Raw genomic sequence first — 110485 nt, 5'->3', positions numbered from 1 at the left:
CGTAGCTGTATTGATAGATCTCTGCAATGGCTTCCGGTACTTCAACTGACTTGCCGCGCGGCACTGTGTAAATTACGCCATTAAATCCGATAGGAACTACCTTATCATTGGGATTAGCTGGATCATCAGGGATCATAATTTTCACTTTTGGCATTGCTTTCAGTTGTTCCAACACACTTTTTTCAGCTGCAGCTGCCTGTCGCTCCATATCCTTCTCTTCCAATTGAATCTGTTCCGGTGTTTTCTCAGTATCTTTCGTTGCCATGTTGTTTCCTCCTCAAATTAAAAGGAGCCCGAAGGCTCCGTGTATTAAACTGTTGCGCCAGATTCGTACCGTACGATAGCCAGTTCTTGCAGTCGTACAGCAGCAAAAGCACATTTCCAAGCTACGGTGTTGAACTGATTCAGTGGGTCAGCTACACCGCCGCTCCCAGCTGGGTGAACGATAATTTCAGGTTTCATAGATCCTTCGATATCCGGCAGGCCATAAGCACCGCGGCCGAGGAAGATAGTAGCGTATGCGTCATTGGCAGCTGGAGCACCAGCAGAACCCGAAGCGTATTTAACACCGTTGTCTACCTCCATGAAGTAGATGCCGTACATCTTGCCCAGCATGCCTTCCTCGCGATTCTTGGTGTCAACGTAGGTGTTTTGATCTTTCCATTCTTGCGTCTGCATGATATCGAGCGCTACGTCTGGATGAACCAAAGCAACGTAACCAGTGCCACCATTAGGCAAGCGGATAGGCTTAACCTTGTTACGCTTCATGGTACGACGTACTTTCAATATATCCAATGCAGTGATCTTATCGGCAGGTAGCAGTGTGCTGCGCGATGCCTTGCCATTTGCATAGAATACGTTCGTTCCAGCAGCCACCACGTCACGGACGATTGTGTCAATGGATTCCCCAGCATTCTCGCCCATCAGGCCAGATGTTTCTTGCAGTAGTGGATCAAGTCCTGTCATATCAATGAAATCAGAGATTTTAGTCCAGGAACCGTATTCTTGAATAGTTGCGGTGATCTTCACAATGTCGAGGTTAACGCCATCAGGAGTCACACCCTCAGTCAATGCTGTTGTATTAACCGCAAGCGAATTAAGACGACGGAAACTTGTAGTCGCACCCTTGCGCTTAGGAATGTTCTTGTTTTTATCACCGAATTTTGTCCATTGTAGTTCTGGGATTAAGCGTTCAAGCAACTCATCTTGGTAAAACTCCGCTTGTTCTGCCGTTAATGCGTTAACTCCGGTTGTTGCGTTATAACCTTGTACTTGTGTTGCCATGTTTGGTCATCTCCTTAGTTTACGCGTCCACGCCTGCTGTCTCTAAATGCTTTACGCTCAGCCGGAGTCATACCGAGGTATCCACCCTTTTGATCTGGCGCATCGGCACCGAGAGAGCCTGTGGAGCTGTCCGCGTTTTGTTGTAGTTTTCGTATCGCCTCTTGCTCTGCTTGGGTTTTAGCTGTGTTCACTCGCTCGTCATATGTAAAGAGCTTATAAGCGACATCCAGCGGATACCCATTAGTAGCAGCGAGGTTAATAACATCGTTTTTGTACTTGCCAAAGTCAGGATATTGCGTGTCGTCCTTTTCCATAGCCGCTATCTGAGCCTCTACTTGACGCAATGCATCAGCTTCTCGAAGCTCATTGAGTTGCTTTTCATACTCACTAACCTTCTGGTTGAGAGGTTGCAGGTGATTGCGAATAACTTCCTCGTCTACGCCCAACTGCTCAGCCTCTTGCTGTATGCGTTTGTCCATCTCCGCCTGTTCCAGCGCTGCCATGTAATCATCGTGGTTATCAAATCCGTAATACTTAGCTGTGCGATCAAGCATTTCCTGATAACGCTCGGCTTGCTGGGCTTTTTCGGACACCTTATCGTAATTCAGTCCCTTTTGGACCCAATTCGGTACCTCATCCTCTGGCACAAAGCGTTCTTCCTTGTTGTACTTGACCTTTATTCCTTTGGGCTCTTCCTGTGGTGGGGATTCTTGCCCTTCTGTTTGTGTGTTATCTTGCTCGTCTACTACCTGATCGGCAGCAGTTTCAATTACTTCCTCTTCGCTATGGTTGGCGTTCGGTTCTTCGTACATGGTTGAATCCTCCTTGCTCTATGGTAGGAGCAAAATTGTATATAGAAAGGGCCCCCGCAGTCTCAGCAGAAGCCCGTATTACATGCCTATTGGCACTGGTTGTTGCATTGGTAAAGCTTGTGGCGCTTGTCCCATCGTTTGTTCTGGTGCTGGCTGTTGTGGAGCAACCACATTAAGCAGCGTCATAACCTGTTGTTCTGGCGTTAGGGTATCGAACTGCGCTCGTTCCTCCGGTGACATTTGCTCGACAATCTGTTCCATCATGCCGATAATACCTTTCTTCTCGTCCATTTCCTTCATGAGACGGTCACGGTAAGGTACTGTGTTCTTAGGCATATACTTCAAATACTGCTCGTATGTGATGTGACCAGCACCAAGCGCGTTCTCAAGGCCTGACACTACCAAGGACTCACTGTATGTGGATGATGGGCCAACGTCGATTTTAAGCGTGAATCCCACATTATGATACTGCGATCCATTGAACATAGTGGCGTAATCATCGCCTTCATCGTCTTTCAGGAGAACCTGGCGCGGCAGATTGTACTTGACCTTCCAAAAGTCCTCCCAAATACGTCCAATGTCCTCTATAGCCCGGTAAAAACGGCGCTTGATAGACTCAATTGGGATTGCAGCAGCCTTTTGTAGCAACATAATAGCCGTAGCGTTAAGGTCTGCGCTGGGTGCTGATCCAGTCGCTGCCTCGTCTGCTCCGGTCATTTGCCGAGTGAAAGCCATGATAGATTCGACCAAGTTGGCAGCATTTGCGCTTATTGGCCCTGGATTAAGGTAACTAACTCCACCATTACCAGGAGGAGAATTGTCCTCTATCATCTCACCCGGTGCATTGGTTACTTTGCTCGGGTTGATAGCACCTGACTTGTACACCAGCTTAGGCCAGCCTGTAAGCTGCACAGACAGTATCTGCATGGCTACTAATGTATTGATAGCCTTCTGGTTAGGGATAAGCCCCTCGGTGTCTCCTATGCCACGTATAGACTTCTTTCGTCTATCCCATTGCATAACAGCGATGGGGTACAGAGTTAATTTGGTATCCGTCGGCTTCTTGATGGTGATACCAGAAGCCACCTTCGCAAACATCACTTTCCCGTTGCCTTTCCAGTATCGCGTGAGCACTGTTACTTTATTACTGTCGTTAAGCTCCACCTTTGCCATGTCATACCCTTGATCCTGAGTTTCCTTGTCCGGTTTGATCTGCTTCGCCATGGCTGTTGATATTCCGTTGGCTCTTGCATAATCCCGTACACTTTCGACTGGTTCGCGACTGGAAATAATAATGAAAGGCTGCTTCTGGACATTTCTTTGTTGCTCGTTACCAAAGAAAACATTAATCGGATCAAGAGTTTCACCCTCCATCTCTCCAATGTATGGGTACTTGTTGCCACCCTTAATGCTGTTGTCCCAGTAGTAATGCCAGATGGCTGTGCCTGTGTTGGCTGCTGTGTCTAGCGCTTCTTCGTTAAGCTCATCCTGCTTGATACGCTCCCATGTAGCCTCACTATTACGACTAAATAGTTCACCTGGGTCGTCTTCTTGTTCCGGCTGCTGATCGTCGACCTCTTCGAGAGAGAAGATCATTTTGATCTGCTCAGACATCACGTTTGCAACCTTATGCGTCTCAATCATCTTAATGACGTTGAATACTGGACGGGGCAAATGCTTGGTCCTCTGTGTAGCAGCAGGCCACTGGTCGGACGCTTTGAATCGCTCATATTTAGGCCATTTATCAAGAAAGCCCATCCTACGGAAATAGGACAGGCCATCTTTATATTGCTTCTCCAGTTCTCCAGCCAGCTTATCAACCGTCTGCTGCATGCTTATTCACCTTCTTTCTTAGGCAGGCCGTAAAGGTATTCAGACATAAGGCTCTGCACCTCTTGTTGTTGCGCTGGTGTGAGCGGTACAGGCGGCTTTACCTCACCTATCAACTCACGTAGCTTGGCATTAATTAGCTGCTTTGTCTCTTCCTCCAAGTCAGGTAGCTTGAGTAGGTCGCCCAGTTTGATAGCTTCATCCATTTGATGGCACCTCCTGCTTTAGGCATACCATTAAACTCTGGTCTAACGGGTCTGCAAGGTTATATAGGGATGGGATAAACACCCACTCTAGTTTTATTTTTGATATATCTATACCTTGTTTTCCCAAGGATTCTTTTGCGTTCTCAAAAATTAGTTCTTTGCATTCTTCAATTTCTACATCATCCAACGGTTGCACTCTGGCCCACGCTAAAAATTCTTTATCATATTTTTCATGAACCCACTTTTTATATTCTTCCGGCCACTCTACCATCCTAAGTAGTCACCTCCTGCTATCGTTTTAGTATCAAAAAAAGCCCACCCTACACTTTGTAGGAAAGGCTTTATTAAATGTGTGTGTGGTTGTCTGTGATTTACTCGGTTTCGTCCACAATATATGTCCAACCTATAGTTATAACCGGTTCAGAATCTTCTGTCAGTTTCTCAGGCACTGGTCCGAAAGAGCTTTTATAAGCTTGCCTGATCACCCATTCCACACGATCTTTGTCTATTTCAACACCTATTTCTCGCATGGATTCTTCAGCTTGTTCCAAAAGTAACTCTTTCGTTTCTTCAATGACCTTTTCATCAATAATATCTAATTCACCATCAACTACAACGTAATTCCCGTAAGTTTTCGACATTTACTCACCACTCCCTTTTCCTTATATTAACATTATCTACCACGATAAGTAACTATCAGTTGTATTCATATCATCATCACTACGGAACGGGAATGGCGTTGGTGGTGCTGACGCTTCTGGTAATGTTCCGCTAAAGTATATAAACCTGTGTAGTGCCTGTGACATAGCATCCACCTGATCATCATGTTTGCCATTCGGGAAGCTTGCTGCTTCTTCCACAAAGTCATGTATCCATTCAACTCCGCGTGGGATAAACACGTTACCACTCTCGATATAAGCAGATACTGCATTAACCCTGGCTACCTTACCACCCTCTGGATTAACTGGTATGATACCGCCTATTTCGCTGTGTAAAGTGGATATAATAGCCGAACCATTGGCTTTGTCCTCTATCAGTTTCCAAGCAGCATCAGGATGCTTTTGATGGACGTTCCTTATCGTCTGAATCGTAGCCATAAAGTTCATACGCGCTCTCACTTGGTCAATTAGGTACATGTTAGCCCTACTCTTGCCCCACACCTGTATAACAACATAGTCGCTGTCGTCGTTGTCCTTAAACGCTGCATCTATACTGATAAGCTTGGACGCCATTGGCGGTAACACATCGTAATATTGCCACCATTGCCGTTTAAGTAAGTTACCCTCTTGGCTGGTTGGCCTGCCTTGATACAACGCATTAAATGAGGATGGATACTTTTTACGCGTTTCGATGAAGTCATAGCTATATCTCTCAGGCCATAATGGATCACCAGGATCACGGCCTAATAGATCGCCTTCCTCAGCTTCAAGTGGCAGGTTAATCATTGTCATGGGTAGCGGCTCACCATACTCGGGATTCTGCAATCTCCCAATCAAATCATCCTCATGCCAACGAGTCATGATAAAAATACAAATAGCACCCGGATGTAGACGAGTAGAGAATGAGTCAACCCATTCGTCCCACATCTTATCCCGGTACACTTGCGAATCTGCTTCTTCACGGTTTTTGATCGGATCGTCGATAATCATAAGATCCGCGCCCTCACCAGTTACACCAGCGAGAATACCACGTGAGATCATACCACCTCGCGTTCCGTCTATATCCCAGTCAGATGATGACTTAGATGTCGGACTGATCTTAAGCGAGAACATATCTTCACCAAGTAATTTCATCTTCTGTAGATTCTTCTTGCCAAACTTAGACGCGAACGTGGTGTTGTATGATCCCTCGATGATCCGATCATTTGGAAAATGTCCCAAATAGTAACTAGGCAATGTCTCCGTTATCGTCATAGACTTGCCATGACGCGGCGGAATAGAGAAGCCTAGGTATTGATTCTCCATAGGAATCTTGCCCTCTACCATAGCTTTCTTACGTTCTATTGCATCCTGGATTATTTCACAGATAAACTCACCATGACGGCTGTCCTTGTATAACCCACCATGTGCATATTTAACGTAATCATAGTAGTTGCTCTTGGCTGACTCCTTTTCCTCAACCTCAAGCAGTTGTAGAAGCTCCATTTCCTCGGCGGCGGTTAAGCTCATCAATTCTCGCCCTCCGTTCTTCTGCGGTCAGGCTGCTTAAGTCCTGATTCGTGTTGTTGAGTCCACCGGATAAGCCAACATCCTGTTTATCTTGCCAGCCGTAATTGTTTTTGAGGTTGAAGATAACGCCTGCTGGATTCTTTGTGGTAAGCAATGTTTCCTCGGTGAAATTTTCAATACGGGCCTTTGCTCTTTTTACCGTGAGGAAAAACTCTTCCCTATCTTCGTAGTTCAACAACGTTTTACGGTCTGTTTCCAAGTGAACTGCTAAGCCAGATATTGTGAAAGGTTTTACCAAATGCTTCTCCACGTTTCCATGTCGATCTAGCGACGGTGTCCACGTTTCTTTTCCTTCTCCATCTACTTCGCGTGTCCACACTTCTTCATAGCATGACTCAAAGTAGCTATCTATCTTAGCTTGAAGCTCTTCAGCGGACTCGAACTTAAGCGGCCTACCACCTGGATGTTTATCCTCTGCCATGTGTTACCTCCTCTCTACTCCTTCAAGAAGCGGTTAAAATCTTCTTTCATCCATGTAGGAATTTTGTGCGAGTATTCTCGTAAGCATTCCATTGTATCGAAGCCTACGTTTACCAAGATGCCATTCTCCAATTCACCTTTTACATAAACCGTATTTCCGTGTTGTTCAATTTTAAGTATCTTACCGATGTCTAACCAAACGGTATTGTGATCAAACGGAAAATCATACAACGGGTCCATCGTGCACATTATTTTGTCGTCTTCATTCCATACTTTTGGATTAAACATTGCTTACTCCCTCTCTCCCGTGTACCTTACTTTACCGTCACCCCTCGGTGTTTCGGGTTTAGATTACGGGATGCTAATTTAAAACTTGGCTTGTGATGGTTGTTTGCTCACATAAATACCTGATGTTGTAGAATCACACGTTATTGCTGGATGCAAAGGATTGGGCATTAGTGGCGACTGTATACCCTCTGCTCGTTTTGGCACCGTGGGCATTTGCAATCTTTTGTACTCCAATATCTCTTGTGGTGAACCTTCTACGGTTCCGTCTGGATGTAGTTTCATTGTTATATCCCTCCTTATATGAAACCCCTCTATACGGCCTCCGCTTCGCTAAGTATTGCGGTCGACTCGATGGCCTTCGGAAAAAACAAAAAGAGCAGCACAGTCGCTACTCTCCCGGTTTATATTCGATTAACCATACGCCATATTCATTTTTAGCCTTGAGCCGTCCGTCTTCACACATACGCTGGACTGTTCGTATGTTCTTGCCTGTTCTTTCAGCGTATCCTTTAACTGTTGTCACGCAGTCCAGCGGCGTTACTTTTTTTCGACGTAGATCGTATTCCCCATTCCGTCTTCCCAACCGTTCACGTCTTCGCCTGCATCCAAGTCAGCGATAATCTGAGTTTGGCTTTCCAAGTCTGGAGGCGTGATGGTGAAAATCGTTTCTCCGTCTTGTATCACTTCAAACTGATGAAGATCGTGGTCGAATGCAGTCTCTACAACTTCGTAACCTTCACGTGTCCATGTTCTCATTTCGATTTTATCTCCTCACGATTTTTTAACTCCTTCATCCATAAATCATATAATCGTAAGGCTAGATCGTCACTTATTTCCTGTAGAACAAGATTTGAGAGCCCATTCAGTTCCCAAGCTTCTTTTGCTTCGTTATGGTCTCCCTCGTCTTGTTTTATAAGCGAGTATCTCCACAGAAACTCTGTAGTTCTTTCTAAGCGTTCTTTGATATACTCTAGATCTTCAATGCGTTCTTGTGAATTGATTTTATTCATTTTATCTTCTCCCTTATCCTCATCCAGTCTATCTGGCTTGTTGGTGTCGTATGTGCGACTTGTTGATATAAATATACCTCTTTGTCGCACATACGTCAATAGGGTTTAGAAATAAATTTTGGTGTAAAACAAAAAGAGCAACGGTTACCCGTTACCCTCTCTGTACAGATATCATTTTTGATTCGCCTCAGCTGCATGTATATCGGTTGTTCGCATGCACCCTTTCATGCATCTTTTCCGATGGCTAATCCGATAAGCCCCTTATGCATGTGGCTATCTTGAAGAAACAGCGTGGACAGCGACTGCGCATTTAGCTACCGTTGCCCATCGCATATTTCCTATACTATTATTTTATCAGGCTAGTTGCGGGTTGTGTGCGGAAAATATGGGGAAATTATGCTGGTTTGAACATGAAATCAACGTTTTCGATTTCCATGAATTCCACGTCCAAAGGAGCGAGAGCTTTGGTTAACTTATTAAGTGCCTGTGTGTGCCATTTGGATATCGTTCCCCGATCTCTGCCCATGTAATTGGCGATCTGGTTTAGTGACATTGTATTTCGATCAAGATACTTTTTCATAATGACTGACCGTTGATCATCACTTAGCACTTCATCCAATGCCTTTTTTGTTAAAGTGACAATCCGATTGTAGCGCCGATCATCCCATGAATTTATGCCAAGTATTTTTGGCTTTCGTCCTTCTACGTTCAAGTCTAAAATAGTAGCTGGCATGGGAATGCCTCCACTTTTATGTTGTGCGTTTTTTGCTGCAAACTCATAAGAATTATAATCAGTTAGCAACTCGATCACTTTATTCTTGTCCATCAATATCCCTCCTTTAGCTCTACTAATGGGACAAAAGCAACCTCTCTGTACCCTTCATGTAACTTGTATTCCTCTATCAAATGGAATGATGGCTTAGTCCAACGTCCGATACTCCAACCTCGTCTATCAAAATCGAAGTAGACCAGCAGTGAACCTGTCGCCTCATCATCTTTTAAATCAATCATCACTGCGTATGGATGATCTATCCCAGGATGATTAAGCCGATAATGCTGTATCACGCTTTTATCTCGCTCAAGCATGTGAGGAAAAGGCAGCCGTTAGGCCACCTCTCCTTTACCGAATACCATTGCTTCTAACGCCGAGACTCTTTCCTCAATTGTCTTTCCTGCCACTTGCTGACCAGCGTCCCCTTGAGCCAGTCCGTTTGCATCCTCTTGCGTTTGAAACTGCGTAGGCAGTTCTACAACGTCTGCCTCTTCCACACCGCCAGATTGTGCCAGATCCTCATTAGCACGTTTTTGTTCTTCGGCTGCTCTTCGAAACTGCTCGGCCTCTTGGGCCGTTACCTCCCGATACTTACCTTTGTCTAACCAACCAAAAGTAATTTCTTCGGCTGTTTCTGCCAACTTAGCTTTAAACTTTGATCCCTTATTGTCTACTTGCTCCACATCGTAAATAGCTGGCAAGGCATCTTTATAAGCTTTAACAGCTTCAGCGAGTGCACCAGATGTATTACTGTTGATTACCTTAATCGCAGCAGATGCACCTACAGCAGCCTCAGCTCTTAAGTCGTCAATGTGACTGTTAAGTCGTGTAATTTCTTGAGCAGCTGCATCCCGTTTCTGTCCAAGGTCTGCAATCTCCTCTTGAGCCGCTTGCAAATCCTTTTTAAGACTGTCTGTTTGCTCATAAAGGTCATCATATTGCTTTTGAAGGTCATCGCGTTCTTTCTTAACGGCTGCCGCTTCTTCTTGTGTACGTTTCAGTTCCTCAAGATACTTTGTATCACGATCAGACATCATTTCTTGCACTGCAATTCTTAGAACCTGGTAAGCTCCTTCGTTACTGCAAAGCTGACGCATTTTCATACCATCTACTTCAAGCCCGTCCAGTATATAAGCAATTTCAGCATGCGCTTCTTCCTCTCGCTGACTATATTCAGCAAGTCGCGCCTCCTGCTCAATCTCCTGTTCCATATCTGCTATTTGTTGAGTAAGCACTGCCACCTTATGTTGGTCCGCTGCTGCAAGTTTTTGCTGTTCCGTCCGTAATTCATACCGCAAATTTTCTAGCTGTTGTTGTTTGTCCACCTATACACACCTCGTTATCCGATTATTTTCATCTCTATACTATGATTATACCACATGTAGTGCCTTTATAGTACATTTTTCGCACTATTACACAACATTTCGTATGTGGTTGTGACTTGACTATCTCAAATATTTACGAATGGCGACCATTACGATTGCATAGATCAATAACGCTGCTATTAAGTCCATGTTAGGCTCCTATTTTTTTATCCGGTGGTTTGCCTATGAATCTATGACCATCCATTTTAAACCACGTAGCAGGCTCATAGAGACCTTTTAACTTCCTTCCTAGTATTCGGTTATCCATTACCTTTATCACGCCTATACGAGTCCCTGAATCGTCCATAAGGGTATATCCGTCTTTGTGGTTGATCCAACATGCTATCATATCTCTTCCCACCCTCCATTTTTGTAAGTAATCAACTTGAGTTCAATGTCCGGGTACTTGGAGTCAAATAGTTTTCGCTTTATGTTAAAGTCCTTGGTCTTCACCCCTTTCACATCTACCACTATGGTTTTACCGTGCTCCTTGTACTTAAAGTCTGCTCGATACTTCGTTGCTCTGATCGTCCTACCAAGCTTTTTAAATGCTGGTATCAATTCAAACTCCGGTTGTAGTTCCAAATCCGATATCAAGCCAGCTCGTTCCATAAGATTGAGCTGCGTGTAATACATAGATTCCATCTTGCTATCAAAGGTTATTCCGTTTAATACTGTCTGCTGGGCTCCATATTTGTTAGCTCTCATGCGGATTCATCCTCTTCATACTTGCGGTATTTATTTCTTTCTCTTGTCGTCATCTCTTGGAGTCGAATAATCTCATGGACTACTCTGTCTTTTGATATTCCCAGCTCCTTGGCAATCTTGGACCGTGCTACGCCTTGCTCATCCTGTTTCAAGATATATTGGGTATCCCTTGGATGTAATGGCTTATACAGGCTTTCTATGAGGTCATCAGCGCACATGGGCAACTTACTTGTTTTTACTGGCTGTGCCTGCTCCCGGATAGATCCACCTGTACGATAATGCTTTTTCATCATGCTGCCTCATCCTCCTGTGCTTTCTCCCACTCTAACTCTGCTAATCCTTTACGTATGAATTCATCCCAGTCTTTGTCCATTAGGTCATAGTCGTCTATTGGATTCATGGGGTATCCTCTCCTTTTAGCAAGGACTCTATTTTCTTTTCTAGAGATTCAATTTTCTTATGTGCGCTTCGGGCAAGTCCGCTTTCCGTTTTGAGCATTCTGAACATCCTTTGGGTTTCAGTACGTTCTTCCTCGATTGCCTTGTCTTTCTCATCTGTCAGTTGAAGCAAAAACTCAATGTAGTTCAATAGCCTACCTTTTTCAGGATCGACCCATCGTCCCGGTGCGTGTATATCGGCTGCTTCCAGTGCTGTACGTATCTCTTGTATCTTCTTATCCATGGTGCACCTGCTTTCCCGGAACCCGTTTCCCGTCTTTATATATCCAGCCTGTTTTTCCTGTACCTTCGCAATCAGGGCAAGTATATCCACTATCAAATTCATGGTCCCTACATGTACCGCCGTCACAATAAGGGCAGTCAGGCAATCCAGAAAGTCTAAAGTCCTCTGTTTGCTCATATTCCTCTATAATTTCATCCATATGCTTTTTTAAAGCCTTTTTGGTTTTGCGGGAAATAAGTTTCACACCATGCATATGTTTATCAATGTATTTCCAATGCTTATTGTCATATCTCTTCTTATCCATGGTTTAGACCTCCACTTTTATTTCTTCCATGTTAGGATCGAGTGTTTTTAGGAAACGCAGTAGTTTGACTGTGTATTCTCCGCGCGTGTAAATCATTAATTGTCCTGTTTCATCATTTTTTAGATATACAAACCCTGCTTTTCCATACGTTTTGGCATAGGCTTCAAAGTATTCCGCACACGAGTCCAACGTCTTCTCTTGTAACTCTTGATTTAATTCCATATCCCTTATTCCTCTCCTTGCCTTTAGGGGCTGTTATTAGCCGCGTTTGCGGTAGCTATCTTAAGCTATAGACTGTGTACTTGATCGTCTCTTCGTAAGGCCGAACACTTGGATGTTTATATAAGTCGAATCCCTTATCTGTCAGAAAGCTTTCAAGGACAGCATTGTATTCCCTAAGCTGTCTTGTAGTTCTTGTGATGCACGTCATAGGATCATCCCAATTGCCTGTATTTTCTACCCACTCTCTTTTCTTTTCAGAGATAGATGAGTAACTTCCTGTCCTGATATACTCATCAATTTTTATATATTGACTTGTTACTTCATTTTCCCTGGAATCATAGTCACGCTCCGTAGGAGCAAACTCACATGTTATGTTTAGATAATGTGGTCCGAACTCTACATTAGCGAATCCTTTTGTATTCAGATTCACCATCGCGGCGAGGAATTGCGCTCTGCCGAGTAGATGCGATAATTGGTACTTTGCCTGTTCAAGATTTTTCATAGGTCGATTATCTCTCCTTGCCCTTTAGGGGCTGTGATTTTATTCGGCTGCCGCTTCGCTAGGTGATTCGGTCGCTTCGATGGCCTGCGGCCGTTTAATCCTCTGTATACCCCTCCCGATACACGCGTTTCGCATCTTCTGGTAATGTGATTTCGAATGCTCGTATCAATTCTTTTACCACCTTTTCCTCCTGATTTATTCCAAAATGTGCCCTTCTTATGGCGATTACGGCATACCCCAAAGCAGTTTCTTTATCCATGGTTTAGGCCTCCCACGTTCCATATGACCAATAACCCACACGACCGCCGCAATCTCTGCAAGTAGCTTCCTTTTCAACCACGATATGTTCATCGTAGAAATCTTCAATATTTATTTTTTTGGAATCACAATGATGGCATTTTAAAGGGTATCCATTCTCAGCAATGTATCCATCCTCGATTTGTCGGTTTATATATTCTTCAAGTTTCATTTCAACTTCTGTCATTCCTCTATCCCCTCTCCTTGGGTTACGTACGACGGGTGTTTAAGATGATCTTGCACCCTTTTTCTTGGTAGTCTGAGCATCACGAATGCGCCGAAATCTGTTAAAGCACCCTCACCCTGAATGGCATCTTCCGGTATCATCACTTGCAGTTCCAGCCGATGGTACCCCTTGTATTTCCCTTTTTTATTTGGTGCATGGACAGTGACGCCGTTAGATAGTGGGGCCAGTACAATCAAACTATCCTCATTTTGCCCTTTGATTTGATCTATCAAAATTCCTACACTTTCCTTGCTTACATCAAAAATTACATTTCGCATCCTATCTTCTTCCCTTCTTATTGGAGTCTAAGCAGACTCTATTTTTCTTTGTGGTCTACGATCTGGACCAATCATTTCAATCAACTCAGCTTGTCCGGTTATGCGACTGGCTATCTTCGGCCCGTTAATAGGCAACCTTTGCCGGATACGACCTGTTGCGTAGTTGCTGGTCATAATGGTTACCTTGCTATGTTTCTGGCGTTCGTCCAATATGCTGAAAAGCTTTCCCTCTGCCCAGTCCTTGTAAGGCGCAGTGAATATGTCGTCTATCATCAGGATTGGCACACGATAATACCGTTGAAGTACTTCTTCCTCTGATTCATCACTAGAACGGTTGTAAGTTGATTTGATATCACTGAACAACTTTTCTTCGGTTACATACAGGCCCGGTATCTTGCGATGGGCCAGCGCATTAGCAATGCATTGCATCATGTACGTTTTCCCAGTTCCAAAAGCAGATACTTCATAACCAGCTTTCTTCTGGACCTCTGATGCCCGTTCATCGTCACCAAAGATGTATAGCCATGTTCCAGCCTGCATGTGGACCTCTATATTTCTGACAAACTCGATAGCTTTAGAAAACTGTGTCCGGTTATAATCATCCATTGTCGCGGTCATAAAGAGGTATGTGCGCTCTTTAGGAGAGAAACCATCCGTTGGGTTGTAGTTGTTAAATTGACGCTCATAGAAGCAGCTACAGAGCTCTACGGTGGCAATCTCTCTGGGTATGGGCTTTCCATGCTTATCTGTATAGCTATCATCCTCCACCCAGCGGAATGTATTGATGGTCCCGGTGTAATCGCACTTAGGGCATCCATCCTTATTCGAAGTTTCTGAGCATTCTGTCGAACTCTTCCGGGTTTTCAATTGTGTTGTGCCCAAATTTTCCGATGAAGAGTTCTTCATTTTTGCTCGCATCTTTTCTACTCGCTTCTGCATGTCTTGCATCATATCGCCCACTCTTTCCACCGTTACCGCCTCCTTTTTGCTTTCTGAATGTTTCAAATGGTTTATTCTCAGTTAGAAACTGATCTATGTTTTTGGGATTCATAAACTTGTCCAAAGTGAATTTGTACGTATACCAATAAAGTTCGCTTGTAATAATAGTGTTGTAATTACCAATAGCCTCTCTCATTTCATCAATGGTCATGTTCTCTAGTCTGGCATTTATACTAGATTTCATTTTCTGAGTCAGTTCCCGATGTTTGATAATTTCGAGAGAATTCCAAAATTCATATATATCTTTTATTTCATTCTTTACATTCATATCATTCTTTACATTCTTATTATTGTTCCCCGACTGTTCCCCGACTGTTCCAACACTGTTCCCCGACTGTTCCAAGTTGTGTTCCAAGTTACCTTTTTTGAATCCTCCAAACCCTTGGTATTGCTCGTAATTAACTACAGTGAACACTGTTCCAAGTTCATGTATTCTCGTGCATATCCTTTGCGACTTCTCTAACTTCTTAATGCAACGGTTTATCACAGAAGTAGAGTATGTTTTAACTTGTCGATTTTCGATGTACTGCAAATCCTCTTGTAATTTCCTTGTTGATCTGCACCATTCACCGCGCTTCAAAATCAGGTCGTCCGCCAGCCTTACACCTTCATCGGAGAACACGGCTTTACCATATATAAGGAAGAATAGACGAAACTCAACAATGTTTTTCCATATCGGATTTGCAAACATGTCCCGGCTGGTTTGAAACGATCCTGCCATGGTTACACCGCCTTGCTCTGACGTTCTTCAAACCAACGTCTGACCTCGTCTGGATCAAAGCGTAGTATCCGTTCCGAAATACGAATGTGAGGCATACCCTCTTTGACCAGTTCGTAGACGGTTGGTCGGCTGATCATATACCTTTTTTGCAGTTCTTTTACGTCTACTAACATTGTTATCACCTCTTTGTCTCTATTTTACTATGATACGTACAATTTGTACATCATAATGTACATTTTAGGCGTAATAGTTTACTTATCACTCAATATGACTATGATAAGAATTAGTTATTATCTAAAAAGTTGGTGTTATGATGATTCAAAATAAGTTGAATATTCTGATGTCTGAAAAGAAAATTAGAAACATATCAGAATTGGCAAGGGAGACTGATTTAGACCGTCGTACCCTTACCAACATTTATGATGACAAGAATAAGGGAATTGATTATGTGACTCTCAATAAGCTTTGTGCCTACTTTAATTGCACAGTTGCAGATCTACTGGAGTACGTACCAGACGAGGACTAAGCCCCTCTCTGCTCTAACCGATCCATCTTTTGCTTAATGCGGTCTATCTGCCATTCGTAGTGCATGACGTCTCCGTAATTGTTGTATTTTTCAGCCTCGTCCCGCTTCTCAATCGCGTGGGCGAGGTCAATTTGCAGTAGTGTGTAATCGTTGTTAGCTGCCACTCTCGTTGTCCTCCAAGTCTTGTATGAGACGTTCAATGTATTCAACCGTCTTTCGCAGGTCCTCTACTCCATTCTTTCGCTTCCATCGCCACAAGTATTTAATACATGCACCTGTGGTATAAGCTTCTAAGCCACTCAGTCCCTTTGTAGCGGTCTTTATAGCAGCAAGGCACTCTACTTCTCCCTCAACTCCTACATCGTAGTGAGACGGTCGTATAGCGTCACTCATGGGCAACTCTCCCTATGCTCAAAGTGTTCGGTTCTATCTGCTCAATCAACATATACCTATCTATACTGACTACACCCACATATAACAGTAATGCGCATAATATATAGGTATAGGCTCTTATCATCGACTTTTCCCCCAATAGGTTGTACATACACAGAAGAAAATCCACATCCAAAATGCCATCCAAGGGTGAGCCATCATCCAATCAGCTATGGTCATGCCTCTTTACCTCTTACCTTCTGTAGATTTTCTTCAAAACAAGATGCGTATACATTAGGGAATTGAACATTAATTAACCCTTCAAAAAACCCCATCACTCTACCCACACCACGGTCTATACTTTTATGTCGTACCCAGTCTCCTATTTGTATATATGGCTGCTGTGGTGGGTCTGGATCAAACTTCCCTAGTGCAATGGCATCATCTAAATTGTCGAATGATTCGGTCGCTTGGACGGTCATTTCTCCTTCTCCCCAAAAACCTTCTGCTTCTGGAGATTCCTCAATCCACTTAAGCAGCTTATCTGCATCTATTAAGCGTGGTTTATCTGTCATTGTTGTTTCTCCCCACGCTTTGCCAGTTCCAAAAGCTCTTTAAGCTCATTCGGTCCAAATACATTTCCAAACTCACTCATTTCTGTTTCCTCTTCTTCCAGATCGTGAATAAACGATTCTAGCACGCTGATTACCTGTGTCATCTATATATCCTCCCTTAGTGGGTGTAGGACCTACACCCTGTATTGGTTTAATCCTGACTGGATAATGTTAAATAGGCAGCTTCTGCCCTTTGGCGTGGGCTGGCGTTAAGCAAAAATGCTATATTAATTTCATCCCACACAGAATCTTTAACTCGTTTAAATTCGTAACATGCCTCATACAAGTTATTTACATAGGCTACTCGATCCAACTCTATTGCTGCTGCCTGTACCTCCAGAGAGGCGGCAGGATCGTTGCAATAGTTTGGGATGGCTCCAGCCCATGCTTTTGTTGTATCGGTGTTAGTCTTACCGACTAACTTGCCCTCCGGCGATATGACTCTTGCATACTTAGGTTCGCCACCAACGAATACCATGGTGTACCCAAGCCACTTAGCTAATTCTTCGTTAAGGTGCTGGTCTGTCATGTCCTTTACCGACATATCTATCATCCTTCCACGCCTGAGCGTATTGTATTGGTGGTTACTCCCCTAATGCTGATACTTCACCTTTTGCCCACCTTGCAAAGCCTACTAGGGTCATAAGGTACCAGCCGCGAACGTGTTCTTTCTTGTAATACAGCTCACCGTCTTTACCAACACGATTGCCAATCAAGATTACCGTTCTTTTTTCACCTTTACCGTTGTGGTATGTCTGACCTTCCTTAACTGCGCTGGGGCTCATGGCTGTTCTTCCTCCTCAAACTCTTTTTCAAATGCTTGAGATAACATCGCGTAAATATCCGTATCAAACGTGCAGTATCTGTAATGCACGTATCCATCTATATCTTCATAGAGTGCAAATACCAGTTGTCCATCTTCATCCGTGTAAAACCGCTCTATGCGGCGTTTGAGGTGTATTATCCCAACTTATTCTCTCCTTGTAGCAGCTCCGGGTTATATGGCTCCGGCATCACATACGGTATGCCCCGTGCTTTGTTTTTAACAAATCTGTCTCCTGTATCTAAATTGATAATCCGGTATGATCCATTCATGTCTACATACCACCAGAGGACGTAGGAAACGTGTTCAAGTGTCCGCCATACTGTCGCCTCTTCTACAGATTCAACATCGTCATATGGATGATCCAAGCCTGTCCCATCGTGTCTGAGATAAGCTCCAGCCTTTATGTCCTGTATCACGAATCTTCCCGGCGTTTCTTGTCTAGGCAACATATCTATTCACTCTCCTTATAGGGGGTAGAAGTTGATCTTCTTTTTATCCCAACGATTGGATCTGTATAACCTGCAATTTCAAGGCTTCTAAACGCCTTGCGGAATACATAATCAATATCTTCACCGGCTTTGATAGTACCGTCAGCTTCAAGATGTTTATTTGGTATCCATACGTTCTGATTGGTGCCCCCAAGCGTGTAGCGTTTGGCTTTCCTGTCTAAATAATTTCGCTGGATGCACACCAGTTCAATTCCCTTATACGTTTGTTTCTGCTGGTTGATCTTTGGAATCATTCAAGGTTCCTCTCCTTATAAGGTATATAGGGGTATAGGGTAAGAGGCTGTTATGCCTCTCCATAGCTATTTCAAACCGAAGCTAGCTGCTGTCTTTTCTAAATGCTTTATAAATCCATGTAGCGTTACGGTCTTAGAATCCCGTCCACAATTTGAGATGTAAATAAAAAACTCTGCCCCAACTTCATTGCTAAAATCAGCTTGTATTTCTTCTTCATTCGCTTTTTCATGCCATTCTTGTAGACGTTTTATGGTCGGTGAATAGTAATCCATTTGTATATCTCTCCTTTGGTATAGGGGATGACCCCTTATTCGTAACTATTTCGGATTTCACCTTAGACATGGGGCTGTCTCTCCCCCTTATGGAGGGCTATGCCTCCTTCTTATCCCCTATGGGGCTATACTGTTTTTGCTTTGCTCCAAAACCCACGTTTATTTTCATTTTCCACTTGATTCTTCTTCATAAGCTGCTGGTATTTTTGAACACCATACTTTTCGATCTGATCATTTTTGTTGCTCATAATGTCATCTATCAACTTTTCCAAATCATCGACACAGTAATAGTTTTTCTTGTACTCTCCATGCTCGACATAGCTTTTTTCTATGTTTGTGAGCAGATTAAATCTATATGAAAGGTGTTTTTTTCCGGCATGGTCACCAATACGGATACTGTTCGCAACTCCATAATCAAGCTTGAGATAGATACTACTGGTGGAATAGGCATCATATCGTTGGACCACAAATCCTTTTTCTTTAGCTATCTTGATGATTTTGTTAGCTAAGGCCTGTATACTTGGCTTTTTCGTTTTGGTCATCACCGTGTATCATTCCTCTCTAGCGTTGCTTGATATATTGGAGACATATCAGGTGCATATTTCATCGCTTTGATATGGTCTAGTAATATGGGTTGCCATAATCGCTTATTGCTGTGTACCAACGCATGCATGTCATATGAGAGCAACACACAGTTATCTACCTCGTATTTGCCTCCCTGTGAGCCGTAAATGATGCGATGTAAGTGTAATCCTGGTCCCGGTCTACCACTCAACAGACAGCAATTATGAGCGCCTACGGTGGCATCTCGTTCTGATACAGCAGCACGTACTTTCTCTTTGCTCATAGATTCTGGATCAACAGGAGCACGCTTCTTTTTAGGCTTCTCCCGGCGGTTATGGTGGGCCAGAATACTCTGGCGCCACTCTGGTATAGGTTTCTTTCTTTTCGCGAGTGCCATAGCTACCTCCTAAAATGGTCCGTCTATTGGATCGGGTAAGGGGCCACCGTTGTCGTAAAATGGGTCTTTATCACGATCATATTTGTTCATGTTCACGCCGCCTTATTTTTATCTAGATACTGAGCAAGCTTGGTTACGTCAGCCGCCCGTACTTCTGCAAATTTGGTTATCTCATAATTCAGAAAACTATTAATTTCTTTGTAGTTGGGCCACCCTGTAGCCTTATGCTTTGCATACAACATTTTGGTTTGTCCTTCACTTGCAAACCCGCCAGAATACCCGTGACTTTGTGTTGGTTGTACGTTGTTAGATGATGATTCAGTTGAGTGACTCGCGTTTTCTCCATCATCATCTTCACCTGTATTAAGTGATAGGAAGGCGCTAAGGCTGTATCTACGTGCGTAGGTTGTACAACTGCCTATACCTTGTGGATCGTTCTTTACAGGCTTCATTACAATGGGCTGCGATTCGATCCATTCCCCAGACTCATGGAGCAACATTGTCGTCATGCTGAATCTCTCCCCGTCACCACCTGGGAACTGCATAATGGATAAACCATGCTTTTGTAAGATTGGTCTTACTTCATCTATGATGTTGTCTAAGCTGGCATAGTTTTTTTTGAAATGCGTATTTAGGCTATCCTTTTGGATCTTCTCAATTTCCCCGTTGAATTTGACCAATGCCATTGCAATATTTTTGATTGATTCGCTCTTATTGCACATGGCTTTCTCCTACTTCCAACTCATAGGTGACTTTTACCGGGACTACATGGAAGTTTTGCGGATCATCGGGACCATAGCGACCTAATATCCATATATTCAGATCATCTTCACGGGAAAAATGTGCCGCCTTCATAAAATCCTCTGTGGGTTCAGAATAAATGTTGATGAAGTGTCCATTCTTATGTTGTGGTACATAACGATATCTAGTAACCATTGCCAATCCTCCATTCTGCTGTTATAATTTCATTAATTGTTTTCCTAAGTGCTCCAACTAGGCTGCCGTTGCTTCGGCAGCTTTTTCTTTTTTATAAGCTATCGCCATGTTTTTCAGGTACACCCTCAGCAACGTTTTGCTTAATGTCCCGCGTTGTTTTGCGATCTTTGCTAGTTCTAGAAACACCCTGCGATCCGTCAGATTCATCCTTTTTCACCTCCACAAGTTTGACCTCACCTCCCCAACCGTAATGCTTCAAAATATCGTCTACGTTGCGAAACCTCATGCTGTGCGTTTGTCCTCCCTGCTGTCTTCTGGATGAAACATCTTGTCCAATTCAACTGCGCGCTTGGCATATGCAGCCAAATTAGCTTCGTATTCCTCTATTGTTTCTATTAATTCTGGCTTGTAATTACGCTCTTCCAGCCGTCGCCGCAGGCTTTCGATATCAAAATCGTATTCAGCAAGGTTGCGGCCGCATTCAGTTAACACATGGTATTCCGTCATAACGTCCACACTGCTTCTCAATCCTTTAGCTGGCATCGTCAAAACCTCCATCCCAACGCTTCACCATCACAAACGTTTTATTGTCGATTGCTTCTAACATGCATGACTTACAGTGAGGTTGCCCGTATACTTTGTAATCTGGATCAGCTCCACACCCACACTTGCCTACGCTGACAGTAGGTTCAGTATCTGGACGTTTGAACGTAATAACTGTTGTCAGTACGCGGTTTTCAATCTCCTTTGGATGTTTAGCCACTTTTCTTCTCTCCCTTCAACTTGTTCTTTTTAACATCTAAAGCTATTTGTTTCATGAGCGCAGATGATAGCTTATTTAGTGATAATTTCGGCTTTTCCTTATCCGGCAGATTGTGTAGAAACATGGTGCTCATACTCTTTCCTCCGCTTCTTTAAATGTTGTGGGAAAAATTCACTTTCATGGTTAACATACAAGATGTACAATGGGTTGTGGTTGTTCTTACATATGCGTCAAGATGTTGTTATTTAATTCTGATTAAGGTTGGTTTTTCTGTATTGCATCCACAACTTAGGCTGATACCACAGAATGAACCTTCATCTTTCAAAATTTCTCTTTGAATTTCATCATCTACCTGGAACTCTTTTCCGCATTTAAAACATCTAGTGAAGATTTCATCGCCGAAAATTTCAATTTCGCGAATCTTTCCGTCAATTTCCGTTTTGATATATAGCATCAGTTGGCTTCCTCTTTCTTTTTGGGATACCAGCCGCGGATCAGGTCTAATGCTAGTTCAAAGTCGGAACGTTTGATCTTATCGTATTTAGCTACATTGAAGTGAGATTTCAATGCGCGGTAGATGCTTTGGAAATGTGCGTCATATCCTTTCTTCATCAGGAAACCAACACGTGCGTTTACTGCTTCTTGAACATCTGCTTTTTGGTTCTCGGTCAGCCAGATTTCATTGTCTACTACAAGTTGCAAACGATGATTATCTTGCTTAACTTCATTTAATTCAGTTCTAAGGTCTTTCATATTGAGCACCGCTAGTTCAAGAATGCCTTCAATTGTTGTTGGAACTGTTGTTGGTACATGAAGACTTTTAAGACGTTCTACTTTATTGAAGTAATCGTCTACTAAACTTTCGTATGCCTCCCAAGCCTTGTCCGTTCCAAGTGATTTTGCATGAAGTAGTGCACCCTTAACGGTCCAGAGGTACATAAGAGGAGAGTGTTTTGACTGGTCGCCAATTTGATGATCAGTTTTAAAGTCACGAAGTTCTTTTCCAGCGAGAACAAAATAATGTTTGCCTTCTGTATACCGTTTTTTGTTTCTTGAAAAATTGTGACTAATTGACTTAGCGTCCGTTCCATAAGACTCAGCGAGTTGAGCGCTTGTCAGTACGCGTTGATTGTTTTGTTCAATTACTTTTAATTGGTTCATTTTCTTCTCCCTTTCAGGCTGGTTTTTTAAAATTAAACGTTTCGCTTAGTTTTGGGTTAAAAAGAACCATCGGTTCCTCTTCCAAAGCTTCAGCAATTAATAGTACATCATCAAGGTAAACACCACGTCGGCCCTTTGCGATATCTTTATACCAAGTAATTGTTTTACCGCAATGCTTTGCTACATGTGTTTTTGTCATCCTTTTGTTTGTTCGAATGGCTTCCATGTTTTTAACTACATAATTCATGTTTTTCACCTCCTTGACTAAGCGTTTCGCTTACCTTGTGATCTAAATATATACTAAGCATTTCGCTTAGTCAAGAAGTTTTTAAAGCGTTTCGCTTAATCTGTTATGCGGTTCGCTTAATATTGTTATATTTGTATATTAGGAAGGAGGTTTTGAGTTCTGTGGATAGTTTGGGATCTAGATTAAAGAAGGCCCGAGAAAAGAAAGGTTTTACTCAGCAAGACGTAGCTAAAAAACTTGATGTCACTAACGGAGCTATATCAGGATATGAAAGAAATTATAGAGATCCCGATTCCGAAACATTAAAGAAACTTGCTGACCTTTATGAAGTATCTATTAACTGGATTTATGGTAGAGACGAAAAAGAGAGCGAGTACACGCTCCCAGAGGAAGTCATATCAAAAGTCATTAAGGAAGCTGAGGCACATTACGGAGTTAGCCTGAGGGATGATCCTGTTGTAGAGTCGGCAGTTCGTGATTTGATAAACAATCTTGCAAAGATGAAGCAATCAACTCAGAAAAATGATTAATTAGTGATTTGTTTGTTTCGTTAATACAAGTCCTAGAAATTATTACACTTGCCGACATCAACAACTGTTCATCCATGTTAGCAGCTCCTTTGTGTCTATTTCAGCCGTTTTTAACATAATACCACATATCAGCAACAAATGAAGAACGTATGTTCTGTTTTTGGTTAAAAAAAGAGAACAAGGTGGCAGTGAGATGGAGTTAATACCCGTCCGCTGTCGTATTCCCGAGTTACTCAAAAGGATCAACAAAAATCAACAATGGTTAGCTGATAAGACTGGGCTGCCCAAACAACGTATATCGAATATTGTACACCTGAGAATGGATAATATTTCGATAAAAAGAGCTGCTTTATTAGCTTATCATCTTAATTGTAAGATCGACGATCTTTTTGTGTGGGAATTGCGATAGCAGAGTAGCATCAGCTACTCTCGGGGAAAAGTAACAATTTTCTGTTACTTACTTTATAAAAAAATTAACTGCAATCGCAGCCATTCCCTGCTCACCTTTATTAACACTATATCAGATAATAATTGTCATATGTTGTCGAAATTCGCCGTGAAACAGTCGACGAACAGGGTTTGAGGGGCTTGACAAATACTAAATCTTCTTTCTGATCACTACATAACTACCGTCTGTAAAAATTATCTTAGTGCCATTTTTAATTGGTATGACATCTTCTATCTTATTCTCATTAACCACTGTGGACTGATCGTAACTCCTAAATCCAAAAGAATAATAAGCTTGCGATATGTCTTTTAGTGTGTGCAACGATAAATATGAACCGTGAAATGTGTGGTGGCATGGTATCTTAGCTGAGAATTTAGTAGGCTGCCATAGATCAATATAATTTACATCGTCTAGACTGAACTCAACAAAATCCGTATCATCTCCCGCTCTATCAAGCAATTTAACTCCTATCATGATGCCAACTCCTGATGTATGGTATTTTTCACAATACATCATAATGCATATCTGACTACTAGGTCATGGGTAAATGATTCCAATAAAAAAGACGTCCTTTTAAGGACGCCTATTGATCTAAAACTGGTTTGGCAATAGAAGCTTTTTTTATCTTTGTGTATATAAAATTAAACAAATAGATAACAACTACAGGTGATACAACCCCAAAAAAGGAATAAATAACCCACCAGCCATTCTCGCCGGAAACTAGTGGAAATTTAGCTACATAATACATCGGCAGCGAGTGAGTTCTTACATAAATCACATTAATTATTTTGAAAACCAGAAGGTGAAATACCATTATGGATGCGCTATGTTCACCTAAATATGAAATAATCTTAGCGAGAATCCTTGTTCTTACAATCAATTTCCCAATAAACATGTTTATGTATATGCCAGAGAAAGAACAGATAAGGAACATGATTGGGTTTAAAAATTGCCTTTGGCTCATTTCTACATGACCGAACTTTTGAAGCGAAAAATATAAAATGGATAAACAAATCAATGAAATCCACCAATTATAATTTATTTTCACATTGTAAAAACGAATCAAAAATCCTACCAAAAAAATAATTGTAACAATAAGCGAAATATCTAAAAAGAAAGCTAGTTTAATCTGTTCGTTATTCAGAACAAACCCAAGATAATAAAGTGATAGTGCAATTATCACAGTGGCAATAGTAGAATTTTTCTTAAACCACCGAAGAGATACATAACGCGTGATACAGAAAAGGATCGACACTATCAGTAATGCAATATAAAACCAAGTCGCCGCGCCCAACTGATCAAGCGTTTTTAAAGATATGATATCGTTAATAATCGGAACCACTGTTTCTTGATCGTATAATCTAGTGGGATATATACCTTGGATATTTGTGTTTACATCTGTAAAAAAACCGATTTCGAAAAATATGTTGTGAAGAGTGAGGAATAAGAGATTATACAAAATGTAAGGTAAATACAGAGTTTTAATCCTCTTACCAATAAAGACGGTGGGAGATGATGAGTGTTTGTCATTGTACCAGTGACCCGAAATAAAGAAAAATAGTGCTAAATGGTACATATACACGTACCCAACTACTGGAGAATTAGCATGTCCAACTACGACTGCAATAATAGCAAGCCCTTTTAATATATTCCAATAAGATTCCTTTTCTTTTTTCAAAAAAGACGCCCCTCAATTTGCACGTATGTTATCCAGATTATACCACGCAACTTATTCTAGAGGCTATTTATTTGTTTAGATAGTAATAAAGACAAGTAATTCAATTGCCATGAATAAACATGATGTGATAACATAAGAATAGAAATAAGGACGGTGCACCAACCGTCCCTAGTACAAACAACTTGAGTGGGGAAACCCTCCTGAGTAATGCTTAGTCAGAATGAGTGACCCGCACTGGTGGCAACCTTTGAGCGGGTCACTTTCGTTTATCAATGTAAGTAAGCAAAGCAATCAGGAAGATCCCGAAAGTAAGCACTTCACCGAACGAAATGTGCATCGCATCACCTCCTTTCGGAGGGTGCGTCCACTCAAGGTGTGTTGTACAATCCAGATTATACCACATCAGTCCTCTATTAAGAGGGCTTTTTATTTTGCTAATAGTCACCTACAATACAAACAAACACTAAACAGGTGGTGCACAACATGGAATCTACGTTAAAAATGATACGTGCTGCTGGTTATGGACGCGTCAGCACCGAGGAACAAGCTAATGAAGGCCACTCGCTCGACGCTCAAAGGGAATACAATCTTAAATATATCGAAAATGAAAAGTGGATATTGTCCGGTTATTTTGAGGACCCCGGATACTCAGGCAAAAACCTGAACCGACCAGACATGAAGCGGCTAATCCAAGAGATTAATGACAAAAATATAGACGCACTAGTAGTCCATAAATTAGATAGACTCACCCGGGATATTAAGGATTTATACGAAATGTTACAGATGTTCGAAAAACACAATATTAAATTTGTATCTATATCCGAAAAGATAGATACAGATACCGCCATGGGACGGATGTTTGTCTTTATGTTGGGCATATTTGCTCAATGGTACCGGGAAAATCTATCTGAGGAAGTCACTAAAGGAATGCGTGCCCGGGCTAAAAAAGGGATACCAAATGTATTTGTAAATATGTTTGGATACACTCGCACTCCTGAGGGTGAACTTATTATCAATGAGGAAGAGGCTAAATGGGTAATATGGATATTCGAACAGTATTTAAATGGCAAGGGAACTCCAACAATAGCAAAAGAACTTAACAATATGAACATTCGCCGAACGCGCGGTGGTAGATGGAGCCAAACAAAAGTTATGGACGTCTTAGAAAACCAACACTACGTTGGGAATATAACTTGGAAAAGCAAAAAAGATGATGAGAAAGATCGGATAATAAGAAAAGGAACTCATATAGGAATCATTGATCAAGAAACATTCGATAAGGTACAACGTTGGATACAACGACGTAGAGGCGGATTTAGATCACGAAATTCCTACAATTACGCATTTGGTGGTGTCTTGCGTTGCGGCAAATGCGGCGGTCGCTACAAAGGTAAATATTCAGTCAGTGGAGGAACGATAACATATAACTACGTTTGTTCAAATAAAGAGAGATATCATACATGTGACCAATCATCTATATCAGAGACCAAACTTGTGAAAATGTTATTCAAGTCTCTTGATATGGATAACCATAATTTATTTTGGAAAGATGATGTGAAAGAATCTATTAACTCCGAAGAAGATCAAATTAGAAGAGCAATAAAAGCAAGCGAAGAAAGAAGAGAACGTTGGCAAATGGCATATGGCGATGGGTATATGCCTTACCAAGACTTTAGCAAGCGCATGAAAGACGAAATGCAGCGTGTTGTAGAACTTGAGGAAAAACTAAGCGGTCTACCCGGTGCTGTAGTATCAACACTCGACCCAGCAGAAGTAATAAGCATAATGCAAGATATTCAAGAGAATTGGTGGTACATGGAACGGTCAACGCAAAAGCAATTAATACAAGAGCTGTTTCAAGATATTTCGATTTTAAAAGAAGGTAAAGAATGGGGAATTAAAGGGATAGCATTCGCATAGTTTGTACCTATGTACCGTCTGGTAAACTTCTGGGCGGCATGAATTTTCCAGACTTGTATGTAGCTTTACAAAATGCCGATCCTGTAAATGCTGACGGTACACGCATGACTTTGGCACAGGCCAAAGAAACAGGGATTGCGGTCCTCGCCTATGGGCAGTTCATTAACGTCCTGCTGGACTTCCTGATCGTGGCCTTCTGTGTGTTCATGCTGGTCAAGGGAATTAACATGCTGAAACGCAAAGAGGAAGAAAAACCTCCTCAGGAAAAAACGATTAAGGAATGTCCACATTGCCTGTCCGAAATTCCTGTAGCCGCAACCCGTTGCGCACATTGCACTTCCAAGCTGGAAGGGTACGTCGAAGCACGCTGACTCAACCCACACCTATATGACTACAACAAACGGCTTAAGACGGTATACTGTCTTAAGCCGTTTTGGTATGGTGTAGGAGATCTGATTAGTTGAAATTGGTGATAATGCCACGGGGTCTGACGGGCAAGCCCTCTGCGTACAGATGGGAAACATCACCGAAGCCGATGCAACGGGGAACTGCCCATTCCTGGGAGCGCTCATCAAACAAGATCGTGGTTACAGAGCTAGGCGGCATCCAAAAACCGGACCAGACCAAGGCCAATGGCAGCTCCAACAGATGAGCAAGCCAGGTCAGCCCGAAGCCGCCATGACAAAATACGGCCACCTGATCTTCGGTGTGCTTCAGAATACGGTACCTGCCCTCCACCCGCTCAAAGCCTTGCCGTTGCAGGAATTCATCAGAATGAAGCTTCAGCTGTTCGAAGGCTTCGGGACTCTTCGTTCCCTGATAATAGGAAATCTCCTGCCAAGAGTCATGAGTCGGCAGGGGCAACTCGGAACGGATCACTTCACCAGGCAAATCCCAATGGGAAAGACGGCCGTATGGGGTTTCCTCCAGCTTTAGGGCCAGCTCCTGCGTCCAGTGTTCCACTTCATGAGTCATACTCAAAGACTCGGCAGTGTAGCGCATCGTATCCAAAGCCCGCCCCAAAGGAGAGGCATAAATTCGATCCAGTCCGTGACTGGAAAGCCGTTTGGCCAATGCCTGGGCTTCCAAATGCCCCTCCGGCGTGATGGTGTTGTTGGGGTAATCGGGGTCTGCGTGTCGGATAATATACAATCTCATCATTGGTTCTCCGTTCCTATGAATGGCGACAGGATCGCTTTATCTCATTCCATCGATTAGTTCTCCTGATCTTTAACGTTTAATGTTTATTCAGCAAATTTTCCAAAATCGCGCGCAAATCCCTGTCTTCCTGGTAGACTTCCTCACCCGTATCCAGCTCAATAACCCGGATATATGTATAATTGGCTCTGACATCGACTGGTTTAAAAATCAATTCCTCCGGATTGTCTGGACGGACATCATAGCCCATATTTTTGAACATATCCGTGATTTGATCAATCCCCGGCTTGCCCCCACTTTCCAGCATAATTAACCCGCGAAGTTCCTTGGGTTCCTCCGGATGCATGACTCGAAAATGTACTATACATTCCATGTAAAATCGCTCCTTTCAATCGTAAACCTGTGTGATGTTGCAAATCCTCATGTTCCCAGCATACCCCAAATGCCACTCCACATTCCACACCCGCCTTCATATCGTCAGGAAGGAAAACACGTTATACTGTAAAGTAGACCTTTGATTTCTGCTTACTATAGGAGGAACCACGATGACTAGCGAGCTTCTGGATATCTACGATGATGAAGACAACCCCCTTGGCACAGCTTCCCGACAAGACGCACATGCCAAGGGATACTGGCACCATACCTTTCACTGCTGGCTAGCACGAGACACTTCGATAGGCCGTCGCTTACTATTCCAACAGCGTCAGGATACGAAGGACACCTTCCCTGGATGCTACGATATTACAGCAGCCGGTCACTTGACGGCAGGCGAAGATATGTCTCAGGCGGCTCGTGAGCTGGAGGAAGAACTGGGTATTCATGTGCCCTTTGCCTCATTAACACCGCTGATGACCGTTCGGTATGAAAGCAAAGGTACCGCACAGGGTACCTCTTTTTGGGACCGGGAGGTTAGCTCGGTGTTTGGACTGCTATCGAACCAGCCATTGGAAGCTTATCACCTCCAGCAAGAAGAAGTAGCCGGACTGTACGAAGCAGATCTTAACCAAGCACTGGCCCTTTTTGAAGGCCATATTCCCTTTATCGAAGCCCAAGGCATTACGTCAGGGCCGAACCCAGAAAAAACTCGCCGCCTGATTACATCGGATCAATTCGTGCCTCATAAGGCGGGCTATATTACATCTATATGCCGGGCACTGATGGAACTTCCTAGCCGGTAATCTTTAGCTATTCTCCAGCTGACATATATTTGCCGATAATGCCTTCATACCGCCAGCCATACCGGGTCGACAGCTCTCTGCCCATATCATGCTCCAGCTCATACAGAATAAGATCCTGGGCAAAATGATTAAGCAGCAGGCCTGTCATTACCGGATGCTCGGTAATAAGCGCCTGTGTCGGGCAATTCTCTCCCCGCATACCCAGCATGCACCAACGCCGATCAATAACAAAAGAAAACTTGCGCCCTGCTGGTTCCTGTCCTTCTGTACCAGACCTAAGCGGTAACCACGGTCCCATCATGCTTTCTCCGTTATCGCAGGACCAGAGCAGACGCACACCTCGACTCTCGGCTTTCTCCAACTCTGTCCGCAGCAGTTCGGCTTCCTCACGCCACAAATCCAACACAATCTCATGCTCTGCCCGTTCCAACTCACGTGTCAGACTTTCCAGTACCTTCCGGTCACCTTCCGCGTTATAAAAGGTCGGCTTGGTTGGTTCTGTTCGTGGCATTTCCTTCTCCACCGCACGCAGGGACTCTTGCATTTGTCCTTCGATCATCCGGGTCAATTCACCCGGTGGCAGCATGCTGTAACGAACAGGCTCTCCAGCACTGGTTCTGAGGTATCCCTGCCCGGCCAAACGCTGTAAAGCCGCGTACACGTTGGAGCGCGATGCGCCCAGACGTTTAGCCACTTCATAGCCGGAAGCCGCATTTTGCCTCGAAAGCTCGACCATAACCTTGGCTTCCATTTCCGTAAAACCCAGATTCCGCAGATGATGCAGCAAACGCTCCATATATTCTGTTCCCCCTATGCTGCCCGGCGTTATGTCTGTGTCCTGCAGCAGCCTGTTCGGCTGCGTCAAATCTGTTCAGCTCCGCAACGCGGGCACCATTTGGACCCTTTGGGTAGTTCTGCAGTACAGATTTGGCATTTTACATTTTCACGTACTTGTGCAGACGGCGTTGCCGGCTTATCAGCCCCGGAGTTGTTGGCCTTCCAATATCGAATCCGCTCGTCCAGCTCTTCCTGACGCTCACGCTCACGTGCCAGTTCTTCAAGACGACGGTGTTCTTTTTCCAGCTCTTCCTGACGACGGCGCTCCCACTCAGCGTCAAATGCCGCTTTTTCTTCCGGTGTAAAATCAGATACTGTGTAATCGCGGTCTAGTCCCGCTGGTTCGTGTGTTTCATACCGCTCATCCTGTTCCTGTTCATGCCGATCGACTACTTCATGTTCTGCATACTCCGTGTAAGCAGGCGCAGCATCCTTCACTACCTCTGGCTTGCGCAGATCAAAAGAATAGACGTCCGTTGGCACCTCTTCACGCACAGCAGCCACCTGCTTGGAGGCAGCCTGCCCTTCATTCAGCTTGCGTCCGCATTTGGGGCAAAAGTTGGCATCCAGTGGCACAACTGCTCCACAGGTGCATAAATGGGCGTTTTTTAATTCTGCAATTCTACTGCGCAGCTCGTCAATTTCATCCTGAAGCTCATCACATGCGGTGGATAGCTGTGTCATCTCGGTTTCTGCCACCGACATGTCGGATGCGCGGTAACCTTCGTAAAAGATCTGACCCATTCGCAAGAAATGAACATCCATTTCCTGCTGAATCGTTGTAATTTGTGAATTGATCTTACTAATCTCGACAGCATGCTGCGCCTTTTCTGTTGCGCGATTAGCGCCTTCCTTTATACGTTGAATCAGCTTCATCGTTATTTCCTCCCCATATCCAGCCGGATTTCACTGTACCGTCCGTATATCCCAAAGTTTTTTTCTGTTGGCAAACCTCGAACTCCTGTATAATGGAATGCGGTCATATCGCCTGTTTAAAGGCTATAGGCATTAGCGTCAACGTATTAACGTTCTGTCACTCCGGCATGATCCGCATGAATTTCAGCATTATTTTAGTCCATCGCCTTGTTCTTTTCGTCAGCTAAAGCTGACTAGAACTCTATCATACCAAAAACTACCCCCATTTGTGAAAATGGAAGATTTTAAGAACGAAAGGGGTTTCAGGATTATGGACCCAAATCCTTCTTTTTACCCCCGACCCATCGGGGTTCCTTACTCAACGTCGAGCCCTCAGGCACGTCGTGCTTCCATGGATACCAGTATGACGCTGGTGCCTGACACCGACCAAGATTCGGCCTATTTTCGTGCTTTAGAGAACGCCGGCATTCACCTGAACCGCCCGCAGATCCAGGCCGTCCGACACGGCAAAGGCCCCCTTCTGACCCTTGCAGGGGCGGGCTGCGGCAAAACCACAGTGCTGGCTGCCCGCGCAGGCTACCTCATGGCGATGCGGGATGTCCCTGCATCGTCCATTCTGCTGGTGACCTTCACCAGCAAGGCAGCTGCCGAAATGAAATTGCGCATCGCGGGATTACCCGGTGTGCGCCCTGCTGCTGCACGTGCAGTTCAGGCTCGCACGTTTCACTCATTCGCTTTGGCGATGCTGCGTCATCGCGGCGTGCAAGATGAAGTGTTCGGTGAAACGCAGGCCCAGCATACCGTCATGAAAATGATGCTGCGTCAGCTTGGGCTTAGCGAGGCTTTCCAACCGGAAAGCCTGCTGTCTGCCCTCTCCGCCTGGAAAGCGGAAGGCCGCAGCGCGGACGAGCTGCCGGAAACCGTACGCGAGGAATCGGATGCCAAACGTGCCATGCTCGCTTATGAAGTGTGGAAACAGGAGCGCAATAAAATGGATTTTGACGATATTCTGCTGCGTGCCTCCGCACTGCTGCGTGACCCGGATGTGCTTCAGCCGCTTCAGCGACGTTTTTCACATATCATGGTCGATGAATTTCAGGATACGAATGCCCTGCAATATGAGATGGTGCAGCGATTGGCTGCCCGACATCGCAATCTGATGGTCGTCGGAGATGATGATCAGACGATCTATACCTTTAATGGGGCACGCCAGGAATCCATTCTGGAGTTTGACAAAGTCTATAAGGATGCAAAGGTCATTACCCTGGATATTAATTATCGCAGCGATGCGCGGATTTTGGGGCTGGGCTCTAACATTGTCGCCAAAAATGTTCATCGACGCTCCAAACGTCTTTCGGCTGCCGGGCGTGAAGGCTTGCCGCCGCAGTTTGCCACCCCATCCGGACCCGAGGAGGAGGCGGGGCATATTGTTACCCATCTACTCGGACAGGTAGAGGAAGGTCGGCTGCGCTACCGGGATATCGCTATTTTGCACCGGACAGCCAGCGGAAGCCGCTCTATTTTTGAGCAATTAATTATGCGGGATGTCCCATTTATTCAGTACGGAGCAGGGGCTGTATTTTATGATCAGTCCCTGATTCGTCCCTTAATGGATCACCTGCGCTTGTCGCTAAATCCCCGGCGTATGGAATCCATTCCGAGCACCCTCGGGCCGCTGTACGTATCCCGTGAGGCGGGGATGGAATGGATTATGCGCGAGGAGAAACAGCAGGCTAAAAAATACCCGCTGATTCATCTCAGCCGCTGGGATCGACTACGTGATTTTCAGCGTGAGCAGGTGAAAGAGCGTATTCGTCTGATTCGCAGTCTCACTACAATGAAACCTGCCTATGCCATTCAAGAAATGCGGCGCGTCTTTTATGACAAATATTTGGAAAGCGGAGATACGGGCGCGTGGACTCATTATAAGGAAACGATGCAAGAAAGTCTGGAGGAGCTCGAAACGGCAGCCAAGCGGTTTGACACCGTGGAGGCGTTCGTCAGCTTTGCGGACGAGCTTTCCGAGCGTCACCGCCAAATGGAATCGCTGCGCAGAGAAGAAGACAGCGATGCTGTTCGGCTCATGACGATCCACCGCGCCAAGGGACTGGAATTCCCTTGCGTATATTGGATCGGAGCCAGCGAGGGCATTCTGCCGCACAGCTCGGCGCTGCACAGCGAGCTTCCGGAGGATCGGCGGGCAGGCGCCGCCCCGACTACAGCTGTGGATAACGATGCAGCGCTTGAAGAAGAGCGCCGCCTCGCTTACGTGGCCGTCACCCGGGCGAAGGAGTTACTGTACATCACCTCTCCCGCCTCTAATCATGGCAAGCCTGCCGCCGTGTCACGCTTCCTGCTGGAAGCCTATGGGGTCACCCCTGAGGCTTCCAAGCCGGAAGCACGCCGCAGCAGCTTCGGCCAACCGAAGGGTGCTTCCGGGTATAGCAACCGTGCTGGTGCTGGATCGCCAGCGTCTGGCACAGCGACCCGCGTGAGCAGCAGGCCGGGACCAGGCAGCGCTACGGTACGGACGACCTCGTCGGTGGCAGGGTCTCCGGCGGAACCACGCATCAACGTGCCCGTGTGGAAATGCACCGACGGTGCCTGCAAAGCGTGGATGCGTCGCGACACAACAAGCGGACGCCGTACAAGCGCAGCTAGCACAGGCACGCCGCCGGTGTGCCCGCTCTGCGCCTCCCCGATGACAGAGGGGACACGCAGCATCCCAGCCAGATAAGTGCGAGGCGCGCATACGGAGCTGTACTTCGACTGCACTCGTTATTTCCGGTCTGACTTGTGCAGACGCAGACCTGTAATGAATCGAAAAAGGCACTGTCGTTCATTTTCACGGCACCCTGCGAAAATAGGTTTTGGACAGATCTAATAAAAGAAAAAGCGGCAGACGAGGATGTGAAAACAAAGCCCTAGTCTGCCGCTTTCTATATAATCTTTACTGTTTAATTGAAGTATGGAAAGTGATCGCGCATAAAATGAGTTAACGTATCCTCCAAATTTCTATGCTGTTTCATATATTGGAACAAGATGGCCGAGGTGAGCACGATTTCAGAGTCCTCAATACTAATAATCCATGACAGTGGCTCCTCAGGATTGTAACTAAATTCGCTAACGATACCGTATGCTACACCTAGCTTATCCATTCTCTTGTGTAAAATTTGATAGATCGCGTCAGTCAGTTGATGAATATTAATATCATTCTGTTCCAGAGCCTTTCTCCTCCTCCAAGTCGAGTGATTTCATTCGAGGCGCCTTCAGAAGCGATATCTTTTCCCTGATAATCCCGTTCTACGAAATAACAGGTGATCTCCTGTCTGGCAGTTGCGTGATACCTCTCTAATGCCAACAAGCACCCATATTCTGTTATACTTCACAATCAACGCGCAAAATCCGGTCTAGTTCGTCAACCAATAGATAGTTTAAAATCAACAATAGATTGCTCAGCCGTAACCTCATAGCCTAGTCCTTTGTAAACATGTACAGCAGCCTGGTTCTCCGCCAATACTCCCAGGTAGACATCTAATGAAAGCGATCTGCCCAGTTTTGTAAGTTGGCTCGTCAGGTGCTTTGCTAGCCCTTTCCCTCTGTGAGCAGGGCTTGTATATATGTTTCCGAGCTCAACGAGCTTAGGATCATAAAAGTGGAAGCCGCCTACGGCAATAAAATGACCACATTCCTTTATCCCAAGGAAAGGATATTGTTCGAGTTCGCTCCTCGTAAAAAATTTCATGCCCCCATTTTGTAATAAATCCACTATATCTGAAAAATCATTTTCCTTAACTAACTCAGCCAGGTTTGAATTGAGCAATTTCGATTGATCCATATGCTTCATTGTTAAGAAACGTTGTGGATTACCCGTTATGAGACCATGAGACTGAAAAAGTTGTATGTCACGATTACAGAGGATTGTACCACAAACGGTATTTCTGTTAAGTTGAATGGTTTCCTTAGTAAAAGCAATAAGAGCCGGAAAGTTAAGTTTCTCTCGATTGATGCAGTAGAAAGAAAATGCAGGGAAGGGAAGCCCCCAAAAGTATGCCAAGACCGCCGTCAGCTTGTCGTCTACATATTGACCGACAAATCTAGCCTGCTCCTTACGTTGAGTTAAATAGCTATAGAATAACAAGTGTTGGTCCCTATTAATCTGGTCCGTTAATTGAATAATTGTTTCGTAGGTAAGCAATCGATGAGAAATCATGTATTAGTCCCTTTCATTCCCATGTGGGTAGTATTCCTATTGGCATGATACCACAAATTGAAACTATCCTTCCCGCTTATCCCATATAGCCTTAAAATCTTGGGTTATACCTTTCAAAAGAAATGAAGATTGTTTGCCACCGGAGTATAAAAATCCATAATTTAAGGATGATTTTTCCCGAAATTCATTGTATGGTTCCTGCCTCGCCTCTAACTTATGATGAAATTAAAGAGAGGTGAGGTGCTAAAAAATTAATAACAAAAATTGAAAACGCATACAACTGAAGAAGGAATGTTTAGAATTGCAAGATGATCCGTAACCACCTGTCATCAATTACTTCAAAGTACTTAGTCTGTACTTATGAAAACGGTTTCTTCAATCCGCGCCGCAGGACAATTAGGGTGGTAACATCTAATTCAAGGAGTGAGTCATATGCCAGATCCGTGGAAAAGAAGGTTTTTCGGTATTCTTAGTTTTGTTTTCTTATGTTTTTTGTTGGTATCTCTCGATTTAATTCCAAGCTTAGCAAAAGCAGAATCAACTAACTTGGTCACCCATGTTGAAGACGAAACGACGATGGGTGCAAGTGAAGATTTATCCACTAATGGCAAATCTCCTTCTACAGTCGTCAGTTCCAAGGATGCAATTATTCAAGGTTACGGTGTAGAAAAACGGGATACTCCCTATACCGGCGATACACTTTATAAAGGCGACGGTTATGTATCCTTCTTTTATGATTATGACCCAAATTCGGGCAAGTCTGACGGGACGGCTACGTTTAAAGTGAATGTGCCGACAGCAGGTCTATATAAGCTGAGCCTCGGTTACTATATTCCGGCGGACACCGGCTCCAAGGATACCAGCTTCGAGGTCAATGGTACAATGGCTGAAAGCATAACGCTGGTTCCCCCTCCGGGAGGTGCGGTTGTAAACGAGAAGTTGGTAAGCAAGATCATGTTGAATGCCGGTACAAACGAGGTTACTTTTTCAAGAGGCTGGGGATATTACGGGATCGAATACGTGAAGGTTGAATTCGCCAGTTTGCCTGCTACAAACAGCAAAATTGAAGCCGAAGACGGAGTCATTACTGGTGAGGTCAGCACCGAAACCGCCAGCACGGGCTATTCTGGTACCGGTTACGCAGCCTTTAAAGGCACAGGGTCGTTAACCCTTGCCTATAACGCAGCTTCAAGTGGCTTTTACAATATTGCAATCGGTTACAGTAATCCAAATAGTGACAAAAAGACCCATATGGTGGTCAACGGTCAGACAAGCGAAATATCCCTTCCGACAACAGCAAGCTATTCCGAGGTATCCGGCGGTAAAATCATGCTGAATTCGGGAAACAACACAATACAGTTCAATGTCGACTTGGGCCAGTATCATATCGACTACATCAAGCTGGCAGCAGTGCTCCCCCCGAAACTGCATCAGATTGGGAAAAAGCCGGTAAACCCGAATGCGACTGTGGAAACCAAGGCACTCATGGGTTATCTCGTGGATGTTTACGGGGACAATATTCTTTCCGGTCAGCACACTCTTGAGGATGCCCAGTGGATTAAAGACCAGACTGGAAAGTATCCTGCGATGTTGTCAACGGACATGATGGATTACTCCCCCTCTCGCGTCGAGCATGGTGCCACCTCAACTGAGGTGGACAAGGCGATCCAATGGGCCAAAGAAGGTGGAATTGTCACGTTTGTATGGCACTGGAATGCCCCTAAGGGACTGCATGACATTCCAGGCAAAGAATGGTATCGCGGATTTTACACCGAGGCGACTACATTCGACGTTCAATATGCGCTTAATCATCCCAAGTCGGAAGAATATCAGCTAATCCTGCGGGACATTGATGCCATTGCCGCTCAGTTGAAACGCTTCCAAGACGCTCACGTTCCGGTGCTGTGGAGACCACTGCACGAGGCGGAAGGCAAATGGTTTTGGTGGGGCGCCCAAGGGCCAGACTCCGCCAAGCAGCTGTACCGTATCATGTACGACCGTCTAACACACTACCATCACCTGAACAACCTGATCTGGGTATGGAACTCCGAGAGCCCCGAATGGTATCCGGGGGACGATGTCGTCGATATTGTAAGTGTGGATATCTACAACCCGGCGGCTAATTATAACCCAAGTATCGGCAAGTACGACAGCTTGGTAAATCTCGTGCAAGGCAAGAAACTGGTTGGTCTGTCCGAAAACGGCCCGATTGGCGATCCCGAATTGCTTCAAGCATATTCAGCGCATTGGCTCTTTTTCACCACATGGACGGGCGATTTCGTCCGCAACGGACAATATAACTCCCTGGATCATCTCATAAAAGTGTTCAACAGCGATTACGTGATCACGAGGGATGAGCTTCCTCAAGACCTATTTACTTCCTCCAAGAATGAAGCGGAGTAAGGCTCTCTTACGGGGCTTACCGTACCACGGAAGGTAGCAGATACTTCGGACGATGGGTATGTGGCTGGATTCTGATAACAACGTCGACAAATTGGTAATTACTTTGAACGTACCTGTAATTTTACCGTCCCACCCAGCACCATGAAGTAACGCATAAGCCTGCCCCTAACGAACAGCGGCCACCTCAGAAAATAACCGAGGCGGCCGCTGTTGGTTTGTAACTTGAACGAATGCAGTCTATAGCAAACCTTAATGAAAAAGGACCGTCTCCTCTCCAATTGGAAAGTGGAAACGGACCCGTTCTTTATGCAAAACGAATTAATTGGTGGACCATAGCTTAATCCGGTTTTGAATATGTTTGGTAAAGGATTGTTCCATTTCTTGTACTCCGGCTTTCTCCAGCTCTGCCATATAGGCATCCCAAACCTTATCGAAGTTTTCCGGCTTGGTCATGACAGCTTCCGGAATTCGTTTCCATGTAATATCCTTCATCTTGGCTCCGAGAATAACAGCCGGATCGTCATTGGGGAGAGACATCGTGTAGGCTGCTCCGTATGCTCTCGGTTGGAATTCTTCTTCTTTTGGGAATAGATCTTTCCAATGATCAATCTTATAGGCCTTTAGGACTTCCTTCTCCGACTTGTTGTAAGTCGCTGTCAGTAGTTCCGGATAACTACGAGTAAAATAGTTGCCTGTTGAATCCTTGATGCCATCACCATAATGGACCGACAAGTTCCAATATAGACCGATTCCAGACTCTTTTTGGAAAGCTGCATTGTCATTGTTCATCCGTTCAAGTATAGCCGGAGTAATCGTCCGTTTGCCGTCTTTAATCGTGTAATGCTTTCCTTCAATTCCCCAGTTATTCAGGACTTGCCCCTCTTCCGATGCTAGAAAATCGAGAAACTGGATAGCACGTACCGGGTCCTTGCACTTGCTAGAGATCGAAATTCCGTACCCTCCATCAAAGCCGGGAAGCCAGAAATTGGTATCCTTGTACTCCTTGCTCATGGTAACTGGATAATGACCGTAAGTCTGATCGAATTTGCCCTCCGCCTTCAGCGCATTTTGTCCGTCGCCATAGTCCCACTCCGGATCGGCCAGACCCAATACGCGGCCTGAAGCCACCTTCGCCTTAAACTGATCGGTCTTCTGCACGAAGCTTTCCGGATCAAGCAATCCAGTGGCGTTCATGTGATTCAACCAGCGGAAATATTCCTTTTCTTCCGGTCGGCGGAAATGATAAGTGGCTTGGTGTGTTTTTTGATCAATGTAGTATTCGCCGTCGTCTGGTCCCCCGGTCGTTTGAAATCCTGAGTTTGTTACCTGGTACATATGCCAATCGTCGGCATTAAGGGACAATCCGATATTTTTATTGCCATTTTCGTCCGTCGGATGCTTGGTGATATAGCCCTTAATGACTTTTTCAAAATCCTGTACCGTACGAATGTCCGGGTATCCCGCTTCCTTGACGACACGATGCTGGAGTTTAAACCCTACGTCGGGTTTAATTTTTTTCTCCTCGACAGCGGACCAGGTCGGAATCACATAGATCGATGGGTCGTCCAAACTGTACTTTGTCCGAACAAGCTTGTCTCCCAGCATTTTTTTGATGTTCGGTGCGTGCTTGTCGATCAAATCCGTCAGATCAATGATTGCACCAGCATCGACAAGTTTGCCGACATCCGCCTTAGCAGCGATCAAATCAGGATAGTTTCCTGTGGCTGCAATCAACGAAATCTTTTGGACCGGGTCTCCGACAGCGAATTCAGCATCTAGAGTTACTCCGGTTTTTTCAGCGATGACCTTACCGACTTCATCCTTCATGCTATTCCAATTTGTGCTGGAGTCTTCCGAAAAATAAGTAAGTGTGATGTCTCCTGTTGTTACGGCCTTGGTAGCCTCAGAAGGATTATTACCGCTGCACCCTGCAAGGGTCGCGACTAAAGTCAGTGACATTACGAAAGATACGACCACTCTATTTTTTCTTGGCTTCATGGAGCGAAACCTCCCATTATAATGAATGTTTGCTTCGTTTAGCTCTTTACCGCTCCGAGCGTCATACCCTTAACAAAATATTTTTGTAAAAAAGGATAGACGATAAGAATCGGCACTGTAACAATGATGGTGATTGCCATTTTGACGGATTCCGGTGAAACCTGTGCCATACGCTCGGCCATATTGGCAGCGTCCTGGGAATTGGTTGCGCTTGTTGTCGTACTTTGCAGAATTTTCATCAATTCATATTGCAGGGTCGTCAACGATTCGTTGGACCCATTAAACAGGTAAGTATCGAACCAAGAGTTCCATTGCCCAACTGCCAAGAAGAGCGCTACGGTCGCTAATGCCGGTTTGCAAAGAGGAAGAATAACGCGCCAGTAGATCGTGAAATCGTTGGCACCATCCAGCTTGGCTGATTCCTGTAACGCATAAGGCAGACCATCAATGAAGGAACGAATAATGAAGACATTAAACGCACTTACAAGACCTGGCAAAATATAGACGGCAAATGTATCAATTAAATGCAATTCCTTCATCAGGATAAAACCTGGAATCAACCCTCCAGAAACATACATGGTGACGGCCAGAAAGATGGAGATGAACCTTCTAGCTTGAAAATCACTTCGTGCAAGCGTATAGGCAAGCATCGAGCCGCTGACCAAGCCCGCTACGGTGCCAATGACGGTTCGCAGAAAGGAGATCTTGAATCCAGTGATTAACCCCTCATAGGTGAAAATCAAGTCGTAATTCTTCAACGTAAATTGCCTTGGCCAGATGGTGATCCCACCTCTAATGGTGTCTACCGAATCGTTAAAAGAGATAGCTAGCACATTTAAGAACGGGTAGATCGTCAGAACGGTGACCACAATCATGAAAACATAAACAACTATCCCCAGGATTCGGTCTTGTGGTGATTTCGCCTGAAGCTTGTTGTTTAATCCGCCGACCGGCGTAGTGCTTTTGACAGCCTCCATGTCCATTCTCCTCCTTACATAATGCTCTCGTTGGTATAGCGCTTAAAGATTCCATTAGCCGCAAACAATAGGATCAGGCTTATCACCGAATTAAAAATATTAATGGCCGTTCCGAAAGAGTAACGTCCCATCGCCAGACCATAATTAAGCGCATACAAATCAAGTACTTCAGAGTAATCAATGACCAGGTGATTGCCCAGCAGAAATTGTTTCTCGAATCCTGTACCGAGCAGATGACCAATAGACATAATCAGGAGAATGATAATAGTCGGCCGGATCCCCGGCAGCGTGATATGCCACATTTGCTGTAATCGGCTAGCGCCGTCCACCCGCGCAGCCTCGTATAATTCAGGACCAATACCGGCGATGGCAGCCAGATAAATAATGGCGTTCCACCCCGTTTCCTTCCAGATGTCTCCGAAAGTTACAACCCACCAAAATAATTTACCTTGGGCCATAAACTGGACTGGCTGATCGATGATGCCTAGACCCATGAGCATATCGTTTACGACACCGCCATCCGCTGAAAGCATTTTGGTGACAATGCCTGCAGCAACCACCCATGAAACAAAGTGCGGCAGATAAGATACGGTCTGAACAAATCGTTTTACCACTTGTATGCGGACCTCGTTGAGCAATAGAGCAAAGACAACGGGTACAATAAAGCCAGCGACCAGTCCCATAAGGCTCATAGCCAGCGTGTTCCGCAATACTTGGTAGAAATGATCATCTTGGAACAATGTACGAAAATGCTCCAAGCCCACCCACTTCTGTTCAAAAAAACTCAAACCAGGTCTGTATTTCTGAAATGCCATTGTCCAGCCCCATAGCGGCAAATACTGAAAGATAAAGACCCAGATAACAAACGGAATGGACATATAGTAAAGATACCTCTGGCTTTTAAATACCTTCCAAGCATTCCGCTTCGTTTTTTTGTATACGTTTTCCGAATTTGCTGTTACCGCTTTCATTTTTTTCATCCCCTCTCTTAAAACCAATCATAAAACAGAGGAGAGTCAGAACCCATACAACGGATTTCGGAAAAAATCATCCACAAATTATGGATTTCTATATTCCGACGGTGAACGGCCTTCGTATCTTTTGAATTTGCTGTAAAAGTAGTTGACGCTTGTATAGCCGACGCTTTCGGCGACTTCGTATACTTTCATTCCCTGACCCAGCAGCTCCTTGGCCTTTTGAATACGGACTCGGTCCAGATAGGTATTAAAGTACTCCCCCGTCTTGTTCTTGAAAAGCTGACCCAAATAGGCGGTACTATAGTTTAGTAGTCCGGCTAACGCTTCCAGCCTCAGGTTGTCTGCATAATGCTTGTGAATGAAGTCGATCATTTTTTTGAATTCCAGCTCCTTTCCACGGTGTTCAGAGTCTTGCGCCAATGTTAGCAGGAAACGGTGGGTCTCTTCCAAAAGATCATATAGATGATCATGCTGGTATATCCCATTTAAAAAACGGGAAACTTCCTCCGTCTCTTTCAACTCGATACAGAAACCCGCGGTCAGCTTATGAATGATTGCATTGGACAGAAAAAAGAAGGACTCTTTGATCGACTTCTCATCTTGCCCCTGTTTGAGTAAAAATGCAGCCGCCTCGTTCAATAATGGCAGTATTGCGGTTTGGTTTCCTACCTCCAGACTGTAATACAGGCGGAAGATGAATTCCTCCATCGTTTCCTCAGCTTTATCAGCAGACAATCGGGGAGAATCCAGCGAAGAAGAAAAGAAAGGATACGGACCTAGCAGTCGGTTCTTCTCGCTGAAAAAGGATTGTTTTACCGCTTCCTGGGCCTTTAAAAAAGATTTACAAATATCTTCAGGAGCAGATACTACCCCTCCGGTTGCAGCGGCGAACCGGACATTATCCGCAACATTACGAATCTCATTGTGCAGAATTTCACGCCGTTCTCTTCCGCGCAGCGGCGCGTTGAGCAACAGGACTGTATACGGGGGGATTACTGTGACAAGTCCCATCATCTGCCCCTCTATCTTTGCCTTCAATCCATTCGAAAGCTGGTATGCGACATCAGAACGGTCCACTTCAGAAACACGCGGGTAGACGACCACGACTTCGTAGTTGCTCCACAACAAATCTGCTTCTTTTGCCTTACTTCTCAACTTGGCCGGATCTTCAGTTCTCTCTTGAGAGACAAGCAAGCTATGCAGGTATAAATCTCGATTTATAACCTCTCTCTTACGCCACTCCCCTTGAAGACGCTCCTCTTCGATCCGCTCGCGTATCCGTTTTAAACTGGACGACATTTCATCAATGTCGACCGGTTTAACGAGATAGCCGAACACCCCGTATTTGATCGCTTGTTTGGCATACTCAAAGTCGGCATATCCACTGAGGATCATAAAGTGCAAATGATGACCGTCGGTTGTCAAGCGCTCAATCAACTGTAAACCATCCATAACCGGCATGCGGATATCGACGATTACAACATCAGGAGCTTTTTCCTCGATGACTCCCAGTGCTTCCTTTCCATTGGCTGCCGTAGCTGTAACGATAAATCCGAGGCTTTCCCATGGGATCAGCGTTTGAAGCCCTTGACGAAGCTTCGGCTCATCGTCAACGATGACTACCTTAATCATTTGGATTCACCCCCAGGTATAAAAAACTGAATACAAGTGCCTTTCCCAGGCTCGCTCTCAATATGTAAAGCACTAGAGGTCCCATACAGTAAGACGAGACGATCATTTACGTTTCGTAGTCCAATTCGCTGGACCTCCTGTTCATGTACGGATGCAGCAAGCTCTGCTTGTACTAGGGCGAGACGATCGGCCGTGAAACCAGCGCCGTTGTCACATACCATAACTCGAACCCCCTCCGGGATTTCCTTAACTTTCACTTCAATGACAGCTCCTTCTGCTTGATTATCCAGACCGTGTACAATAGAATTTTCCACCAATGGTTGGATAATCAGAGGTGGAACCAACATTTCCTCCAAATTTGGATCAAAGGTTAAGCGATACTCCAAACGGTCTTCATACCGAAACTTTTGAAGATCGAGATAACAGCACACTTGTTCAAGCTCTTTACGCAGTGGAATCTTGTCGTTACCAGCCTCCAGACTGCTGCGTAACAACGCGCTCAACTGCCAGACTGCTTTAGCGATATCGTCCTGTTGGCGAATGTGGGCCTCCATTCTGATAGACTCCAAAGAATTGAAGAGAAAATGCGGATTGATCTGGCTTGCCAGCATTTTGAACTTGATCTCGTTTTGTCTTTGCTCCACGAGTCTTTTCTGGCGATTCGTCTCTTGGACCTCCTGGACCAAATGGTTTACGCTGCTGACGAGCGCGTTAAATTCCCTCGATAATAGACCCACTTCATCTTTCCCATCAATATGGAGATAGGTTTCCCATGAGCCCGCCCCTACTTGGGTCATATGCTTGCTTAAGCGAAGAAGCCTTCTGGATAATAGCGAAGCAGAAGCATAGATAAGCAAGGCTGCAAATATCAGGCTGGCTGTGATCGCGATTCCGCCGAGCCATATCACTTGATTAGCATCTCGGGTAATCTCAGAAACGGAAAAAATGGAAATAATGCGAAGTCCATTCCAGCTATTCTGTGGAGCTAGATTGGCGATAACCACCTTCGACGCTTTTCCATCGATGAGCATGTTATAACTTCCTTCCTGATGGAAAAGTATATTTTCGTCGGCATGAATTTCAGAAAGATTCTTCCCGAACAACTCTGCTTCATTGGACGCGACAATCTGATTCCGGTTATCCACGATCAAGGTAGGGAACGATTCCTGATTCAGGATTGAATTTAATTGGCGCTGGTTAACATTTATGACCAGAACCCCTTTTCGTCCTGGTGAATCCACTGAAAATGATCGAATCAGGCTGAGATAATCGGCATCGTCCCTCTCATCCTTGATTAAATTCCAGCCGGCCAATCCTTTCTGCGCGATGGCCTCCTTGTACCAATCTGCGGTTGTGATCCTATCATCCGGTTGGATAAATTCCCAATTATTAAGTGCTCCAGGATTAGAGACATAGACACGGATGCCGGATATCTCTTTGTACAACTGGAGGTAGTCACGAATACCTGTATACTCCCGGTATGCCTGAATGACTTCGATATAGCTGTCATACTTCTGGCTGGCTACCATTTTCATCCGATTGTCATTGGTCAGCCGGTACGAGATGTCCAGCGGCACTTTGATCAATTCTTCTGTACGATTTCGGACCCGCTCGACATTGTTGGACACTTGCATAAAGGCGTCTTTAATAACGGCCTCTCGAAGCTTCCCCGTCAGAAACAGGCCACACAACAGCAAGGGAAGAACAGCTACCGAAATGAATGTAAGCGTCATCTTCTTTCTCAGTTTCATGTCATTCATCATTCGTATAAAAAACATGGTTTGCCCCTCCCCAATCAGTACGCTGATGCGCGCAAAATGCCCCTTTTCATATAAAAAGGGGCATAACTCCATCGATTGTTTTCTCTCTTTCGGCAATTATACTGTTGTACTGATCCTTAAGCCTTACCAGGCTTTATTGCCCGAAGCCTGAACCATCCACTTTCATAGTCTTTCTGTCTGTAGAGAAGAGGGAGGCCCAACTTCATAAGCCGATCCCCCCCATGGATAGACTTTTGCCCGCTATTTCCTGACTTAACTTCATATTCGAGCTCTGGATTTAGTCCGTCAAGGCGCAGGGCTCGCCAAGGCGCGTTCGGGACAGCCATCACTTGGAAATAGTAGACGATGGCATCCTCTTGGTCTTCAGAAACAAACATCCAAGCCGATTCGTTATCTTCAAACGGGTTGTTTAAGCGATACAAGTCACCTTTTTGTACTAAGCCACGTATCTGCTTGTATACTGCGATTTGGCGTTTGACCGTCTCTTTTTCCTCATCGGTAAATTTCGTGAGATCAAGCTCATATCCAAAATTTCCGGACATGGCCACATCACCTCGAAAATCAAGGGGTGTTATGCGTCCAACTTGATGGTTCGGAACTGCCGACACATGCGCTCCGATGGCGCTTACAGGATAGACAAGGCTAGTTCCATATTGAATCTTCAGACGTTCCACCGCATCGGTATTATCACTAGTCCATACTTGAGGCATGTAGTAAAGCATGCCTGGGTCAAAACGTCCTCCGCCACTTGAACAGCTCTCGAAAAGAATATGCGGAAATTCGGTGGTGACGCGCTCCAGCAGCTCATACAATCCAAGAACATAGCGATGGGCAGTCTCAGATTGGCGCTCTGGCGGCAGAGCTGCGGAACCGATTTCCGTCAGGCAGCGATTCATATCCCATTTCACGTAAGAAACTGGGGCGCTGGAGAAAATGGCAGCCAGCGAATCGTAGATGTAATCGCGTACTTCCTTGCGAGTATAGTCCAGCACCAACTGCCATCTGGCTTCACTGCGTCGCCGTCCTGGAACGTGAAGGCACCAATCTGGATGCTCCCGGTACAACTCGCTGTCTGGAGAGATCATCTCCGGCTCAAACCAGAGTCCGAATTTAAGCCCCAATTGATTGATGCGTTTCGCGACATCGGCAAGTCCGTCTGGCAGCTTCCGACGATCCTCGTACCAATCGCCGAGAGACGAATTGTCAGAATCCCGTTTTCCGAACCAACCGTCATCTAAGACAAAAAGTTCGATGCCTAGCTCTGCCCCCTCCTTCGCTATCGATACCAGCTTATCTGCATTGAAGTCAAAATAGGTAGCTTCCCAGTTATTGACCAGAATAGGGCGTTCTTCATCCCGATATTTCCCTCGGCAAAGACGAGTCCGATACAAGCGATGATATGTACGCGACATTTCTCCCAGCCCTTGACCAGAGTAAACCATAACGGCTTCTGGCGTTTGGAAGCTCTCACCTGGGCTCAGTAACCACGAAAAATCAAAGGAGTTCACGCCGATGCTAAACCGTGTAGAGCCGAATGAATCTATTTCTGCTCCCGCCTCAAAGCCCCCGCTGTACACGAGGCTAAAGCCGAATACCTCACCATAGCTTTCCGTTGTTCCCCCAGTGACCAATGCAGCAAAAGGGTTGAGTTGATGGCTGCTCATGCCCCTTTTACTATCAATTCGGGTTTCACCTTGAAGAATCGGTTTGCGGGTAATATTCCCCTCCCGAGCCCATGCTCCCGAAAGATACATGAACTCTAGATCGCTTTTACCTGAAAAATCGACACTGGCACTTAGAGCACGGAGAAGCCGAAGATTCTTGGCTCCCGCATTACTCAAACGAGCCGAACGAGCGATTACGTTTCGATCTGCGAAGACGGTATAAAGAAGAGCAACTTTAAGGCCTGAAAAGTCATCTTGTAACTCCAGTTCCAGCGTATCCGCTTCGTCTTCATTTTCGGTATATACGGCCGGAAGCCCGGTTAATGATGGCTTTCCCTTAGTGATCCGGTAGCCAATATACTTTAACTCCGTGATACGAGTTCCATCCTCAAGCTCTACTTGATACGCCGGGTTACGGAAGTCCCCGCTCCCATACTGCGGATATTCTTGCGGCAACCGATCCAATCCAGCCGTCGCGGGAGTGTGAAGCAATAGGTCAGCCATGGGTTCGCGGTGCTTCAACCTGTCTCCCCAGTATACATGCACAGGAAATCCATCCACAATCTGAATAATATAACTCATGCCCGACGACTGCAAATGAAACAGCCCTGTTTGCTCTTGAACAATGATACCCATTGGGAAAATAACCCCTCTCTTAGATAATAATCATCGGAGTTCCACACCAAAAAGACACTCAGAAGAAGCATTTTGTAACAGCCATCAACTATGTTCATATGGTGTAAAGCTTGATAAGATTCAACAATATAGCAGTAGGTTCTACAGAAATCATATATTAATTTTAGATATGAAGTACATGGCATGGTGCTCACTATTTATGTTATAATGCTTGATAATTTACATAAGGAGATTTAGCGTGATAGAATATTTGCCGCGTAGTAAACAGCATTCTGAATTGTATCTAACTCAGTTTGGCATAGAGGAATGCATACCGAGTCACTTTTTTGGGCCTGCGATAAGAGATCACTATCTGCTTCATTATATTTTGGACGGAGAAGGTACCTTCGAGGTCGGTGGGTTCAGTTATCGCTTGCGGAAAGGACAGTGGTTTCTAATCTGCCCCCAGGTCATTACTTATTATCAAGCCGATGTAGTGAATCCTTGGTCTTATTGCTGGTTTGGATTTGACGGGGCACTGGCAGAAACACTCCTCAAGCAATCAGGTCTAACGATGACGCGTCCAATCCTCAACTTTGAAGGAGACCATTTGATTTATCAGTATTTGCAGCGAATGAACGAATCAAGTGAATGCCATAAAGCTCGGGAAACCAGACTGACCGGTCTGCTTTGCTTAATGATATCGGAGCTTATAGAATTCGGTCCGGTAACACCTTCCGAACAAAAGGAAAGCCGGTCGGAAATTTACGTGGAAAAAGTGAAGGATTTTATCGAAATGAATTATGCTCAGAAAATTACCATTGAGCACATTGCAAATTTTATCGGACTCAATCGAAGCTATTTATGTTCGTTATTCAAACAACAAGTGAACACAAGTATTCAGGATTATTTGGTTCGCTATAGGATCAACAAAGCATGTGAAATGATGGGAAACGCTGAACTTTCGATCGGTGACATTTCCCGTTCAGTCGGCTATAACGACCCTTTACTCTTCTCGAAAATTTTTAAAAAGGTAAAGGGACTCTCCCCCAAACATTATCGAACCGAAACCCATACTCAAACTCAAGTCGACTACTAACGAACAAAAGAGGTCAACCCAAAAAACTGGCTGACCTCATAAGTTTATTTTGTAGTTTGTCCTTCCAAATAAGAAACCGGCTCTTTAACCTCTACTTTGGTGCCGCCAAATTCATCTTTAATGTATTTTTGAGTATCCTCGTTATGATAGAGATCCGCTAACTTTTGCAGCCCTTTGTCATTCGCCTTATCAGATGAAGTAACCAGGACGTTAATATTATTTTTGGTTGCCTGACTGATCTCCTCATGGAACAAGGAATCTTTCAGTACATTCAGCCCCCCTTCTAAAGCAATTGTATTCCCAATCAGCACCAAGCCTACATCTTGAATCACTCGTGGGCCTGTTTTATCATCAATTAGTTCAAATTTCAGGTTTTTAGGATTGCTAGTAATATCATTGACTGTACCCAAGGCATCATTAAAGTCAGCCTTAAGCTTAATCAAACCAGATGCTTCCAATAACTTTAAACCTCTTGCCGTATTGGCTGGGTTATCTGCCAAAGCTACCAGGGCCCCGTCGGTCACTTCATCGATGCTTTTGAATTTTTGCGAATAAATCCCCATAGGCTCCAGGTAGGTTGTGGCTATAGCCTTCAAATCAGCTTTGCTCTCTTTGTTATAGCTAACCAGGTACGCCCACGATTGGAATGCATTCACATCTACTTCGCCTTCTTTGGTCGCATTGTTCGTTTCGATTCCGCCGTTAATTTCTTTCACTTCAATGTCCAGCTTGGCATCCTTGGCGGCCTGGGACTGGGCAATATGCTTCCAGATCTGGGCGTCAGAGCCCATGGAGCCGATGACTACTTTTTGCGTTTCCGAACCGGAAGCGGCGCTGGAGCCATTGCTGTCTGAACTTTTATTACCGCATCCTGCGGCAACCAATAATAAACTAATCCCTAATAGTAAAACGAACGATTTCTTCATGTTGTTTTCCCCCAGATCATGTATGCTAGTGCATCGTCATTCCACCTGTAACATTAATCGCTTGTCCTGTCATATATGCAGAGAGCGGACTGGCCAGAAACAGCACCACATTGGCGACATCCTCCACCTCGGCCGTTCTCCCCAAAGGTACCTGTGAACAGTCTTCTTCGTATATTTCTTGAGCGGTCATTCCGCGAATGACGCCCCCTTCAATCCGCTCGCGATGCTTCATCGGCGTTTCTACGATACCTGGACAAACCGCATTCACCAAAATTTGATGCGGAGCAAGCTCAATGGCCATCACCTTGGTCAAGCCAAGAACCGCATGTTTGGATGCACAATATCCGCCCATGGCCCGATATCCATTTTTTCCAGCCTGCGAAGCAATTTGGATAATTCGTCCTGGTTTGCGCGCATCCACCATTTCCTTGGCAAACCGTTTGGACGCTACATACAGCCCAGTTGAATTGATCGAAAATACTTTCTCCCAATCAGCCAACTCACTATCAATGACATAATCCATCGTAGAAGTACCTGCGCAGTTCACCAATATGTCAGGAACTCCCGTTTCGCTGATTAGTAGATCGCACCATCTTTCGATATCATCCGGTTTCGATATGTCCAATTGCGTTTCAACCAACTGTGGATTGACCACTCTATACGGCTCTTCATAAGAAATATCAGCAGAAATTACTTTAGCTCCGCTTTGAATGAAAAGCTCTACAATTCCCTTGCCTATGCCTGACTTGCCGCCTGTCACTACCGCTGTCTGATGAGATAGGTCAATCGAAATCATAGATTTTAAAGTACTCTTTCGAAAGGATCGCGGCTAATACCAGCTTCCAATACAATCTTCACATATTCCTGCGCGGAAAAAAGAGAGTGGTCCTTGTAATTCCCACATTCCAAAGCAGTAACAGCCGGAACCTCTGTCGTTTCCAGAATTCTTTTCAAGGTTTTTTCCAAAGCGAGTGCAATTTCCTCAGGCTCGTGTTCATTCCACAAAATCAAGTAGAACCCCGTTCTGCATCCCATAGGAGAGATATCAATAATTCCTTTGATTTCATCTCTCAGGTACGTTGCTAATAAGTGCTCCAGCGTATGTACAGCTGCCGTCGGAAGTGCATCTTCATTGGGTTGCAAAAATCTCAAGTCATACTTTTGTACTGTGCTTCCTTTTTCGTCATGCTCTACTCCCGCTGCTCTTACATAAGGAGCCTTTACAATCGTGTGATCTAATTGAAAACTTTCTACTTTTGCCATTTTTCTTTTCCTCTTTTCTGTAATTTATATTTTTAATCTAATGATGGATACTCTACATTTGTGATTTTTTAAAGAATTAAATGCTCCAAATCAGCATTTTTGTAATTATACATCGGATTACTCGGTTTTACCACTATAATTCTTGTCGTATTTCTTTTTTCTTTGATCGTCTCTCCTTTGCCTGTAGGTTTTGACATAGTGTACAATGTATACGATAATGCATTTTTACGAAAAAGATCGAGGACATCATAAGCCTCATTTAGGAGAATGCTCTGTGAATGAACCGGATTGGAAGCACCTGAATGCTGTCCCATTACCCTTGCAGGAATTTCAGCTACAGCTGGATCAAAACAGTGTCGACGCCAAGCAACTAGAGGAGTGGAGAAAGATTCCCGTCCTTTATCAGCTGGCTCTGGAGGAATTAAAGAATAAAATCAAGCTGATTCAGACGGAATGGAAGCTGTTAGACGGTTTTAGCCCGATTGAGCATATTAAAACCCGGATCAAAGAGCCCCACAGCATCGTGGAAAAGGTTCGGCGCAAAGGGCATGAAGTGACCTTGGACAATATATTGCGTGAAATTCATGATATCGCTGGAATGCGCGTGGTATGCGCTTTTGTGAAAGATATTTATCGTCTGATGGATCATCTTCACACACGGGAAGACATTCGTATTCTGGAGGTCAAGGACTATATAGCCCATCCTAAGCCCAACGGCTATCAGAGCCTACATGTCATTGTGGAAATTCCGCTGATCCTGTTTGAGGGCACGCGCTGGATCAAGGTTGAAATTCAATTGCGCACATTGGCTATGGATTTCTGGGCCAGTATGGAGCATATTTTGTACTATAAGTTCGATAAGAAAGTGCCTGAACATGTCGTTAATGGATTGACCGAAGCCGCACGTGCAACCTACGAGCTGGATCAGAAAATGCTGAAGTTGCGCGGCGAAATTTTATCGCTTAGCGAGGAACAGGATGCGGAAGAATCCCCGGCCAAACAATCCGAAGAGACGTCCTTGAAGACACTCTCCCTCCCAGCAGATCACGCCACTTCACGGCCACAAACCTGCTAAGTATTTGTGTATAAGATAATTCAAGAATTCAGTTGAGGCTGCAAAAACTATGGTTCAGTCTTACGCTGGACTCTTATGTATTGGGTACAAAAAAGAGCCATCAAAACCACGTTCATCATGGTTTTGATGGCTCTTTTACACATTTTCCGATCAAATATTACTGTTTCTCGCGAATCTCTGTGCTGATTTTCTCAACGATATCCGCAATGCTGAGTGATCCCAGATCGCCTTCGCCACGTTTACGAACCGCTACAGTACCGGTTGTTTTTTCATTTTCCCCGATAACGAACATATATGGAACCTTCTCCAATTGCGCCTCGCGGATTTTATAACCAAGCTTCTCATTGCGAGTATCCACTTCGACGCGCAGACCTGCTTTCAGCAACGCATCCTGTATCTCATTGGCAGTCTCGATATAGTTCTCGGATACTGGCAACAGCTTCGCATGAACAGGAGCCAACCACAATGGGAATGCACCTGTAAAATGCTCAGTCAGGATGCCCATGAAGCGGTCAATCGAACCGTAGATGGCACGGTGAATAACGACTGGACGGTGCTTCTGGTTGTCCTCGCCCACATAAGTGAGGTCGAATTTTTCAGGCATTTGGAAGTCCAATTGGATCGTTCCGCATTGCCAGCTGCGTTTGAGCGCATCGAGAATGTGGAAGTCAATTTTCGGACCGTAGAATGCTCCATCTCCCGCATTAATACGGTAGTTGATGCCCAGGTGATCCAGCACGTTTTGCAGAGCTTGTTCCGCTTGATCCCACAGTGCTGGCTCTCCCATAAAGTCATCTGGACGTGTGGACAATTCCACTGTGAAGTCAAAGCCAAACACACTATACATTTCGTTAATCAGCTTAATTACGTCTGTAATTTCTTGTTCAATCTGACCTGGTGTGACGAAAATATGCGCATCATCCTGACAGAATGTACGAACACGCATCATACCGTTCAACGCGCCGGACAGCTCATGGCGATGCACTTGTCCAAATTCGGCTATACGAATTGGCAGATCGCGGTAAGAGTGAAGCTCATTTTTAAACACAAGCATATGTCCTGGGCAGTTCATCGGTTTCAGAGCAAATGTAGTTTCATCCACTTCGGAGAAGTACATGTTTTCCTTGTAATGCTCATAGTGTCCCGATTGTTCCCACAGACGATTGTTCATCATCAGCGGTGTACGTACTTCCTCATAGCCATGCAGACGTTGAATATCACGGGAGTAATCTTCCAATGCAGTGCGGACGACCATACCTTTAGGCAGGTAGAACGGCATCCCCGGTGCTTCTTCGGAGAACATGAACAGTTCCAGCTCTTTACCCAGCTTGCGATGGTCGCGTTTTTTCGCTTCCTCCAGCAAATGCAGGTGCTCATCCAGTTGTGCTTTTTTCGGGAATGCTGTTCCGTAGATACGTTGCAGCATCTTGTTGTTGGAATCGCCTCTCCAGTATGCGCCCGCTACACTCAACAGTTTAAAAGCTTTGATGCGGCCAGTTGATGGCAAATGCGGGCCACGACACAGGTCGAAAAACTCGCCTTGATCATAGATTGTAATTTCCGCTTCTTCCGGCAAATCACGAATCAGTTCCAGCTTCAGTGGATCTTCCAACTCTCCAAAAATACGAGTGGCTTCCTCACGGCTGACCACACGACGTGTAATCGGCAGATTTTCCTGTGCGATCTTCGTCATTTCCTTCTCGATCTTGGCCAAGTCGTCAACGGACAATGGGTTTTCGATATCAATGTCATAGTAGAAGCCGCTGTCGATGACCGGACCGATACCCAGTTTCACGTTTTTCTCACCGTAAATGCGTTTGAGCGCCTGAGCGAGCAAATGCGCTGTACTGTGGCGATAAATTTCCAGACCGTCTGCACCGTCCAGCGTAATGATTTCAAGGTCAACGTTCTGATCCAAAACGGTGTTCAGATCTACAGCCTTCCCGTTCACTTTACCTGCTACGGCGTTCTTTTTCAGCCCGGAGCTGATCGAACCCGCCACGTCGGCGATCGTTACGCCCTGCTCGTACTCGCGTACGGCTCCATCCGGCAATTTCACTTGAATACTCACGATTAAAGCCTCCATTTCAAATTGTGTTCTATATCAAAATTGAACGCAAAAAAACGCCTCTCTCCCTCAAGGGACGAGTGCGTTCAGCTCGTGGTTCCACCCTAGTTCGGCCCGCTCCTGTGCGTACATTTATGTTCATCGGAACATGCTCATGCACGACATGCGTGACCCTCCATTGGTATCCGTTAACGGGGATAAAGCGGTAGGCGCTTACTGATGTTACTGCTAGATTGCACAGCTACATGTTCAACGTCACGGCTACAAAGGGGTAACTTCACATGCGGTTGCCGGAAAAGCTCTCAGCCTCGTCTTTTCTCTCTGAACGGCCCTTCAAGGAAATCATGTCTTTGGTCAATGCCTTGAATATCACTATATTCTACAGCATTATAGATCAAATTCGCAGGTATTTCAAGTGGGCGTTTATGTAATTTCATGCCTCCTATTGGGTATTCGGCGGACAAAAAGGTGCAAAGGCAGCGATCCCAAGCACAGGAACGGCTTTGCTCTTTGAGCCGTTTTTCAGTTCCTTTCATTCCTACGGTGCAGGCTTGTTGTCGTGCGTATTTATTTTACGTTCTATAGGAGATTTCAAATGGGTAGGGTTCTTCAAGAGAAAAAAAGGAACTGTTTTTGCAAAGTGGGACACTGTGCTCTACTCACCCCTTTGTTTTCTCTTGGGAACAGCCATTTTAATGATTATGTTTTTGAGTACGGCATAGCTTAAAGCCGACCTCTATCAGGTGGTTTGTTTCTTTCGCACGTCTTCACTCGTTTCTTTCTCAGTGAAAAAGTACAGCAAAGCCAGCACAGGCAGGACGACTCCAATCAGAGAACTAAAATTCCAACCTCCTAACGCATACGACCAACCACCTAATGATGATCCAATCGCTCCGCCTATGAAAAAAATAGACATGAATAATCCGTTCAGACGCCCCCTCGCCTCACTTCCCAAGGAGTAAATCACACGCTGTCCAAGTACAAGATTTCCCGATACAGCCATATCCAGTGTAATCGCTGAAATAAAGAGAAGTACGAGCGCAACCGTCGAATGACTTTGAAAAAGATAAATGAGCAAAAAAGACAAGGCTGCAATGATCATAGCTAACCCGGTTAAACCTTTGCTCCAGCCTTTATCAGCCAATCTCCCGGCAATCGGGGCAGCTACTGCACCGCCTACGCCTACTAAAGCAAACAATGCAATCCCTTGTTGAGACATTCCGAAATCATCCGCCAAACGTAGAGGAACAACAGTCCAAAAAAGGCTGAAGGCACCAAATAGGCAGGCTTGATACAGGGCACGGCGGCGCAGTGCAGGCGTTTGTTTTAAAAGAGTGCCTAGCGAGAAAATTAATTTACTGTAAGATACCGTAGGCACAGGCTTGCGCTCTGGAAGAGCTCGCGAGAGCAGAATCGTCAACAGCGTCAAGACAATGGCTGACAAAATAAATACGGCTTGCCATCCCCAAATGCTGGTGATAAAGCTTGCTACTGGCCGTGCGAACATAATGCCTAGCAAGAGTCCGCTCATGACATTCCCAACAACGCGGCCGCGCTGCTCTTCGGATGCTAAATAGGTGGCGTACGGCACCAGTATTTGGGCTACCACAGATCCAATTCCAATGAACAAGGATGCGGTCAGGAACAACGGGGCATTGGTGGCAAAAGCGGCAACAACCAATGCACAGACTGTGATAATTAGCGATATGACCATAAGCCGTCGATTTTCAATAATGTCGCTGAGCGGTACGATAAATAACAATCCCACCACATAACCGATTTGAGTTAAGGTGACAATGAAGCCCGCTGCTGTAGAAGAAAGACCCATAGCAACGTGAATAGGTCCTACAAGGGTTTGAGCATAGTACAGGTTGGCAACAATAAGGCCGCATGCGGCTGCTAACAAAAACATCATCCAATTTGAGATACGGTTACTTTTTAAGGCTTGTTGTTCTCTTTGCATAATAATCCTCCTCATTAATTTAAATACTAAACGTATAGTTCACTAATTCGATAATCAAATAATATACTGAACGTTTCGTTTTGTAAATAGGCAAAATCAACTTTTTTATTTCACATGATATTTGATATACTGAACGTATAGTTTATTTTTCGCGTTTACTTATATCTGTTAAGAAGGTGAGCATTCCAGTGCAGAGTAAAAGAGGACGTCCACGTAATGTCGAGACGCAAAAATCTATCCTTAACGCTTCCTATGATCTACTGTTGGAGCAAGGCTTTGGGGCGGTTACGGTAGAAAAAATTGCTGAGCGAGCAAAAGTTAGCAAAGCCACCATTTATAAATGGTGGCCTAACAAAGCTGCCGTAGTAATGGATGGTTTCCTGTCAGCCACCATAGCAAGATTGCCCGTGCCCGACACGGGTTGTGTATTAGATGACATTCTCATTCATGCCACGAATTTAGTGCGGTTCTTAATAAGCCGAGAGGGTAAAATCATTACGGAGTTAATAGGCGAAGGGCAACTTGATTCAGGATTGTCAGAGGCATACCGGACCCGATATTTCCACCCTCGGCGACTTGAGGCCAGGCTTCTTATTGAGCGCGGAATAGAGCGCGGAGAATTGAAGGAAAATCTCGATATTGAATTATGTATCGATCTCATTTATGGGCCCGTTTTTTATCGATTGCTGGTAACTGGTTATCCATTAGACGATTCCTATGTGCGACAATTAGTCATGAATGCGTTCAAAGGAATTGGCATGGACTGAATAAGTGGTATCAAGCAGATCTCACAGAGTATCCTCTGTGAGATCTGCTTTTTCTTTTACCTGCCACGATCCTCTAGCTAACTCCTTATTTGTTTATTTGTTTATTCGTCAGGGTCTATACTAATCTTTTGCAGTAAGTCGATAAGAAGATCCTCTTCCTCTTCGGATAGTTTATGGACAAGGCTGACATTGAGCTCGTCCAATATTCCTTGTAAGACAGGGGCAAACTCTAACGCCTTGGCCGTGGGAGATACAAGATAGGAACGGCGGTCATTTGGGTCCGTTTTCCGTTCAATATAGCCTGATTCCTCCAATTGTTTCACAGAGCGTGCCGTGGTTGCCTTGTCAAATTTAAGTTCATTCGTCAACTGCTCTTGTGTAATGCCCGGCCGCTGCAAAATGAGCTTTAAAAAGCTGTGTTGTCCTCCACTGCCGATTCCGTAAGGGCCCAGTTTTTTGGACAGTATTTTTTGATTTCGACGGTACAAGTGGGAAATTAGCTTTCCAATCGGTTTTTTTCTCATCAAATACACCTCATTGGCTTGAAAATGACAAATCCCCAGTTGGGACCAAAGCAAAGTTTACAACAATATTGTTGCGCACGCAACTAATTTGCTGTACACTAGAACCGTTCATTTAGTTGCGCGTGCAACTAAATAGAAATTGTTAACGATAACGAGGTGTAATGATGAGTTCAACTGCTACAACGGCTACAACCTATCAAGAGAATATCGAAGTCCAGAAGAAACGTTGGCTGATTTTAATTGTATTGAATCTGTTTACATTTATGTCCACATTGGATGGAAGCATCGTCAATATCGCTCTTCCTGTGTTGTCTCGCACGTTACATTTACCCGTGGCACAGATTGAATGGGTGACAACCGCCTATTTAATGGCGATATGTACCGCTATCTTATTTTTTGGCAAGCTTGGAGATATCGTCGGTAAAATCAAAATATTCAAAATCGGCACAATCGTATTCATTCTTGGCTCCCTAATGTGCGGTCTTAGCTCTTCGCTTTCTATGCTGCTGATTTCCCGTATTATTCAAGCATTTGGAGCCTCCATGACCATGGCGAACAGCCAGGGGATCGTGACAGATATCTTCCCGTCCAATGAACGGGGCAAAGCACTTGGCCTCATTGGAACCTTCGTTTCTCTGGGCAGTATCGCCGGGCCAAGCTTGGGCGGTATTATTGTCTCGTCGCTGGGCTGGCAGTACATTTTCTGGGTCAATGTACCGGTAGGGCTGGTCGCTGTCTTTCTTGGCTGGAAGCTTCTGCCGAAGGATTTGATCAAGGTGAAAGATAAAATTGACGTTCCCGGTAGCTTGGTATTTGCTATTTTTATTCTCACTTTGTTCGTCGGATTGTTGCTGGGACAGCAGGTCGGGTATGGCGACAAACGTATCGTTGCTTCGCTGGTGGTGGCTGTAGTTGCTTTTGCCATGTTCATTAGGTTGGAACTTCGTCGTCCTGGGCCGCTCTTACAGCTCGCGCTATTCAAAAATCCGTTATTTTCGCTCAGTATTTTGTGTGCTTTTCTGGTGTTCGTCGCTAATTTTTGCTTTAACATCATTTCGCCCTTTTATGCGCAGAATATGCTGAACTTGTCGCCTTTTCATGCCGGGTTCCTGCTGATGCTGCTCCCCATCTCGATGGTTATTGTGGCCCCTCTCAGCGGTGCGCTTTCCGATAAAATCGGATCTGAACTGCTCACATTCGCCGGGCTGGTCGTTATGGTCATTGCCCAGATTGGATTGGCCCAACTGCATGCAGGCAGCTCCATCCCGCTCGTGGGTCTGTGGATTGCCATGCTGGGCATTGGCAGTGGTTTATTCCAATCGCCGAACAACTCGCTGATTATGTCTACAGTACCCCGCACACAGCTCGGCTCAGCCGGGAGTGTCAATTCGCTGGTTCGCAACGTCGGTATGGTTGTGGGGATCACTTTGGCCACATCGATCCTCTTTTATATTATGAGTAAAGAGGCTGGTTATCGGGTCACCGGCTTGGTCTCGGGTCATCCAGAAATTTTTCTGGCAGGCATGCATGTAGTCTTTATGACGTCCGCGTCCATCTGTCTTGTGGCGGCATTGTTAACAGGCTGGCGGCTGATCGGGGCTAGACGGGCAAGAACGCAGCAAGAAAAGGGATAAAGACCAAGAGAAGAAATAAAGCGTCCGTAGACAGAACAATGATCGTAGAATTAAGATGATGAGTATTGCAGTACAAACACGACATTAAAAGCAACATTTACAATTTTAAAAATGGGATACAAGGGTGGAGCTTACATGAAATATTGCTATGAATGCGGAACAAAATTGATGGTGAAGGAGTGTGAAGGCGGAGGCCCTATCCCCTTTTGTCATACATGCCAGGTCTTTCGTTTCCCGATATTCAGCACTGCGATCAGTACCGCTGTATTGAATAGTCAGAGAGATAAAGTGCTGCTCATACAGCAGTACAATATTCAAGACTTCATTTTATTGGCAGGTTATGTGAACAAGGGGGAATCCGCCGAGCAGACATTGGTGCGTGAAGTTAAGGAAGAAGTAGGATTACAAGTCGATGAGTATCAATATATGCGCAGCGAGTATTTTGAACGAAGCAATACACTGATGCTGAATTTTGTGTCCATTGTGAATGACGATCAGTTGGATGTTCTTAGTACGGAGGTAGATCAAGCACGTTGGTTTACACTGGAGGAAGCCAAGCAAGCTATTTTGAAAAACAGCTTAGCTGAATCCTTCTTGCTGACCATTATTGAAAAGATTGAGGCAGGATTGATTTGAAGTGATATAAGCGTGGCGATGTGAAAATGATGAAAAAGATGTCTTTACAGATATTGAATTGCTAAACCGCAAGATGGCTGCTCTTTCCAAGGAACCCTCTTGCGGGTCACAGCATGTTTATACTCTTTGTCATTGCTGGAATTTCAGCGACTCCCCTCACATCCCTACATTTCTACTAAACGTCCATTCTCTTTCCAGGATTGCAGTATTTTCTCAAGTACCCACTGGTTTTTGTAGCCGTCCTCGAATAAGGGAGCACGATCCACAGACTTTCCCCTTGCCAGCTCAACAAAATCTTCATAGGCCGTATGATTATAGATTGCAGGGACAGCCCAACTCTCGTATTCGGCACCCGGGTGTTCCAGGTCACGCAGCACAATGCGGATACTTTCCGGGTTATTGAGGCTGGCGTGCAGCGTACCAAGTTCTCCATAGATATCGACTTCGATATCGTGCCGTATGCCGATGGCATTTTTATGAGTGATAAAGGTTCCCACGGTATTGTCGCCTACGATGCCATGAAAGGCAGCGAGATCTTCCACATCCACTTTTACAGGCAGTCCCGTGATCGGATCGAACCGCTCGGGTGTAATGGTATGTAGCAGCGCTGCGACACTTTTAAATTCACCCACCAGAAAACGGGCCAGATCAATGATATGTGAGGCTGTATCTCCCACTACCCCAGAACCAGCCTTGGCCAAATTGTGACGCCATGTATACGGATGCTGACGATACGGCGCAAATGCATCCATTAGATAACGAAATTGAATGTTATAGATTTTGCCCAGCTTTTGCTCATCCAGCAGTTGCTTGGTATATTGGAAGGCCGCGCCGTAGCGATGCTTATAGTGAACCAGCAAAGGCACCGGATTCGCTGTATATAGCTTTTTCAACTGATCCGCTTCCTCCCATGTGAGAGTCAATGGTTTTTCTGCCAGTACAGCTTTGTGTTCTTCCAGCGCAATACGAATAATGTCAAAATGCACATCATTGGGTGTCAGCGACAGAATCGCATCTACCTCTGGGTCACGGATTAATGCCTCATAATGGGCGTACCGCTTGGAAGCAGGCAGTTGCAATTGTTCTCCGATGGCTTGAAGGCGATTGGGATTCACATCACTAACGGCCACAATAGATACCCCCGAGATGCTGTGCAGTGATCTTATGTGATATTCAGCGATAAGACCCAGGCCAATGATACCCATCCGAATTTGTTTGGTTGGGGAGGTGGAGGTACTCATATGTTCAGAATTCCCTTCTCTTCTATTTGGTTTGAACTCTGTAGCAAATTCCTTTTGCTATGCAGTATCACCCGTTGCTTTATAGAATAGTCCCCACAGGAAGTGATCGTTGCAACCTTCAATTCAACAGTCTGATGCCGGCCAGTGAATGCAATGTTCCATAAAAAAAGGATCTGCAGCTCCGTTATCCGGTATTGCAGATCCTTGATATTCCTTCTCTATATCGACTACATCAAAAATGTACCTACGACAAAAGACACCCCGACGATGATCGAGCGCAGCAGCTGTGCCAGAGCCACATTGCCTTTGGCAATTTCCTCGCACACCTTGGTACGCGGCGTCACCAGATCAAAAATCACATAGACCAAACACAATACTACAATGCCTACGGCCGACCATGTCAGCATTTCGAGCCATGAATGACTGCTGTACGACACCATCCCCACGATAATACACAGACCTAGCAGCTTTGCACCCATATAGATGCCTGCCGCCTCATTGCCGCGTGCGATTTCTTGATTATCGTTATAACGTGTCAGCAAACTGAACACAAAATAACCTACGATTAAGATGGCAAATAGGATAAGCAGGCCGACACCTACATTGCCCAATGCGTTCCCCAAACTGATATAAGAGTCCAATTTTCTTCCTCCTTATGATACTTCAGGATTTTGCCAAATCCTCACTTGTGAAAATGAACAGATAAGTTCGGATATTGTACATTTTTTAATTCAGCTTATATAACATGCGGATTAGGAGGTGCGGTGGCAACGGCGGCGGCGCAATAGTAGGCCATATCACCTGTTACCTTTTCACCGATTCGCGGCAGGACACCAGCAAAACGCCCCCCAATCACGAATATACCTGTTAACACATAGCCATGAAATAATCCTTCGTCGGTCTGTACCTCTGCACTCTGCATCGGCCACAGCCGCTGATAAATCTTAGGCTGTCCCTCGTAATAAGCGGCAATATGTGCGGCTTCCTCCTGCTCAGGCGTTCGTGGAGCGTCAGCTTGGTGAAGCAGATCAGGGTTGTCAATCTCCGCAGGTTCAACCTCTCCCAAGGCGCCTTTCAGCATCTCCTCGGATTGAGGATGTTCAATCAAGTGCGTCCCTTTACCCTCCCGTCCCCATATACCTTTTGCCACATAAGGCTCTTTATTTTGCATAAACACCGAGGGCTCAAAATACGTAGGCAGCAGGTAGGTTCGTATTACATCCAGCTCGCGATCGTCAAACAAACGAAAGCCACAGAACTCTGGTGTTTGCTCATTTCGCTCATACAGTGACCACACGGTTGCGGTGAACCCTTTGCTCTGGGTAATGATATGCTGCGGCGGGTTGATTAATCCTATTTTCCCGTCTGCCACCATATCCATTAGCGCCTGCCCCACCTCAAGCCCCGTATTCTCTTCCCGGTCATCAATTAGATATTCCAGCGGATACAGGCGATAGAGAATGTGGATCTGCTCTCCCCGGTGATACAATCCTTCATTCGGGATAATCTCCAGTTCTTCCAAAGGAGCATAAACGACTTCGAATCCGGCTTGTTCACATAAATGCATAATATATTTGGTGTTGGTCTGATCCTCGATGTGCCAGTCATAGCAAGCAAAATACACCTTTGTCCCTAATCCCTTGCGACTATAAAAATGAATGAGCTCCGTCAAGGCAGACTGAATCGCCTCGTCCATTCCAGATGAGGGTCCATGTAGTTCATTGTCATCCTCCGACATTCCATCCCTACTCAGCACCTCCAGCAGCTTTCCTTCGAGATAAGCCACCTCGGGAATCCCGGTTGGGGTATCGGTGTTATTCTCAATGCACTTGATACCCGCTTCCCCCACAATCCAGTCCTGGCGGGTTATCCCATCCGGCTCGGCCTCCATACGTGCAGCACGCAGCAAGCCCGGATGAATCCCCAACCGTTCCACCAGGTATTCATCCGGCATATAGCGCTGAACGAATTGCTGAACCTTGCGATAAATACGATGTACCGCCTCAGAAGCAACCTGAAGCTCTGCCAGCTCGCTTTCCCGATATACCGTTAAGGCCGGCACACAATAGGATTTGCCATACATGCGGTGATACGGGATGGTACGGCTGATTTCACCCTTAAAAAGCTCATCATGTTCATAAGGCAATTGCCGAATCGTACGCATGCTCATCTTAACCCCCAGAGAAAAAGCCGCTGCGTGAGCCGCTGCTGCCAAAACCGCTGTGTGAGCTGGAAGATGAGGATGAGCTTTTGCGGTATGAGCTGGAAGATGAACGACTGCTATGGTATGAGGAGCCTCCACTATAATAAGTCGATCCGCCATAGTAATACCCGCTGCTGCCTGAATCCCGACACGCCGTTTGTTCCGATACAGGAAGCTCATCGCAGTCATAATACTCGTCGTCACCGCACCCCGTCAGAGCAGCTGGGACAGCCAACATCAGGGCAAAGGCCGCCATCCGTGTACGAGAGCCGGGCTTGGATTTCATCTTTTCCCAAGAATGCTCCATCACAGATCGACCTCCTTCACAAACAGATGTACCTTTTTCAGCTGAGGGTCCAGTACCGAATATATAAATTCATATGTTTTGCCACCCAGTACTGTATAGTGATCTAATAGCCGTTGGGCCAACTCCAAAGTAAATACCGAACCTTCCCGCTGATCCATACTACGGAATGCAGGTTCATGCCATATCCAGTACATTGCACTGTATGTGGAAGTGTAACCTCCCTCACTGGCAAGCACGAGGTCTGTGATGGATGCACCGTAAGGCTTTGCACGTTCCCCTGTAAATTCAGTCACATAGACGGAATGATCCGTATGTTCCTCACTTTCATTCGATATATGCGACCATAGTTTGTCATGGAGACGCGTAGCGTCTACAAGCTTGCGTAGAAACAACTCATCTCCCGATACGGATTCCCGTGTCAGGCTGCGCAGTTCCTTTTGAGTGTCTTCCGACCATTCGCGATACGTTAATGAATAATAAATGATGATTCCCTTCCCTTCCTGTACGCTTCTGTCATGAGGTTTGCAACAAATCAAAGCGCTTATGTCGTCGCTCACTATACGAGATTCTACCTTGAAAAGGTTCAATTTGGAAGAAAAACACGACAAAAAGCCGCAATCTCAAGGATTACGGCTTGGTTTTCACTGCTACAGCTTGATATTGTTCTCGTCGAAATATTCCTCCAGCGTCATCCCCTGCTTGGCTACATCCTCCGCAATGTCTATTCCCACATAACGGATATGCCAAGGCTCGTACACATAGCCGGTCACATCTTCCTTACCCTTCATATAACGAATAATAAATCCGTATTCCGGTGCATGTTTTTCCAGCCATTCGCCTTCCTTGGAAGCTCCGAAGGACTGCTCCAGCACATTACCCACGCTTGGACTGGATACATCAATGGACAAACCTGTCTGATGCTCACTCGTACCCGGTACAGCGCTAACTTTAGAGGCATATTCCTGTCCCTTTGTCTTTACATTGTTGTTGAAAATAGATACCTGACGCTTATAGGAACGGTATCCCGATACCGCACGCAGCTCAATACCGTCTTTTTCCGCACCGTCGAACAGCTTCTCCAGTGCCTCTGCCGCTTCCTTACGCAAATGCCGTTTTTCATGCGTTCCCTCGAAGGAAAAAGGCACCTGCGGCTCCACCAGGTCATCGGGGACATAGCCTACAGGCAAGCTACGCTTTTTGTTCACAACGACTGTATCAGAAGTCGCATTGGTGACAATCGCAGTTCCATCCTCTTCCTTAACCGTGGCTTGCAGCGCACTCTGGCTTCGCAACGCCATCACAGGGTCGGCCTGTCCACTTCCTGTACCCGCAGAGGCTTGTCCAGCGCTAGTGCTGCCATTGCCCGCATCCGGCTGGTCGGAAGGCTGTACATTCTCCTGTACCGCTGTAGATGACTTCAACGGCTCGCTTTCCTGTCCACCTGATCCTCCCTGCTGGCAGGCTGCCAGTAATAGCCCTGGCAGGATCAGCCCCGGAATGAGCGCTTTGGTCCAGCGCTTAGATGCTCGCGTCTGTTGTATATGTCGTTTCATGCTGGTATCTCCTCCAATATTGCATTTGATGCATGACTTGCTGTGACTTTTCCGTTTCCCCATTGTAACTGAACTTTTGGCACTCTTCGAAGCCATTATCCCGTTCGATGAAGGCGAATAGACTCGAAAAGGGAAGTATATACCCGAATTGTTACGGAGTATGACGTTTTTGCGGGATTGCAGCTCGGGCCCGCTCAGCTACCCGTTCACGTATGAGTTTTAATGCCTCTGCCGCACGGGGTAAACCCGGCAGCAAAGCTGTAATATCCGCTTCCTTCTTAGGAGCAAGCTTCTGCGGCAGACGAATCTCAATTGCATGAAAGCCCGCACCCGGACGATGCAATGCTCCTTCTGCGGCAGACTCCGCAATCCATTCGCTAATCGCTGCCGATCCGCTGCGTCCGCCCTCTGGCCGCGAGGTAGACTCAAGCGCAGGGGATGTCCCCTGCACATGGGATAACTCCCCGGCCCAAGCACTGAATACATACTCCAGTAGCTCTTCCCGTGTCATTCCGATCAGTTCTAGACAGGTCTGCGGCTCGCTTTCCAGACCGATTTGAAGAGCTTTCTTCACCTTGTCGACTACACCCACGCCATCCTCCGTGCTAGAAGTGGCTGTCTCAGCTGCTAGCTGAACGATCTCATCCAGCGATAGACAGTTTTTCCCTTGCAAAAAACGGTAGATGTCCAAAGGATCTGCTTTTAGCTGCTCCAGCCATGCTTTTCGCTGTTCGGGGTTCAGTACAGGCGCTGGGCCAGTCCATTTGACAGCATGTGTGGAAGGTACACCCGTTGATTCGCCTTCCAACCCATGTCCGTCTAATTCCGCTATCCATTGACCGTCAGTTACTTTTAGCTTCACTCGCGGCCTCGTCATCGCCTTCATCCTTTCTCTGCTCACTCAATCCATACATCATTTTGCAACGCAATCAGACCGCGCAATTCATCATCAGACATTTCGGTGAGCCAATGTTCACCAGAGCCGACAACCTGCTCGGAAAGTGCCTTTTTGCTCTCGATCAGCTCGTCGATCCGCTCCTCCAGTGTACCTTGGCAAATCAGCTTGTGCACTTGTACATTGCGGCTTTGACCAATACGGAATACACGGTCCGTCGCCTGATTTTCCACTGCTGGATTCCACCAGCGGTCATAGTGAATGACATGGCTGGCACGTGTCAGGTTCAGACCCACGCCACCTGCACGCAGGGAAAGTACGAATATATTCGGGCCTTCTCCCTGCTGGAAGTTGTGAACAATTTCATCTCGTCTGGTTTTCGCCAGTCCTCCATGTAGAAAATACGGCTCTTCCCCGAAGATTTTGGCCAAACGAGAGACCAGCAATTCTCCCATCGACACATATTGGGTGAATATCAGCGCCGATTCGCCGTTCTCGCGAATCGTCTCTACCAATTCCAGCAGTCGCTCCATTTTGCCCGAGTTTTCCGTTTTACCACTATCAGCCCGACCCGGAATGATCAGACCCGGATGGTCACAAATCTGCTTCAACTTGGTCAGTGAAGACAGAACAAGCCCTTTGCGAGCCATACCGATCTGCCCATCCAGTGTTCCCAATAATTGATCCACCACGCCCCGATACAATCCGGCCTGCTCTGGTGTCAGTACACAGTAGGACTTCAACTCCAGCTTCTCTGGCAAATCCTTGCGTATATCTGGGTCGCTTTTGAGTCGACGCAGCATGAACGGGGAGACGAGCCGATGAAGCTCGCGCAACGCGGACCCCCGCTCTTCTCCCGCCAGACTGTAACGCTGGCGGAACGAAGACGCCGTACCGAGGTAACCTGGATTCAGAAATTGAAAAATAGACCACAGCTCGCTCAGCCGATTTTCTACCGGAGTACCTGTCATGGCAATCCGGTGTGGAGCAGACAGCTTCATGACGCTTTGTGCTTGCTTTGTTCGTGCATTTTTTATATATTGCGCCTCATCCAACACGATGGAGGACCAGTATACCGCAGATAAATCGCTGCCGTCCCGGCCCGCCAAATGATAGGTAGTGAGGACGATATCATACTCACGTACACTTTCCTGAAACAGCTCACCGTGGAGTCGCTGGTTGCCATGGTGAATATACAGCGACAAATCCGGTGAAAAACGCTTCAACTCGCGCTGCCAGTTGCCGAGCAAGGACGTCGGACAGATGATCAACGCCGGACGTTGATCATCTGCGCCGATGCCACCGTCGAGCAGGCAGGTGATGACCTGAATCGTTTTACCAAGCCCCATGTCGTCCGCAAGACAGACGCCAAAGCCCAATCCGCGCATCGCAGCCAGCCATTGAAAGCCGCGCTCTTGATAGGGCCGTAATGCGCCGTGCAGTGTCTCCGGCACAGGCCGCAGCTCTACCGAACGGAGTACGCCACCCTCAGCCAAAGACGCAAGCAATCCGGCGGATTCCGCGCCAAAGATGGACAAGCCTTTCCATGAGGCCTCGCCTGCACTTTCATTTTCTGCAGCCAGATGCATCCATTCGGACAAGCTCATCTCACCGTTTTCCCCGCGCTTGATAAAGCGCAGCACCTGACGGATTTCCTTGGGATCGACCTCGATCCATTCCCCTCCGAGACGTACATACGGCAAATTGGCCGCGACGATGCTTTCCAGTTCCTCCATCGTCAAAGTCGTATCACCCAGCACCGCCTCGGCATCAAACGAAATCATGCGGTTAATGCCGACAGACGATGTATCGGCAATCACACCATCTGGCTTGGCACCCTGCTCTGTCGAACGCATTTTGAGCCGCAAGCCTGCACGTCTTCGGCCCTCCCGGCTCCAGCGTGAAGGCATTTGCACGGTGATACCGTTCTTTTGTAATGCAGGAACGGCTTCCGTCAGGAAGCGGAAGAACAACTCTGGCTCCAGTGTCAGCCCCTCGGGATAAGGACGATTCAACGCTTCTTGCAATATAGGTGCCGCTTCAGCCGCCTGTCCGAGCCTCATTAGCAGTTGCGCCTGCACTTGACGATATACAATTTCGCCTCGAACCAGATCACGTTCAGGATGCGCCCACAGTGCCAGAGCAGGCAGTCGCAACCCTGGCTCAGCATCGCTTTCTGCCCAAAAGGTAATGCGCCAATCCTTGACACTCTCTTCCAGGGAAGGCTCCAAACGAAGGCACAACCGCAGTTGCCCTTCTATCGGCTCCTTGTCTTCCCGTTCCGTGACAGGCATTGCGCTTCCCTCAAGAGAGGACGCTTGAAGCACCAGCTCCTCCATCTCCGCTGGCGTTCCCTGAATCGCCACCGGGCGGGAACCTGTCAGCAGACTGTTCCACCACAGCTCTGCCAGCGGCGATCCTCCGCGCCGATACTCTGCGCGATATCGACCCAGCTCACGGTCTGATGTTGCCAGCACCGCGGTCGTTTCCGCATGGATGACCGCACACAAGAAGGAGTACAGTACGATTCCAGCTGCATCCTCGCGTGTTTCAGGCTCCTTACCCGCAAAAACGGCCGGAGCTGCCATACAAACAGCTGGCATCGCAGCAGCCAGCTCATGAAAGCGGCGTATGTCCTCCTCTTGACACAGTCGAGGAATCCACACCCCGACAGCCGCTTCCGGACCACGACGACGCGGTCCCGATGGACGCGCCTCTGTAAGCGATGGCGCAATTTCGCCCCGCTGCATCAGCTCTAGCGCAAAATAAGCGGCTTTTTGCCAATATTGCATTTCCTCGCCCAGCGTAATGCCCGATGCCGCACAGCCCTTCTCGTCCATGCGGGTCAGCAGTGCCATCGTCTCGCGCGGTTCCAGCGCCAAACCCTCCAATGTACGCCCCAACATGGAACGTCTTTTGCCACCTCTGCCCGCGGTTTCCACACGAGCAGTGTTCGGTATCCGTACCTCAGCAAGACGCAACGCAGCCTGCCGAAACGGCCGAAGGTCTCCCTTTAGCGTCAGCCTGCGGATTACACTGCTCCACGCATCAATACGTGGTTCCGACGTCTCACCAGAAAAGCAAAAAAACACATCTCCGAGCCATATTCCATAAAGCGGTTGATTCATATCTGTCTCCCGTCCAGCCTTTTGAATTATTACTCTTCATCATATACGAAAACGGGCTCTTTTCAAAACTTTATCACAAAAATAAATGGAAAGTCATAAGTTAATAACCTTAAATATTCATGTGATTAACTATACATAAGAGAATCAATTTACAGGATTAATTGTCTTTTTCTTCATCATCTGCTTTTGCATCCTTCAGATAAGGATGCAGGCTGTCTTGCAGCAATTCCTTGACCCTCATCCGTAGCTCTTTCGGATATATGACCTCGGCCTCTGGCCCGTATTTTAGCAAAAGTCGGGACACATATCTAAACTCTTCGACCGGAATATATCCGTACCATTCCTGACCCTGCCCTTCTTGATGGGAAACATTTTGGAAGAGGGCATCTGATCCAGCCAGCCTGGCACCCAATGCGGTAAATTTTATTTTGGACGGAATTCCTATACGGGAATCCTCCGAAGCCAACCATTCCTGAAGTGAGGGAAGGCTGTCCAAGGTTTCGTCCAGCATCGTTATTGTAATCACCCGATCTGAACGGTACAGAATGATGCGGTCTCTGCTATGCGCTGGCATGTACCAATATCCGTGATCAAAATACAGTCCAATCGGATATACTTCAGTCCACTTTTCACCGGAAGCGGAGCGGTAATGCATGTTCACCCGGCGCTTATTCAACGCAGCCTCCAAAATGATTGAGGTGTAGGGTGACTCTGCGTGAGTGGGTAGCATACGAAAAGAAATGTACTCCTTTAATTGATCAATACTGTCCTGCACATCCTGTGGAAGCTCGGCATAATAGTGCTCGGATAAATGTCCACGAACCGAGCCAAAAGGGATATCTGGAATGTTCTCCAACAGTTGCAGCATGAGGAAAAGACCCAGAGCCTCGTCGCGAGCAAGATGAAGGGGAGGAAGAAGCCGATTGGGGAGTGCCCGATACCCGCCATGAGGACCCATTTCGGTATAAAGGGGTAACCCGGTCTGCTGCAAATAGCCGAGATCTCTTTGTATTGTCCTGACAGAGACACCAAAACGTTCAGCCAGCTCACGCGCCGTATATTTTTTTCGGGAATCCAGTATCCTCATAAGAGCAATTCTGCGTTCATTCATAAGGTACCCCTCGAATCCAAAATTAATTTTAAATGACCGTTTTAACTACGACATACTATGTCATAAATACATTGTAACATTAGGAAATAGAAAGGAGTGAATGAACTATGGAAGATTTGAAATCAAACGCAGTTGTGCTGTATATTGCCATGAGTCTCGACGGGTATATAGCTTTGCCGGACGGTTCGGTGGACTGGCTGTATGATGTTAAAGGGGATGGCGGGGACAATGGATATGCCGACTTTTACGACACCGTAGGTACAGTGCTGATGGGCAGGCTGACGTATGAGGAAGTGTTGAAGCTCTCAGATGATTTCCCTTATGCTGGCAAGCCATGCTATGTGCTCACACGAGCATTAACGGAACAACAGCAAGCGCCACATGTTACATTTACGGACGAAGCTCTGACTGAACTGGTTCCACGTCTACAAGAACAATCGAAAGGTGCGGTATGGCTAGTCGGTGGAGGCCAGTTAGTTCAGGCCTTCTTACAAGCTGGACTGCTGGAGAAGGCTATCATTGCGATCATTCCCAAGGTGCTTGGACAAGGAATACCGTTATTTCCAGAAGGAACGCTACCAAGTACATTTAAGCTCAAAGAAATAGAACGCCGTGGGGATATCGCTCTGCTCCATTACCATTTATAATTTTGTTTACAGAAAAGCCTTCATATTTCAGGATCATGCAATCTCCCTGAAATATGAAGGCTTTATCGCGTGCTTTTGTTCATTATTTGGTCTTCAAATTATCCCATGTTCTCTGGAAATCCTCGAATAGCTTCCCGGCATCCGATTTACCTGCCACATAAGCTTGCATCTGACTTCCGAATTCTTGCTGTGCTCCTTCAGGATAGCGGCTAAAGAACCAGCCCAACAGTTTGTTTTCCTTACTGTATTTCACCACTTCCGCACCCAGTTGGCCCATATCAGCCTCTGCCCCTTCGATGCTCTTGAACGCTGGAATAAACTTGAATTCCTTGGTGATATACTTTTTACCCTGCTCGGATGTCACCATCCAGTTTAAGAACTCCTTCGCCTCGGGTTTGACAGTCGAATTTTTATTAACTACCCAGTTGTTAGCGACACCTACAAACAGCTTATCTCCGGCTGTTGCGTCTTCACCAATCGGCATAGGTAAAATACCCAGATTCAGCTTCGGATTAATACCGTCAATTTGGACCTGAGTCCAGTTCCCTTGCTGCATCATGGCAGCCTTTCCAGTGGCGAAGTTCGTTACCTGTGTGTTGTAATCGGTCGTGAGCGGCTTCGAATTGCCATACTTCATTGTCAGATCGAACAGCTTAACCCACTCGGCGAATACAGCGTTGCCCGGAATCTTTGCTGTTCCATCATTTAGTCCTTTGACGAAGGCCGAAGGGTCCGGCTGATTGGCAAATGCCACGTTCAGCAAATGATTGCCCAGCACCCAAAACTCCTGATATCCATTAGAAAATGGAGTTATCCCTGCGGCTTGGAGCTTTTGCGCAGCGCCCTCCAGTTCGGACAATGTTTTAGGGGTCTCCGTAATCCCCGCCTTCTTGAACAAATCCTTGTTATAAATAAAGCCGTATCCCTCCAGATTCATCGGCTGGCCATACAGTTTGCCGTCTTTGGTCATCGGTTCTTTGGCGACATCGACCACATCGCCAACCCAAGGCTGGTCAGACAGGTCCTCCAAATATTCCAGCCACGTATCCAGCTCGCGGTAACCTCCTACGTTAAAAATATCCGGCTGCTCCCCGGAGGCGAACTTCGCCTTTAACGCCGCTCCATAGTCACTGCCCCCGCCCACGGTCTGAATATCGAGCTTGATCCCTGGATGAGACGCTTCGTATTCCGCTTTCATGCGATTTAGTGCTTCTGCAATCTCTACCTTAAACTGAAAAATGTGAATTGTTTTTTCCTTCACTTCCTCTTTACCTGCGTTTTGTCCGCCACTGCTGTTACAACCTGCCAAAACCAGGGCAAAGGCCGCGAGAAGCAAGATCAGTGCTTGAGCTTTCTTTTTAAAAGTATGCGTTTTCATTTTTATGTTCCTTTCTATTCTAAATTTCAAAGTGTCCTCCGTTTGGGAGTGGCACACCGTGTACATTTTCAGCTCATCGCCACACTCAACCTTTGACCGAACCAGCCATAATACCTTGTATAATATATTTTTGCATGGCCAGAAAGAATACGATGACTGGCAAGATGCCCAGCACCAGAGCAGGCAAAGCCAAATCCCACTGCTTCGTGTATTGTCCGAAAAATGCATAGGTCGCAATCGGAATCGTGCGCAGTTCAGCCTTTTGCAATACCAGAGAAGGCAGGAGATAATCATTCCAAATCCAGAGCGTATTTAAAATAATAACAGTTACCATCATCGGTAGCATCAACGGATACACAATTCGGAAAAACACTCCGTAAGGCGTACAGCCGTCCACCGTAGCTGCCTCTTCCACCTCGACTGGCACACCTTTGACGAATCCATGAAAGAGAAAGATCGACATAGGGGCTCCGAATCCCAGATAACAGATTACCAGACCACTTATACTGTTCATTAAATCCAGTGTACTTACAACCTTGACCAAAGGAATCATCACCGATTGAAAGGGAATGACCATGGCAGCTACGAACAGGCTGAACAACACTCGATTATAACGCGTCGGACGCCGGACCATTCGGTAAGCAGCCATTGAGCTGATCAGTACGAGCAGTAGATTACTAACTACCGTAACTATAAGTGAATTCCATAAAGCTTCGGGAAAACGCGTGATGCTCCACGCTCTAGCATAGTTGCTCCATACAAAGGTTTGTGGCCAGGCCGCAGAATCGGTGAGCAGATCACCAAAGCTTTTGACCGAATTCACGAATAAAAAGTAAAACGGGACGAGGAATAACAATGCGACGAGGATCATCACCATCTCGGTCGCCCATGTTCCAAAGCGGTAGCGCTTGCTTGTTTCCATTTACGCTTCTACCTCCCGACTTTTCGTCAGTCGTACCTGAAGGCTCGTAACCAGAGCAACAATGATAAAGAAAATGAGCGCTTTAGCTGTTCCCAGCCCATAACGATTATTCACAAACGCTTCATTGTAAATATTGAGTGCAACCGACTCTGTGGACCCGAAGGGACCGCCTTTGGTCAGTGACAAATTGAGATCGAACATTTTGAATGACCATGATATCGCCAGGAAAAGACATACCGTAACGGCAGGCATGATCAAAGGAAGTATAATCGACCGCAAAATTTGCATCCGGCTTGCTCCGTCAATTTCGGCTGCTTCCAGCATATCGCGGGGCACATTGGTTAGGGAAGAGATGTAAATAACCATCAAATACCCGGCAGTTTGCCAGATAAACACGATTACAATACCCCAGAAGGCCGTGATCTCATCTCCCAACCAGGACAGGTTGAAGAAGGACAAGTTCGTGCTCTCTCCGATTGCTGCAAATCCCTTGACGAAAATAAACTGCCAGATAAAGCCCAGCAACAGACCTCCAATCACATTAGGCATAAAAAAGATGGTCCTGAGTACATTTTTTGTTTTCAGCGGTTTGGTTAGAAAATACGCCAGCAGAAAGCCAAAAATATTCGCAGCCACCACTCCTACCACCGTAAAACGGACCGTAAACCAGAACGCTGTCCCAAATTTGTCATCATTCCATAAAATGTGACTGAAATTATCCAGCCCGACCCACTTTGCCTCATTGGCTACCCCATTCCACTCTGTAAAAGAATAGTACATTCCGAGCATAAAAGGGATTACAATAATGATAACGAAAAATAACGTCGACGGCCCTACAAAAATGCATTGCTGGAGCCATTGCGACGACTTGGCGCGATTCAATCCGATCCCCCCCTTTTGTTGTCTGTTGGTGTCTGGAACGCTCCCTTACGGCTTTCTTCCAGCAGCATGATGCTTGGGCCGTACGGATATGCGATTCACATGTTCATTATGTCGAATAAGCGCTCTGGAGAACACGTAGGATCGTGAACCATTAGGGGGGAAAATATTGACCTCTGGCTCGCCTTGAATTGTGAAAGGAGCTCACTGCATGAAATTTCACAGTATTCGTTCCCGCCTGATCTGGTTTTTGCTCATTGCGGTCACTCTGCCGCTGCTGCTGTCGATGACTATGACCTTCGTTCTCACCAAGCAATCCTTGCGGGAGCAGGCCACACAAGAAAATGAACGGCTTATTTTTCAGGGAATTACGAATCTGGATAACTATTTACAGGGACTGAATCGGGCGTCCATCGGAGTCTATAATGACCCCCATTTTCTGCGTAATCTGGCCAAAATTCCGGATGATTACCGGGCCGTCGCTGAAATTTACACCACACTGCAAACGATGATGAATGCTTCGTCAGGCATTGACCAAGTGTATTTGCATTCTTTTGAGGCTGGGCAATCCACGTTGATTACCAGTACAGTCCCGCTACGGGAATTCCGACTGGAGCCCTTTACTGGTTCTATTCATTACGGCCCTACCGGACTATTCATACAGCCTTCGCACATGAAGCATTTGTACGGCTTTTCGGCGGTTTCCTATGCGGAGCACAGCACAAAGCGGCAGGTATTTACACTTCATCGGGCGATTCGGAACATTCCTGCCTCAGAGACGCTTGGGGTACTGGCTATAGATGTTGATCTGGAGCCGCTGCGCAGTATTTGCCGTCAATTGTATGATGCGGATACAGAGGAGCTGTTTTTGATCGATCGGAACGGAACAATCATATATAGCGGAAAAGAAGCAGCGATTGGAACACACTGGAAGGAATCTGACCTGCTCAATCGAATTTCTAAAGAAGGCGAGCACGGAGTGATTGAGGATGATACGGCACTGCACGTGTACGGCAAGCTGGATGCCAACCTGTCAGGCTGGACGCTCGTCAAGAAAATTCCACATCGTACGCTGTATTTACGGGCTACCCGCCTGACTCAGATTAATGCGGTCATTACAGGCGCAGCGTTGCTACTTGTCATTGTGGCCACGTTATGGATTTCGATAAAAATCACGGAACCTATTAAGCGACTGACTCGCTACATAAACCAGATTCAGTCCGGTCAACTGGATGTAGACATTCGGGCTATGAGTAACGATGAGATCGGAGTACTGTCGCGCCGTTTCAGACAGATGATGGATACCATCAATAACCTCATTTTGCGGGAATACAAGCTGGAGCTGGCTAATAAGACACATCAGTTGAAAGCGCTTCAAGCACAGATTAATCCTCATTTTTTATATAATACGCTACAATCGATTGGAACCCTGGCTCTACAGCATGAAGTGCCGAGGATTTATTCTCTGCTCTCTTCCCTTGCCAAAATGCTGCGCTATAACATGCGGGACCATACGGTCGTTACACTCAAGGAAGAAGCCGAACATGTAAAACAATATCTTGATTTACAAAAGGAACGCTTCGGTGAGCAATTAGAGGTCACTTACCAGTGGGAAGATGAGGTCCTGAATGATCGGGTGCCTAAAATGATTCTCCAACCGTTGGTGGAAAACTACTTTAAACACGGAGCCGATCCCCGGCTGGGGCCCGGTGAAGTTCGCATTACAGGCAGCCGAATCCGGGAAGGCATTGTGAAAATAACCGTGGAAAACAACGGAACTTCCATTCCACAGGCCGAATTGGAGCAGCTCCAGCATATGTTAAAACGTCCGCTGAAAGCCTACGAAGAGCCGGACACTAGCGAGCAGGATTCCATTGGCCTTCGTAATGTTCTATTGCGTATTCAGCTTCACTCGGAGGATGGTTCCAACACCCTGTGCGTAGACAACATCCTGCCTCATGGTGTCCGTTATACACTCGAAATTCGCACTGAAGCCCCTGCAGAAATTCATATTAAGGGAGAGTGATCTATCAATGAAAGTCCTGATTGTGGATGATGAGAAGCATGTACGCCATGCCATTCGGATGCTCGTACATTGGGAAGCGTGCGGTGTGAGCGAGGTACTTGAAGCTGAGTCGGGCGATCAGGCGATTGAGGTCATTACCGCCCTTTCCCCACCCGTTGTACTTACGGATATGCGGATGCCCGGCAAGGATGGAGTAGCACTGATGGAGTGGATTCAAGTGAATTCCCCAGCAACCCGAGTCGTGGTGGTCAGTGGTTATGATGATTTTGATTTGGTTCGACAGGTCATCCGCCGGGGAGGCATGGACTATATTCTTAAGCCCGTAGATCCAGTGGAGATTAACGAGGCTCTAAATAAAGCCACTCAAGCCTGGCGGACAGCGGAGCAAGACAGGAACAGGCAGACGATGCAGGCCATGGAGGTCAACCGGATGAGGCCGCACTATGCTGATAAGCTCCTGACTGAGATCGTTTCCGGTATAGCGAGTACCCCTCTTTCCATTACGCCCTTACGTGAGGAGTTACGTCTTCCTGCAGCTATTCAGATATGTAATGCAGCTGTGATGAGTACCACGCAGCTGGATGCCGATATACTGGACAAATATAAAACGCGTCGTGCGCTTTTGAGCTTTTCCCTGATTAACATCTGCAACGAATTTCTTGGAACTTCTCAAACCGGAATTGCATTCCGTCATCTGGAGCGTATGGACGAAATTATTCTGCTATATTGGGGCGAACCAGCTCGTTGGCCGCTGCTCTTGCAGGATATTCACACAGGGATCAAAACGGCTTTGCGGTGTTACATGCACATCGGGGTTGGCTCTTTTGGCTCTTTTGGCGCTTTTCCCATAGCGGCAGCCACTGCCTACCAAGAGGCACGGCAAGCGTTGTGGAAACGGGATGTGTTGCAAACCGTCGACTGGATGCACCAAAGTTCCCAGACACGGCAAAGCATTCGTCTTCCCCAGTTGCCTGAGATGGAAGAGGAACTGCGGCTTAGTGCACTCAGCTGTAATGCCAATCGTGTGTCGATAGCGGTAGGCCACTGGATAGCAGCCGTAGCCGAGCTGCCTTCGGTGACAGCAGAGCAGCTAGCCAGTTGGAATCAGGAGTTGGACTGGATGCTGGCCCGCTGGCTGAATGACAGACCCGGAGATACCGATGGCGAGGAACTGGCAGATGAGTCCGGCTCCATTCATGCACTGCCGGTCGACAACCGTGGTATGCTTTCCCTGCCCTTATGGCAAAGACAGGTTGAAAACCGACTGCTGGCAGCCGGTCAGGCACTTACACCAAGCCATAGCCCAAACAACCCGACCATCCGTGATATTGCCCGCTATCTGGATGCACACTATGACGAGGACATTTCTTTACAGGATATGGCGAGTCGCTTTTATCTCAGTCGGGAATATATTTCTCGTAAATTCAAGCAGGAGTACGGGGTTAATCTGTCAGACTATTTGTGTCAGATCAGGATGAGCAAGGCAAAGCTATTGCTGCTGAATGACAAGCTGCGCCTTCATCATATTGCCGGTATGGTCGGGTATCAGGATGAAAAATATTTTGGCAAGGTGTTCAAAAAACTGGAGGGGGTCACGCCCGGCGAATTCAGAAAACGCCATTCTGCAAATCCTCAGCCGTGACCGCATACAACACGTGATCTTCCCACACACCATTAATCTTCAAATAGTTAAGAGCCAGCCCTTCGCGGCGAAATCCTGCCTTTTCCATCACTCGATTGGAAGGCGTATTTCTTGGCATCACTCCTGCTTGAATACGGTGTAATTCCAACTCATTTAAGGCGTAGCGTACAATATCCTTCACTGCGGAAGTGGCATAGCCTTGTCCGTGGTATGCAGGATCTACAAAGTAGCCCAGATTGGCATTTTGGAAGGGGCCTCTAGCGACACCCGACAGCTCCATTCTGCCGATCAGCTTATCATTTTCCGGCAAAAAAAGTCCAAACGTATATCCCTGTCCGGCTTGTGCCGCTTCCAAACCGTTGGAAATCAGACGCGCCTGTTCTTCCAGCGTAAAGTAAATTTTAGGTCGTTCTGGCTCGAACGGTTTGAAAAAATCAAAATTTTCACGTCTGATCTCTAATAAACGCTCTGCATCACTTACTTGTAACAATCGAATCTGTAGCCCCGGATGGGTGGACTTTATCAAAATCGCGCCATTAGCTTTATGTAACATTGTCATTTTCCTTCTTTCTCAGTTATTCCTATATTATTGTTCACGGTTATTATTGTTCACGGTCACGAGACAGGAAAATACCCCAGGTGCATGAGAGCAGCCTAGGGTATCTCTATCGTTCAAAATTTAGTCCGTAACAGGCATCCAGCCTGGAAGGGTCGTCAACGCACCCCACAAGTAGTCAGGAATGACTAGCTCCTGCTGGGCTTGCTTGGATAATGTCGTGCGAATGGTATCTTCTGTGCCGTTTTGCACCTTCTGAACCCATTGCGGCTCCATCAAAAGCGGACGTCCCAGCGATACAAGCGGTACACCTGTCTCCAGTGCTGCAAGCGCCTCGTCCGGTGTATTCAGCGACCCAACTCCCATAATCGGCACACGGTTACCTACCTTCTCATGGATGAGAACCGTACGTGACCGTTCGTCACTGCGGTCACGGAATGAACCACCGAAGAAATGATTTACGGAAATGTGCAGGTAATCCAGCCCTTGATCCGCCAGACGGTCTACAAGCACCATCGTATCCTCCAGCGTAATGCCTGGTGTGTGTCCTTCCTCAGGAGACAAGCGGTATCCAAAGATGAAAGGCCGCTTTGCATGTTCTGCAATCACTTTCTTCACTTCGTGAACAACCGCCAGCGGAAAGGTCAATCGTTTTTCAAGACTTCCACCCCATTCATCGGTACGAAGATTGGAGTGCGGGGAGAAGAACTGCTGGACCAGGTAACCGTTCGCTCCGTGAAGCTCCACACCATCATAGCCTGCTTCAATCGCTCGGCGAGTTGCTTCGCCATAGGCACGGATGACGCGGTGGATATCATCGGATGTCATTTCACGCGGCACAGGCGCACCTTCTTTTTCCTCGGCTACTGCGCTTGCACTGATCGGCTGTCCATCTGGAATTTGATCTGGTGGACACAGGCGGCCACCATGATAAATTTGCAGGATCGCTTTTGCGCCTTCTTGATGAATCGTATCCGCCAGACGACGCAGGCTCGGAATCATTTCATCCTTGTCCGCACCGAACTCATTGACAAAGCCTTTGCCATCTGGAGTTACATACACACAAGCGGTAATAACCGCGCCTACACCACCGGAACGTTCACGGTAGTATGCCAGCTCCTCATCACTGACTTCACCATTTTCGTGGGAAGCAAAGTTAGTCATAGGTGCCATGGTAATACGGTTCTTCAACGTAACACCGGATGGCAGGGTAAAAGTTTCAAATAGAGACTTATATTTTGGGTTCATTCGTTCTCTCTCCTTCAGTTTAAATCAGATCAGATAATATAAGGCTGTTGAGCATGAAGCCGAATACGAATTCGATGCAGTTTTCCTTCCATAACGAACTTAAACTACTGTTGCTTACTTAAATACAGTGGTTGTAATAACCACAGTATAAAGATCCGCAACTATAAAGTCAAATCTATCCTTTCTGACCTTCTCTAAACTGTTCGAAAAAACTGAACCGCAGCTACTTATCACAAGCCACTGACAAAGCTTAATGGTTTCCGGCTGTGCTGTTCTTCTCCTCCCGGCGGGAAAACCAAGTCGCGAGCAACGAGCCGGAAATATTATGCCACACGCTAAAAATCGCACTCGGTACAGCAGCAATCGGGTTAAAGTGAGCTGCTGCAAGCGCAGCGCCCAGTCCGGAATTCTGCATTCCCGTTTCCAGCGTAACAGCTTTACGCTTGGAAAGATTCATACCGAATAGCTTGGCAAACCAATATCCAAGCAGGAACCCGATACCATTATGCAAAATAACCACACCAAAAATAATCGGACCTGTCTCCAAAATCTTTCCTTTGCTGCCTGCAACCACAATAGCCACGATGAGTACAATCGCCAGTGTTGATATGAGCGGCAGCGCCTGAACACTGGCTTCTGCCTGTTTGCGAAATAGCGACTTAACGATAACACCCAGCACTATGGGGACAATAACTACGATGAGAATATCCATGATCAGCGACTTCGCATCAATATTCATCCAACGTCCAGCAAGCAGGTTAATCATCGCCGGAGTAGCCAGTGGAGCAATCAGCGTCGACACCGAAGCAATCGACACGCCCAATGCCACGTCGCCTTTGGATAAGAGCGTCATTACGTTGGAGGCAGTTCCACTCGGACAACAGCCTACCAAAATGACACCTACCGCAATATCCGGTGGCAGCTGCAATACTAATGCCAATCCAAAGGCCAGAAACGGCATAATCAGATAATGCCCGACCACACCAATAGCCACATCCACTGGGCGCCGGAATACTTCACGAAAGTCAGCCGCAGATAAAGTTAATCCCATCCCAAACATGACAATGCCCAGAAATAACTGTATGTATCCTTTCAACCCTGTAAACGCCGCAGGAAAGAAAAATCCCAAGCATGCAAATAAAAGTACCCAGATGGAAAAGGTTCCTCCTACAAATTTCCCTACTTTCTCCAAGCCATTCATTCTACTTATCTCCTTACTTCCATATAAGTTGAATCCGAGAAATTTCAGCTTATATAGTGCTTAAAATTTTCACCATTGTACTACATATGACTGCATATACATACAACTTTTTATGATTATACCGGGATCAAGAAACTTTTTCCGTTAGGACATATTCGAAAGCAAAGTGGGTATATTCATAATAGAAGTTGTGACCAGTCGGTCATTTTGGATCATCATTCGTTGAGGAGGAGATATCCCTATGTCACGAAGTCATCCGTATAAATGGTGGAATATTATTGCATTTATCGCTGTCGTTCTCGTTAACATTCTGGCTTCTACACTTCCTATCGGCGGCAGAAGCACTGCTGCTGTATCCAACATGTACCCTACCTTGATCACACCAGCGGGTTACGCTTTTTCCATCTGGTCAGTCATCTACGTACTGCTCGCCTGCTTTGTCGTGTACCAAGCTACACCTACAGGGCAATCCAAGACAAGCGTTCAGTCCATCGGTATTTTTTTTATTCTAAGCTGTCTCTTCAATATCATCTGGATTTTCCTCTGGCAGTATGTATACGTAGAGCTGTGTGTCATCGTCATTATTCTATACTTGCTTTCCCTTAGCGTCGTGTATGTACGTACCCGCACGCCGCAACCAACCCTTGGAGAAATGTGGTTCGTCAAGCTACCGTTCAGCCTCAACCTCGGTTGGGTATCCGTTGCTACTATTATCAACATTGCAGTGGCACTGGAAAAGAATGAATGGAGTGGCTGGGGACTCAGCGATACGACATGGGCGATCATTTTCCTGCTCATCGGCACCGCATTGGCGATCATGGTCAGCTTCCCTTATCGCGACAGCATTTATCCTCTCGTATTTGTATGGGCCTATGTCGCCATCGCCGTCGAGCATCCGAACAATGAAAATGTACGGCTAGCCGCATTGATCTTGGCGGCAATCATTCTGGTGTACGCGCTATGGCTATTCTTTGCCCGTAATCGAGACCGGGATTAAAGAAAACGAATATGATCTCTAGCAAGAACAAGCGAGTTTGGGTCTGAATCATCTAGCCCAAGCTCGCTTGCTTTGTTTATTCATTTTAACCATGTGATTAGGTATGGACTTTAAGCAAATCTATAAGCTTGCTTGTCGAGTGATCTGCATTGATTTTCTTCATATTGATAATATAAACCGACCTTTTTTCATACAAACGAAGTATCATGTCGACAAATCGTTCAGATTCCAAACAAAACACATTAAATTTGAGCAAACGGGTGTCTCTATTTAATAGGGACACCCGTTTGCCATGCAAACTTTTTATTTTATGAACGGATCTTTCAGATTATTCGCCCTTCAATGCAATGACTTCAATCTCTACCAGTGCATCCTTAGGCAGACGAGCTACCTCCACCGCACTGCGTGCTGGGTAGGGTTGTTCAAAGAAAGAACTGTACACCTCATTGACGCTGACAAAATCGTTCATGTCCTTCAGGAATACAGTCGCTTTCACAACCTGGTTCATGTTGCTGCCTGCCTCTTCCAGAATGGCTTGTACATTGCTCAAGGACAGGCGTGCCTGCTCCTGTACATCCTTACCAAACTCACCCGTTGTCGGATTCAGTCCAAGCTGTCCCGAAGTGTAAATAAACCCGCCTGCCTCTACCGCTTGGCTATAAGGGCCGATAGCACCGGGTGCTTTTTCAGTAGCAATTGTTTTTTTCATATGGGTTGGATTCTCCTTCCTGATACTGGTTCACCGTATTATAGCATGTGCAGTCCAAAGCCACTATTCCGTGCGACGGGTTAACGCACAGGGTTTCTTTTAAGACACCTCATTGGGAAGGTGCTATATTTTTTTATTTCCGCTGTAACCTTTAGCACATATGTATCATCTAACTCCTATAACCTGCTACAAAATAAATTTTATAAATCCAGATACAGGTACAATGAACATAGCTAGTATAGACGGGAAAGGGGCACCATCCTTTGAATCTCGAAACAAACTTACACCAAGCAAGTCAGGGAGACCGCAAGGCATTCGTCGCCTTGATGAAACATATGGAATCCGATATGTATGGCATGGCGCGTTCCATTCTTCGCAGCAATGAAGATTGTGCGGACGCGATGCAAGAGGCGATGCTCAAGGCATACCAGTCTCTGGGTGAACTGCGTGAACCTCGCTATTTTAAAACATGGCTGCTTCGCATCCTCATTAATGAGTGCCATCTCATTATCCGCAAGCAAAAACGGATCGTCCCCGTGGCGGAATTTGTGCAGGAACCCTCCACCTCAGGTGGATATGAAAAAATCGAGCTGCGCGAGGCCATCGACCACTTGGAGGAATCCATGCGAACCGTAATTTCCCTGCACTATTTGCGCGATATGCCGATCAGAGAAATATCGGAGGTACTGGATGTATCAGAGGGGGCCGTCAAAACACGATTACACCGTGCTCGCAGAACATTAATGGACCTGCTACAAAATCGTGGAGAAAGGAAGGTGACCTTTCAATGAGCCCTTCAGAGATTGAGAAACAGAATCAAGAGCTGGATCGGAAATTACAATCAGAAAAGGTAAACTTGGACGCAGACACGGTAATGATTCCCGATTTGGTAAGAGAACGCTTAGATGCATTTTACACACAAATGGAATCAGATGGGGGGCCGTTATCCAAGTCTCCTTCCTTACATCGACCGGGCAAAAAATTTCTCCGGGGAACCGCAATTGCCGCTGCTTCTGCGGCTGTCATTAGCGTTATGATCATCGGTAGCGCCTTTGTTTCGCCTACAATGGCAGAATCATTAAAGCAGGTCCCCCTTGTAGATAGCATGTTCAAGCTTGCTGGGGATCTCGGGCTGCAAACCGCTGATCAGAAAGGATTGGCAACTTCCTCGAATCTCAGTGTTACCCATAGCGGTATTACATTAAAGGTACCACAAATCATATTTGACGGGACACGCTTGGTCGTGGCGTTGGAAAAGAGCGGCGGAGATTCACAACATCAAACCCTATATCCGGCGATCCAAACGCAAGGACAGCCCGAAGAGGACATTCTGGAGAAAGTGGACCTGTTCATCAATGGGACATCGGTCAATAGCAATAACGGCGCCTTTAATTTCATGTATGGCCGCCCAGGCAAAGATAGTAATTCTATGCTGATTGCGTATATGCGTGACCCTGCCAGTGGTAAACCCGCCTTACCAGATCAGTTTGAGCTAGAGGTATATGCCAAGTTAAAAGGTGTAGCCGAGCCGTTTCGCATACAAACCCCGGTTCACAAAACTAAAATAAATAACAAGATACTTCAGCTGCAAATGAGTAAGTCTAATCCGTATCTTGCATTTATGGCAGAAAAGGTAGAAATCACACCCATCACGACCAAGATCACAACGTCGTTTAAAATGCTGACCGATATTGCACATATGCCGGATGAGTACACCGTGGAGCGAGAGTACAATGACATCAAAAACGGACAAACGATCCAGTACACCAAAAAGGAATTGGATATGCTTGATTATGCTGTATTCGACGAGCAGGGAAGAGAACTCCAACTCCTAAGCGGCTCTGGAGTTCCCCTTACTAAAGAACGTGAGAGCAAAATGATCACCCTGTTTACTCCTTTTGTGGACACTCCCCAGAAGATCATATTCAAGCCTTATATCTTGCCAACACAACCAGGAGGCAGTGCCCTACTGGATGCTAATGGCAACTGGACACGTCATTATATTGATGAATTAGAGATTACGGTGGATGTGCCGCAACATACAAACCGCCAATAAAACCCAAATAACGCCGCTGCTGCCCGAATCATCGAGCAACAGCGGCGTTATGTCATTTTTAACCCTAGCTGTGGTTTTACATATTCTCATCAGGAGCCGTTCCTGTACCGGGTTCCTCATCATTGGATGTTAGTTCTGCTCCGATGACTCGAATGATGTCGTTCGGATAAATATGTACGCCGCTCGCCTGTGCGAGAGCAATTCGTACCATGGCTCGTGCGATGACCGGGGCCGGGATGGCGCGGTAGGAAGCGAGCTTGCCCGTCATCAGGCCGTCCAGTGCCTTCATGACAACAGCGGCAGCGGCTTCGCCCAAACGTCGTTCAGGTCTCGCGCCCAAAATCAGCGACGGACGGAACAAATGCAGCGCAGGCAATGCGACAGCAGCAAGCGCCTCTTCAGCCTCACCTTTGGTGCGATTATAAAACACGCGTGAGTCTGGATCGGCGCCCATCGCAGAGACCGCAAGCATCTGTACCGCTCCAGCTTCTTTGCCTAACTGGGCTGTCAGCACCGGGTAGTCCAGATCCACCTGACGGAACTGCTCCTTGGAGCCCGCCTTTTTCATCGTTGTCCCAAGGCAGCAAAAAACATCATCCACCCCTTCGAAGGCGAACGCCGCTTTCTGCGGCTGTTCCCAATCGATGAGCGCCTGCTCCAGCTTGGGATGCTTGATGTCCAATGGACGTCTGCCCATAACCATGACGCGGTTGTATTCCTTTTGCACCAGCAGCTCTCGTACAACATAACCCCCGACAAGCCCTGTTGCACCCACAACGACCGCTTTGCGTTCCATGATAGACCTCCTTTGTGCCATAGCGCTCCTGCTCCTACAATTGCGATTAGGTTAATTTAAAGGGTTGTTCGTCCGCCTCCTTGCTTTTGGACGGACACATCGGTAGGTACAGGGAAAATGTACTTCCCTTGCCCTCCTCACTCTCCAGACGGATAAACCCGCCCAACAAGCGGGAAAAATCACGGCTGATGGACAATCCCAACCCAGTTCCTCCATATTTACGATTAATGGAACCGTTCGCCTGCTGGAATGCCTCAAAAATAACATGCTGCTGAAGATTGGAAATGCCGATGCCCGTATCTTTTACAGCAAATACAACCCAATCTCCCTCTTGTCCCTTTCGATCCAGATGTTGTGTGCTGATTTCCAGCAATACACGTCCTTCATGAGTGAACTTAAAGGCATTGGACAACAGATTACGCAAAATTTGCTGTACGCGTTTGGAATCAGACCGGATTTCATTCGGTATAGGCTCATGCTCCTTCAAGCTGAATTCCAGATTTTTATCCTTCGCTGTGACTTCAAAATGCATCATCATCACCTGCGCAATCTCACGTACACTGACTGGCTCACTTACGATTTCCATGTGCCCAGCCTCGACCTTGGATAGGTCCAGAATATCGTTGATCAGTTGGAGCAAATCATGCCCGGAGGCATAAATTAGATCACTGTACTGGTCTAGCTCGTCCTCATCCAGCTCTTTTCCCTGCTCGTTGATAATTTGCGCCAGATTAATGATGCTGTTAAGAGGTGTACGTAACTCATGCGACATCGTTGCCATAAAATCCGATTTATATTGGGAAGCCATCATCAGTTGCTTGGCACGTTCCTCTAGAATGACCTTTGCCTTCTGCAACTCATCTCGCTGCTCTGATAACAACTCATTCGCCTGCTTAATCTGATGATTCCGCTGCTGCTCCATCTGAAAGTCACGTAAAATCAGAGCAAATAAAAAACTGAGGACGATGCCAATAGGCAGTGTAAGAGGAACAACCTCCGCTACATAATAGCGCCAGGGAATGACGCCTAGAAAGGCAATATTTAACGTATTTACGATATTAACCGCTAAAATGGTTACCGATGCCTTGATAATTAAACGCCAGGTGGAACGGCGCATCCAGTAATTCAATCCAGCGCACAGGACGCCCAGAATGCTCATATTCAAAAAGCCGACCCACGCCGCCATATGCAAACCGAAGGTAAATCTCGTAAGTCCGATTGCGACCCCAATAATAATAAGCGTATAAGAGCGGGGATACACCAACGCCGCGATAATCAGCGGTACGAAACGCAGATCAAAAATAACTGTTTCACTAAAGTTAAAACCAAAGCAAGAGCTGACCCATCCGCCAAATATCACTAGCAGCACCGAGCTGACATATTTGAACCGCGAAGAGGTACGACTCAAACCATATTTATAAATCACGTTCGCCACATAGGCAACGGCAATCAGCATCCCCAAATTCATTAAAAACATCATTGAAAATTGCATGGACTCACACTCCCATAGCGCAAAAAATTGGATGCCAGGCCTATGTTAACCGCGTCTGCCTTTCTTGTACATCATAACATGAAGCCCCATCTTTCGACATGTCAAAAGATCTTATATCCGTATATAAAAAAAGCGAACCTCAATGGCTCGCCCTAGTGCTGATACCTATAGAGTCAGCTGTGATGCCTTTGTTCCGGCGCCACTCTTTGACAAATAATTCGGCAAAATAAGGGTCCCATTGGGTTCCCTTTCCCTCTTCCAATATCATAACCGCCTTCTCTTCCTTCATACCTTGCCGATAGGGACGATCAGACGTCATCGCATCATAAGCATCCGCTACAGCAATGATTCGCCCAAATAAGGGGATATCTTCCCCAGCGAGCTGGTCAGGGTATCCCTTGCCATCATAACGCTCATGGTGCGAGCGCACGCCGGGCAAATAAGGGGCCATAGCATAAGCCGGCTCAACTTGCCGGAGAATGCTTTCTCCCATAACCGGGTGCATTTTAATCTGATCAAACTCCTCGTCCGTCAGCTTGCCGTCCTTGAGCAGCACAGCGTCAGCCACGCCGATTTTACCGATATCATGCAGCAAGGCTGTTTTGCGCAGCAAGTCGAGGTCCGACTCATTCAAACCTCCCTTGCGCCCAATAAGTACGGAATATTCAGCTACACGCAAAGAATGTCCTGCGGTATAGGCATCTCGCGCATCCAGTGCTGCCGCCAAGGTGGCGAAGTAACTGTCCAATAGCTGACCGTTCTTCTCTTCCCGTTCCTTCAGGCCCTCGATCATCATGTTAAATCCTTCGACCAGCTCCGCAAATTCGTCTGAATACAAATCGCTGGCATTACTGTTCAGACGGCCTTCCTTCACTTCATTCATTTTTTCCAGCAGATGGTGGATCGGCTGTTCGATCTCACGGGTCAGCAACCTGCCGCCCAGATAAGCAAAGGCTACACCAAAAATTAAAATCGTACCCGCCCAAGCCCAATAGGAGGTAGAATCCGTCGCCTCCAAACGTTCCAGGCGAATCTGTGTAGCTAAACAAAATAAAAATAAAGGAAAAGCACCAATGAGCGTCGCACTTAACTGAAATTTATGCCGAAGCGATAGCAGGACTCGTCCTCGCAGGGACAGGTTTAATCCATATTGCTGGTAGGTTCGATCACGAATTTCCTCCAGAAGCGGTTTGATTGCTCTCATGGTCAGGAAAAATTCAACCAGTGCGTGCATGGAAGCGACCAGACAAGCTCCTATACAGGCGATTCCTACATAATAAAAGGGAAAAGTAAGTTGTCCAGTATGTATCATCCATAACGCAATAACGGTTGCCGGGATAGAGAAGCCTAACAAATGCGGTCCAACAATACGTAAAACGGACAAATTAGGCAGATGATGAACCCGGATATACACCGCTTCTACATCCTTAAGCGTTTCCTGGTTACCTAGAAAAAAACGATGAACGGGTCTCAAATGCATTCGAAACACTATGGTTTCACAAGCAATCATAATAACGCTGGAAAATGCAATGATTTTAACAAGACCCAGAATTTCATAGTGGGCTACATTTAACGTGGAAAATACAAAAATCATACCTACCAACAATACAGCGATAAACGAACCTATAATATAGTTCAGGATAACATGCTGAATAAAGCGCTTATAGGTCGGCAAATTGCTACCCCTCTTTTCATCCGTACACTCTAAAATATCTTGTGTATTCAATATCGGAGTCCAACCATCAAAAGTTTACCTTCTTGCTCGAGCATTTTACATAAATACGAGGACGGCTTTTAATCTGCAATTTATAGATGGAAAATCATCTTATTCTTAATTAAGAAACTCGCGAGGGAAGGACATTTTAGCCAACATTTTTTCCAGTCTATCATCAAAAATCCAAAAATGACTTGTGTTTTATAATCATTCTTGCTATACTATTAGAATATGTATTAACCCCATAAGATTCCACGCAACAAGCTATTACTCCTAATCACCGTATGGAGCTTCTCCAAATTTTATGTATAACCCTAATGTAGAATTTTGAGCTTTTGCCGAAGATTTTCACATTCACACTGGCGCGGTCATCGGAGCCGCAAGGACGAAAGAGAGGTAGGGCTTTTGTCGTTTGGAAAATGAACAGTGGAATCACACTGCCCCTTATGAACATGCTGACCATATAATGCAAGGTAGCAGGGGTTGAATATATATTATGCCATCAAACGATGAAGTTTGAGCAGGCCGTGCAGTATATGCAAACTGCACCATCCTCCGGATGATCCCCGGGGGATTTTTCATATACGGAAAGCATATCTATGAACAAAAAAGTGGCCCTGCCGATACATCGGCAGGGCCTATAGCTTGATCAAAAAGGGGTTAATAGGGTCATTATAGTCTCGCTTTCTTAAAACTAAATGATATGCACCTTAAAAACTCATTAATTTTCCAGTTTTATATACCTTCTAATAATTCGTCCAATATTCTGTACCATCGGGCGGCATCGTTTGCGTAGTGGAACGTCTTGTTTCCGCTTGGGTGCGCCTTTGGGTCGAAGGACGTTCCCACCCTTCCAGTAAAACAACATGCTGGGTACCCGAATTGTTATCCCAAGTAATGTATCGCTCCTGTTCCATATGTCGCAAGGCGGCTGTAATTTCAGCGTCTCGCTTGCCTGTTTTTACGGTCAATTCCGCCATTGTGGGCATGTGGCGATGCTGGGCGAAATAATTATACAAAATACGTAGCAGCTTTCGTTCCAAATCTGGCAACATCGTCTTCCCTCCTATAAAGAACATACGTTCCCATTATAACATATAAAAATGCACCCTCCTACTGGAAGATGCATTCGGGCTTGTATGCCCATGTTGAATTTAGTTTTTTTCCTTCTCCTGACGACCAATAGAGCGCAACCACCAGGCGATTCCACCTACACTTCCAAGTGCCAGAACCGTTAAGAAAATAATATAGAACAAATGAAATGCACGATCACTCATGGCAATCGCCTCCTTACTTTATGTATACACTTTCCAGCTAAGCCTGTAAACCTCTTTTTAGTCCCACATTCTAATTTCCCCCAAGCACTCGACAATAGATACTTGCTTGAGATCCATCGGTACATACTAACTAAAAGTGGTTAATACCAAATATGAGACAGACCAAGGAGGTTATTGAATATGAAATTCCTATTGATCGTGATCATCGTCGTGCTGATCGTTGTATTGCTTATGAGAAGACGCAGATAAGCAGAGACATCCTCCATCGTTAAAAAAATACAAAAAAAGGCTTTCGGTGATGTACCGAAAGCCTTTATCCATCTGAGGTTAAGGCTAAATTACGCCTTGTTCTTCTTGTTATATTTAATAAAAGCAATTACAAGCGCTACAGCAAACAATATTCCGCTGACCACCCATGTTGTCAGAAATGCCATACCCAAACCGACATTTGACCCCATCGTCGGGTGATTCATGGCAGTAAACACTGATCCCTGCATCATAAATATGGTACAGAACAAAACAACGGGCGCTAAAATAATCGTGCTTGCTGTCTTCCGAGTACCAGATACTGCGATCACGCACAGAGCGGAAATCACCAAGATCACCCAATATATAACTGCTTCCCAAATCACTGAAGTGCCCACCTGTTCAACCTCTTTTCTATCCATTCGTATATACCTCTTCTATTGTAACAGACGTCACACAGTGAACCAAGCCATAATTTGATCAGAAAAGGGGTAAACCCTGCGGATAACGTAAATAATGTACAGTAGCGATCCTACACCAAAGACATGAAAGGAAATGATCCCATGAGAAGTGCAAGTCCTTTTGTCATTGTAAACGATGTGCAGCAGTCCATTGATTATTACCAATCGATGTTAGGTGGGAAAATCAAAGTGCTAAACAAGCAGGAAGGCAGACTCTTGCACGCTGAACTTCACCTGGGTAGCAGTCATATCCATTTTTCAGATTCCTACGGTAAACCGCTCAAAGCGCAGCATGTCCAAATCATTCTTGACTGTGAAAGTGAGGACGAGCTTAAGCAAGCTTACCACGCACTAGCAGAAAAAGGTACCGTTACCGTGGAGCTACAAGATACTTTCTTTGGGGCGCTGCACGGCGAAGTAACGGATCATCTCAACCAGATTGGATGGGTGATGAACTATTTTAAGAGATGATCACGTTCAGCCATAACCGAATACGTCTTATAGCCACCATCAACGTTCCTCACCCGATAACCGTATTGAGTCAAAATTCGGGCCGCAATATAGCCTCGCAGACCGACTTGGCAGGATACCGCGATCTCCAGATCACTAGGGATTTCTGCCATCCGCTCTCTAATCTCGGCCAGAGGAATATGAACAGAACCTGGAATGGCTCCTGCCTGTAGCTCCACCGCATCCCTTACATCAATTATAAGACCACCATTGCGGTGAAAATCATCAACTTCATGCCACTGTATCGTTTGGACCAGCCCATCCATGATATTCGAAGCCACGTAACCCGCCATATTCACAGGGTCTTTTGCTGAAGAATAGGGAGGTGCGTAAGCAAGTTCAATATCAGCCAGCTCACGGACGTTCAAATGACCACGAATAGCCGTCGCAATCACATCAATCCTTTTGTCTGCTCCATCAGCTCCAACAGCCTGCGCCCCATAGATCATCCCGTTCTCAGGATTAAAGAGCAGCTTCATAGCAATGGGTGATGCGCCAGGGTAATAGCCGGCATGTGAACCAGGATGAATATGAACAGCCTGATAAGGAACGCCCAGCCGCTGTAATGTTTTTTCATTATTACCTGTAGAAGCTGAAGTCAATGCAAAGGTCTTAATTACGGATGTTCCAAGCGCCCCATCATAAGAAATGGCTTGACCGTTAATATGATCCGCTACCAAACGCCCCTGACGATTGGCTCCCCAAGCTAGTGATACCATCGTTGCAAACCCATGATTGCGGTCTTTGACCTGGATGGCATCCCCCACCGCATAAATGGCCGGATCGCTGGTTTGCAGTTGGGCGTTGACCTGAATGGCGCCGCGAAAACCAAGTTCCAATCCGCTTTGCTTGGCCAACTCATTTTCAGGAACAACACCGATCGCCAGAATAACCATGTCCGTCTGAAGCACACCCCCGGAGGTCAAACGAAGTTGTGTACCCTGCTCTTCCAAAGCCGTGACTCCTTCCTCTAAACGCACCTCCACCCCGTTCAGCCTCATATGCTGTTCTACCCATTTGGCCATTTCAGGGTCCAGCGGATTCAATAATTGTTGACCCATATCAATAATAGTTACTGCAAGTCCACGCTCCCGCAAATTCTCGGCCATCTCCAGCCCAATAAATCCGGCCCCGATCACCGTGACATGCTGGGGATGTCTTTCATCTACATATGCCTTAATAACGTCCGTGTCATGAATGTTTCTTAATGTAAATACATTCACAGCTTCATGTAATCCGGGAATGTCCGGTATCATCGGTTTGGCTCCCGGCGACAATACCACAATATCGTACGGCTGCTCATCTGTTTCCCCTGTAATCATATCGCGGAAGCGGACGAGCTTCTGCTCGCGGTCTATTTGTATCACTTCTTTCAGTACCCTCACATCTATATTAAAACGGTCTCTTATCCCTTGAGGCGTCTGGAGAAACAGCTTCTCCCGCGCATGGATTGTCCCGCCAATATAGTAGGGAAGGCCACAGTTCGCAAAAGAAACATGCTCTCCGCGTTCAAACAGAATAATCTCGTCTTCCTCATTCCATCTACGCAATCTCGCAGCAGCAGAAGCTCCACCTGCTACCCCGCCAATAATAACTATTTTCCTATCCATTTCTTCCCCTCCTCATATACCCTACGGGGTATAATATATACCTATGGGGGTATGATGTCAACACGCAAAAAAAGACGGAGGTTGCCCCCCGCCTGATCAAACTCTGGACGAATACTGATCTGGGTCGGAAAATCACTTGCGATGCTACACGATTGCTCTGTCACACTTAGTCTAAGAAGGGTCTACTGCTACTACTGCTGGCTGGCCGCGATCGCCTGTTCCAGATCGTACAAAATATCGTCTATCGCTTCTGTCCCGACAGATAGGCGTAACAGCTCTGGTTTGACTCCGGCAGCGACCTGTTCTTCCACATTCAACTGCTGGTGTGTTGTGCTTGCCGGGTGAATAATTAAAGACTTGGAATCACCCACATTCGCCAAATGAGAAAATAGCTTTACATTCGCAATTAGCTTGCTTCCCGCTTGGCTTCCACCTTTAATACCGAAGGTCAGGATTGCTCCTTGTCCTTTCGGCAAATACTTTTGAGCTAATTCATAGGACGGGTGGCTTGGCAGCCCGGTGTAGCTGACCCACTCCACATCCTTGTGGCCTTCGAGATATTGCGCTACCTTCAAGGCATTTTGACTATGTCTCTCCAGCCGCAGATGAAGTGTCTCCAAGCCCTGAAGCAGCAGCCATGAATTAAACGGGGAAATGGCCGCTCCCAAGTCCCGCAGCAATTGGACCCGTGCCTTGATAATATACGCGATAGGTCCCACCGCCTCGGTGTAAACAACTCCGTGGTAGCTCGGGTCCGGCTCAGTCAGCCCCGGGAAACGACCACTCGCTTTCCAGTCAAACTTGCCGCTGTCCACGATCACCCCACCAATAGACGTGCCGTGCCCGCCAATAAACTTCGTTGCAGAATGCACAACAATGTCCGCTCCGTATTCGATAGGACGCAACAAGTAAGGACTTGGGAACGTGTTATCCACAATCAGCGGAATACCATATTCGTGCGCAATCGCCGCTACAGCTTCCACATCCAGCACATTGCCCTGTGGGTTGCCAATCGTTTCGGCAAATAATGCCTTCGTCTTATCTGTAATGGCTTTGCGGAAGTTCTCTGGGTCATCCGAATCGACAAAATGTACTTTAATGCCCAATTTCGGCAGTGTTGTAGAAAATAGATTATATGTACCGCCATACAGACTGGAGGCCGACACAATTTCATCCCCAGCTCCCGCAATATTCAGGATGGAGAAGGAAATTGCCGCTGCTCCCGAAGCCGTTGCCAACGCACCAGCCCCGCCTTCCAACGCGGCGATCCGTTGCTCGAATACATCCGTGGTCGGATTCATCAGACGCGTATAAATGTTGCCGAATTCTTTCAGCGAGAACAAATCAGCCGCATGCTCCGCATCCCGAAATCCATATGAAGTGGTTTGATACAACGGAACGGCGCGGGCAAAGGTAGTAGGATCAATTTGTTGTCCGGCATGGACAGCGAGAGTTTCGAATGACAGCTTGCGTTCTTCTGACATGATTATTTCCTCCCTTGTTATACGTGCTGTATGAATCGTCTCTTCCTGTATGCGTACTCATGGATGATTTTTCAATCATTCTCGCACAAAAAGAACGATTTGGGAAGATAATTCTTATTATTCAGGTAGGATATTATTATTTTGTTGAAATATCAGGTTTCAGATCGGAAGGTTTTGCCCAAATGCTCACCCAGACCAAAATAATGGCGGAAATTATAGATGAGTGGGCTCCACTTTGTCGGATCAATATGGTTCTCATCTAGGATGATATCCTGATGAACATGCACCTGGATAGCATGAGTTTCGACGATCGCAAAATAAGGAGAATGGTCAGGAATTCTTACATCCTTCACCTTGGCTTCAATTTGAATAGGGCACTCCCTGATTCGGGCGGGCTTGACCCTATTCGACTCCATCGAAGTTAGTCCGCTGATCTCATACTTATCTTTATGGTGCATAAATCCATTTTCCTTCTTTTCCGCTGGAACAGGATTCTTGCCTGTATAAGGAGCCAAACGTTCTACATTTTCCCACATCGAAGGGCCCGGGACGTTGATTACACATTCGGGATGCCGCTCCATATTTTCTAATGCTTTGCCACCTGTTCCAATACCTAGTACCACACAATCTCCTAATGCCCACGAGGAGGAAATGGGGCTAATATTGGTCGTTCCATCCTCATTCAGCGTATTGAGTAAAATTACAGGGGTTCCGTAATATAAAATGCTAGGGTTAATCGTTATAACATCTGGGCTATGTTTCATCTCATTCATCTGATGTATTGGGTTCATCATCTCTTCTCCTTCTATTCAGATCTACCTCCCTATTGTAAAATATAAATATTTCAACCTTCATCGAAGTATGGATTACAAAGGGGGATAATCGTGCCATGAGTACCAAGTCAAATGTAGCCATGATTGCTTCTCTTGTTAGCGAGCCTTCCCGTGCAGCTATACTCACCGCTTTATTAGACGGCAGATTCCACACGGCAAGTGAATTGGCCCATATGGCAGGCATCAAACCGCAAACAGCCAGCTTCCATCTGGCAAAAATGACCGAGGCACAAGTCGTTACTGTGGAAAAACAGGGGCGGCACCGTTACTATGGCATTCAAGACCCCGAAGTTGCCCGGGTGATGGAGTCATTTTTATCTATAGCTCCGCCTGTCCCTATCCATTCATTCAAACATGCCTCTGAAAACGAGGCCCTACGGTTGGCAAGAACTTGCTACGATCATGTTGCGGGTCAATTAGGCGTACAGCTCATGAATTTTTTCATTCAAAAGGGGATTCTTTTCGAAGATCAGGACGGGCTTCATATCACGGAACCAGGAGAGGCTTTCTTCACTGACTTTAAGATTGATCTAAAAAAAACAAGACAAAAGCGCCGCTCCTTCTCACATAAATGCCTGGATTGGAGTGAACGACGCCATCACCTTGCAGGTGCTTTAGGAAGTGCTGTTCTAGACAGATTATTCGAATTACATTGGATCGAGCGTCTGCCCACAACCCGAGCGATACGTGTTACTGCCGATGGTAAAAGAGGTTTTAAAGAGATACTTTCGATAGAAGTCGACTAGATCATCATAGTTCTAGTCCTTTTCTTATTCCGCATTGGATTTTATGATTGGAGACAAAGCCAGTTGTTTTCTCGTCATTGGACGGACATAGGCATAATTGTTCAACCGATCATTACTATCATCTAACCAAGTGAAGCTGTTCATTGATCAACCTTCCTTGAAGAACTCTACCATTTCTTTAAATGATTTCTGAGCTGAGTGTACGTTATATCGGGGAGAGTACGGGTCACTGAATCCGTGCTGTCCACTGAATTTATGTACCCGGATATTACGGTTGTCTAAAGTTGAAATGAGCTCATCCACATTAAATGATGGTTCTTCCTGTGGGAAAAAAAGCAGTATTGGACCATGTGGAGCTATTTCTAAATAATTTCTAATACGAGAGCCATAGTATCCTACGATTCCATCAACATACTTTTCTTTACTACACAGCCAGGCAATCGTTGCCCCTATGCTAAATCCGACGATAAATACCTTTTTATAACGAGCTCGAATACTTAATAATAAACTTTCGATATGATAGAAAGCGCGGTCAAATCCTACATTCTCCATAAAATTGGTGTAGGCAGTTTCCTCTTGCGAATAGTCATAAGGCGTTTCCTTGCCTAGTAAATTTGGACAAATGACGTCATAACCCTGATCTGATAATAAGCTACAAAAATTTTGTATATGCTGGTTAATCCCATAAATCTCATGCAGCACAACAATTAGGGTGTCCGACTTTTTATCTATGCTTATCATGTTGTCCCCCTAACCAGGATTGGATATGGGGAAATAATTCATCCGGATACGCGTATTTATACTTAGCTGCCACTTCCGAGGATAATCGTTTGAACAACTCAAAGGATACGACCAGTGCTTCCCAACTATGATTGGGATCATATTCCCCAAAAGATTTTTTCAAATCAGCAACGACATCTTGATCAGCCCATTCATTTATGAATTTCCCTGCATGCCAAGTATCATATTCCGATCCATGTACAGCTTTTGCATGCCACTCTATCATTTGCAGCAATAATTGTTTACAGTCCATATCTCTTTGCTTAGCTACCCACAGATCATTGCGCAAAATTTGTTTAGCCACATAGAGAGAGGCGAAGCAATACATGTTAACAACCTGTAGATAAGCACCTTCAGATATCGGAGGAGTATCCGGGATCGTTGTGGATTGAGGGATGATGTGGTTTCCATTTCCCGTCTTATCGAGCAGCATCCTGACCCCCCGGTGAAATCCTTCAGGAATACGTCCATTTTTGATTATATGATCCAGGTCAGAAGTATGACGGAATAGAAAATCAACCTCAGCCCCTTGGTCAAAGAGAACTAGTTTTTCCGGATCTCCTTTTGCCGTTCGAAACATAAAGCTGGTCCAAACCTTGCCGATGCTTAACAACCATTGATCATTTTGAAGATAGTAATCTGGATTCGTTGAAAAGACGACTACATCCAAGTCAGAAAACTCATCAAAAGGTTTGTCCTCTCTTGCCCGGGACCCAACGATATAAACCGCAATAATTTCCTCATTAGAGAGTCCCCATTCGGATATACGCTCTTCAAGCACTTCGTAAGCATTATTCATTACAATATATCCTCCTTTTTTAGAAAACATTATATCCAATCCAATAATTACGGTATATATTTTTAGTTAACATTCAAAGGAATGCTGCCTGATATACACCAATCATCAAATCAATTTCCCAATCTTCAGCCTGTGATATAATTCTTTCAATATTACAGTTTGGAAGGATGGTGCAGATGTCGGAGCAGCAAGTATACATCCGGTTCTCTGAGGAGACGGACGCCGCAGAATTGACAGCAATGTACAAGCGCAATCGGGAATTCTTTGAAAAGTTTTCGCCAAGCAACCAAGAGAAGTACTATACGGAGGAGCACCAGCTCCAGACGATTATTAAGAGCAAGACCGACATGATGGAGGATCGGAAATATTCCTTTGTGGTATGCCACAAGGAGGACGACCGGATTATAGGCAGCATAGGTCTATCTTTTGTGGTGAGAGGACCGCTTCAGAGCTGTATGATCGGATACAGCCTAGACCAAGCATATAACGGCAAGGGTTATACGACGGAGGCGGTGAAGCAGGTGGTTCGCTATGCTTTCGATGAGCTAAAGTTTCACCGGATCTTCGGGGAAGCCTCTCCTCGGAATCCAGGATCCATCCGTGTGCTTGAGAAGGCTGGCTTTCACAAAGAAGGCATCTCTCGAAGCAACGTAAAGATCAACGGAAAGTGGGAGGATCACCAGGTACTGGCGATTATAAATCCGTCTGAGGATATCTAGTTTAAAAGGAGGGTATTATGAAGTATCAATCAATCAAACTGCATGAAAAGTTATCTAAATTTAGTGATCATTGGTCTCCGAAAGTTATTGGTGAAATGAATGACTATCAATTTAAATTGGTGAAAATAGTTGGGGATTTTGTATGGCACGATCATCAAGATACCGACGAGCTCTTTTTTGTACTTGAAGGCGAGATGTTCATTGATTTTAGAGATGGACGGGTACAGGTTTCTCAGGGAGAAATGTTTATTGTGCCTAAGGGAGTCGAACACAAGCCTTTCGCACATGAAGAGTGCCATATCATGCTAGTAGAACCGAGAGGTGTAGTAAATACTGGGGGAGCGGAGTCAGAATTAACGGCAGTCAATGATATTTGGATTTAAATATATACCGTAAAAACGCCGGACATTTCTCCTTTCTGAGTCCTTTCCCGGAATCGATGAGGACTCCGGCCTTTCTCCCATCGCAAGACCCTCCCGGCTTTGATCGCGTGCATTTCCATAGGATGCTTAATGCTGACATATTGGATTTTCTATGTACTCATACACGTTAGTTGAATGATAACAGCGGCTGTCTAAGACTTTATTTTTCAAGTCTAGTCTGCCGCTGTTTGATTTTTGTTCAGTCTAAAGCTTTATTTTCACTGGATATTTTACAGAAACTGTACTCTTTTTGCTGGGCACTCTCAGTGCATGATCTCTTTCTTGTTCACCTTAACACCTGATAAGGATTGATCAAACATATCGAGAATAAAAAGGAACCTCTCCGCTTCACGAAATACATGATCGGCCAATAAAGGATGGATAATGCTTTTTATTCGGCACTCGTCGATTAAATCACGCGCTGTTTTCTTAAAATCTCGCAAGGACTTCACAGAGACACGGTTCTCATCAACAAATTGACTCAGGAGTGGAACGGTTTGTGACTGTGGCCGCATATGACTTAGGTCAATCGCTTGAAACATCAGCATATCAAAATCATTACTAAACTCCCTAGCTTGTTCAACCAGTTTACGCTCGGATGGATCAAGCAAATGGCCTATAAATTTTGCGTGATCAGCCATGATTTTTAAGAAAAATACATTTTCATCAATAATTGCATCAGGTAATGGTTCAAGCTTTCCTGAATTGAGTTCCCCTAAACGATTTCTGAAATAATTGGCTTCCCGGCTTACGTGATCTACCAGTAAAGGAAAATTGGTTTGCCCAGGAAGTTTGCATTGTAATATAAGGCCCAATACCATTCTCTTAAATGCCCAAATATTCGTCGCCGCATTCTGAACTTCCGTATTAAACTCTTTGATTGTATAAGGATCTGTCTCGGTATTAAATTCATGCGACCTTTTCTCAATATCCTCAAAAATGGCGTAGAACCGATTGGCTTCTGTTTTAAGTTGAGTATCTTCCGCTCGAAAACCTAACCCCAGAAAAAATGAATGCTCCTTCATAATCCTGGACCAAAATCGTATTTCATCTAATGAGCGTGAAACGAATGCATCCAATCATATCCCTCCTCTATGTGAGCAAAAAAGCACTTACTTAGTCATATGGGATATGCCTTGTCATTATGAATATTGAATCCTGCGCATCATACTAATCTAATTCCGAAGTTGAGCTATTGTGACTCGTAACTCTGTTGCCTTATTTATGTACGTGAAATATTTCTCTATACTGGCTATTGACCGTCGGAGTTATTAGTCATTCTGGGTCCTCTCCTGATACTAGGTCTATTCGAAATTCAAGCTGGTCTCGCATAAAAATTTTACCCGCTATCTTAACTGATTCTGGCTTAACCCCCTCTACTATTCCCCCATAATCCTCAAATGCCAAGCTTAATCGGATGTTTCTTCGAAATCTCCAATCTAATGACTAGTGCCTTTATACTTTCGACGACCTACGTTCCTCTGGAAAAAATTAAATTCCATAATAATACTCATATTTTAATATATATCATTTAATGTTTGGACAATTATCCCAATCTAATTCTATAATTCACTTGTTATTACATATATTTAGGAGGAAGTCATGAAAAATATTATATTCAAAAAACTAGGAACAATAGTGTTAGCCCTTCTCATTGGAGCTTCGGTGTTCTCATTGTTCCCTACCGTTACAAAAGCTGAGACTACTAATGTAACTTGGAAAAACGGGTCTGTAGTAACTACTCTTGGGAACGTAGGACAAAGCGACAAAGCGACAGTAGGAAAAACAAAAGGAAAATGGTATTGGGAAGTAAAGGTTAGCCACAGTATTTCATTAGTAGGAATAACAGGTGAATCTGGTCCGAAATATCAAGCATACTACGGTTATAGTGGTCAAATTATAAATAATATTGCATCAGATGTACGAACAGCTTACGGTCCTACGTTTGGACTTAATGATGTTATCGGTGTTGCACTGGACTTAGATAACGATAAAATTGTTTGGTACAAGAATGGCGTTTTCCTAGGAGCCAACACCGTTAAACCATCTGAACTAGAAGGAACACAGGTCTTCCCGATGGTCATGAATGGAACTGGTGGATATATGACTTACGAAGCTAATTTTGGAGCAAGCGATTTTAAATATCCTATTCCTGAAGGATTTTTACCTTATCAAGATTCGGGTACATCTACAACACCTGACCCATCTACAAAGCCTGATCCTTCTACAACACCGGATCCATCTACTAAACCAGATCCTTCTACAAAGCCTGACCCTTCTACAACACCAGATCCATCTACAAAGCCTGATCCTTCTACAAAGCCTGATCCTTCTACAAAGCCTGATCCGTCAGATACCGATGGGGCCTCCCAACCCACTGGTGACCGCGCCATTCTGACTGTAACGATGGACAATGGATTTGATAAAGAATTCGATCTGAGTAAAAAAGAACTCAATGCCTTCATCGCTTGGTATGACGCTAAAGATGCTGGTAGAGGTGCTTCTTTCTTTGCCATTGACAAGCATAATAACAACAAAGGTCCATTCAGCAATCGCAAAGACTACGTAATCTTCAACAAAATTCTCACATTTGAAGTAAGCGAATATTCAACTAAATAAACATAGTGAAGGGCTTCATGTCGGCTAACATGCCGATGAAGTCCTTCTTTACATTTACTGTAATCTCGAGATCACGCCCAAACTGCTATACTGGACGATACATTTTTTCTAGACTAAAGGTTTGCAAATCGTTAGTTTCAATAAAAAAAGCACGGCTTCCAAAAAGTCTGGAAGCTGTGCTTTGCTTATGTATTCAACATTAATATTCGATAATAAAGATAACAAGATAAAATGAGCAACTACCTCAACCGATGAGGACACTCACAGGAGAATTCGTCATGTTAAAAAAAGCTCTATTCATTGCTCTACTTTCTGTAGCTCTTACAGCTTGTGGAAGCAATTTTAAAGAAACAACGACAAGGTCTGGGTCTTCAAGTACATCCTTTGCTCCTGAACAAACAACAAGCAATGAAAATACTGCTCAGCAAGCTTCTACAGATAATCAGGTCACAGATAAGCAATATTTATTTGCCGAATTCATGAAGGATGGAACACCCGTGTTAACAGAAGATCAAGCTTCTATGGAACAAACCTCTTATGACTTCATTGTTAAAAACAGTGACTTATTTCCTTCCACAGATAAAAGCAAAGTCATTAATCTAGTAGATAAATCCGTAACAACAAAACACTTAAATAAAAATGTGAACTTATACTTAAACAAATTTGTAAAAATAAGCGGGGATGTAATAGATATAGAAGAAGATAACATTCCTATAGGGACAACGGCGATCGTTTATATTAGTGATGAAAATGATAATACAGTAATGGCAGTTTATCCGGGAGCAAGTGTAGAAATTTTTGAAGGAGACGTTGCTACAGTTATTGGAGTTCCTATCGCTAATTTTTCATATGAAAATGTTTCAGGTGGCTATACGAATACTACATTGTTAGCAGCTTCTTTTCTCACGAAGGAAAATCAATAAATTTTAATGTGCTTGGCAGCGTCTATAGCGCTCACTTAAAATTTTCAGGAAACTGGTAGTGTCAAACCAAAAGGTTGCCGATATTTCCGTCTAAAGACATAGTTCGAATAAAAACAATCCCCGCCAATCTGGTTAGGTTAGCGGGAATTGTTAAGATGTTTTTGAGTTGTTATTTACGATTATCTTTTATTGTGGTTTTCAGGCTCGCGACGTTTTAAACCTGCCAATCCAACTAACCCCAACAAACCAAGCCATCCCCAATTATCATTATCATTATCGTCATCATTATTATTAGTAGTTAGCATTTGTGTTCTACCATTGTCGTTTGTGCCCATATTGTTTTGACTGTTTTCAGCAAATGCTACTGCCGCTCCAAAGCTTGAAATCATTAATGCAACAACAACCATTATCTTCATTTTTTTCAACATACCTAAACCACTCCTTTAAATTTGTGTTTGCAATCATTTTTTTAATGTATTTAGGATGCCCAGTAGAACTTATTTCTTATACACACATTAAATCTTCACTACTGGGAATCATAAATTTGTACATCATTAAAATTAAAAAAGGAGTGGTTTTTATAATGGGTATCCTAAGTGGGAATCCAAAAGACGAGCCCATGCATTACGGAGAAGTTTATAGTGTGTGGCAGTTTTCAGCGTTAGCGAAAGGCAGCGTTTCATTTTACCAAGCATGTTTAAACCACGCAGGAGACAAAGAGCTCAAAAAAGTACTGGATGATCTTATTGATCAAGCTAAACTAGAAATCCAAGAATGCGACGCAATGCTTACTGATAATGGGATTGCCCCAGCTCCTATTTTGCCTGAAAGACCCCCTGTAAAACTTGAGGATATCCCGGTTGGTGCAAGGTTTACTGATCCCGAAATCGCAGCTAAAATCGCATCAGATACCTCTGTAGGATTGACATCTTGCAGCCAAGCTATGGGTCAATCCATTAGAGAAGACATCGGGGCTTTATTTGCGAAATATCATCTAACTAAGACTGCTTTGGGAGTCCGTATTCTAAAAATGAACAAAGAAAAGGGTTGGCTAATTCCTCCCCCTCTTCAATTAAAAAGACCTGAACCAGTTAAAGCCTAAAATTCCAGCATAATTCTTCAACACACTGTTCCTTAGATCGTTCAACAAAAATCCCCGCCGACCAGTTAAGGTTTGCGGGGATTTGCTTTGCTTACGTTTAAGCACCTCCGATGGTAACGTAAGGCTGAATACTATTGTGGTGGTTAAGGGCTTGATCCGGCACAGTAACAATAAACAAAAAGCTAGCCGCGAAGATCAGCAGTACCATTTTTTTCAACATTGGTCATCCACACCTTTTCAATAAAATTTAAAAATGCTGCTTTGGTTTCAGGAACCACATAATCCCGAAAATGTAAAAACAAGCCCAAGCAGTTTATAAAATAAGTCTCATTATTTAGTGTATGATAACCTAGTCCCGTAGTGTAGAATTATCCGCTCCATAAATATAGTTATCTTGTTCTAAAGCAAGCAGCCTAATTTTTATGTCCTCTGTGCGCCTCCCCGTCTTTATCTCCAGATCCTTAATAGCCGGCATCTTACGCGGCCTGCTGAAACTAGTAGACTGAACGGCAACGTTAGCTAACGAGCAGGACAGTTCCAATGGAATACAAGCTTTTAGGAAGTTGGCAGAACAATCGTCAACAACAAAGAAATTTATAAAATTATGCTACTCAAGTCTCAAGACCTATTCACCAAATAATTTTAAAATTGAATAGATTGTTTCACAATCAACATTGATATGCGGCGAAGAGGGAATTTAATCGACCAGAAGAGGTCAGTTGTTCCCTCTCCTATTCAGACATCTTACAAAAGAAAAGCACGTTAAATTACTCAGTCGGAGGAATCACTATTTTGAGAAAGCTATCATTCTTTATTGCCATTATCATGTTAGGTGCAATGTTGTCGGCTTGTTCTGCCATTACATCCACCGTGGATCAAGCGTCTGCAGGTGTTACGTCCGGCGAGAGCAAAGAAATCGAAAAATACAATGCGTATGTGAGGCTGAATAACTTGATGACAGGCAGAATCAATGAGGTTCTGGTTCATTATTTTGAGAAGTTCGGAGTTGATTCACAGCCTGTAATCGAGAAGAACTTCAGCTTCATCATGCTCGGCGTTGCTGAAACTGAGCGGGAAGTTATTGATAAAGCGAACGGCTATACCGCAAGCCAACCTGCTTTTGCGAACGCAGACCCCGTAGTGATCAAACTGACACCGGTCATCAATGATCTGTTGTCCGTCCTGGACGAGATGAAAACCTACTATGATACAAAAGGCTACGTGGATGATGATTTCGCAAAAGGAAAACAGCTGCATACCAAGCTGGTAAGTGCCAATCTCGCTTACGAGACTGTCTCCAAACAATACTTCACGGCTATGCAAAAGTTGGGTAACGAGCAGCGTCTGGCTGAACTGCAAAAACTCAAGGATTCAGACCAGCAGATCAGATATAATGCCTTGAAGTTCATGATAGATGCCGAGGCTACGGCCATTGAAATGGATGAGCAGGGTATCACCGCCGACAATGTGCTGCAGCTTGATATGACGAAGTTTAAAGCCAAATACGACATTATGACCGCAGATCTGAGTGCGCTCATGACAATCTCAAAAGACAAGAATCGAGTTCAAAAAGAAGGGATTAACAGCTTCAGTATCAGGAACTATGTTGATTCAGCCACTGAGGCAAAAGCGGCTGCTTCGAAAATCATTGAACGCATCAATAAGAAGGAACCTGTATCTGATTCTGACCTGAACGGCCAGTTCCTGAACACTACGGATGGCACACCTGAGAATTTCAATTATAAGCTAAGCAAGGCAGTCGAACGATATAATGAAATAAATTAAGCGTATCTAACGATAGGGGCTGCGAAAACAAATACGGAGTTCCGGTAACGAAAAAGCTCTGCCAACCATAAGGTTAGCAGGGCTTTTGCTTTAAATTTCTCCAATGGTAACTTGAGGGGGAATGCTATGATGGTGGTTAAAAGCTTGATCCGGCACATTAACCATAAACAAAAAGCTAGCCACAATAAGCAGCAGTACCGATTTTTCCAACATTTTTATCCACACCTTTTCAATAAGATTTAAAAGTGTTAAAAAACATTGGCGATTCAATTACAGGAGAGAACACTAAATAATTGCTCTAATAGGAGGTTTTATTATGATTAAGCGAAAGATGGCATCATTATAAAGCAGAAAAGCGAATCCAAGGGTCTATTCAAGTAAAGAAAGGACAGAGGTGACCGCCCTGTCCTTTCTTTATAGATGAGGATAAACGCGTGATCAGTTTACGGTTCGATTCAAGGTTTACAGATCGACTCTCCAGTTGCCCATCATCTTGGCGACTTCCGGGTCGCGGTACGATAAGAAAAGACTTTCCCGCGTATCGAGGGTCGAAATTTGTTCGATATCGTCCGCACTCAACTCAAAATCAAAAATGTCAAAGTTTTCAACGATCCGCTCTTTTCTCACCGATTTTGGGATTACAACGACTTCACGCTGAACAAGCCAGCGCAATACGACCTGAGCGACGGATTTTTTGTGTTTTTCTGCGATCGAGACCAGCACTTCGTTTCTGAACATGTTGTTAAGTCCCTCAGCGAACGGGGCCCACGACTGATGTTGAACTCTCTGCTCTTTCATAAAAGCTGCGCTCTCTGTCTGCTGGTAGAACGGGTGCGTTTCGATCTGGTTGACGGCGGGCACGATTTCGTTATGAACGATGAGGTCCATAAGGCGGTCGGGTAGGAAGTTGCTGACACCGATCGCCTTAATCTTGCCTTCGCGGTACAGGTCTTCCATCGCACGCCAAGCACCGTAGTAATCGCCGAACGGCTGGTGAATAAGGTACAGATCGAGATAGTCGAGTTGCAGCTTCTTCAAGGATTTGGAAAATGCGAGCTTGGCTCTCTCGTAGCCGGCATCCTGAACCCATAGCTTGGTCGTGATGAACAGCTGCTCACGCGGTACGCCGCTGCGCTTGATCGCACGACCGACCGCTTCCTCATTCAGATAACCGGCGGCGGTGTCGATCAGGCGGTAACCAGCCATCAACGCTTCATATACGGCGTTCTCGCATTCTTCAATATCTGGAACTTGGTAGACACCAAAGCCGATAATCGGCATTTTCACACCATTGTTTAATGTCACGGTTTGCATTCTATTCCTCCCATTGTTCAAATGTAAAGCAAACGGCCGCGGAACTGGGAAATCGGGCACCTCAGTGGGATTCCGCTTACGGTCGACCTGCATTACAATAAACCTATCGCCTTCGTGTTACACGAAGTCAAGCCGTCTTCAAAAAAATTTACTTTTCCAAGGAGGATTCCACATGTATACAGTCAAAGAAGCCGCCCAGATAACGGGACTCACCGAGCACGCTGTACGCTTTTACACGGATAAAGGCCTAGTACCAAGCGTACAGCGCAATCAAAACAACATTCGGATGTTCGACGAAGAATCGATCAACTGGTTACATGGCGTCAAATGTCTCAAGCAATCCGGGATGCCGATTGGAGTCATTAAAATGTACGTCGATTTCTGTCTCGAAGGGGATTCGACCATTCCGCAACGCTACACACTCATGATGGAGCATAAGAAAGCGGCGCTCGTTAAGCTCGAAGAAGCCAAACAGCACGTTGCCCATTTGGAACAAAAAACAGCCCTATATCAGGCCATTCTGGAACACCGTTCTCCAGACACGACCAATCCTGGCAACTGGGATAAAATTCAGCATATGCATAGTGACGTTTTTTACTCGCCCTCTGTTCGGAAGGCTAGAGATCTACGTGAAACACAACTGCTCGAAGAAAATACTCTTTTTTAAACTCCTGGTTAGCTTAGGAGGAACAAGATTTACATCAGTCTAGATTGCACTAACACAGAAGCGTGAGTTCAATGAAAACAGCGACAGTCTAGGACTTTATTTTCTCCGTCCTTTGCTGTCGCTGTTTCAATTTCTAGAGTCAGTCTGCTTTTTTCTAAACTTATATCTTAAATTACTTCTGTTGCTCTAATACTGCGGATTTTAAAATATATTTCAGTATGAATAAGCCTGTAGACTACAATACGTCGTTAGGCAACAGGGGCCTCCACAATTGTAATCATAGTTGCAATGGATTGGGTTGCAACCATCTTTTACAAGAACAGTACATATAAATCGTGGAATAGCAGCATATTACAATTGACCGCTAACTAGAAGGGAACTGTATTTCTATGGTTGACAAGTTAAAAAAATGGCTATTTAAGCAGCCTTCACGATCTAATAGTGGCACGAGCCTTGAGCCAGTTAATGACGAAAAATCGACTGAGCTATCCGAAGAGCTGAGTATCACGCTTAAGGACAACATGACCCTACTGAAGCAGAAAATAGGACATAGCACGGATTTCAACCTTCGTTGTTTGAACGATGAACAGGGCAATCCGGTTCTCGCTGTAGGTTTTCTTCAAGGTTTGATTGATCAACAAATTTTAACGACACTGTTGGAGGAACTCACTGCAGGTATTCGAAATGGAGATGTCTCTAATCGTAATGCTGAAAGTTGGTTGATGAGTCTTATCCCTATTGGGGGTATCACTTGCCTTGAAAATGAGCAATCACTTATCGATGCCGTTCTTTATGGACAGGCAGTTCTCCTCGTCGAAGGCAGATCCAAGGCCTTTGCAGCTTCTATCAGCGGCGGGGCTAAAAGAGCTGTTGAGGAGCCAACATCGCAGACAGTAATTCGCGGTCCTAAAGAAGGGTTTACCGAGGATATTTCCACCAATATCGCACTCCTCCGGAGAAGGATCAAATCAACTGAACTCCACTTTGATTCTCGAATTATCGGATCATACACGCAGACAAAGGTATCGGTGGCATATATTCGAGGCATTGCAGATCCGGAGGTGGTTAAGGAAATCTCCAGACGGTTAGACTCCATCAACACTGACAGTATTCTCGAAAGTGGATATATCGAGGAATTTATTCAAGATGGGGTATGGACACCCTTTCCAACCATGGTTAACACCGAGCGGCCGGATACTGTAGCAGGCAGCTTGCTTGAAGGGCAAGTAGCGATATTGGTTGATGGGACCCCATTTGCCCTGATTGCTCCCGTAACCTTCTTTCGGTTCATCTCTTCCAGTGAGGACTACTACCAACGTTATGATCTAGCATCTTTTCTTCGGATCGTTCGGATGGCATCCTTTTTCTTGGCATTGCTTTTACCCTCATTCTTTATTGCAACAACTACGTTTCACCAGGAAATGCTACCTACAACAATGCTCATCACTTTAGCTGCACAGAGAGAAAATACACCATTGCCAGCCCTACTTGAGGCAATGATAATGGAGCTCACCTTCGAAGTCATCCGCGAAGCAGGAGTACGAATGCCTCGTGCCGTAGGGCCTGCAATCTCTATCGTTGGGGCTTTGGTTCTTGGACAAGCTGCCGTTCAGGCGGGATTGGTTTCCGCAGCTATGGTCATTGTGGTATCATTCACAGCCATCTGCAACTTTGTGTTACCTGCATTCAGTATGGCTGGGTCTGTTCGTTTGCTCAGATTTGGACTTATGCTAATGGCAGGTTTATTGGGGTTATACGGCGTTTTGTCAGTCTTGGTTCCCATCCTCGTTCGATTAGTATCTGTGAATTCGTTTGGCGTTCCTTATATGATGCCGCTCGCACCTTTCTATAAGAGCAATATGAAAGACCTGTTTGTGCGTGTACCTAGGTGGAAGATGAAGAAGCGGCCTGTAATGATTGGGGATTCCAATCCAGTAAAGCAGGCAACGGAACAGGAATCATTTGCAGAACAGGCGGGGGAACACGGCCGAGATCCCATGGCGTAAGGAGGAATCGATATGTCTCAATTAGGCAGGTTGATTTGGGTCTTGGTCATATTATTCATTTTGCCGGGTTGCTGGAACCGAGTCGAACTGAATGAGCTGTGGGTAACTGCAGCTACAGGAGTAGATATGATGGACGATGGACAGTGGATGGTGTCCTATCAGCTTATTGTTCCCTCCGCCCTTGCAAGTGGTACCGGAGGAGGAACCGGAGGGTCTTCTCAACCAGCATTCCATGTATTCTCTGTAAAGTCCAAAACCTATAGCCAGGCGTTATCGTACAGCAATCTAAAAACATCAAGACGAATTTACGTAGCACATAATCGTGTTGTATTTATCGGCAAAAGAGCGGCTGAGAAGGGAATGGACCGTTTAATCGATTTTTATCTTCGTAATACGGAAGCGAGAGAGATGGTCAATATGATTGTAACGGACGGATTAGCATCCGATCTAATAAAAAAATTGTTGCCGCCTGAAAAACTTCAAGGCGCCGCTATGGCTGAATTAGTCGACAAAGAGAGTAATATGTTATCGATGTTTCCAAAAGTCAGGGTATATGATTTTGTATTAAGCATGAACTCGGATTCCAAATCCATCGGGGTACCTGTCGCCGAGTTGATCGGAGAAAGAGACTACCAGAACGAGCAGGAAGCAGAGAGTCTAGATGTCTTCAAAAAAACCTCGGCCCCGCTCAAACTGGCATTGACTAAATTGGCGATATTCCAAAACGGAAAGCTTAAAGGATTTCTCAACAAGAAAGAGAGTCTGGGAGTATCTTATCTGTCTCAAAAGGTTAGCAATACTGAAGTTTCGTTCCCATGCGACGAACAACCCAGTAGGGAAATGTACTCTTCCCTGCTAGTAAACTCAACTAATGTGAAGATCACACCACAAAAAACGAGTTCTCATTACACTATGCAGGTTGGAGTGAAAATTAACGGGACTTTAAGTGAAACAACATGCACTAAGGATATTTCTAAGATGAAAACCATACATGATATGGAAAAAGAGATTGCAAAAGAAGTGATCAGTACGATAAATGAGGGCTGGGATAAACTCCAGGAACTTGGGGTAGATGCAACTGGTTTCGCTGACCGGATTCACCGGAGGTTCCCAAAAGAGTGGAACACAGTGAAAAAAGACTGGGAACAGGAATTCAAGAGGATAGAACTGGACATTCGAGTGGATGCACGGATTAAGCGTCCTGGACTCCTGCAGAAGCATATCGGAAGTCAAACCTAACCCATTTGTAAAAAGGGGCCTAAACAGTATGAATAAAACCGTCACCAGGGTATCCGGGTTAGTTATCGCTTTCTCCTTGTTTCAGGTTGGCAGTACAACATTATTCCTATTGGGAGCTAAAGCCAAGCAGGATGCATGGCTAGCCATGCTGATCGGTGCACTTGCAGGCTTCGTCCTGCTAATCATGTATTTATACATGCATAAGCTTGACCCACACCGGGATTTGTATGAACTCCTATGCCATTATTGGGGAAAATGGGTTGGTAGTCTGGGTGGTCTTCTGTTCATCAGTTACTTTGCTTATGAAGCTTCCAGGAATGTCAGAGACATGGGTGAGCTCGGCGCATTGACATTGCTGAACAGAACCCCTACCGAAGTTATTACGTTTATAGCATTAATTGTCTGTGCCGATGTGGTATGGTTTGGGCCGAGAGTCTGGTTCCTTCTATGTCATATATTTTTTCTTCTGCTTTTTTTTGGTTACAGCACTTTACTCTTGCTTACTCCTTTTACGGGACTCATTCACTTTGAGTTTTTGTTTCCTGTATTGGAGAACGGTTTAACTCCCGTAGTGAAGGCTGCCATTCCCGAGATCATATCTTTTCCCTTCGGTCAGACGATTCTTTTTCTTGTGCTGTTCAAGCTTGTCACGGATAAACGTAAATTACAGCGGTCGATCGTCATTGTTTACTGGATCACTGCTGTGTTCCTTATTGTAATGAATGAGCTAACAATCCTAGTTCTAGGTCCGAAATGGGCAGCATCAAGCACCTATCCCTTATTTGAGGTTACACAACTTATTCAGCTACCAAAAACATTCGAGAGAGCT

General features: G+C 45.4%; 129 protein-coding genes and 3 pseudogenes (2 of these 132 only partly in view). 33 read left to right on the top strand and 99 right to left on the bottom strand.

The features are described 5' to 3' along the window. From ACWGXJ_RS03045 to ACWGXJ_RS02910, 28 genes are all read right to left on the bottom strand, one after another. Positions 1 to 265 carry the 5' portion of a hypothetical protein gene (locus ACWGXJ_RS03045; RefSeq protein WP_069010885.1) on the bottom strand. Its footprint begins 65 nt before the window's first position, so 265 of the gene's 330 nt are visible here — the first part of the coding sequence; the start codon lies at positions 263 to 265; its stop codon lies off the left edge, out of view. Between the two features lie 44 nt (positions 266 to 309). Then, positions 310 to 1284 (bottom strand): N4-gp56 family major capsid protein, encoded by a 975-nt coding sequence (locus ACWGXJ_RS03040; protein ID WP_452566151.1) that lies wholly within the window; start codon positions 1282 to 1284, stop codon positions 310 to 312. A gap of 14 nt (positions 1285 to 1298) precedes the next feature. After that, on the bottom strand, positions 1299 to 2096 hold the full coding sequence (locus tag ACWGXJ_RS03035) for a hypothetical protein (protein WP_452566150.1): 798 nt from the start codon (positions 2094 to 2096) through the stop codon (positions 1299 to 1301). Between the two features lie 78 nt (positions 2097 to 2174). Continuing rightward, on the bottom strand, positions 2175 to 3929 hold the full coding sequence (locus tag ACWGXJ_RS03030) for a portal protein (RefSeq protein ID WP_452566149.1): 1755 nt from the start codon (positions 3927 to 3929) through the stop codon (positions 2175 to 2177). 2 nt (positions 3930 to 3931) lie between these two features. Then, entirely contained in the window at positions 3932 to 4132 is a 201-nt protein-coding gene (locus tag ACWGXJ_RS03025) for a hypothetical protein (protein ID WP_452566148.1), read from the bottom strand. Then, a complete protein-coding gene (locus ACWGXJ_RS03020) occupies positions 4125 to 4403 on the bottom strand; it encodes a hypothetical protein (protein WP_452566147.1) in 279 nt (92 codons plus the stop codon). Before ACWGXJ_RS03020 ends, ACWGXJ_RS03025 begins: the two co-directional genes overlap by 8 nt. A 100-nt stretch (positions 4404 to 4503) precedes the next feature. Next, positions 4504 to 4773: a hypothetical protein gene (locus ACWGXJ_RS03015; RefSeq protein ID WP_452566146.1), complete on the bottom strand. Its 270-nt coding sequence runs from the start codon at positions 4771 to 4773 to the stop codon at positions 4504 to 4506. A 36-nt stretch (positions 4774 to 4809) separates the two neighbouring features. Next, positions 4810 to 6300 (bottom strand): phage terminase large subunit, encoded by a 1491-nt coding sequence (terL, locus tag ACWGXJ_RS03010; RefSeq protein ID WP_452567858.1) that lies wholly within the window; start codon positions 6298 to 6300, stop codon positions 4810 to 4812. Next, on the bottom strand, positions 6254 to 6781 hold the full coding sequence (locus ACWGXJ_RS03005) for a terminase small subunit (protein WP_452566145.1): 528 nt from the start codon (positions 6779 to 6781) through the stop codon (positions 6254 to 6256). The genes terL and ACWGXJ_RS03005 overlap by 47 nt, the downstream gene beginning before the upstream one ends. 14 nt (positions 6782 to 6795) lie before the next feature. Beyond that, entirely contained in the window at positions 6796 to 7068 is a 273-nt protein-coding gene (locus ACWGXJ_RS03000) for a hypothetical protein (RefSeq protein ID WP_452566144.1), read from the bottom strand. A 78-nt stretch (positions 7069 to 7146) separates the two neighbouring features. Then, positions 7147 to 7350, bottom strand: a complete 204-nt coding sequence (locus tag ACWGXJ_RS02995) for a hypothetical protein (protein ID WP_452566143.1) — start codon at positions 7348 to 7350, stop codon at positions 7147 to 7149. A 255-nt stretch (positions 7351 to 7605) separates the two neighbouring features. Continuing rightward, positions 7606 to 7824, bottom strand: coding sequence for a hypothetical protein (locus ACWGXJ_RS02990; RefSeq protein WP_452566142.1), 219 nt, complete (start codon positions 7822 to 7824; stop codon positions 7606 to 7608). Next, positions 7821 to 8078: a hypothetical protein gene (locus ACWGXJ_RS02985; RefSeq protein ID WP_452566141.1), complete on the bottom strand. Its 258-nt coding sequence runs from the start codon at positions 8076 to 8078 to the stop codon at positions 7821 to 7823. Before ACWGXJ_RS02985 ends, ACWGXJ_RS02990 begins: the two co-directional genes overlap by 4 nt. Positions 8079 to 8472: 394 nt before the next feature. Further along, positions 8473 to 8904: a sigma factor-like helix-turn-helix DNA-binding protein gene (locus tag ACWGXJ_RS02980; RefSeq protein ID WP_452566140.1), complete on the bottom strand. Its 432-nt coding sequence runs from the start codon at positions 8902 to 8904 to the stop codon at positions 8473 to 8475. After that, positions 8904 to 9143, bottom strand: coding sequence for a hypothetical protein (locus ACWGXJ_RS02975; protein ID WP_452566139.1), 240 nt, complete (start codon positions 9141 to 9143; stop codon positions 8904 to 8906). Before ACWGXJ_RS02975 ends, ACWGXJ_RS02980 begins: the two co-directional genes overlap by 1 nt. Positions 9144 to 9182: 39 nt before the next feature. Continuing rightward, entirely contained in the window at positions 9183 to 10175 is a 993-nt protein-coding gene (locus ACWGXJ_RS02970) for a hypothetical protein (RefSeq protein WP_452566138.1), read from the bottom strand. 384 nt (positions 10176 to 10559) lie between these two features. Continuing rightward, a complete protein-coding gene (locus ACWGXJ_RS02965; RefSeq protein ID WP_452566137.1) occupies positions 10560 to 10922 on the bottom strand; it encodes a DUF1064 domain-containing protein in 363 nt (120 codons plus the stop codon). After that, positions 10919 to 11215, bottom strand: a complete 297-nt coding sequence (locus ACWGXJ_RS02960; protein WP_452566136.1) for a hypothetical protein — start codon at positions 11213 to 11215, stop codon at positions 10919 to 10921. Before ACWGXJ_RS02960 ends, ACWGXJ_RS02965 begins: the two co-directional genes overlap by 4 nt. Positions 11216 to 11318: 103 nt before the next feature. Continuing rightward, a complete protein-coding gene (locus ACWGXJ_RS02955; RefSeq protein ID WP_452566135.1) occupies positions 11319 to 11603 on the bottom strand; it encodes a hypothetical protein in 285 nt (94 codons plus the stop codon). After that, on the bottom strand, positions 11596 to 11907 hold the full coding sequence (locus ACWGXJ_RS02950) for a hypothetical protein (RefSeq protein ID WP_452566134.1): 312 nt from the start codon (positions 11905 to 11907) through the stop codon (positions 11596 to 11598). Before ACWGXJ_RS02950 ends, ACWGXJ_RS02955 begins: the two co-directional genes overlap by 8 nt. 3 nt (positions 11908 to 11910) lie before the next feature. Further along, complete coding sequence (locus ACWGXJ_RS02945; RefSeq protein ID WP_452566133.1) at positions 11911 to 12129, bottom strand: hypothetical protein; 219 nt, start codon at positions 12127 to 12129, stop codon at positions 11911 to 11913. Between the two features lie 55 nt (positions 12130 to 12184). After that, positions 12185 to 12631, bottom strand: coding sequence for a hypothetical protein (locus tag ACWGXJ_RS02940; RefSeq protein ID WP_452566132.1), 447 nt, complete (start codon positions 12629 to 12631; stop codon positions 12185 to 12187). Positions 12632 to 12725: 94 nt separating this feature from the next. After that, the gene (locus ACWGXJ_RS02935) at positions 12726 to 12890 is read right to left on the bottom strand and encodes a hypothetical protein (protein WP_330707744.1); all 165 of its coding nucleotides are present in this window, start codon (positions 12888 to 12890) and stop codon (positions 12726 to 12728) included. A gap of 3 nt (positions 12891 to 12893) precedes the next feature. Further along, complete coding sequence (locus ACWGXJ_RS02930; protein WP_449291586.1) at positions 12894 to 13115, bottom strand: hypothetical protein; 222 nt, start codon at positions 13113 to 13115, stop codon at positions 12894 to 12896. Beyond that, positions 13112 to 13432: a hypothetical protein gene (locus tag ACWGXJ_RS02925; RefSeq protein ID WP_449291585.1), complete on the bottom strand. Its 321-nt coding sequence runs from the start codon at positions 13430 to 13432 to the stop codon at positions 13112 to 13114. The genes ACWGXJ_RS02930 and ACWGXJ_RS02925 overlap by 4 nt, the downstream gene beginning before the upstream one ends. A gap of 27 nt (positions 13433 to 13459) precedes the next feature. Next, entirely contained in the window at positions 13460 to 13972 is a 513-nt protein-coding gene (locus ACWGXJ_RS02920; protein ID WP_452567857.1) for an ATP-binding protein, read from the bottom strand. 280 nt (positions 13973 to 14252) lie between these two features. Further along, positions 14253 to 15152 (bottom strand): hypothetical protein, encoded by a 900-nt coding sequence (locus ACWGXJ_RS02915; RefSeq protein ID WP_452566131.1) that lies wholly within the window; start codon positions 15150 to 15152, stop codon positions 14253 to 14255. A 2-nt stretch (positions 15153 to 15154) separates the two neighbouring features. Continuing rightward, positions 15155 to 15325 carry a helix-turn-helix transcriptional regulator gene (locus ACWGXJ_RS02910; protein WP_080658591.1) on the bottom strand — a complete coding sequence of 57 codons (171 nt, stop codon included), beginning with the start codon at positions 15323 to 15325 and terminating at the stop codon, positions 15155 to 15157. Between the two features lie 137 nt (positions 15326 to 15462). On the opposite strand from ACWGXJ_RS02910, the gene ACWGXJ_RS02905 reads away from it, so the two are divergent. Beyond that, positions 15463 to 15678 carry a helix-turn-helix domain-containing protein gene (locus tag ACWGXJ_RS02905; RefSeq protein WP_452566130.1) on the top strand — a complete coding sequence of 72 codons (216 nt, stop codon included), beginning with the start codon at positions 15463 to 15465 and terminating at the stop codon, positions 15676 to 15678. Here ACWGXJ_RS02905 and ACWGXJ_RS02900 read toward each other — a convergent pair. The 20 genes from ACWGXJ_RS02900 to ACWGXJ_RS02805 form a co-directional block, all read right to left on the bottom strand. Next, positions 15675 to 15842, bottom strand: coding sequence for a hypothetical protein (locus ACWGXJ_RS02900; RefSeq protein ID WP_452566129.1), 168 nt, complete (start codon positions 15840 to 15842; stop codon positions 15675 to 15677). The two genes, ACWGXJ_RS02905 and ACWGXJ_RS02900, sit on opposite strands and share 4 nt — an antisense overlap. Further along, a complete protein-coding gene (locus ACWGXJ_RS02895; protein WP_452566128.1) occupies positions 15832 to 16071 on the bottom strand; it encodes a DUF3310 domain-containing protein in 240 nt (79 codons plus the stop codon). The genes ACWGXJ_RS02900 and ACWGXJ_RS02895 overlap by 11 nt, the downstream gene beginning before the upstream one ends. A gap of 215 nt (positions 16072 to 16286) precedes the next feature. After that, the gene (locus tag ACWGXJ_RS02890; protein WP_452566127.1) at positions 16287 to 16625 is read right to left on the bottom strand and encodes a hypothetical protein; all 339 of its coding nucleotides are present in this window, start codon (positions 16623 to 16625) and stop codon (positions 16287 to 16289) included. After that, the gene (locus ACWGXJ_RS02885) at positions 16622 to 16768 is read right to left on the bottom strand and encodes a hypothetical protein (protein ID WP_452566126.1); all 147 of its coding nucleotides are present in this window, start codon (positions 16766 to 16768) and stop codon (positions 16622 to 16624) included. Before ACWGXJ_RS02885 ends, ACWGXJ_RS02890 begins: the two co-directional genes overlap by 4 nt. 47 nt (positions 16769 to 16815) lie before the next feature. Next, entirely contained in the window at positions 16816 to 17208 is a 393-nt protein-coding gene (locus tag ACWGXJ_RS02880) for a hypothetical protein (protein WP_452566125.1), read from the bottom strand. Positions 17209 to 17248: 40 nt separating this feature from the next. Continuing rightward, the gene (locus tag ACWGXJ_RS02875) at positions 17249 to 17449 is read right to left on the bottom strand and encodes a hypothetical protein (protein ID WP_068938620.1); all 201 of its coding nucleotides are present in this window, start codon (positions 17447 to 17449) and stop codon (positions 17249 to 17251) included. A gap of 175 nt (positions 17450 to 17624) precedes the next feature. Further along, a complete protein-coding gene (locus tag ACWGXJ_RS02870) occupies positions 17625 to 17939 on the bottom strand; it encodes a hypothetical protein (RefSeq protein WP_250260620.1) in 315 nt (104 codons plus the stop codon). A gap of 2 nt (positions 17940 to 17941) precedes the next feature. Beyond that, the gene (locus ACWGXJ_RS02865; RefSeq protein WP_250272453.1) at positions 17942 to 18232 is read right to left on the bottom strand and encodes a hypothetical protein; all 291 of its coding nucleotides are present in this window, start codon (positions 18230 to 18232) and stop codon (positions 17942 to 17944) included. A 66-nt stretch (positions 18233 to 18298) separates the two neighbouring features. Next, on the bottom strand, positions 18299 to 18505 hold the full coding sequence (locus ACWGXJ_RS02860; protein ID WP_452566124.1) for a hypothetical protein: 207 nt from the start codon (positions 18503 to 18505) through the stop codon (positions 18299 to 18301). Between the two features lie 125 nt (positions 18506 to 18630). Then, positions 18631 to 19047: a hypothetical protein gene (locus ACWGXJ_RS02855; RefSeq protein WP_452567856.1), complete on the bottom strand. Its 417-nt coding sequence runs from the start codon at positions 19045 to 19047 to the stop codon at positions 18631 to 18633. After that, a complete protein-coding gene (locus ACWGXJ_RS02850; protein WP_452566123.1) occupies positions 19047 to 19466 on the bottom strand; it encodes an HNH endonuclease in 420 nt (139 codons plus the stop codon). Before ACWGXJ_RS02850 ends, ACWGXJ_RS02855 begins: the two co-directional genes overlap by 1 nt. Positions 19467 to 19558: 92 nt before the next feature. After that, positions 19559 to 20188, bottom strand: a complete 630-nt coding sequence (locus tag ACWGXJ_RS02845) for an ERF family protein (protein WP_452566122.1) — start codon at positions 20186 to 20188, stop codon at positions 19559 to 19561. Beyond that, positions 20178 to 20402: a hypothetical protein gene (locus ACWGXJ_RS02840; RefSeq protein ID WP_235307751.1), complete on the bottom strand. Its 225-nt coding sequence runs from the start codon at positions 20400 to 20402 to the stop codon at positions 20178 to 20180. The genes ACWGXJ_RS02845 and ACWGXJ_RS02840 overlap by 11 nt, the downstream gene beginning before the upstream one ends. A gap of 91 nt (positions 20403 to 20493) precedes the next feature. After that, positions 20494 to 20688 carry a hypothetical protein gene (locus ACWGXJ_RS02835; RefSeq protein ID WP_452566121.1) on the bottom strand — a complete coding sequence of 65 codons (195 nt, stop codon included), beginning with the start codon at positions 20686 to 20688 and terminating at the stop codon, positions 20494 to 20496. Next, complete coding sequence (locus tag ACWGXJ_RS02830) at positions 20685 to 20945, bottom strand: hypothetical protein (RefSeq protein ID WP_452566120.1); 261 nt, start codon at positions 20943 to 20945, stop codon at positions 20685 to 20687. The genes ACWGXJ_RS02835 and ACWGXJ_RS02830 overlap by 4 nt, the downstream gene beginning before the upstream one ends. Next, positions 20935 to 21165 (bottom strand): hypothetical protein, encoded by a 231-nt coding sequence (locus ACWGXJ_RS02825; protein WP_452566119.1) that lies wholly within the window; start codon positions 21163 to 21165, stop codon positions 20935 to 20937. The genes ACWGXJ_RS02830 and ACWGXJ_RS02825 overlap by 11 nt, the downstream gene beginning before the upstream one ends. After that, positions 21158 to 21298, bottom strand: a complete 141-nt coding sequence (locus ACWGXJ_RS02820) for a hypothetical protein (RefSeq protein ID WP_157136298.1) — start codon at positions 21296 to 21298, stop codon at positions 21158 to 21160. The genes ACWGXJ_RS02825 and ACWGXJ_RS02820 overlap by 8 nt, the downstream gene beginning before the upstream one ends. 108 nt (positions 21299 to 21406) lie before the next feature. After that, positions 21407 to 21619 (bottom strand): hypothetical protein, encoded by a 213-nt coding sequence (locus ACWGXJ_RS02815; RefSeq protein WP_076293233.1) that lies wholly within the window; start codon positions 21617 to 21619, stop codon positions 21407 to 21409. Continuing rightward, positions 21619 to 22326 (bottom strand): ORF6N domain-containing protein, encoded by a 708-nt coding sequence (locus tag ACWGXJ_RS02810; protein WP_452566118.1) that lies wholly within the window; start codon positions 22324 to 22326, stop codon positions 21619 to 21621. Before ACWGXJ_RS02810 ends, ACWGXJ_RS02815 begins: the two co-directional genes overlap by 1 nt. Before the next feature lie 13 nt (positions 22327 to 22339). Further along, complete coding sequence (locus ACWGXJ_RS02805; RefSeq protein ID WP_274483828.1) at positions 22340 to 22573, bottom strand: helix-turn-helix domain-containing protein; 234 nt, start codon at positions 22571 to 22573, stop codon at positions 22340 to 22342. Positions 22574 to 22734: 161 nt separating this feature from the next. Here ACWGXJ_RS02805 and ACWGXJ_RS02800 point away from each other — a divergent pair, with 161 nt between their 5' ends. Together ACWGXJ_RS02800 and ACWGXJ_RS02795 are read left to right on the top strand one after the other, a co-directional pair. Continuing rightward, the gene (locus ACWGXJ_RS02800; protein ID WP_318626924.1) at positions 22735 to 23103 is read left to right on the top strand and encodes a helix-turn-helix domain-containing protein; all 369 of its coding nucleotides are present in this window, start codon (positions 22735 to 22737) and stop codon (positions 23101 to 23103) included. A gap of 193 nt (positions 23104 to 23296) precedes the next feature. After that, the gene (locus ACWGXJ_RS02795) at positions 23297 to 23512 is read left to right on the top strand and encodes a helix-turn-helix domain-containing protein (RefSeq protein ID WP_452566117.1); all 216 of its coding nucleotides are present in this window, start codon (positions 23297 to 23299) and stop codon (positions 23510 to 23512) included. 189 nt (positions 23513 to 23701) lie between these two features. Here ACWGXJ_RS02795 and ACWGXJ_RS02790 read toward each other — a convergent pair whose 3' ends face one another. Together ACWGXJ_RS02790 and ACWGXJ_RS02785 are read right to left on the bottom strand one after the other, a co-directional pair. Next, a complete protein-coding gene (locus tag ACWGXJ_RS02790; protein ID WP_452566116.1) occupies positions 23702 to 24025 on the bottom strand; it encodes a LytTR family transcriptional regulator DNA-binding domain-containing protein in 324 nt (107 codons plus the stop codon). A 109-nt stretch (positions 24026 to 24134) separates the two neighbouring features. Next, positions 24135 to 25229: an acyltransferase family protein gene (locus tag ACWGXJ_RS02785; protein ID WP_452566115.1), complete on the bottom strand. Its 1095-nt coding sequence runs from the start codon at positions 25227 to 25229 to the stop codon at positions 24135 to 24137. A gap of 483 nt (positions 25230 to 25712) precedes the next feature. Here ACWGXJ_RS02785 and ACWGXJ_RS02780 point away from each other — a divergent pair, with 483 nt between their 5' ends. Beyond that, positions 25713 to 27149 (top strand): recombinase family protein, encoded by a 1437-nt coding sequence (locus ACWGXJ_RS02780; protein ID WP_452566114.1) that lies wholly within the window; start codon positions 25713 to 25715, stop codon positions 27147 to 27149. Between the two features lie 14 nt (positions 27150 to 27163). Then, positions 27164 to 27520: pseudogene (locus tag ACWGXJ_RS02775) on the top strand (MscL family protein); the annotation flags it as partial. Between the two features lie 85 nt (positions 27521 to 27605). Here ACWGXJ_RS02775 and ACWGXJ_RS02770 read toward each other — a convergent pair. Both ACWGXJ_RS02770 and ACWGXJ_RS02765 read right to left on the bottom strand, forming a co-directional pair. Continuing rightward, entirely contained in the window at positions 27606 to 28307 is a 702-nt protein-coding gene (locus ACWGXJ_RS02770) for a histidine phosphatase family protein (RefSeq protein ID WP_452567855.1), read from the bottom strand. Between the two features lie 79 nt (positions 28308 to 28386). Continuing rightward, the gene (locus ACWGXJ_RS02765; RefSeq protein WP_069291005.1) at positions 28387 to 28680 is read right to left on the bottom strand and encodes a hypothetical protein; all 294 of its coding nucleotides are present in this window, start codon (positions 28678 to 28680) and stop codon (positions 28387 to 28389) included. A 172-nt stretch (positions 28681 to 28852) separates the two neighbouring features. On the opposite strand from ACWGXJ_RS02765, the gene ACWGXJ_RS02760 reads away from it, so the two are divergent. Then, on the top strand, positions 28853 to 29485 hold the full coding sequence (locus tag ACWGXJ_RS02760) for an NUDIX hydrolase (RefSeq protein ID WP_250259522.1): 633 nt from the start codon (positions 28853 to 28855) through the stop codon (positions 29483 to 29485). A 7-nt stretch (positions 29486 to 29492) separates the two neighbouring features. Here ACWGXJ_RS02760 and ACWGXJ_RS02755 read toward each other — a convergent pair whose 3' ends face one another. Continuing rightward, positions 29493 to 30281: a TrmB family transcriptional regulator gene (locus ACWGXJ_RS02755; RefSeq protein ID WP_254326968.1), complete on the bottom strand. Its 789-nt coding sequence runs from the start codon at positions 30279 to 30281 to the stop codon at positions 29493 to 29495. Positions 30282 to 30346: 65 nt separating this feature from the next. Beyond that, positions 30347 to 31198 carry a zinc ribbon domain-containing protein gene (locus ACWGXJ_RS02750; RefSeq protein WP_069010833.1) on the bottom strand — a complete coding sequence of 284 codons (852 nt, stop codon included), beginning with the start codon at positions 31196 to 31198 and terminating at the stop codon, positions 30347 to 30349. 310 nt (positions 31199 to 31508) lie between these two features. Here ACWGXJ_RS02750 and ACWGXJ_RS02745 point away from each other — a divergent pair, with 310 nt between their 5' ends. Then, the gene (locus tag ACWGXJ_RS02745; RefSeq protein WP_452566113.1) at positions 31509 to 33935 is read left to right on the top strand and encodes a UvrD-helicase domain-containing protein; all 2427 of its coding nucleotides are present in this window, start codon (positions 31509 to 31511) and stop codon (positions 33933 to 33935) included. 681 nt (positions 33936 to 34616) lie between these two features. Here the strand turns inward: ACWGXJ_RS02745 and ACWGXJ_RS02740 are convergent. Then, complete coding sequence (locus ACWGXJ_RS02740; RefSeq protein ID WP_452566112.1) at positions 34617 to 35411, bottom strand: GNAT family N-acetyltransferase; 795 nt, start codon at positions 35409 to 35411, stop codon at positions 34617 to 34619. 432 nt (positions 35412 to 35843) lie between these two features. Here ACWGXJ_RS02740 and ACWGXJ_RS02735 point away from each other — a divergent pair, with 432 nt between their 5' ends. Further along, positions 35844 to 37814 (top strand): glycosyl hydrolase, encoded by a 1971-nt coding sequence (locus ACWGXJ_RS02735; protein ID WP_452566111.1) that lies wholly within the window; start codon positions 35844 to 35846, stop codon positions 37812 to 37814. 318 nt (positions 37815 to 38132) lie between these two features. Here ACWGXJ_RS02735 and ACWGXJ_RS02730 read toward each other — a convergent pair whose 3' ends face one another. From ACWGXJ_RS02730 to ACWGXJ_RS02705, 6 genes are all read right to left on the bottom strand, one after another. After that, positions 38133 to 39812, bottom strand: coding sequence for an ABC transporter substrate-binding protein (locus ACWGXJ_RS02730; protein ID WP_452566110.1), 1680 nt, complete (start codon positions 39810 to 39812; stop codon positions 38133 to 38135). Positions 39813 to 39850: 38 nt separating this feature from the next. Continuing rightward, on the bottom strand, positions 39851 to 40789 hold the full coding sequence (locus tag ACWGXJ_RS02725) for a carbohydrate ABC transporter permease (protein WP_165178879.1): 939 nt from the start codon (positions 40787 to 40789) through the stop codon (positions 39851 to 39853). Positions 40790 to 40803: 14 nt separating this feature from the next. After that, positions 40804 to 41760, bottom strand: a complete 957-nt coding sequence (locus ACWGXJ_RS02720) for an ABC transporter permease (RefSeq protein WP_061829979.1) — start codon at positions 41758 to 41760, stop codon at positions 40804 to 40806. A gap of 87 nt (positions 41761 to 41847) precedes the next feature. Then, positions 41848 to 43398, bottom strand: coding sequence for a response regulator transcription factor (locus ACWGXJ_RS02715; RefSeq protein WP_061829980.1), 1551 nt, complete (start codon positions 43396 to 43398; stop codon positions 41848 to 41850). Continuing rightward, on the bottom strand, positions 43395 to 45176 hold the full coding sequence (locus ACWGXJ_RS02710) for a cache domain-containing sensor histidine kinase (protein ID WP_452566109.1): 1782 nt from the start codon (positions 45174 to 45176) through the stop codon (positions 43395 to 43397). Before ACWGXJ_RS02710 ends, ACWGXJ_RS02715 begins: the two co-directional genes overlap by 4 nt. A 119-nt stretch (positions 45177 to 45295) precedes the next feature. After that, complete coding sequence (locus ACWGXJ_RS02705; RefSeq protein WP_452566108.1) at positions 45296 to 47479, bottom strand: alpha-galactosidase; 2184 nt, start codon at positions 47477 to 47479, stop codon at positions 45296 to 45298. Positions 47480 to 47717: 238 nt separating this feature from the next. Between ACWGXJ_RS02705 and ACWGXJ_RS02700 the strand changes: the two genes are divergently transcribed. Continuing rightward, entirely contained in the window at positions 47718 to 48557 is an 840-nt protein-coding gene (locus ACWGXJ_RS02700; RefSeq protein ID WP_452566107.1) for an AraC family transcriptional regulator, read from the top strand. 44 nt (positions 48558 to 48601) lie between these two features. Here ACWGXJ_RS02700 and ACWGXJ_RS02695 read toward each other — a convergent pair whose 3' ends face one another. From ACWGXJ_RS02695 to ACWGXJ_RS02685, 3 genes are read right to left on the bottom strand one after another with little or no spacing between them, the layout of a single operon-like run. Further along, positions 48602 to 49483: a MetQ/NlpA family ABC transporter substrate-binding protein gene (locus tag ACWGXJ_RS02695; RefSeq protein ID WP_013308586.1), complete on the bottom strand. Its 882-nt coding sequence runs from the start codon at positions 49481 to 49483 to the stop codon at positions 48602 to 48604. A gap of 25 nt (positions 49484 to 49508) precedes the next feature. Then, on the bottom strand, positions 49509 to 50279 hold the full coding sequence (locus ACWGXJ_RS02690; protein ID WP_061829983.1) for an SDR family NAD(P)-dependent oxidoreductase: 771 nt from the start codon (positions 50277 to 50279) through the stop codon (positions 49509 to 49511). A 5-nt stretch (positions 50280 to 50284) separates the two neighbouring features. Then, a complete protein-coding gene (locus tag ACWGXJ_RS02685) occupies positions 50285 to 50746 on the bottom strand; it encodes an S-ribosylhomocysteine lyase (RefSeq protein WP_029515967.1) in 462 nt (153 codons plus the stop codon). Between the two features lie 274 nt (positions 50747 to 51020). On the opposite strand from ACWGXJ_RS02685, the gene ACWGXJ_RS02680 reads away from it, so the two are divergent. Then, positions 51021 to 51821 carry a GTP pyrophosphokinase gene (locus tag ACWGXJ_RS02680; protein WP_061829985.1) on the top strand — a complete coding sequence of 267 codons (801 nt, stop codon included), beginning with the start codon at positions 51021 to 51023 and terminating at the stop codon, positions 51819 to 51821. Positions 51822 to 51978: 157 nt separating this feature from the next. On the opposite strand, the gene thrS is transcribed toward ACWGXJ_RS02680, so the two are convergent. Next, on the bottom strand, positions 51979 to 53892 hold the full coding sequence (thrS, locus tag ACWGXJ_RS02675; RefSeq protein WP_013308583.1) for a threonine--tRNA ligase: 1914 nt from the start codon (positions 53890 to 53892) through the stop codon (positions 51979 to 51981). Positions 53893 to 54371: 479 nt separating this feature from the next. Between thrS and ACWGXJ_RS02670 the strand changes: the two genes are divergently transcribed. Next, the gene (locus ACWGXJ_RS02670; RefSeq protein ID WP_452567854.1) at positions 54372 to 54611 is read left to right on the top strand and encodes a DUF3995 domain-containing protein; all 240 of its coding nucleotides are present in this window, start codon (positions 54372 to 54374) and stop codon (positions 54609 to 54611) included. Between the two features lie 17 nt (positions 54612 to 54628). Here the strand turns inward: ACWGXJ_RS02670 and ACWGXJ_RS02665 are convergent, their stop codons facing one another. Further along, a complete protein-coding gene (locus ACWGXJ_RS02665) occupies positions 54629 to 55852 on the bottom strand; it encodes an MFS transporter (RefSeq protein WP_452566106.1) in 1224 nt (407 codons plus the stop codon). A gap of 188 nt (positions 55853 to 56040) precedes the next feature. Here ACWGXJ_RS02665 and ACWGXJ_RS02660 point away from each other — a divergent pair, with 188 nt between their 5' ends. Continuing rightward, positions 56041 to 56619, top strand: a complete 579-nt coding sequence (locus ACWGXJ_RS02660) for a TetR/AcrR family transcriptional regulator (protein WP_061829987.1) — start codon at positions 56041 to 56043, stop codon at positions 56617 to 56619. 101 nt (positions 56620 to 56720) lie between these two features. Here the strand turns inward: ACWGXJ_RS02660 and ACWGXJ_RS02655 are convergent, their stop codons facing one another. Beyond that, positions 56721 to 57143 (bottom strand): MarR family winged helix-turn-helix transcriptional regulator, encoded by a 423-nt coding sequence (locus tag ACWGXJ_RS02655; protein ID WP_061829988.1) that lies wholly within the window; start codon positions 57141 to 57143, stop codon positions 56721 to 56723. Positions 57144 to 57307: 164 nt separating this feature from the next. On the opposite strand from ACWGXJ_RS02655, the gene ACWGXJ_RS02650 reads away from it, so the two are divergent. Further along, positions 57308 to 58777, top strand: coding sequence for an MFS transporter (locus tag ACWGXJ_RS02650; RefSeq protein ID WP_452567853.1), 1470 nt, complete (start codon positions 57308 to 57310; stop codon positions 58775 to 58777). A 135-nt stretch (positions 58778 to 58912) separates the two neighbouring features. Next, on the top strand, positions 58913 to 59413 hold the full coding sequence (locus ACWGXJ_RS02645) for an NAD(+) diphosphatase (protein ID WP_452566105.1): 501 nt from the start codon (positions 58913 to 58915) through the stop codon (positions 59411 to 59413). A 164-nt stretch (positions 59414 to 59577) separates the two neighbouring features. Here the strand turns inward: ACWGXJ_RS02645 and ACWGXJ_RS02640 are convergent, their stop codons facing one another. From ACWGXJ_RS02640 to ACWGXJ_RS02600, 9 genes are all read right to left on the bottom strand, one after another. Beyond that, positions 59578 to 60654, bottom strand: coding sequence for a Gfo/Idh/MocA family protein (locus tag ACWGXJ_RS02640; RefSeq protein ID WP_069290987.1), 1077 nt, complete (start codon positions 60652 to 60654; stop codon positions 59578 to 59580). Between the two features lie 227 nt (positions 60655 to 60881). Further along, complete coding sequence (locus ACWGXJ_RS02635) at positions 60882 to 61295, bottom strand: DUF350 domain-containing protein (RefSeq protein WP_069290986.1); 414 nt, start codon at positions 61293 to 61295, stop codon at positions 60882 to 60884. Positions 61296 to 61390: 95 nt separating this feature from the next. Beyond that, a complete protein-coding gene (locus ACWGXJ_RS02630; protein ID WP_452566104.1) occupies positions 61391 to 62824 on the bottom strand; it encodes a glutathionylspermidine synthase family protein in 1434 nt (477 codons plus the stop codon). Between the two features lies 1 nt (position 62825). Further along, positions 62826 to 63164: a hypothetical protein gene (locus ACWGXJ_RS02625; RefSeq protein ID WP_023986799.1), complete on the bottom strand. Its 339-nt coding sequence runs from the start codon at positions 63162 to 63164 to the stop codon at positions 62826 to 62828. Further along, positions 63164 to 63721, bottom strand: coding sequence for a hypothetical protein (locus tag ACWGXJ_RS02620; protein WP_231109444.1), 558 nt, complete (start codon positions 63719 to 63721; stop codon positions 63164 to 63166). Before ACWGXJ_RS02620 ends, ACWGXJ_RS02625 begins: the two co-directional genes overlap by 1 nt. Positions 63722 to 63811: 90 nt before the next feature. Further along, positions 63812 to 64717, bottom strand: coding sequence for a M15 family metallopeptidase (locus ACWGXJ_RS02615; RefSeq protein WP_452566103.1), 906 nt, complete (start codon positions 64715 to 64717; stop codon positions 63812 to 63814). A gap of 151 nt (positions 64718 to 64868) precedes the next feature. Beyond that, on the bottom strand, positions 64869 to 65594 hold the full coding sequence (locus tag ACWGXJ_RS02610) for a phosphoribosylglycinamide synthetase (RefSeq protein WP_452566102.1): 726 nt from the start codon (positions 65592 to 65594) through the stop codon (positions 64869 to 64871). 20 nt (positions 65595 to 65614) lie between these two features. Further along, positions 65615 to 68740 carry a DEAD/DEAH box helicase gene (locus ACWGXJ_RS02605; protein ID WP_452566101.1) on the bottom strand — a complete coding sequence of 1042 codons (3126 nt, stop codon included), beginning with the start codon at positions 68738 to 68740 and terminating at the stop codon, positions 65615 to 65617. A 157-nt stretch (positions 68741 to 68897) separates the two neighbouring features. Then, positions 68898 to 69851 carry a helix-turn-helix transcriptional regulator gene (locus ACWGXJ_RS02600; protein ID WP_452566100.1) on the bottom strand — a complete coding sequence of 318 codons (954 nt, stop codon included), beginning with the start codon at positions 69849 to 69851 and terminating at the stop codon, positions 68898 to 68900. Positions 69852 to 69958: 107 nt separating this feature from the next. Here ACWGXJ_RS02600 and ACWGXJ_RS02595 point away from each other — a divergent pair, with 107 nt between their 5' ends. Further along, positions 69959 to 70498, top strand: coding sequence for a dihydrofolate reductase family protein (locus tag ACWGXJ_RS02595; RefSeq protein WP_446675052.1), 540 nt, complete (start codon positions 69959 to 69961; stop codon positions 70496 to 70498). A gap of 82 nt (positions 70499 to 70580) precedes the next feature. Here ACWGXJ_RS02595 and ACWGXJ_RS02590 read toward each other — a convergent pair whose 3' ends face one another. The 3 genes from ACWGXJ_RS02590 to ACWGXJ_RS02580 form a co-directional block, all read right to left on the bottom strand. Beyond that, positions 70581 to 71876 carry an ABC transporter substrate-binding protein gene (locus ACWGXJ_RS02590; protein WP_023986792.1) on the bottom strand — a complete coding sequence of 432 codons (1296 nt, stop codon included), beginning with the start codon at positions 71874 to 71876 and terminating at the stop codon, positions 70581 to 70583. Between the two features lie 85 nt (positions 71877 to 71961). Beyond that, positions 71962 to 72798, bottom strand: a complete 837-nt coding sequence (locus ACWGXJ_RS02585) for a carbohydrate ABC transporter permease (protein WP_061829999.1) — start codon at positions 72796 to 72798, stop codon at positions 71962 to 71964. Continuing rightward, the gene (locus ACWGXJ_RS02580; protein ID WP_025721893.1) at positions 72799 to 73680 is read right to left on the bottom strand and encodes a carbohydrate ABC transporter permease; all 882 of its coding nucleotides are present in this window, start codon (positions 73678 to 73680) and stop codon (positions 72799 to 72801) included. Positions 73681 to 73888: 208 nt separating this feature from the next. Between ACWGXJ_RS02580 and ACWGXJ_RS02575 the strand changes: the two genes are divergently transcribed. Both ACWGXJ_RS02575 and ACWGXJ_RS02570 read left to right on the top strand, forming a co-directional pair. After that, positions 73889 to 75703 (top strand): sensor histidine kinase, encoded by a 1815-nt coding sequence (locus ACWGXJ_RS02575; protein WP_452566099.1) that lies wholly within the window; start codon positions 73889 to 73891, stop codon positions 75701 to 75703. Positions 75704 to 75710: 7 nt separating this feature from the next. Then, positions 75711 to 77345 (top strand): response regulator transcription factor, encoded by a 1635-nt coding sequence (locus ACWGXJ_RS02570; RefSeq protein WP_254328970.1) that lies wholly within the window; start codon positions 75711 to 75713, stop codon positions 77343 to 77345. Here ACWGXJ_RS02570 and ACWGXJ_RS02565 read toward each other — a convergent pair. The 3 genes from ACWGXJ_RS02565 to ACWGXJ_RS02555 form a co-directional block, all read right to left on the bottom strand. Beyond that, positions 77311 to 77898: a GNAT family N-acetyltransferase gene (locus tag ACWGXJ_RS02565; protein ID WP_452566098.1), complete on the bottom strand. Its 588-nt coding sequence runs from the start codon at positions 77896 to 77898 to the stop codon at positions 77311 to 77313. The two genes, ACWGXJ_RS02570 and ACWGXJ_RS02565, sit on opposite strands and share 35 nt — an antisense overlap. Before the next feature lie 126 nt (positions 77899 to 78024). Beyond that, positions 78025 to 79149 (bottom strand): NADH-dependent flavin oxidoreductase, encoded by a 1125-nt coding sequence (locus ACWGXJ_RS02560; RefSeq protein WP_235307101.1) that lies wholly within the window; start codon positions 79147 to 79149, stop codon positions 78025 to 78027. A gap of 250 nt (positions 79150 to 79399) precedes the next feature. After that, a complete protein-coding gene (locus ACWGXJ_RS02555; protein WP_061830004.1) occupies positions 79400 to 80350 on the bottom strand; it encodes a bile acid:sodium symporter family protein in 951 nt (316 codons plus the stop codon). A 241-nt stretch (positions 80351 to 80591) separates the two neighbouring features. Between ACWGXJ_RS02555 and ACWGXJ_RS02550 the strand changes: the two genes are divergently transcribed. After that, positions 80592 to 81347 (top strand): tryptophan-rich sensory protein, encoded by a 756-nt coding sequence (locus ACWGXJ_RS02550; RefSeq protein ID WP_452566097.1) that lies wholly within the window; start codon positions 80592 to 80594, stop codon positions 81345 to 81347. A gap of 328 nt (positions 81348 to 81675) precedes the next feature. Here the strand turns inward: ACWGXJ_RS02550 and ACWGXJ_RS02545 are convergent, their stop codons facing one another. Continuing rightward, positions 81676 to 82056, bottom strand: coding sequence for a RidA family protein (locus ACWGXJ_RS02545; protein ID WP_069290971.1), 381 nt, complete (start codon positions 82054 to 82056; stop codon positions 81676 to 81678). 263 nt (positions 82057 to 82319) lie between these two features. On the opposite strand from ACWGXJ_RS02545, the gene ACWGXJ_RS02540 reads away from it, so the two are divergent. Both ACWGXJ_RS02540 and ACWGXJ_RS02535 read left to right on the top strand, forming a co-directional pair. Continuing rightward, the gene (locus ACWGXJ_RS02540; RefSeq protein WP_250259550.1) at positions 82320 to 82847 is read left to right on the top strand and encodes an RNA polymerase sigma factor; all 528 of its coding nucleotides are present in this window, start codon (positions 82320 to 82322) and stop codon (positions 82845 to 82847) included. Further along, complete coding sequence (locus ACWGXJ_RS02535) at positions 82844 to 84112, top strand: DUF4179 domain-containing protein (RefSeq protein ID WP_452566096.1); 1269 nt, start codon at positions 82844 to 82846, stop codon at positions 84110 to 84112. The genes ACWGXJ_RS02540 and ACWGXJ_RS02535 overlap by 4 nt, the downstream gene beginning before the upstream one ends. 76 nt (positions 84113 to 84188) lie before the next feature. Here ACWGXJ_RS02535 and ACWGXJ_RS02530 read toward each other — a convergent pair whose 3' ends face one another. From ACWGXJ_RS02530 to ACWGXJ_RS02505, 6 genes are all read right to left on the bottom strand, one after another. Continuing rightward, positions 84189 to 84908, bottom strand: a complete 720-nt coding sequence (locus ACWGXJ_RS02530) for an NAD(P)H-binding protein (RefSeq protein ID WP_452566095.1) — start codon at positions 84906 to 84908, stop codon at positions 84189 to 84191. A 46-nt stretch (positions 84909 to 84954) separates the two neighbouring features. Further along, a complete protein-coding gene (locus ACWGXJ_RS02525; RefSeq protein ID WP_250267324.1) occupies positions 84955 to 86400 on the bottom strand; it encodes an ATP-binding protein in 1446 nt (481 codons plus the stop codon). A gap of 139 nt (positions 86401 to 86539) precedes the next feature. After that, the gene (locus ACWGXJ_RS02520) at positions 86540 to 88075 is read right to left on the bottom strand and encodes an HD-GYP domain-containing protein (RefSeq protein ID WP_452566094.1); all 1536 of its coding nucleotides are present in this window, start codon (positions 88073 to 88075) and stop codon (positions 86540 to 86542) included. 785 nt (positions 88076 to 88860) lie between these two features. Further along, positions 88861 to 89169, bottom strand: a complete 309-nt coding sequence (locus tag ACWGXJ_RS02515) for a LexA family transcriptional regulator (RefSeq protein ID WP_254350823.1) — start codon at positions 89167 to 89169, stop codon at positions 88861 to 88863. A 99-nt stretch (positions 89170 to 89268) separates the two neighbouring features. Next, entirely contained in the window at positions 89269 to 89391 is a 123-nt protein-coding gene (locus tag ACWGXJ_RS02510; RefSeq protein WP_257785344.1) for a hypothetical protein, read from the bottom strand. A 338-nt stretch (positions 89392 to 89729) separates the two neighbouring features. After that, on the bottom strand, positions 89730 to 90059 hold the full coding sequence (locus ACWGXJ_RS02505) for a hypothetical protein (protein WP_023986776.1): 330 nt from the start codon (positions 90057 to 90059) through the stop codon (positions 89730 to 89732). Positions 90060 to 90200: 141 nt separating this feature from the next. Here ACWGXJ_RS02505 and ACWGXJ_RS02500 point away from each other — a divergent pair, with 141 nt between their 5' ends. Next, positions 90201 to 90569: a VOC family protein gene (locus tag ACWGXJ_RS02500; protein WP_452566093.1), complete on the top strand. Its 369-nt coding sequence runs from the start codon at positions 90201 to 90203 to the stop codon at positions 90567 to 90569. Here the strand turns inward: ACWGXJ_RS02500 and ACWGXJ_RS02495 are convergent. The 3 genes from ACWGXJ_RS02495 to ACWGXJ_RS02485 form a co-directional block, all read right to left on the bottom strand. After that, positions 90554 to 92218 carry a CoA-disulfide reductase gene (locus ACWGXJ_RS02495; protein WP_250267323.1) on the bottom strand — a complete coding sequence of 555 codons (1665 nt, stop codon included), beginning with the start codon at positions 92216 to 92218 and terminating at the stop codon, positions 90554 to 90556. The genes ACWGXJ_RS02500 and ACWGXJ_RS02495 overlap by 16 nt on opposite strands. 191 nt (positions 92219 to 92409) lie before the next feature. Further along, positions 92410 to 93702, bottom strand: coding sequence for a homocysteine synthase (locus tag ACWGXJ_RS02490; RefSeq protein WP_023986774.1), 1293 nt, complete (start codon positions 93700 to 93702; stop codon positions 92410 to 92412). Positions 93703 to 93854: 152 nt separating this feature from the next. Then, complete coding sequence (locus ACWGXJ_RS02485; protein ID WP_452567852.1) at positions 93855 to 94475, bottom strand: flavin reductase family protein; 621 nt, start codon at positions 94473 to 94475, stop codon at positions 93855 to 93857. A gap of 116 nt (positions 94476 to 94591) precedes the next feature. Between ACWGXJ_RS02485 and ACWGXJ_RS02480 the strand changes: the two genes are divergently transcribed. After that, positions 94592 to 95281, top strand: a complete 690-nt coding sequence (locus ACWGXJ_RS02480; RefSeq protein ID WP_452566092.1) for an ArsR/SmtB family transcription factor — start codon at positions 94592 to 94594, stop codon at positions 95279 to 95281. A 147-nt stretch (positions 95282 to 95428) separates the two neighbouring features. On the opposite strand, the gene ACWGXJ_RS02475 is transcribed toward ACWGXJ_RS02480, so the two are convergent. Next, the gene (locus ACWGXJ_RS02475) at positions 95429 to 96022 is read right to left on the bottom strand and encodes a dienelactone hydrolase family protein (RefSeq protein WP_452566091.1); all 594 of its coding nucleotides are present in this window, start codon (positions 96020 to 96022) and stop codon (positions 95429 to 95431) included. After that, the gene (locus ACWGXJ_RS02470; protein ID WP_452566090.1) at positions 96006 to 96860 is read right to left on the bottom strand and encodes an aminoglycoside 6-adenylyltransferase; all 855 of its coding nucleotides are present in this window, start codon (positions 96858 to 96860) and stop codon (positions 96006 to 96008) included. The genes ACWGXJ_RS02475 and ACWGXJ_RS02470 overlap by 17 nt, the downstream gene beginning before the upstream one ends. A gap of 176 nt (positions 96861 to 97036) precedes the next feature. Here ACWGXJ_RS02470 and ACWGXJ_RS02465 point away from each other — a divergent pair, with 176 nt between their 5' ends. From ACWGXJ_RS02465 to ACWGXJ_RS02455, 3 genes and pseudogenes are all read left to right on the top strand, one after another. Beyond that, a complete protein-coding gene (locus tag ACWGXJ_RS02465; RefSeq protein ID WP_254350819.1) occupies positions 97037 to 97579 on the top strand; it encodes a GNAT family N-acetyltransferase in 543 nt (180 codons plus the stop codon). A 17-nt stretch (positions 97580 to 97596) separates the two neighbouring features. Next, positions 97597 to 97962, top strand: a complete 366-nt coding sequence (locus tag ACWGXJ_RS02460; RefSeq protein WP_452566089.1) for a cupin domain-containing protein — start codon at positions 97597 to 97599, stop codon at positions 97960 to 97962. A gap of 11 nt (positions 97963 to 97973) precedes the next feature. Further along, positions 97974 to 98132, top strand: a pseudogene (locus ACWGXJ_RS02455) (alpha/beta hydrolase family protein); the annotation flags it as partial. 132 nt (positions 98133 to 98264) lie between these two features. On the opposite strand, the gene ACWGXJ_RS02450 reads toward ACWGXJ_RS02455, so the two are convergent. Next, a complete protein-coding gene (locus ACWGXJ_RS02450; protein WP_452566088.1) occupies positions 98265 to 99080 on the bottom strand; it encodes a DUF2935 domain-containing protein in 816 nt (271 codons plus the stop codon). Between the two features lie 523 nt (positions 99081 to 99603). On the opposite strand from ACWGXJ_RS02450, the gene ACWGXJ_RS02445 reads away from it, so the two are divergent. Both ACWGXJ_RS02445 and ACWGXJ_RS02440 read left to right on the top strand, forming a co-directional pair. After that, complete coding sequence (locus ACWGXJ_RS02445; protein WP_452566087.1) at positions 99604 to 100620, top strand: SPRY domain-containing protein; 1017 nt, start codon at positions 99604 to 99606, stop codon at positions 100618 to 100620. 278 nt (positions 100621 to 100898) lie between these two features. Then, entirely contained in the window at positions 100899 to 101543 is a 645-nt protein-coding gene (locus tag ACWGXJ_RS02440; RefSeq protein WP_452566086.1) for a hypothetical protein, read from the top strand. A 179-nt stretch (positions 101544 to 101722) separates the two neighbouring features. Here ACWGXJ_RS02440 and ACWGXJ_RS02435 read toward each other — a convergent pair whose 3' ends face one another. Further along, a complete protein-coding gene (locus tag ACWGXJ_RS02435; protein ID WP_322172646.1) occupies positions 101723 to 101971 on the bottom strand; it encodes a WGxxGxxG family protein in 249 nt (82 codons plus the stop codon). A gap of 155 nt (positions 101972 to 102126) precedes the next feature. On the opposite strand from ACWGXJ_RS02435, the gene ACWGXJ_RS02430 reads away from it, so the two are divergent. Further along, positions 102127 to 102645 carry a DUF3231 family protein gene (locus ACWGXJ_RS02430; RefSeq protein WP_452567851.1) on the top strand — a complete coding sequence of 173 codons (519 nt, stop codon included), beginning with the start codon at positions 102127 to 102129 and terminating at the stop codon, positions 102643 to 102645. A gap of 182 nt (positions 102646 to 102827) precedes the next feature. On the opposite strand, the pseudogene ACWGXJ_RS02425 reads toward ACWGXJ_RS02430, so the two are convergent. Next, a pseudogene (locus ACWGXJ_RS02425) lies at positions 102828 to 102992 on the bottom strand (transcriptional regulator); the annotation flags it as partial. A gap of 445 nt (positions 102993 to 103437) precedes the next feature. Between ACWGXJ_RS02425 and ACWGXJ_RS02420 the strand changes: the two are divergent. Further along, a complete protein-coding gene (locus ACWGXJ_RS02420) occupies positions 103438 to 104430 on the top strand; it encodes a YiiG family protein (protein ID WP_322172648.1) in 993 nt (330 codons plus the stop codon). Positions 104431 to 104520: 90 nt separating this feature from the next. Here the strand turns inward: ACWGXJ_RS02420 and ACWGXJ_RS02415 are convergent, their stop codons facing one another. Then, positions 104521 to 104643, bottom strand: a complete 123-nt coding sequence (locus ACWGXJ_RS02415) for a hypothetical protein (protein ID WP_452566085.1) — start codon at positions 104641 to 104643, stop codon at positions 104521 to 104523. A 249-nt stretch (positions 104644 to 104892) separates the two neighbouring features. Continuing rightward, positions 104893 to 105744 (bottom strand): aldo/keto reductase, encoded by an 852-nt coding sequence (locus ACWGXJ_RS02410; RefSeq protein ID WP_069290953.1) that lies wholly within the window; start codon positions 105742 to 105744, stop codon positions 104893 to 104895. Positions 105745 to 105916: 172 nt separating this feature from the next. Here ACWGXJ_RS02410 and ACWGXJ_RS02405 point away from each other — a divergent pair, with 172 nt between their 5' ends. The 4 genes from ACWGXJ_RS02405 to ACWGXJ_RS02390 all read left to right on the top strand — a co-directional run. Beyond that, positions 105917 to 106411, top strand: a complete 495-nt coding sequence (locus ACWGXJ_RS02405) for a MerR family transcriptional regulator (protein WP_061830029.1) — start codon at positions 105917 to 105919, stop codon at positions 106409 to 106411. Positions 106412 to 106800: 389 nt separating this feature from the next. Next, positions 106801 to 108417, top strand: coding sequence for a spore germination protein (locus ACWGXJ_RS02400; protein ID WP_452566084.1), 1617 nt, complete (start codon positions 106801 to 106803; stop codon positions 108415 to 108417). Between the two features lie 12 nt (positions 108418 to 108429). Next, a complete protein-coding gene (locus ACWGXJ_RS02395) occupies positions 108430 to 109656 on the top strand; it encodes a Ger(x)C family spore germination protein (RefSeq protein WP_452566083.1) in 1227 nt (408 codons plus the stop codon). A gap of 28 nt (positions 109657 to 109684) precedes the next feature. Beyond that, a protein-coding gene (locus tag ACWGXJ_RS02390) for a GerAB/ArcD/ProY family transporter (RefSeq protein ID WP_452566082.1) crosses the window boundary here: on the top strand, positions 109685 to 110485 show its 5' portion. 297 nt of this gene lie beyond the right edge of the window; 801 of the gene's 1098 nt are visible here — the first part of the coding sequence; the start codon lies at positions 109685 to 109687; its stop codon lies off the right edge, out of view.

This window comes from Paenibacillus sp. S33 (assembly GCF_053615415.1).
The sequence above is the reverse complement of the archived record's forward strand: the minus strand, read 5'-3'. Positions and strand labels throughout refer to the sequence as shown.

What these genes read in the sequence shown, in the direction of transcription:
- ACWGXJ_RS02730 (WP_452566110.1), bottom strand. Translation starts at nt 39,812, where the DNA reads ATGAAGCCAAGAAAAAATAGAGTGGTCGTATCTTTCGTAATGTCACTG.
- ACWGXJ_RS02740 (WP_452566112.1), bottom strand. Translation starts at nt 35,411, where the DNA reads ATGATTTCTCATCGATTGCTTACCTACGAAACAATTATTCAATTAACG.
- ACWGXJ_RS02565 (WP_452566098.1), bottom strand. Translation starts at nt 77,898, where the DNA reads ATGTTACATAAAGCTAATGGCGCGATTTTGATAAAGTCCACCCATCCG.
- ACWGXJ_RS02965 (WP_452566137.1), bottom strand. Translation starts at nt 10,922, where the DNA reads ATGAGAGCTAACAAATATGGAGCCCAGCAGACAGTATTAAACGGAATA.
- ACWGXJ_RS03005 (WP_452566145.1), bottom strand. Translation starts at nt 6,781, where the DNA reads ATGGCAGAGGATAAACATCCAGGTGGTAGGCCGCTTAAGTTCGAGTCC.
- ACWGXJ_RS02550 (WP_452566097.1), top strand. Translation starts at nt 80,592, where the DNA reads ATGTCACGAAGTCATCCGTATAAATGGTGGAATATTATTGCATTTATC.
- ACWGXJ_RS02945 (WP_452566133.1), bottom strand. Translation starts at nt 12,129, where the DNA reads ATGGAATTAAATCAAGAGTTACAAGAGAAGACGTTGGACTCGTGTGCG.
- ACWGXJ_RS02590 (WP_023986792.1), bottom strand. Translation starts at nt 71,876, where the DNA reads ATGAAAACGCATACTTTTAAAAAGAAAGCTCAAGCACTGATCTTGCTT.
- ACWGXJ_RS02595 (WP_446675052.1), top strand. Translation starts at nt 69,959, where the DNA reads ATGGAAGATTTGAAATCAAACGCAGTTGTGCTGTATATTGCCATGAGT.
- ACWGXJ_RS03025 (WP_452566148.1), bottom strand. Translation starts at nt 4,132, where the DNA reads ATGGATGAAGCTATCAAACTGGGCGACCTACTCAAGCTACCTGACTTG.
- ACWGXJ_RS02525 (WP_250267324.1), bottom strand. Translation starts at nt 86,400, where the DNA reads ATGCAATTTTCAATGATGTTTTTAATGAATTTGGGGATGCTGATTGCC.
- ACWGXJ_RS02950 (WP_452566134.1), bottom strand. Translation starts at nt 11,907, where the DNA reads ATGGATAAGAAGAGATATGACAATAAGCATTGGAAATACATTGATAAA.
- ACWGXJ_RS02985 (WP_452566141.1), bottom strand. Translation starts at nt 8,078, where the DNA reads ATGAATAAAATCAATTCACAAGAACGCATTGAAGATCTAGAGTATATC.
- ACWGXJ_RS02920 (WP_452567857.1), bottom strand. Translation starts at nt 13,972, where the DNA reads ATGCAGGCTGGAACATGGCTATACATCTTTGGTGACGATGAACGGGCA.
- ACWGXJ_RS02845 (WP_452566122.1), bottom strand. Translation starts at nt 20,188, where the DNA reads ATGTGCAATAAGAGCGAATCAATCAAAAATATTGCAATGGCATTGGTC.
- ACWGXJ_RS02885 (WP_452566126.1), bottom strand. Translation starts at nt 16,768, where the DNA reads ATGACACAGGTAATCAGCGTGCTAGAATCGTTTATTCACGATCTGGAA.
- ACWGXJ_RS02465 (WP_254350819.1), top strand. Translation starts at nt 97,037, where the DNA reads ATGTCGGAGCAGCAAGTATACATCCGGTTCTCTGAGGAGACGGACGCC.
- ACWGXJ_RS02770 (WP_452567855.1), bottom strand. Translation starts at nt 28,307, where the DNA reads ATGAGATTGTATATTATCCGACACGCAGACCCCGATTACCCCAACAAC.
- ACWGXJ_RS02655 (WP_061829988.1), bottom strand. Translation starts at nt 57,143, where the DNA reads ATGAGAAAAAAACCGATTGGAAAGCTAATTTCCCACTTGTACCGTCGA.
- ACWGXJ_RS02930 (WP_449291586.1), bottom strand. Translation starts at nt 13,115, where the DNA reads ATGACAGAAGTTGAAATGAAACTTGAAGAATATATAAACCGACAAATC.
- ACWGXJ_RS02755 (WP_254326968.1), bottom strand. Translation starts at nt 30,281, where the DNA reads ATGGAGCGTTTGCTGCATCATCTGCGGAATCTGGGTTTTACGGAAATG.
- ACWGXJ_RS02405 (WP_061830029.1), top strand. Translation starts at nt 105,917, where the DNA reads ATGTATACAGTCAAAGAAGCCGCCCAGATAACGGGACTCACCGAGCAC.
- ACWGXJ_RS02750 (WP_069010833.1), bottom strand. Translation starts at nt 31,198, where the DNA reads ATGAAGCTGATTCAACGTATAAAGGAAGGCGCTAATCGCGCAACAGAA.
- ACWGXJ_RS02925 (WP_449291585.1), bottom strand. Translation starts at nt 13,432, where the DNA reads ATGCGAAATGTAATTTTTGATGTAAGCAAGGAAAGTGTAGGAATTTTG.
- ACWGXJ_RS02615 (WP_452566103.1), bottom strand. Translation starts at nt 64,717, where the DNA reads ATGAAACGACATATACAACAGACGCGAGCATCTAAGCGCTGGACCAAA.
- ACWGXJ_RS02430 (WP_452567851.1), top strand. Translation starts at nt 102,127, where the DNA reads ATGGGTATCCTAAGTGGGAATCCAAAAGACGAGCCCATGCATTACGGA.
- ACWGXJ_RS03000 (WP_452566144.1), bottom strand. Translation starts at nt 7,068, where the DNA reads ATGTTTAATCCAAAAGTATGGAATGAAGACGACAAAATAATGTGCACG.
- ACWGXJ_RS03020 (WP_452566147.1), bottom strand. Translation starts at nt 4,403, where the DNA reads ATGGTAGAGTGGCCGGAAGAATATAAAAAGTGGGTTCATGAAAAATAT.
- ACWGXJ_RS02445 (WP_452566087.1), top strand. Translation starts at nt 99,604, where the DNA reads ATGAAAAATATTATATTCAAAAAACTAGGAACAATAGTGTTAGCCCTT.
- ACWGXJ_RS02815 (WP_076293233.1), bottom strand. Translation starts at nt 21,619, where the DNA reads ATGCTATATATCAAAACGGAAATTGACGGAAAGATTCGCGAAATTGAA.
- ACWGXJ_RS02705 (WP_452566108.1), bottom strand. Translation starts at nt 47,479, where the DNA reads ATGGGTATCATTGTTCAAGAGCAAACAGGGCTGTTTCATTTGCAGTCG.
- ACWGXJ_RS02745 (WP_452566113.1), top strand. Translation starts at nt 31,509, where the DNA reads ATGGACCCAAATCCTTCTTTTTACCCCCGACCCATCGGGGTTCCTTAC.
- ACWGXJ_RS02715 (WP_061829980.1), bottom strand. Translation starts at nt 43,398, where the DNA reads ATGATTAAGGTAGTCATCGTTGACGATGAGCCGAAGCTTCGTCAAGGG.
- ACWGXJ_RS02690 (WP_061829983.1), bottom strand. Translation starts at nt 50,279, where the DNA reads ATGATTTCGATTGACCTATCTCATCAGACAGCGGTAGTGACAGGCGGC.
- ACWGXJ_RS02585 (WP_061829999.1), bottom strand. Translation starts at nt 72,798, where the DNA reads ATGGAAACAAGCAAGCGCTACCGCTTTGGAACATGGGCGACCGAGATG.
- ACWGXJ_RS02915 (WP_452566131.1), bottom strand. Translation starts at nt 15,152, where the DNA reads ATGGCAGGATCGTTTCAAACCAGCCGGGACATGTTTGCAAATCCGATA.
- ACWGXJ_RS02470 (WP_452566090.1), bottom strand. Translation starts at nt 96,860, where the DNA reads ATGAATAATGCTTACGAAGTGCTTGAAGAGCGTATATCCGAATGGGGA.
- ACWGXJ_RS02490 (WP_023986774.1), bottom strand. Translation starts at nt 93,702, where the DNA reads ATGTCAGAAGAACGCAAGCTGTCATTCGAAACTCTCGCTGTCCATGCC.
- ACWGXJ_RS02980 (WP_452566140.1), bottom strand. Translation starts at nt 8,904, where the DNA reads ATGGACAAGAATAAAGTGATCGAGTTGCTAACTGATTATAATTCTTAT.
- ACWGXJ_RS02725 (WP_165178879.1), bottom strand. Translation starts at nt 40,789, where the DNA reads ATGGAGGCTGTCAAAAGCACTACGCCGGTCGGCGGATTAAACAACAAG.
- ACWGXJ_RS02995 (WP_452566143.1), bottom strand. Translation starts at nt 7,350, where the DNA reads ATGAAACTACATCCAGACGGAACCGTAGAAGGTTCACCACAAGAGATA.
- ACWGXJ_RS02625 (WP_023986799.1), bottom strand. Translation starts at nt 63,164, where the DNA reads ATGGAGCATTCTTGGGAAAAGATGAAATCCAAGCCCGGCTCTCGTACA.
- ACWGXJ_RS02990 (WP_452566142.1), bottom strand. Translation starts at nt 7,824, where the DNA reads ATGAGAACATGGACACGTGAAGGTTACGAAGTTGTAGAGACTGCATTC.
- ACWGXJ_RS02955 (WP_452566135.1), bottom strand. Translation starts at nt 11,603, where the DNA reads ATGGATAAGAAGATACAAGAGATACGTACAGCACTGGAAGCAGCCGAT.
- ACWGXJ_RS02935 (WP_330707744.1), bottom strand. Translation starts at nt 12,890, where the DNA reads ATGGATAAAGAAACTGCTTTGGGGTATGCCGTAATCGCCATAAGAAGG.
- ACWGXJ_RS02395 (WP_452566083.1), top strand. Translation starts at nt 108,430, where the DNA reads ATGTCTCAATTAGGCAGGTTGATTTGGGTCTTGGTCATATTATTCATT.
- ACWGXJ_RS02575 (WP_452566099.1), top strand. Translation starts at nt 73,889, where the DNA reads ATGAAATTTCACAGTATTCGTTCCCGCCTGATCTGGTTTTTGCTCATT.
- ACWGXJ_RS02600 (WP_452566100.1), bottom strand. Translation starts at nt 69,851, where the DNA reads ATGAATGAACGCAGAATTGCTCTTATGAGGATACTGGATTCCCGAAAA.
- ACWGXJ_RS02535 (WP_452566096.1), top strand. Translation starts at nt 82,844, where the DNA reads ATGAGCCCTTCAGAGATTGAGAAACAGAATCAAGAGCTGGATCGGAAA.
- ACWGXJ_RS02830 (WP_452566120.1), bottom strand. Translation starts at nt 20,945, where the DNA reads ATGCCAGCTAAAGGATTGAGAAGCAGTGTGGACGTTATGACGGAATAC.
- ACWGXJ_RS02545 (WP_069290971.1), bottom strand. Translation starts at nt 82,056, where the DNA reads ATGAAAAAAACAATTGCTACTGAAAAAGCACCCGGTGCTATCGGCCCT.
- ACWGXJ_RS03035 (WP_452566150.1), bottom strand. Translation starts at nt 2,096, where the DNA reads ATGTACGAAGAACCGAACGCCAACCATAGCGAAGAGGAAGTAATTGAA.
- ACWGXJ_RS02440 (WP_452566086.1), top strand. Translation starts at nt 100,899, where the DNA reads ATGTTAAAAAAAGCTCTATTCATTGCTCTACTTTCTGTAGCTCTTACA.
- ACWGXJ_RS02805 (WP_274483828.1), bottom strand. Translation starts at nt 22,573, where the DNA reads ATGAATTATGTAGTTAAAAACATGGAAGCCATTCGAACAAACAAAAGG.
- ACWGXJ_RS02820 (WP_157136298.1), bottom strand. Translation starts at nt 21,298, where the DNA reads ATGAGCACCATGTTTCTACACAATCTGCCGGATAAGGAAAAGCCGAAA.
- ACWGXJ_RS02475 (WP_452566091.1), bottom strand. Translation starts at nt 96,022, where the DNA reads ATGATAAGCATAGATAAAAAGTCGGACACCCTAATTGTTGTGCTGCAT.
- ACWGXJ_RS02765 (WP_069291005.1), bottom strand. Translation starts at nt 28,680, where the DNA reads ATGGAATGTATAGTACATTTTCGAGTCATGCATCCGGAGGAACCCAAG.
- ACWGXJ_RS02720 (WP_061829979.1), bottom strand. Translation starts at nt 41,760, where the DNA reads ATGAAAGCGGTAACAGCAAATTCGGAAAACGTATACAAAAAAACGAAG.
- ACWGXJ_RS02480 (WP_452566092.1), top strand. Translation starts at nt 94,592, where the DNA reads ATGAGTACCAAGTCAAATGTAGCCATGATTGCTTCTCTTGTTAGCGAG.
- ACWGXJ_RS02855 (WP_452567856.1), bottom strand. Translation starts at nt 19,047, where the DNA reads ATGACCAAAACGAAAAAGCCAAGTATACAGGCCTTAGCTAACAAAATC.
- ACWGXJ_RS02610 (WP_452566102.1), bottom strand. Translation starts at nt 65,594, where the DNA reads ATGACGAGGCCGCGAGTGAAGCTAAAAGTAACTGACGGTCAATGGATA.
- ACWGXJ_RS02555 (WP_061830004.1), bottom strand. Translation starts at nt 80,350, where the DNA reads ATGAATGGCTTGGAGAAAGTAGGGAAATTTGTAGGAGGAACCTTTTCC.
- ACWGXJ_RS02495 (WP_250267323.1), bottom strand. Translation starts at nt 92,218, where the DNA reads ATGGATAGGAAAATAGTTATTATTGGCGGGGTAGCAGGTGGAGCTTCT.
- ACWGXJ_RS02645 (WP_452566105.1), top strand. Translation starts at nt 58,913, where the DNA reads ATGAAATATTGCTATGAATGCGGAACAAAATTGATGGTGAAGGAGTGT.
- ACWGXJ_RS02735 (WP_452566111.1), top strand. Translation starts at nt 35,844, where the DNA reads ATGCCAGATCCGTGGAAAAGAAGGTTTTTCGGTATTCTTAGTTTTGTT.
- ACWGXJ_RS02910 (WP_080658591.1), bottom strand. Translation starts at nt 15,325, where the DNA reads ATGTTAGTAGACGTAAAAGAACTGCAAAAAAGGTATATGATCAGCCGA.
- ACWGXJ_RS02795 (WP_452566117.1), top strand. Translation starts at nt 23,297, where the DNA reads ATGGAGTTAATACCCGTCCGCTGTCGTATTCCCGAGTTACTCAAAAGG.
- ACWGXJ_RS02850 (WP_452566123.1), bottom strand. Translation starts at nt 19,466, where the DNA reads ATGGCACTCGCGAAAAGAAAGAAACCTATACCAGAGTGGCGCCAGAGT.
- ACWGXJ_RS02630 (WP_452566104.1), bottom strand. Translation starts at nt 62,824, where the DNA reads ATGAGCATGCGTACGATTCGGCAATTGCCTTATGAACATGATGAGCTT.
- ACWGXJ_RS02685 (WP_029515967.1), bottom strand. Translation starts at nt 50,746, where the DNA reads ATGGCAAAAGTAGAAAGTTTTCAATTAGATCACACGATTGTAAAGGCT.
- ACWGXJ_RS02665 (WP_452566106.1), bottom strand. Translation starts at nt 55,852, where the DNA reads ATGCAAAGAGAACAACAAGCCTTAAAAAGTAACCGTATCTCAAATTGG.
- ACWGXJ_RS02415 (WP_452566085.1), bottom strand. Translation starts at nt 104,643, where the DNA reads ATGTTGGAAAAATCGGTACTGCTGCTTATTGTGGCTAGCTTTTTGTTT.
- terL (WP_452567858.1), bottom strand. Translation starts at nt 6,300, where the DNA reads ATGAGCTTAACCGCCGCCGAGGAAATGGAGCTTCTACAACTGCTTGAG.
- ACWGXJ_RS02530 (WP_452566095.1), bottom strand. Translation starts at nt 84,908, where the DNA reads ATGGAACGCAAAGCGGTCGTTGTGGGTGCAACAGGGCTTGTCGGGGGT.
- ACWGXJ_RS02515 (WP_254350823.1), bottom strand. Translation starts at nt 89,169, where the DNA reads ATGTTGCCAGATTTGGAACGAAAGCTGCTACGTATTTTGTATAATTAT.
- ACWGXJ_RS02840 (WP_235307751.1), bottom strand. Translation starts at nt 20,402, where the DNA reads ATGGTTACTAGATATCGTTATGTACCACAACATAAGAATGGACACTTC.
- ACWGXJ_RS02875 (WP_068938620.1), bottom strand. Translation starts at nt 17,449, where the DNA reads ATGAGCCCCAGCGCAGTTAAGGAAGGTCAGACATACCACAACGGTAAA.
- ACWGXJ_RS02870 (WP_250260620.1), bottom strand. Translation starts at nt 17,939, where the DNA reads ATGTTGCCTAGACAAGAAACGCCGGGAAGATTCGTGATACAGGACATA.
- ACWGXJ_RS02605 (WP_452566101.1), bottom strand. Translation starts at nt 68,740, where the DNA reads ATGAATCAACCGCTTTATGGAATATGGCTCGGAGATGTGTTTTTTTGC.
- ACWGXJ_RS02790 (WP_452566116.1), bottom strand. Translation starts at nt 24,025, where the DNA reads ATGATAGGAGTTAAATTGCTTGATAGAGCGGGAGATGATACGGATTTT.
- ACWGXJ_RS02860 (WP_452566124.1), bottom strand. Translation starts at nt 18,505, where the DNA reads ATGGATTACTATTCACCGACCATAAAACGTCTACAAGAATGGCATGAA.
- ACWGXJ_RS03030 (WP_452566149.1), bottom strand. Translation starts at nt 3,929, where the DNA reads ATGCAGCAGACGGTTGATAAGCTGGCTGGAGAACTGGAGAAGCAATAT.
- ACWGXJ_RS03015 (WP_452566146.1), bottom strand. Translation starts at nt 4,773, where the DNA reads ATGTCGAAAACTTACGGGAATTACGTTGTAGTTGATGGTGAATTAGAT.
- ACWGXJ_RS02940 (WP_452566132.1), bottom strand. Translation starts at nt 12,631, where the DNA reads ATGAAAAATCTTGAACAGGCAAAGTACCAATTATCGCATCTACTCGGC.
- ACWGXJ_RS02560 (WP_235307101.1), bottom strand. Translation starts at nt 79,149, where the DNA reads ATGAACCCAAAATATAAGTCTCTATTTGAAACTTTTACCCTGCCATCC.
- ACWGXJ_RS02880 (WP_452566125.1), bottom strand. Translation starts at nt 17,208, where the DNA reads ATGTCGGTAAAGGACATGACAGACCAGCACCTTAACGAAGAATTAGCT.
- ACWGXJ_RS02400 (WP_452566084.1), top strand. Translation starts at nt 106,801, where the DNA reads ATGGTTGACAAGTTAAAAAAATGGCTATTTAAGCAGCCTTCACGATCT.
- ACWGXJ_RS02710 (WP_452566109.1), bottom strand. Translation starts at nt 45,176, where the DNA reads ATGTTTTTTATACGAATGATGAATGACATGAAACTGAGAAAGAAGATG.
- ACWGXJ_RS03040 (WP_452566151.1), bottom strand. Translation starts at nt 1,284, where the DNA reads ATGGCAACACAAGTACAAGGTTATAACGCAACAACCGGAGTTAACGCA.
- ACWGXJ_RS02890 (WP_452566127.1), bottom strand. Translation starts at nt 16,625, where the DNA reads ATGACAGATAAACCACGCTTAATAGATGCAGATAAGCTGCTTAAGTGG.
- ACWGXJ_RS02960 (WP_452566136.1), bottom strand. Translation starts at nt 11,215, where the DNA reads ATGATGAAAAAGCATTATCGTACAGGTGGATCTATCCGGGAGCAGGCA.
- ACWGXJ_RS02640 (WP_069290987.1), bottom strand. Translation starts at nt 60,654, where the DNA reads ATGAGTACCTCCACCTCCCCAACCAAACAAATTCGGATGGGTATCATT.
- ACWGXJ_RS02780 (WP_452566114.1), top strand. Translation starts at nt 25,713, where the DNA reads ATGGAATCTACGTTAAAAATGATACGTGCTGCTGGTTATGGACGCGTC.
- ACWGXJ_RS02695 (WP_013308586.1), bottom strand. Translation starts at nt 49,483, where the DNA reads ATGAAGAAATCGTTCGTTTTACTATTAGGGATTAGTTTATTATTGGTT.
- ACWGXJ_RS02435 (WP_322172646.1), bottom strand. Translation starts at nt 101,971, where the DNA reads ATGTTGAAAAAAATGAAGATAATGGTTGTTGTTGCATTAATGATTTCA.
- ACWGXJ_RS02485 (WP_452567852.1), bottom strand. Translation starts at nt 94,475, where the DNA reads ATGAATGAGATGAAACATAGCCCAGATGTTATAACGATTAACCCTAGC.
- ACWGXJ_RS02410 (WP_069290953.1), bottom strand. Translation starts at nt 105,744, where the DNA reads ATGCAAACCGTGACATTAAACAATGGTGTGAAAATGCCGATTATCGGC.
- ACWGXJ_RS02865 (WP_250272453.1), bottom strand. Translation starts at nt 18,232, where the DNA reads ATGATTCCAAAGATCAACCAGCAGAAACAAACGTATAAGGGAATTGAA.
- ACWGXJ_RS02905 (WP_452566130.1), top strand. Translation starts at nt 15,463, where the DNA reads ATGATGATTCAAAATAAGTTGAATATTCTGATGTCTGAAAAGAAAATT.
- ACWGXJ_RS02460 (WP_452566089.1), top strand. Translation starts at nt 97,597, where the DNA reads ATGAAGTATCAATCAATCAAACTGCATGAAAAGTTATCTAAATTTAGT.
- ACWGXJ_RS02895 (WP_452566128.1), bottom strand. Translation starts at nt 16,071, where the DNA reads ATGAGTGACGCTATACGACCGTCTCACTACGATGTAGGAGTTGAGGGA.
- ACWGXJ_RS02835 (WP_452566121.1), bottom strand. Translation starts at nt 20,688, where the DNA reads ATGAGGTTTCGCAACGTAGACGATATTTTGAAGCATTACGGTTGGGGA.
- ACWGXJ_RS02570 (WP_254328970.1), top strand. Translation starts at nt 75,711, where the DNA reads ATGAAAGTCCTGATTGTGGATGATGAGAAGCATGTACGCCATGCCATT.
- ACWGXJ_RS02500 (WP_452566093.1), top strand. Translation starts at nt 90,201, where the DNA reads ATGAGAAGTGCAAGTCCTTTTGTCATTGTAAACGATGTGCAGCAGTCC.
- ACWGXJ_RS02810 (WP_452566118.1), bottom strand. Translation starts at nt 22,326, where the DNA reads ATGAACCAATTAAAAGTAATTGAACAAAACAATCAACGCGTACTGACA.
- ACWGXJ_RS02760 (WP_250259522.1), top strand. Translation starts at nt 28,853, where the DNA reads ATGACTAGCGAGCTTCTGGATATCTACGATGATGAAGACAACCCCCTT.
- ACWGXJ_RS02505 (WP_023986776.1), bottom strand. Translation starts at nt 90,059, where the DNA reads ATGGATAGAAAAGAGGTTGAACAGGTGGGCACTTCAGTGATTTGGGAA.
- ACWGXJ_RS02650 (WP_452567853.1), top strand. Translation starts at nt 57,308, where the DNA reads ATGAGTTCAACTGCTACAACGGCTACAACCTATCAAGAGAATATCGAA.
- ACWGXJ_RS02510 (WP_257785344.1), bottom strand. Translation starts at nt 89,391, where the DNA reads ATGAGTGATCGTGCATTTCATTTGTTCTATATTATTTTCTTAACGGTT.